Source organism: Gardnerella vaginalis (genome assembly GCF_040427915.1).
GTDB classification, from domain to species: Bacteria; Actinomycetota; Actinomycetes; order Actinomycetales; family Bifidobacteriaceae; genus Bifidobacterium; species Bifidobacterium vaginale_C.
The window spans coordinates 519042-634384 of the sequence record NZ_JBETXJ010000002.1; the positions used below are offsets into that span (position 1 = coordinate 519042).

Here is a 115343-nt window from a genome sequence, read left to right on the forward strand (position 1 = left end):
TGCTTCTATTGATTTAAGTGGAGCAGAACTAGAAGTTGCGCAGATGGAAGATCGAAATAATCTTCTTAAAAATGCAGTTAATGAGTTTCTCGATAATAATAATGAGCACTACGATTATGTGTTTATTGATTGTCCACCATCTCTAGGTCTTTTAGTAATTAATGCAATGTGCGCTGCTCATGAAATGCTAATACCAATCCAAGCGGAATATTATGCACTAGAAGGATTAGGACAACTCATTAGGACAATTGGCTTAGTGCAACAACATTACAATCCTACGTTGGTTGTTTCAACAATGTTAGTAACGATGTTTGATAAACGAACTCTTCTTGGTAGAGAAGTATTCCAAGAAGTTAAAAACCATTATCCAAATATTGTTTTAAATACTACCATTCCAAGGACTGTCAAAATACCAGAAGCACCAAGTTTTAATCAAAGTGTTATAACTTATGATCCACACGGAACTGGAGCAGTGTCGTATAGAGAAGCTGCGTTAGAGATAGCAAATAAGTCTGATGCTATTTTAGCTGTGATTGACGCTAAAAGAGAGGGTAATGCACAATGAGTACAACTAAATCTCGTTTAGGCAAAGGATTAGGGGCACTATTTCCTGCACTACCTGGGGAAAATGCTCTTGTTAATGCTGAGGCAAAAAATAATGAAAATGTTTCACATGAAACATTAATACAAAAAGATGTTTTTAACGATGTTTCACGTGAAACTAAGGTTCCTAGTATTGATAAAGCAATTTCTCCACATGAAGGTCAAAATAATGTTCAAAAAGCCACCGTTTCACGTGAAACAGTGCCTCCGATTACTAATAAAAACAAGCATTCGTCAAAGCGATCTTCTATGCCATCAATTGACGATGTAACTAGACCAATTGACTTTTTCTTTGGTGATTCTGCATCTAAAACGTTTGTGTCTTCAAAACAAAAAATTGAAGAAAAGAAAATTTCTAATAAAACAATTGACGAAGAACACAACGCAGAAAATAAAGAATTAAAACCAGTTGAAGGTGGTTATTTAGCATATTTAGATCCAACTGATATTGTTCCAAATGCTCACCAACCGCGTACGATTTTTGATGAAGAAGAGCTTCAAGAATTAGCTGCATCAATCAAAGAAGTTGGAGTTTTGCAGCCTATTGTTGTGCGAAAAATTAATAACGTAGATCAAGATGATACGCATAATGCTCATTACGAATTAATAATGGGTGAGCGCAGATGGAGAGCAACTCAATTAGCTGGTCTTAAAAAAGTCCCAGCAATTGTTAGAACAACTTCTGATGAGAATATGCTTAGAGATGCTCTTTTGGAGAATTTGCACAGAGTTGCTTTAAATCCTTTAGAAGAAGCTGCAGCGTATGCTCAGATGATTGATGATTTTGGATTAACACAGGTTCAACTTTCAAAATCTGTGTCTAAATCTCGTCCACAAATAGCAAATACTTTACGTCTGTTAAATCTTCCAGCTAGCGTGCAAAAACATGTTGCATCTGGTGTGCTTTCTGCAGGTCATGCTCGCGCACTTCTTGCTTTGCCTACACCTGAAGAAATGGAATCATTGGCAAAACGAATAATTGCAGAAGGCTTATCTGTTAGAAGTACTGAAGAGATTGTGTCTATTAAAGTGGACAATAGTGATGAGTCTTCTAAGAGAAATAGGGTTCAAAGAAACAATAAGTGGGCTCATTCGCCTATTCGAAAACAACTTGAGAATATATTCTCTACAAAAGTTGCAATTAAGGGCACAGAAAACCATGGAAGAATCGAAATTGTATTTTCATCTCCAGAAGAAATGCAGAGGATTTTTGACATTTTAGTAAACAAAAAAGATTAGCGATATAAGATTAGCGATATAAACTGAAAAGCCCAGAATTACTTTAAAAGTAATTCTGGGCTTCTTGTTTCACGTGGAACATAATTTATTATTCGCTTAAATCATTTAAATAAGCTTGAGCATCAAGAGCAGCGCGGCAGCCCATTCCCGCTGCAGATATTGCCTGTCTATAAACGCTGTCTACCACATCTCCTGCGGCAAAAACACCAGGAATAGACGTTTTAGTAGACGCACCCTGTACTGAAATAGTTCCATCTGCGTTAAGAGCTATAGAGTTATTTAAGAATGAGGTTGATGGTAGATGACCAATAGCAACGAAAATACCAGATGCTTCAATATCTTGAGTTTCTCCAGTTACAACATTTTTTACCGTTACAGACTGAGCATCTTCGTTGGAACCATTTATTGATTGAACAACAGAGTTCAAAACAAATTTAATCTTCTCATTTTTGCGAGCTCTATCAATCATGATTTTAGAAGCACGGAACGAATCGCGCCTATGAATCAATGTTACAGAAGAACCAAATCTAGTTAGGAACAATGCCTCTTCAAAAGCTGAATCGCCTCCGCCAACTACAACGATTGGTTTTCCTTTAAAGAAGAATCCATCACAAGTTGCACAATAGGAAACACCTCGTCCAGAGTATTCTTGCTCTCCAGGAACTCCCAATTTTCGCACTTGAGAGCCGGTAGAAATGATTACTGCATTTGCTGTATAAGTTTTTCCGTCGTCTGTCGTAACCGTCTTCAAATCGTCCTTAAAATCTACAGACACGACATCGTTTAATATAATTTGTGCTCCAAATTTTTCTGCTTGCTTTTGCATAGCTTCCATTAAATCTGGTCCAAGTATTCCATCTGCAAATCCTGGATAATTTTCAACCTCTGTAGTGTTCATGAGTTGTCCGCCAGGAGTTAATGCTCCGGCAATGACCAAAGGAGTGTAGCCTGCGCGCGCTAAATACAAAGCTGCAGTATAACCCGCAGGACCAGAGCCAATAATTATTACTTTTTTGTTTAGTTTTTCCATAAAATATTCCTAATATTCCCAATAATCTTAATAAAATTTAGTAAATTTTTACGTAATTAATGTATAGGCTGTTTTGAGGCATAGAGTCCTCTGGAACCCACAAAATAAAGTCTTGTGCCGTAATAGGTTTTTTGAACTTTACATCTGTTACACCACTGGCATCAAAGGTAAAATCAGCAACTTTATCTCCAGCACTAGGATCATTTTTAGAATTCGCGATCAAATAACCATGTCCTCCAGAAGAACGAATTGAAACAACAAAACGATACGCTTCTTGAGGTTGAGCCAAATGCATGTAATAGCCATAACCTCTCTGGTTAGCCGTGTAATCCAAGAATTGTTGTACATCTATAGGATAAGGCGTAGTGTTAGTAGGCATTTTAGGTTTTGGAACCTGCTTTACCTTCTTATTCTTATTAAGTTTTTTATGCTTAGTTTTATTTGATTTGGTTTCTTTATTTGATTTGTCTTTCTTTGCGTTTGTATCAGCCTTAGAAACAGAATTTGAGTCAGATTTTGCCTTATTCTTAGGCGAATCACTTTTATCTTCTGGAAGAACACCTTGACTTCCAAAAGGAACATTTTCTACGCTTTGAGAATCCCACGAGTTGGATCTTGTAAAACTAGAAGGAGCATCATGAGAATTAAAAAGACTATGCAAAGATAATGCGAATACTACTACAACCAATATTGCAACAACACTGATTGCAAGAACCTTCGTTGAAATACCGCCAAAAATTTTTGCGTCTGCTATATCCACGCCATTCTGCCCAGAATTCTTCTTGGACTCCAGAGATTCCTGACGCTCATGAGGCTGGAAACTAGGAGGCATTGAAGAATAAGATGACTTTAAAGAACTGCCATCATAATCTTCATAGTCGCCATTTTCCAACTCTTCTTCGCGCAAAGCGCGTGCAGATTCTTCTCCAGGAGCAATAAAACGCCCATTACTATCTACAACTGGTACCCTACCTGTTGATTCTGCTTCCAAAGGTAAACTTTGTGGTCTAGACATCAGCTCTGTGTGTTTAGTGTTATCTGTGAGAAGGTCTTCAAAATCAAATCTTCTAGGCATTAACGGAGAAGCTAAATTATCTTTTTGTGAATAATCGTTTTTAGAATCTGATTCGTTTTCTATATTGTTATATTTTTCTGCTTCTTCATTATTTAGCGCATCAGAAGACTTGTTTTCTGAATAACTAGGAAAACTTGTGTATGTGGAAGATAGGTTGTGGAATATAGAATCATCTGCATCAAGTTCCGTAGGTGCTAAAATATTAGCCATTTCTGCGGCAGCAATATCATGGAAATCATAATCTGTTCCAGTAGAGTCAGTTTCTGTAGAAGAATCTGAATTATTATCTAAATCGTTCTTATTGTTTCTTTTAAGAAGAGCGCTTAATGCTCCTATAGTCCTTCCAGCATTTTTTAAACCAGATCCTGCTGCAGAAAGTCCGCCCGTAAAACCAACATTTTTATTGGATTTACCCTGTTTACTATCATTTAGTTTCTCAACAGAGTCAAGACTGTTATTGGACTCCTGTTCTGATAATTGATTTTCTAGCAAATCCTCATTTTGAGCTAATCCTTCTGGAAAATCAAGAAGATTTTTATCGTCTTCTGGAAGCAATAATGCATTTTGAACGGAGGCTTTACTTGTAGTTTTATCAAAAATAATATCTTTATCAGAAAGTTTTCTAACAGGAGTATAAGACCCAAGTAATGCTAATAGCTCTCCTATTGACGCCATAGGTATAATATTGGAATCTTCTGTAGAAGAAAGTCCTCTTCTACAAATCATAGAAAATTCACTAGGAACTCCATCTGTAAGCCTAGAAAGATTAAATACAGAATTATTCTGAGTGTAATTTGTTCTAGTTAGTAGAGCATATAGCAATGCTGAAAGCTGATGCGTAGCAATATTTTCTATGCTCTTATTTTGAGCTTTAGGAGAGTTAAAGTCATTACCTGAACCTTCATCGGTAGACTCTACAGCAGATTCCCCATCTTCTGCTGACTTTTTTGGCTCTTCATCTTTAATAGTCACATCTTTTAAAAGAGGGCTTATCGGAGCATCTGCCAGTTCTACTCCAGAATCAGTAAGCCTTACAGTATTCGTAGAAATAGCATAGTGTGTTATTCCGTCTGCTAACAGTTTACTAAGCGCATTAGCTGTTTCTGCAACTATGGAACGTATTGCTTCATAGCTAAGTGTTGAACTATGTAGCTTCATATAATCGCTTAAAGTTACTCCAGAATCCAGCTCGGTTATAATAATCGCGACATCATCTATATGATGAAGCTTCAAAACTGGCGTAAATTTGCGTATTCTAGACAAAGCAAGAGTAGAAGATATAGTGTTGACTTCTGGAAGAAAACGAGAATCGCGTACTATAAAAAGTTGACAATCGCGAGCAAGTATACGATCGCTAGCGTGCCATGCTTGAAGACCCGCTTCTTCGCGCAAAGGTGATACTAAAGCGTAGCGATCAAGTATAATATCTCCCAACTGAGGTTTCATCTACTCCCCGTCTTCCTACATGAGTAATGAATAATAATGCGTTACATAATAAATCCCACAAATTATTGTAACTGTAGAATCTAGTGAAACGCCCTGAGTTACTGCATTTAATTATCTTGATTTAATTATCGCTCACTGTGTTGATTTATTTTCGATCTAATAATCCTAGTATGTGCATTCTTATTATTTTCACTATGATTAGTCTGTTTATTATTTAAATTGTTTTTATTGAGGTTTTCAAGATTCAACAAAAATGGCAGTTTTACGCCTATTCTTCTAAGAATTGGATTAATAAGACCTGCCAGTTCACTTGTTCTTAAAAGTAACAAAATAGATATGTAAATAATCGCCAAAATAATGGTGATAATTGCACAAACAAAAATCGCAAGCAACCAACGACTAACACCATGAAGGTTTGGCGAATCTAAAGAAATCCATCTGTAAATAAATTCTCTAAACAAAATTCCAACAAGAATAGACACTATAGAAGCTGCAAGCACCTTTAGATGCGTAATAACAAGCTGCTTATCGTCTAAATCGTTGTTAAAACGAGATCTAATCATTTTAACAAGCGAAGGAAAAGTGAGAATATAACTAAAAGATGCGGCTGCAGCCAAAGCGGTAACCCAATAATTTGGCGGAAGGAATTGTATGCAAGAAAATACAATAATAAGTTCCACAAATAATTGTGCTGCACAAAACATAAACGGATGTTTACCGTCTTCAAAAGCGTAGAATGTGCGTTGAATAATTAAATACGCGCTAGATAAAGGCAATCCAAGCGAAAGCATCATAAGTGGATTTGCCATAAGATACGCTTCTTTTATGCTGATTGAAGGTAAAAGAGCCAAAGATATAGGCATTGGAATCACAATAAAAGCAACACTAAAGAAGTACATTAAAATGCTTACATTTCTAAGACAAGAGCTTAAATCTACACGAACTGTTGATAAGTCATGATTTGCTATTGATCTAGAAATTTTAGGAAAAACAGCGGTAGCAACCGATACGGCGATAAGCGAATAAGGAAGAATAAACATTGTGTATGCATTTTGAAAAGTAGCATTTCCAGCAACATCAAATTGACTTAACCCCAACGTTTTTTCTGCTACAGAAGGAGCACTTGTAGTTATGTGAGTAGTTGCCATTGTAGAAAGCTGGCTAACAGCCACTATTGCAAAACTCCATGCTGCAACAGGGCCCATTGAACGCAAGCCAATGCCGCTAATGCCGAAACTTGGTTTGTATCTTAGTCCGATCTTTCTAAGAGGAATAAATAAAACAAGCGCCTGAGCTGCAACACCCAAAGTCCAAAATCCTGCGGTAAGAAGCATCGTAGTGTTGTTCCAAAAACCCACTGGTTGTCTGCTTGCTCTGCCAAAAATTGCAATAAAAACGCCGAAGCCTACGCAACTGACGATATTTGCTGCAACGGAACTCCAAGCGTACATTGCAAACTTGCCTTTTGCGGCTAAAACTTGACCGAGCACGGTGTAAAGTCCATAGAAAAATATTTGAGGCATGCACCATAACGTAAAAGCGTTAGTAAGAGCAATCATGGATTGGTTTGAGCCAACATAGAGCCATGTTAAAACAGGTGTGGCAATTGCCATTAAAGCGGTTACGCCTAAAAGCAGAATAATCGCAAAGGTTATAAGCTTATTTAACCTATCTTTTGCATCTTGTTTTTCTAGAGTTTTAACGATTTGTGGAACTAAAACAGCATTGAAAATTCCACCAGACACAAGAGTATAAATAAGCTGAGGGATCATAGACCCAGCCTGATATGCATTAGCTGCTAGACCTGTAGTGCCAAGGGCTGCAGCAAGTAATATAGTTCTAACCTGACCAGTTATTCTTGAAGCTGCCGTGCCGCTTGCCATTATGATTGAGTTGCGGCCTACTGAATTCATTCGTCTGGATCCTTTTTACGGTGGAACTGCCTCCAAAGCCCCAAAATTCCAAGCGCGAAGGCAAATATTATAATAATCGTACCGCTTTTATCGCTGATTTGCAGCGTACTTGTAATCATTGTTTCTTTATGATTGTAGAAAGCGCGATGGCTTCTATCTTCTAGCCCGAAAATTGCTCTAACTTTACTAGAAGTTGTAGATCTAAGTGGCAAAATAATTTGTGTTTCACTATTTGCAGCAATCTTAACTGGAGTTTTTCTAGGAGTTACTATCTCCATCGAATTAGTGTAAGAAGTAAGATATACGCTAACAGGGTACGGATTAGTATTGCTGATTGTAATCGGCATTGTTGCTGTTTCGCTTACAAGCGTTACATCTTTTGGAGGAATAATATGTATTCCAGAAATCAAAATTTTGGATAGATTATGAGTGCCTTTAGAATCAACATTATTTGGTCTACTATCGTTTACTTCTCGTTGAGCCATAGCATCAAAAAGTTTAAGAAGATTCTTACTCCAAATATTACTGTTCTGGTTAATTTTCAGTTTTGCGTTTTGTTTTGCAAGAGATTGAACATCTGACTCATTAATGTGATGATTATTTAATTCACCGTGGTCAAGAATATTACTTATGAACTGTTTAATATTTTCTCTATCTGAAGATAGTTGATTTAGAATTGACTTTCTATTGATTATAGATTCGTTTGATATCGCACTATCTTTAGGAACTGGATTGTACCCAAGATATTCTTTAGAAAAAGATTTTGCGTTAGATAAAGATCTTAAATCTAGCAGGGAAATCCACGGAGATTTTTCCAAATTGCTTATAACAGAATCGATATAAGAAGATGGAGTATCTTGGTGGAATGTTATAAGCAAGTGTCTTGAAGAATACGGTTGTTCCATCTGATAAAACGCGCTTTGAGCAACAATCCTGTTTAGTTTGCCAGCATTAGTGTTTTCGCCAGTTGACTTACTACTTGTTGGTTTTTCGTTTGCCAAATCACTAAGAGTTTCTTGCGAGGAAAGCACTTTTACGTTTCCAAAAGAAGTCTGAACGTCATACACGCCATTCTTAACTGCAAAACGGTGCGCTAAAGCATCAAATCCGTTTGTTGCCACAACGGTCTTATAACCATTGCTTTTAGCCTGTTCTAGTGCCTTTAAGGTCCATTTTCCGCCTGTTTGAAAAGCGTATGACTCGAATTTTTGCGCTTTACCTGTATGATCTTTTGGAATTGACGATTCTTCACTCCAAGACTCAGCGTCAATACCAGATGATTGGTAGTAAGAAGAATTACTTGTTTCAGCATATTTACTTATGTCAAAACCGTTATTTTGCATAAATGCAGAAGGAGTGAAGCTAATTCCAGAAGATTTAAGAGTATTTAAATCTGCTATCGTTTGTAATCGAGGATGCTTTTGTGCAAGAGATATCAAAGAAGCAATATGCTTTATGCTCTTTTTACTTAACCTTATTTTATTGTCTTTAAATTGGTTTAAATCTTTGTTTACTTGGGAAGAGTCGCCAGCAACCGTTTTTGTGTTAGTTTTGCCCGGATTTTCTTTTTTAGTATCTACTTTAGATTCCTCTTTAGAAGCAATATTAGATTCGCTAGGTGGAATATTCATCGAAGGAGAAATATTCTTCTTGTTAATTTCATAACGCCAGTCAGACGCTTTAGCGACTATAGGAATAAGCAATGTGACATTAATCGGAGGTGTTTGTATGTTTCTAACGCCAATATTTGCTCGTGTTACAAACGATTTTACAGAAGAATAATGTTTAAAATCCGATGAAGAATACGTTACAGAAAGAGGCTTTGGTCCCCAATAAAGAATGTTAGAAAGATTAGGGCTGCTTGAATCAACATCAATTTGCGCGTTATAAGATTTGCCACGAGCAAGCGCTGGAACGCTAACTTCACCAATTAGCTGAGGAGTAGGGATTCTGGATTCGGCTTGACTCCATTTTTGCAAATCAGTACTAGACATAAACGTGTACCAAGGGTTAAATGCAACCTGAATTTTTCCATCTGGAAAATCTTGCGAACCAGTATTTTTAAGCAAAATAGTTATATGGTATCCGCTTTTGTCTGTAAGAATTGAAGTTGATTTAACTATTTGTAAAGAAATGCCCTTAGCTTTGGAATTATAAGATTCGTAATATTTTACAGAAGCTTGATTTACATTAGATGAATGGCTTGTATTCTGCGATGCTTCGTAAGCAAAAGCTGTATTTGAAACACAATAAAGCGGTGTAATAACAAGCGAAAGCACTACTAGAATTAAAGTAATACTAAATTTAAAACAAAATTGAATAGGATTTTTAAAATAAAACATTTTACGGGCGATTTTATTAGTGACTTTTTGTAACCCCCGTAATTGGTTGTTTGCAAAATCAATCACATTAATCACGATTAGACCGCCTGTTTGCCTTTTTAGCGTACATCCACGCTATCTTGCGCTCATTAGGATAACTTAACACATCGTTAAGCTCTTTGAAGTCCACCCAAATTGCATCTTCTGCCTCATGGTCTGGATCTCCAAGAACAGATAGTTCTCCACTAACATATTTCAAAGCAAAATGATGAACTAGCTTATGCACACGTTGACTTGTTCCAGTAAACCAGTAGTCAATAGTAGCAATAGAATCCACTACTTCTCCAAGAATTCCAGTTTCCTCATGAATTTCCCTAACAGCTGTTTGCTGAGGAGTTTCGCCTTTTTCTATATGGCCCTTCGGCAAGCACCATTCCATATGTCCACTTCTTGAATGACGAGCTATAATCGCGACACGCCCGAGGGTGTCAAAAACTAGTCCTCCAGCGGAATATTCTCTCACAATAGGTAAGTCTTGAGCATCTAAAGATGCAAAAGTTTTAGGACCGTCGTTAACTCTTCTCTGAGGCATTAAAGCCGGAGAAGGTGCTTCTAATGATGTTATTTGTTGGCGAGATTCCGTTATATCAACATGAATATTTTCAACGTGATAATCGCTCGAAAAGCTTGAAATATCAACGAAAATTGACTCGTCTTCTTCTGCCTGTTGAGGCTGTATTTTGCTTTTCATCCTAGCGATATCAAGTGGTGTAACTCGAATATCTGGCGTATTTTGGGCATGATTATCCGAGGCTCTGGCGAGCATGCGTCTTAAGTCTGCTGGGGTAACCATACACTCCACCTTACTCAATCCGCTGTGCATTGGGGTAACGGTATGCTGGAATATAGTTTGATTTTTGTTGAAAGGGTGTTTCCAAGCGTGTCTGTGAACTTTGAAGTTTGGCCTGAAGCCATGGAGTTGGGTAGATTATTCGCTAAACATAATTATGAGCTGGCTCTTGTAGGGGGTCCTGTACGAGACATGTTGTTGCATAGAACGTCGCACGATCTTGATTTTTGCACTTCTGCCAAACCAGAAGAATTTGAGCATATTCTTAGGAGTTGGGGGCATGATGGCTTTTGGGATATGGGTCGAAAATTTGGCACGCTTGGAGCTGTGCGTCGCAGAAAAGACGGAACAGAAGTAAAAGTCGAGATAACAACATACAGATGTGATGATTATGAGCCAGATTCTAGGAAACCAGAAGTAAAATATGGCGATACTTTGGAAGGTGATCTTTCTAGGCGTGATTTTACTGTGAACGCAATGGCTTTGCGTGTTCCAGATTTGGAATTTGTAGATCCATTCGGTGGAGCGAATGATTTAGCAAAGGGTATTCTGCGTACTCCGGTAGATCCGCGTCAATCTTTTGACGATGATCCTTTAAGAATGATGCGTGCTGTTCGTTTTGTTGCTCAACTTGGTTTCTCTATTGAAGCAAATACTGCAGAAGCTATTTTAGATATGGTTTCTAGGTTGGATATTGTTTCTGCGGAGCGCGTTCGCGATGAAATAACAAAAATGCTGCTTTCTGCTAATCCTCGTGCTGGTATTGAAGCTATGGTCGAGTCTGGTATTGCAGATAGGGTTTTGCCAGAGATTCCTGCATTGCGCTTAGAAATTGACGAACATCACAGGCATAAGGATGTTTTTGAGCATACAATGATGGTTCTTGAACGAGCAATAGCTTTGGAAACAGATGACGAAGGTGCGGTTCCTAGACCTGATTTGACTTTGAGACTTGCTGCTCTTTTGCATGATATTGGCAAGCCTCGCACTAGAAAATTTGAAGAAGGCGGAAAAGTAAGTTTCCATCATCATGATGTTGTTGGAGCTAAAATGACTCGCAAACGCATGAAAGCTCTTCATTTTGATCACCATATTATTGATGATGTAAGCGAGCTTGTGAATCTGCATTTGCGATTCCATGGATATGTTGACGAGCCTTGGACTGATTCTGCTGTACGCAGATATGTTAAGGATTCAGGACACTTGTATGAGAGATTAAATCGCCTAACACGCGCGGATGCAACTACACAGAACAAGCGTAAATCGCTCATGTTTGAGCAGGCTATGGATGAGATGGAAGAGCGAGTTAAAGAGCTTAAAAAGCAGGAAGATTTTAACGCGATTCGCCCAGATCTAGATGGCAATGAGATTATGCAATTGCTTGATTTGAAACCTGGTCCTATTGTTGGTAAAGCATATAAGCATATGTTGGATTATCGCCTTGATAACGGTCCAGTAGATCACGATATTGCTGTTGAAGAATTAAAGAAGTGGTATTCCAGCTTAAATAAATAGCTTAAATAAGTAAAGTTTTATCATTCAAACTTTATTTTGCTTTATTTAACATCCTTGATTTAACATCATGTAGTTGAATAAAACTTATTGAACTGGATTATGATTTGCGGATTTTGGAAGATTTTTCATAGAGTTAAAATCAGCGCATCCTTTTATTTCCGCTATTGTTGCACCTGCTGCAGGAACATCAGTCTTAGGTTTAAGATTGTTGAATGTTGCACCTAAAACCACGTCAATTAGCTTATCTTGTCTATCGTCCATTCGCAAAATAGCGTCTTTAAAGTTAGCAGCTAAAGTATAAGCTTCATTAATTGATTGCTTACCAAAGTAGATTGTTGTGCGTTTTACACTTTTTTCGCTATTTCCAACTTCGATCAGGTTAAAACCGCGGTTTCTTAGTCCTTCTCCTACTGCTCTTGCGAATCCACGGAATTTTGTTCCGTTTAGTACTCGAATAGGAACAGCACGATTATCGATATAAGTAGCCTTATTCTCATCTTTATTTTTTGTAGGGCAAGGCGCTTGAACTCCATAATTTGGGTCGATTTCTGGAGTTTTAGGGGCAGCAATACCAAATACATGGCATTGCACTAGAACAGCAAGAAGAAACGCTGCTCCAACACAAATTCCAACAGTAGTAAGTACAAATCGTTTCTTTTGGTACATGAACTCTCTGCGCGCCAGTCGCTCGTCGTAAAATTGCGTCATGCTAACTTCCGATCTGTACTATGTTTCTGTTGCGTATCTTATTGTACGAGACTTGCAATTGTGCATAAAATCATAATGTTTTATGCACAAAACAATACTAGCAATTTTACTTACTATGTATGACTGTGTTTTTAAAAATAATTCATATCTGTGAAGCCTTATAAAGAGCCAAGAATTCTGCGCATGTAAGGGTCTCTCCACGCCTAGTTGGGTCTATTCCAGCAATATCGTACGATTCATTAGAAATAATGCCTTTAAGAGCGGAATGCAGTGTTTTTCTTCTTTGTTGGAACGCTGCATCAATAATTTTAAACACTTTTTCTCGCTCTTGATCATCTTCTCTTATCGCGTTGTTTCTTTCAAAATAAACGAGAGCAGAATCAACATTTGGAGCAGGCCAGAATACATTTCTACCAATTAAACCAGCTTTTTGAGATTCGCCATACCAAGCCAACTTTACGCTTGGAGTTCCATATGTTTTTGTGCCTGGTTGAGCGCAGAGGCGATCTGCCACCTCTTTTTGAACCATTACAAGGAAACTCGTAAGATTATTAAACTTTTCAAGAAGAGTAAGAATAATAGGGGTTGCAACATTATAAGGAAGATTAGCAACAAGAGTAAAGTGTTGTGCATTTGCTAAATTTGGAACGTCTTGAGCGTTTAATTCGAGCGCGTCTTTAAGAATCACATTAAATCGTTCCAAGGCGTTAGGCATAAATTCTTTAACGGTACTAGGCAAACGTTTAGCAAGCGGAGGATCTATTTCTACAGCCGTAAGATTTGCTCCAGTTTGCAAAATAGCAAGTGTTAAAGATCCAAGACCTGGACCTACTTCCATAACGTAATCACATGAATTAATTTTTGACGCAGCAACGATTTTCTTAACCGTACCAGGGTCAATAACGAAATTTTGACCGAATTTTTTAGTAGGAGTAATACCCTCTTCTGCTGCAATCCTACGGATGTCAGCGGCTCCAAGAAGAGAGCCTTCTTGCTCACTAATATTATTTTCTGTCAATTTAATACCATCCAAACTTTAATACCATCTAAACTTTTCTGAATGCTTCCATGCTTCGCTAGGATTCCCGTATTTGCTTTTAATGTAATTAATTCCCCACGTTATTTGTATTGATGCATCTTCGTGCCAATTTGCTCCTGCGCTCGCCATTTTGTTTGCTGGAAGAGATTGTGGTATTCCGTATGCGCCAGAGCTTTTATTTTCTGCGTTCCAACGCCAGTGAGATTCTCTTGTCCACAATTTAACAAGATCTTCCCACATTGCGCCAGTCCAACCAATTTGAGCACATGCAGCTTGAGCATATAGTTTTGCTTGCTCAGGAGTGGCGTGAACCATGCCATTGGGATTGTTGGCTGGTGGAGCAGGTGCTGGTGGAGCTGAAGGAGCGGGAGCTGGTGTTTGTGATGCTGGCTGTGATGCTGCAGGTGCTTGTGTTTGAGAAGAGGAAGAAGGATTTTGCTGATTATTCGCATTAGGTTGAAGCTGATTTTGTGAACTACTATTGCTCTGGTTTTGAGAATTTTGCACACTTTGTTGGGATTGACTATTTTGAGAAGGTTTTTTAGATTCTTGTGTTTTTGTTTCTTGTTTAGTGTTAGTTTTATTCAAATTAGTATTACTAGAAGGTTTTTGTGAAGTCTTTCCGTTAGTGTTGTTACTACTTTGCTTATTCTGCTTAGGGGTTTGAGGATTAGGTTTGCTACCTACAGCAACAATCTGATCTGTTGCAGGAGTAATCACGTTTTGTTTTATTAATACAGAGCTTTCTGCTTTACCGTCAACATAAGTCACATTGTATAAGTCTGTGCGTTCGCCATTTATGCCAGATTGTCTAACAACTCTCACTCCAGATGGCAAATTTGGATCATTTATCGTTCTAGTGTCAAAAGGAATGATGACATTTCTAGATTCTTTTCCATGAGTTACGCGAAGAATGCGTAATACGGTTTGTGATCCATTTTCGCTTACGGTAACTCTATCTTCTTTTCCCAAAACGATTCCTAGAGAATCGAGAATAGAACTTGCTGGAAGTGTTCCATCTGGCGCTATCCTAGATTTGCCATCGCAAATAACCTCTACAGGTCCTTTTTTGTTAATAGACAATCCTCCAGTGAGTTTGTCGTAAATATTTTGCAAATTTACTGTGATTTTTGCAGCATGATATGCATTTGCTTGGAAGAATCCAATTAGTTGATCTACGCTGGTTGCAACAGTCCAAAATGGTATTGTTATGCCATCTACTGTTACAGAAGTTTGGTAAGCGCTCCTAACAGTTACAGTTGTGTGATCTGCAAGAATTTCTCCCGAAGTACTAATAACTTGATCATGCGTTTTAACAGGTATTTTTTGTTCCTGCAAAAGTCTTTGTGCAGTAGACGCATAGGTTGTGACAATTCTTGTTTTACCATTGACAATTAGAGCTACAGATTTGCGCGCAGAAAGAGTAAAAATCCCAGTGCTTGAAATAATAAGAGCCAAAACGCATACAAGGATGCGTATTCTTCTCATTACAACAAACCTTTGAGGCGTCCATCTGCGTGCCATTCAACCTCACTTCCAAAGTAAAACTGAACTTTAATTATATATAATGCTCGCAACTGAGCTAAAAGCTTATAAATGTTGATGAAATCTATCATAAAAGTGGGGGCGGGAGAGAAGGGGATTGTTCCCGCCCCCATAGAGGAGGAGCTGGTTGGGGGACGCTCCACCCTCTTACTCGGAAATCCTGAGTTGGGGGAAGATTTCCGAGAACTTACTCAAGCAAAGTCTACAATGCAAATCTTTTGTAAGTTTTTATTTTATATTTTATGATGAATACAAGTCTTACTTTTTATAAATTATCATACGACAAATCTATAAACTTATTTGCTTTAATTCTAACCCTTTAACGCAAATTTTACTAAAATTGCCAAAGGCCTTCAACTTAACACTATCAACAATTATATTTCAACAAGTAGAAGAATAAAACAGAGCCTCCTGCCGGGATCGAACCGGCGACCTGCCGCTTACAAGGCGGCCGCTCTGGCCATCTGAGCTAAGGAGGCGCGTTCCTGCGTGCAATAACTAGCGTGCGCGCAAAACATTGATTAGTGTACCAGCACCCAATGCCAAAATGCAACTTGTTCGCGCTGAAACGCTAATCAACAAGAACTAGTCAATAGGATTTGGCTGATCTTTGTCAGTTATTTTTGGCATAACGCCAGAAACGCCAACCTTAGACTTGTCTAATCCAATAGACTTAAGAATAGCATCCGGTGTACTGAGATTCTTCTTACCAACCACAACCATATCAAGCAGTTTTCCGTTGATAGTAGTTGTTGGAGTGGTCATAGCGCCCTTATTTTGTCCGCTAACATTCCACAAAGCTTTACGATTTGGAGTATCGGAATTAATAGCATCTTGCCAAGCGAGATAATTCCTATCAAACGCTTTACTTGCTACCTCTTTGCTAACTCCAGCCTTAATTGCCTGTTCAATAAGCTTTTCATTGCTTACAGGCTTGTAATCATCTCCTTCTTCTGGCTGGAAATCTTCAGCAAAAATGTTGTTAATAAATTGAAGTAAATGCAAAGGATTGTCGTCGTTAGACGAAATGTATGCGATTGCGCCAGTTACACGTGTTGAATAGTGGTCGCTAGAAATTCGATCTAAGAATGACATTGGGTGAATTTCAAGATTAATCTGACCAGCCTTCATCATGGCAATAAGCATTTGATCCGATTCGCGATTAAAATTACCGCACCCAGGGCATAGTGGATCGGCATAAACTGCAATGGTTGGAGCATTCTCAACTGTTGTTCCATATCCGTTTTTGCTGATTAAAATTCCGCCCTCGTTGTTAGCGTACTTAGGCTTTTGGTCACCTGTAAGATTTTTAACCGCTTTCTTTGCTTGTTGAGCTTGCTCAATTTTCTTTTGATTTTCCATATTGCTTGCGTTAAGAGCCGTAATGCCAATTGCAGCAATCATGCCAATTAAAATAACCACAACAACGATTCCAACAATAGTTTGCTGGCGTAACTCTTTAGCCTTTTTATCTTTAAGATCTTTACCATTGTGATTCTGCATGCTGTTTTGATTAATATCTGGCATGTTATTCCTTTCTGCACAGGTTTCTGTACAAGCAAATTTGGTGATGTTCTCGTGGAATAAAAATATCTGCAAAATAGTCTAGTTGACGGTATCAACTGTCTATATTTCTTGCTCGTTTGAGATTTTTCCCGCTCCGAGAATTGCTCCTGCTCCGATTCTGAAAATCTTAGTTTTCCCTAAAATAAAAGCAATAATCCATCCTGCTATAAAACCAATAAGATATCCAATTGATGTTTGAGAGAAAACATCTGGAGAGTAAGTTGGAAATTGTATGGTAATAAACCATATTTTGAATTTAATTAATTGTGGAGTCGCATGAATCATAAGTGGGTAGATATATGCGCCAATAACACCTGTAATTATCATTGTGACTAATCTAGGAATCGTGTAAATAGACGCTCGTACAAAATGCCAAGGTATACTACCGATTCTTATCAACCAATCTTTCCCACCAGTCGAATCGTTTGCGGATTGTCTGCGTAATTGTGCGCAAACATTGTATCCTATTGTGGCTGTAACAAGCATAAGAATAATGTTTGCAGATAGTGCGTCAATAATAGAGAATACTGAAATAGATGAGGAAAGTATTGCAAATATTATTAAAGAAAATGTTCCGCGAAACATATATTTACTTGTTTTAGGATGTATATTACCCTGTTCAGAATTTTTCGCGTATTCTTGTTCATTCGCGTATTCTTGTTCATCTTGATAAACATTATTCTGTTCATCAACATCTTGTTGATCAAAATTTTGTCTATCAACAATTTTTGTAGAGTCATCAGAATCTGTATTAAAACGTGTTGTATTAAAAAGTGTCGTATCAACAGGTGTTGTAAAATCACTGCTTTTAGGATCTTCAGCAACCCACAGTTTTCTAGGATTTTCTGGCATAATGCGAGTTTGTGTTAGCTGATTAGGTACAGTTAACCCATCAGACGTATGGTCAAAAGGGTAATTAGATTCCTGTAAAGCCATAGGATTTAATGCATCTTGGCAAATAGCTTGTTCAAGTTGTTCGGGAGTACAGCGTTCGCTTCTTTTAGGGCTTAATGCAGACTTAAATGCACGCATAGTATTTATAGGGAGTCCATTAAGATTAGCGTTTCCTGAAGCTGCCCTTTCCAAAACCGCCATTATTGGTTTTGTTCCAAAAACAGGCTTTCCTGTTGCGGCAAAAGCAAGAACTGCAGCGACGCTCCACCAATCTGTAATCTCGTCAGAATCTGATCCTTCAATGATTTCTGGAGCAATAAAACCAGGGGTGCCCATAACTAAACCAGTGCGTGTAACATGCGATTCGCCCTGACCCATAGATATACCAAAATCAACCAAAACTGGTCCTGTTGTAGAAATCATAACGTTTGTAGGCTTAATGTCTCTGTGTATTATTCCAGCGTTGTGAACCGCTTTTACTGCATCGATTAGCTTGTGAGCTAGTCGTTCTAAATCGTCTGCTACATATGGACCGTTAATAGCTACATCTTCTTTAAGATTGTGACCATCAATTAGCTCTGTAACTATAAATGCTATGGAAGCGTCAAGTTCCATATCTACTATTGAGCACACGCCTTCGTGATGAATTTTTTGTAAAGCTAGAGCTTCTCGTCTAAGTCTAAGTCTTGCTTGTTCTTGAGGATTAGTGTTTTCTAATGAATCTAAATCTTCACTTTGATCTTCTAACATAGATGCGCGCAGAATTTTCATTGCGTAAAATTGGCCACCGTCATCGTGGACGCGCCAGACAGAGCCCATAGCTCCTCCGCCTAAGCGTTCAATTAGCGTGTATCCGCCAATGTTTTGGCCAGAACGCAAATCAAATATGCTCACATCTTCCATAATGCATTATGGTAATGGGAGAGTATGCCAATTATGCGTTCCAGAGGAAAATTTATACAAAATTTTATAAACAAATGTTTAGATATTTAACACATATTAATGCGTGTTTATTAAACATTGTTTATATGTGATTTATCTGTTCGACACGCCGAAATGCCAGAAAATACTGTAATTTTGCTGTTTTTACTAAATAAACATGATATATTGGAGCATGGCTCAACGAAGAGAACCTTCAATGAACCATGTAAGTAAATGTGGACGATTGACGCCGCCGATGTAGGACTTGGGGTCTTGAGTGCACACCCTTCACAACGGATCGTTCGGCACGTACCTGCCGATGAAAGGAAAATATCATGGCAGAAGTTGTATTTGATCATGTCACCCGTATCTACCCAGGCAATGACAAGCCATCGGTTGATGATTTGAACATGACTATTAAGGATGGCGAGTTCCTTGTACTCGTTGGTCCATCTGGTTGCGGTAAGTCAACGACATTGAGAATGTTGGCTGGTTTGGAAGAGGTTAACAAAGGTCGCATTCTTATTGGTGGTCAAGATGTTACTACTATGCAGCCAAAAGATCGCGATATTGCAATGGTGTTCCAGAACTACGCATTGTATCCGCATATGACTGTTGCAGACAATATGGGCTTTGCTCTTAAGATTGCAGGCGTAAGTAAGGAAGAAATCCGCAAGCGTGTTGAAAAGGCTGCTGAGGTTTTGGATTTGACTGAGTACTTGGATCGTAAGCCTAAGGCACTTTCTGGTGGTCAGCGTCAGCGCGTGGCAATGGGTCGTGCAATTGTTCGTGAACCAAAAGTCTTCCTCATGGATGAGCCTCTTTCCAACCTTGATGCAAAGCTTCGTGTACAGACTCGTACACAGATTGCAGCATTGCAGCGTCAGCTTGGCGTCACTACCCTTTACGTGACCCACGATCAGACTGAAGCTTTGACAATGGGTGACCGTATTGCTGTAATCAAGCTTGGTGTTTTGCAGCAGGTTGGTGCTCCTACCGAGCTTTATGATCGTCCAGCGAACGTGTTCGTTGCAGGCTTCATTGGTTCCCCATCTATGAACATCAACCAGCATCCAGTTGTTGACGGCAAGGCTCAGATTGGCGAAGATTCCATCACTCTTCCAGCAGAAGCTGTTGATAAGCTTACTGAAGAAGATAAGGGTCAGATTATTGTCGGCTTCCGTCCAGAAGATGCAAGCTTGGCAACTTCTGATGATCCAAATGCCTTCTCCTTGAAGGTTGTGAACGTGGAAGATCTTGGCTCTGACGGTTATATTTACGGCAACATCATCACTGATGGCTCTCCAGAAGAGGCATCTACAATGATGAGCGACCAGAACAAGCTCACAACGATTCGCGTGAACCCACGTGCGCTTCCAAAGGTCGGTGACACTGTAAAGATCAAGATTGATCCATCCAAGATGCACCTGTTTGCACCTTCTACAGAGCTGCGTTTGAACTAATTGCTGTTTTCTTGGGTGCTTTGTTTAAAGTGCCCAAGATTTCTGTATAAGGGTATGGCGGGGTTCGCTACGCGAGCCCCGTTTTCGCATCGTTTGAATTATTTACGATTAGTTATAATTTGATTGCGATTTATTATTCGATTATTGGCGTTCGAACTTAACGGGTAGATTAAACTTTATGGAATGGAACGATACTCCTTTATTGGATCCACGTGCTATGCAAGCAACATCAGTATCTGCGCAGGATGAAACTGTATCTTCTGCAGAGCCTCAAGCTTTGAAGATTACTGCTGCAAGCTCTAATCCTCAAATGTTTATGCTTCCGTGGGAGCTTCCATTATCTCAATGGCCTACAAATCTTTTTGTAAACTTGCCGCGCGGTATCTCTAGGCACGTTGTGCGATTTGTGCACGTAGGCGACGAAGTGTATGCAATGAAGGAAATTACTCGTCAAGTTGCTGAACGCGAATATGAGCTTTTAAGGCGTTTGCGCAAATTGGAGCTTCCAACTGTTACTCCTATAGCTGTTGTAGCTGGTAGAAAAGATAAGAACGGTGAACCGCTTGAGGCAATGCTGGTAACTCGTCATCTTAAATTCTCTCTTCCATATCGCGCTCTGTTTGCTCGTACATTAAGACCTGATACTGCAGAGCGTTTGATTGATGCGCTTGCTGTGCTTATGGTTCGTCTGCATCTTTCGGGATTCTATTGGGGAGATGTTTCTCTTTCTAACGTTCTATTTTTAAGAGACGCGGATGCTTTTACAGCATTTCTAGTTGATGCTGAAACAGGTGATTTGCATGGAAGCCTTACAGAAGGTCAGCGTGAATACGATATTGATTTAGCTCGCACAAACATAATTGGCGAACTAATGGATTTAAGTTCTGGTCAACTTTTGCCTGGTGAGGTCGATGAGATTAGCATTGGAGATAGGCTCGTTGACCGTTATCATTCTCTTTGGAGCACGCTTACAGATGTGGACAAATTTAGTCCAGACGAAATGTGGCGTATTGAAAGACGAGTCAATAGGCTTAATGAGCTTGGTTTTTATGTTGACGAGTTGGAAATGAAAACTTCTGTGGATGGGCGAAGAGTGTTGGTTCGTCCACGAGTTGTGGATGCTGGTTATGCTTCACGTAAGCTACTTCGTTTGACTGGTCTTGATGTTCAGGAGAACCAGGCTCGTAGGCTTCTTAATGATTTAGACGCTTATCGTACGTCTACGTGGCGCCAGGGTGAAGAGTTGGAGATTGTTGCTACTGATTGGATGCGTGAGGTGTTTGAGCCTACGGTACGCATGATTCCTGCTGAGTTTAGATCGCAAATCCAACCTGCACAGTTCTTCCATGAAGTATTAGATCATCGTTGGTTTATGGCGGAACGCGTTGGGCATGATGTTTCTATGCAAGATGCTGTAACAAGCTATATTAAGAACGTTTTGCCGCAATATAAGATGGACAAGCGTGTTTTGGCCGCGATTAATGCAGATGCTGATTCTGGTGTGGTAGACGATGAATACACGTATTCTACTTCGTCTCCTATGACTCGCGATATTGATGAAGATGACCAAGACGCTAGCGTTTGGGCTAGTTGAATTCACTCGTTAGTGCATATTTTTCTTTAGTTAGCAAAGAATATTTTGCTATAATTATGGAATTTTTTATTAATATCGTGTGATATTATTCAACCTGTTAGTTGCCAATGATTGTCAACTAACGGAAATAGTTATTATGTAAATCAAAGGAGATTTCTATGTTAAAGGGCATTGATCCCATTATACCGCCAGAATTATTGAAAGTACTTTGCGAAATGGGACATGGAGATGTTTTGGTTTTGGCAGATGGAAATTTTCCAACCGAATCGGTAGGAAAAGATGCAATTGTTGTTCGTTGCGATGGACATGGTACTTCAGAATTGTTAAAAGCTATATTGAAGCTTATGCCTCTTGACCAGTACACATCTAAGCCAGTTACTCTTATGGAAGTTGTTCCAGGGGATCCTTGTGAAACCCCAATTTGGAACGACTATGAAGATATTATCTCTGGTTTTGATAAGCGCGGCGCTAATGCCATAGGAACCTTAGAGCGTTTTGCATTTTATGATGAAGCTAAGAATGCATATTGTGTGGTTGCTACTGGTGAACGCGCTCAATATGCGAATATTATGCTTCGAAAAGGTGTGGTTTTCGCTGGAGAATAAATAACTCTTAAACAAATAAACCCTACCAGAGATTTTGGTTAGAGTATTTTTAACACTGCATCGTTGTAAATAAGATTTTTGTAATTTCTTATTTTGCGCTGCAGTGTTTTTAGTTTTGTATTGATAATGATTTAACTGGCACACATCCTTGTTTTTTGTTAATATAGTAAACAATTAATTGTTCGGTGTGAAGTTGCATTGATTACTAAAGCAGGGTGGCAGTATGAATGAGGATTATCTCGCAAATGTAAGGCCTACAGCACGTCAAATTTCTTGGCAGAGTATGGAAATGTATGGTTTTATTCATTTTGGAATGAATACTATGACAGATCGTGAATGGGGGCTTGGCCATGAAGATCCGAAGCTATTCAATCCAGATAATTTAGATGTTGACCAGTGGCTTGATGCTTTACAATCGGCAGGTATGACTGGTGTGATTCTAACTTGCAAGCATCATGATGGTTTTTGCTTGTGGCCATCAAAGTACACCAAGCATACCATTGCGTACTCTCCATACAAAAATGGCAAAGGAGATATTGTGCGCGAAGTGAGTGAATCAGCTTGTCGACATAATATGAAATTTGGCGTATATCTTTCACCATGGGATCGTACCGAATCATCATACGGAACTGGCAAAATTTACAACGATTTTTATATTAATCAACTTGTTGAATTGCTAACGCACTATGGTCCTATTTTTTCCGTCTGGCTTGATGGTGCTTGCGGCGAGGGGGAGAATGGTAAAACACAAACTTATGACTGGCAACGAATCTATAGTACAATCCGTGCTTTGCAACCAGATGCTGTTATCAGTGTTTGCGGTCCAGATGTGCGTTGGTGCGGCAATGAAGCTGGTCATGCACGCTCTAACGAGTGGAGCGTATTGCCTACAGAATTACGTAGTGCTGAATTAACCTCTTCAAAATCACAACAATCAGATGATGGTAAGTTCTCTCGCAAATTTGCGTCTACTGATGAAGATTTGGGGTCTCGTAAAGCGCTTGCAAACTACGAAGGCGATTTTGCTTGGTATCCAGCAGAAGTTGATACCTCTATTCGCAAAGGTTGGTTCCATCACGATAATGAGGATAATAATGTTCGCAGTTCTGATGAATTATTTGATATATGGTGTCAATCTGTAGGGGGTAACTCAACACTTTTGTTGAATGTGCCGCCAACGCGTCATGGTTTATTAGCAGATTCTGATGTTAAGATTTTAAAAGAATTGGGCGATAAAATTCGTAAATTCCATGAGCGTGAATTACGAGATCCTGAAGCATTATCAATACAAGTTTTAAGTACTAATGCATATGAGGGAAATCCAAAGTACTTGATTGACAGAAAACAGGGTACGGCATTGTCATCTTCTAAGCCGATTGATTTTCGTATGGTATTTACTGAGCCTACTGATATTGATGGCTTAGTTATTGAAGAAGATATTAGTAAAGGACAACATGTTGAAACAGCTGAAATTCACATTGTTGATGAAAGTGGAGTAAATCATCATGTTTCAGATGTTCATGCCATAGGATATCGCAAAATTCTACGTTTTGACACGATTCGTGCAGTATCGTTAACTGTGAAAATAACTAGTATTCGTCAATATGTAGCTCTTCAATCATGCTATCCACTAGTTGCACAAGACGAGTAGTAGAAAACAAAACTCTGATATAAATTTATTTCACTAGTAATAAAATACCGCTGACATAGAAACTTTTTTGTAACTATATCAGCGGTATTGGCTATAGGAGGGAGGGTTAGAATAATTGCAAATCCACATTTAGAGAATATGGTTTATTGGCAGGCAAATGATATTCGGTATGCACAGGCGAGCCCCACGAATCATCGCCGCCGACTCCCATTTGTGCTGCAAGAATTCGCAAGAACATATGTTTTGAGTCACCTAAATCACTTATATGTTGTGCTTCCTCTATCATAGTGCTGCTGTATGGAAGTAAACTTATGCAGAAGTTGCTGGTACTATTATGTCGCTGAATACGCATGCCATGCCCAGAATCGTCTGTTATGTTTGCCCATCTTACTTTTTCATGATTACCAGTTTCTTGTGGAACAAGATATGGCATAAAATCGTCAAAAGCATTTGTTTTCCAAATTCCTAAACGTCCCGCACTGATACGGTCTGCATATGTTTCAACAGGACCAATACCATAGAATTCAAGGTTTCTGTATTCTATCGGTAGCATCCATTCCAATCCAAATGCTGGAATGGAAGGTAAATCTTCTCCAGAAGGAACATAATTTAGTTCAATGTGTAAATCTCCTGATGTTTTAGACACATATGTTAAATTCACTGTTGTATGGTCTGCGTTAGCAAGCTCATATTTGTATACAATTTGTAGCGTATTGTCGTCGAGCTTCTCGGCTGTTTGATCTACGCATTTAGCATATTTACCTGCTACGGACCATTGAGCACGCTCAAAACCATGTTTGCAACCGCGGTCATTGTCTGTTAGTGCTCGGAATGTAGTGATCAAAGGGCGTTTAATCACAAATTCTCGTTCGCCAAGGCGGTATGAAATAAGCCCACATTGTGAATATGAAAAAAGCGTTTCTATTGAAGAGTTACGTGTTCCTGCGTTCCAGCGTCCAATAGTAACAGTGCCATCTTTATGTAATCGTGCATCTGATATTTGCTTAGCTTGTGATTCTGAATTTTTAGTGAGTATTGTGTATTGTCCGAACGATAATTCGTATCCTTTTTGTGCCCAACATGTAGATTTTGCAAGCGCGCACGAAACTTCAAAAGTAATTTCTTCCCCACTGCTTTGATACTGTTCCAACGGCCACTCTATCGGCATTTCAAAATCATTTTCAGGTTCCACATTACACGTATATGGTTGAGACCACATAATTTTGCCGTCAACTCGTAATTGTGCCAAAAATACGTAATTTTCAGTATTTGTGAAAAGCTGATGATTTTCTATGCGAACACCATTTTCGTTTGGAAATAGTCTTATATTTGCATATTGTTGTTTAGCTTCAATGGCCTTAGGACTTGGTTTTCTATCTGCGAATAATAGACCGTTGCAACAGAATTCATAATCGGTAGGTCGATCATCAAAGTCTCCACCATATGTCAAACGTGTGCTTCCATCCGGTAGAGTTTGTTTTATCGCCTGATCGATGAAATCCCAAATAAAACCACCTTGGTAATGTGGATACTTTTCAAGAGCAACATACTCGTTCATGTTTCCCAATGAATTCCCCATAGCATGCATGTATTCGCAAGATATATAAGGTTTATCTGGGTTGTTTGATACGTATTTTTCTATTTCATCTGCGTGAGCATACATGCGCGTTTCAATGTCACTAGTATCGCGCCAAGACTTATCCATAGTCTGACCTTCATAATGCACTGGACGATGTGCATCTAGTGCATGAGCATGATGATACATAGAACGAAATACGTCTCCACCAAAGGATTCGTTTCCGAGAGACCAAATCAGCACACACGGGTGATTGTAATCGCGTTGAATCATGCTATCGACGCGATTTACGCACGCGGCACGCCATTCGTCTCTACTTCCAGGAATAGCGCATTCTGGAGTTATGTTTCCGCGCCCATCTGACCACGTTCCATGTGTTTCTAGATTAGTTTCGTCAATAAGATATAACCCATATTCGTCGCATAAATCGTACCAAACATCTTGATTAGGATAGTGAGAAGTTCGTACAGCGTTTATATTGTGTTGCTTACAAAAACGCACATCGGAAACCATGTCATCATATGTGATTGCTCGGCCTCTGTCGCAATTAAATTCATGACGGTTCACGCCTTTGAAAATAATGCGTTTTCCGTTTAATCTCATTATGCCGTTTTCAATATCAAAATGTCTAAAACCAATCGGCTGCACTACATGTTCAATAATATTTGATTGTTTGCTTACAACATCAATATGTAAGTCGTATAGCGCAGGATATTCGGCACTCCAAGGTAGTGCGTTAGGAATAGTAGTCGGTTTTAGTTCAGTAATTGTTTGTGCAGGTAGCGTGCAGTCCCACAAGATCTCATTATTATTTGTGAATTTATCGTTGCTGTATTTATGATTTGTAAGATAAGCGTGCAGTGTAATATCTGTTAAATTGTCTCCTTCTATGTTTGCTCTAAATGCGAGTTTCCCAGTATTTGTATCATTAATATAATCTGCATCAACATGAAGATTTGATATATGGTTGGAAGGCTGTACACGCAGTTCAACGGAACGGAAAATGCCGTGTAGTCTCCAATAATCTTGATCCTCTAACCATGATGCGCTAGAAAATTCGTAGCATGCTACAACAATACTATTTTCAGAATCTTCCAAAAATTGAGTAATATCAAATTCGCTCGGCGTAAAAGAGTCTTCACCATATCCAACAAACTTTCCGTTAATCCATACGTAAATAGCTGTTTGTGCTCCATGGAAGGTAATAGTAGCTTTACCTTCTTCGTTCAAAATCTGTTTAAGATTATTTTGTAAAACAAAATGTTTCTTATAAATTGCCACGTGATTTAAGGAAGGAACATTTGGTGCTTGAACGTCCTCATGGCCATCCCAAGGGTACTGAACGTTAACGTATTGCGGTTTTAATAGACCATTCATCTGTAAGTGTGATGGAACTGAGATTGTTTTATATGAAGAATCTTCGTAATTTTTAATATTCTCATCTAAGTTTTCAGGGTTGAATATGCGGGAAGAAAGTAGCTTTACTTCCCACGTTCCATTAAGTGACTGTATTGGTGTGGTACCGTTGATTGTGTAATGATGATGTGAATGCGCTGGAATAGTGTTAACGGCAAAAACCTGAGGATTCGTTATCCAATCAGTTTTTGCATTATTAGAAGATATGCAAGTATATGTTGGCTCATCCCAACAAGTATTGTCATTATAAATAGATGGCCTAGCCATTACATGCTCCAAATTGTGTTAGTAAAAGTTAAGAATACGTATAGATTAATTATGCTTCTGACAGCATAAAACTGTCAGAAGCAATAAAAGCAGATTTAGTAGGTTATCCTTTTGTTGCTCCAATTGCTAAGCCTGATTGCCAGTAGCGTTGCAATGCTAAGAACAACAGGATCAGTGGGAATACGACCAGCAAAGATGCGGTAATGACTAGGTTTGGAATAATCGGCATATTGCCGCCTTCATTTCCTTGAGCATTCCACTGTGCAAGTCCTAATGCCAATGGATACCATTTAGAGTCTTTAAGCATTATCAATGGAAGGAAGTAATTGTACCAAATAGAAACAAATGCAAACAATGACACTGTTACCAATGATGGCTTCATAAGTGGTAATGCCACTTGGAAGAAAATGCGTCCTTCACCAGCGCCATCAATACGTGCTGCTTCTATAAGAGAAGTTGGAACACTTTGCCCTGAGAATGTCCACATTAAATATAGACCAAATGGGTTTAGGAGCGATGGGATTATTACAGCCCAAGGAGTGTTCGTTAAACCAAGTTGCGAGAAAATCAAGAACTGTGGAACTACCAGCAGTACTCCTGGAATTGCCATAGATCCTAAGATGGTTAGCAAAATAAAGTGTTTACCTTTAAAATTGAGTTTTGCTAGAGCATATCCTCCCATAGTTGCAAACAATACAGAAATAATAGTGCCAATTATTGTGTATAGGACCGTATTCAGAATCCATCGCGCGAAAATGCCATTGTTATATGTAAATACCTCTATTATATTGTCCCATAGCGCGAATGAGGATCCAAATGATAGGCCGAATGTAGAAGCAAAATCAGCCTTAGTTTTTGTAGCATTTATGAATAGCCAAACAAATGGAACGAGGGCATATAAGAGATATAGATACACCCAGAATGTCATCATTGGGCTCTTCTTTGGATGTTCAACAGTGTAGAACCTCGTGCGTGGAGGCATCGCTGCCTGATTGTTTGATGATTTTGTTGTATTAATCATTTGTTCTTCCTTTGGATGCTTCATTGCATGTTTGTTTAGTGTTAATCAGCAGTGACATTTTTGCGCATATTGCGAATTTGAATTGTAAATGTAACAACAATAACAATGATTGCCATAATCAATGCCGCTGCTGCAGCATATCCCTGTGAAGAATCACCAAAAGCTAGATTGTAAATGTATAAGTTTGGTGTCCAACTGGTTGTAATGCCAGTGCCTCCAACCATTTTAGACAAAATTTGCGGCTCGTTGAAAAGCTGTACACTACCTATTATTGAGAAGATAGTAGTGATAGCCAATGAGCCTCTAATCTCTGGAAGCTTGATATAACGATCTATTTGGCGATAGCTTGCACCGTCAATTACAGCAGCTTCGTAAAGATCTGGTGAAATAGCCTTTAATGAAGAATAGAAGATGAGCATGTTATATCCAATAGCAGCCCAGCTAATCATTACTCCAATAGAAATCATGATAAATGAAGGAGAAAATGGATTTATATCAGTATGAGATATTTCATTAAAATTCTTAAACAGACCATATCTGGTTCCTAGGATGAACCCCCACATTAATGTGGAGATAACACCAGGAACGGCGTATGGAATGAATATTGAGATTCTGCACCAGTTTGTACCATATAGACGTTTCGAGTCGATAGCAAGCGCTAGACAAATCGAAATTATTAACATTAGAGGGACTTGGATTGCTGTAAATATGAGAACGCGTGCAATACCCTGCCACAATAATGGATCTTTCAAGAGTTCGAGATAGTTTTTTGCGCCGACAAACACAGTTCCGCCAATTAATTGGTGTCCAAAGAAACTAATGTACATCGAGTATACAAGTGGAATAATAAACACGAAGGTAAAGAGAAGCAAAAATGGAAGCACGAACATCCAACCAGCAGCTCCTTCGCGTTTAATGCCATTGCGTTGCCGTGTTAAATTCGCTCGTTTATTTTTAGAAGTGTTCAATATCATTGCTTTCCCCCAATGTAAAAATTTTTCAGTTAAATAGGTGCTGCTGGTGTTGTAGCACCAACAGCACCTTAAAATGGTAATGAGTTTATTTGCTACTATGAGTAAACATTATTTGCTTACTGTGAAGCCCTGCTTGTTTCCATAGTCAATGCACAGCTTAGCCCAGTTTTCTAGCTGCGTTTGAAGTGATTCGCCTTTTGCAACCTTTGCATAATCCATATTGTCGCCATATAGATCACGCACTTTTTCCATGAACGGAAGGTACTGCCATCCTTCTCCTACTTTTTGAGCTGAATCAGCAATAGGCTCACGGTACTTCTGGTCTCCGAAGTAAGGGTCAGTAGAAGAGAGGAACTCGCTATTCTTAAGTACGGAAACATTTGGAGGGAATACTCCAGCATCAACGCGTGCTTTCACGCCTTCCTTATCGTAGGCGAGGAAGTGCAAGAATTTCCAAGCCCATTGATGATTCTTTGCTTTCGCTGGAATAGCAAAGCCAGAGCCGCCGTTTTCTGCGCTCAACTGTTCGCCTGCTTTCCATTGAGGCATAGGAGCAACACGGAAGTTTCCAGCTTGTTTTGGAGCGCGGTCTTTAATGCTAGAGGTGAACCATCCTCCTATGATTTGTGTGGCAATAGTTCCATCGTTTAAAGCTCTGTTCCAATCATCGGACCAAGTTTTGATATTAGTTGCAATCAATCCTTCTTGAATCATCTTCTGATAGTAAGATACAGCTTCCTGCATCTTTGGATCTTTTACGTTAATATGAGCAGTGGTTCCGTTCACCTTAAATGGATGCCCTCCAGCTTGCCATACAAGAGATAGCAATGTGAAGATATCGCTTGCGTCATTTGTTATGTAGTACTTGTCTCCGAGCGCTTTTACTTTCTTAGCTGCTTGGTAATATTCTTCCCAAGTTTCTGGTACTTTGCTTACTCCTGCTTTTTCTAATATGGCCTTATTGTAGAACATAACGCTTGGGCCGTAATCCATTGGAATTGCGTATGGCTTATTGTTGAAGCTGATGTCCTGCCATGCGCCTTTCACAAATGTGCCTTTATCATTATTGGCGCCAAGAGTGCTTAAATCTACAAGTTTGTTTTGAATTGCGAAATAAGGAACTGTCAAGTACTCAAATTCCATAACGTCTGGAATTCCAGATCCAGCTTGAATGGCTGTATCCAGAGCCTGATAAGCGTCTGTTACAGTTTCTACTTTAATTTTTACGTTTGGATATTTCTTTTCAAATATTGCTGCTGCTGCTTTTGTTGGTGTTGTATTACCAGTCCACACAGTGAGGTTAACAGGTGTTTTAGTATCAACTTGCGCTGATGAACTCGAGTTATTGGTGTTACCGCATCCAGCAAGCGATAGTAGAGCGGCGCTCGCTGCTGCAATGATGCCAATAATTTTCTTTCCACTATGCATGGCGCTTCCTTTCTTTGAAGCTTTACTTGTCGACTTTGACGAGTTGTGTATTGATTGCCGGCGGCATCTATGTCGTTGGAACATTCAATGTTAACTATCTTAACAAATTATTTATTTGTTGTAAAGGCCAAGAAATATACAAACACTTGTGTGTATATTGGGATGAAATCATTGTTAAGAATTATGGTAATTATGGTAGTTATGCCTAGCGCGTATGCGTTACAGATGGCTACAATGGTTGAGAGAGTACAATATAGTTTATTGTGAAATTTTGTTGTGAGTGCATGCGCTGACAACAATTTTCCTGATGATTTGGCCTATTGGTGGGATGGTACGATGTAGTACTTACTTTCAGTATGCTGCAACAGCCCTATACTTGAGGAGTGTCATGTTTGGAACAACTGATGATAATGCCCTGTCTTGCTTTCTATCACCTTCTATGACAGTTACTAAAAAACATGAACCCGCTGATGTACGAATCAATAATCGCATGATGGTTTTTGGACAAATTTTTTCATCATGTCCTATGTCTAGAGCACAAATTGGCAGGAAAACCGGATTATCGCGAGTTGCTGCATGCGAAGTCGTGTCTGATATGTTAGATAAACACTTTCTGATGGAAAATGGATATGAACAACCAACGCGACCTGGTAAAAAAGGTACTTTAGTAAGTGTAGATGATCAATATTGGAATGTGATTGTTCTGGACTTATCAATGCCATTTTTGTTGCAAGCTGCTGTCATGAATTTACGCGGTGAAATTGTAACTAGGGTTGAAAAATCCTTTGATAAAATTACTGCTGTTACGCCTGAAACTGTAATTGCTTTAGCTGAGTCACTACTTGATGGTGCCTCGCACATACTTGGTTTTGGTGTTGCTGTCCCAGGCATTGTTGATGAAGATGGTGTAGTAGTTGAAACTGCGAATTTTGGGTGGAAGAATGTACCTTTACGTAAGATGTTTCAACAACATTTTGGTAAGTTTTGTGCAGTAGATAATGACGCGAATAGTGCTTTGATCGGTGAACGTTTTTGTGGGACTGGCAGAGCAACTGGCATTTTTGTTCAAATCGCTGTTGGCGTAGGCGCAGCATTGTTAATCGATGATTCGCTCGTTTTGGGTATTCATCATGCTGCAGGTGAAATCGGCCACGTAGTTGTTGATCCAGATGGTCCACAATGCACGTGTGGTAAGCGTGGTTGTTTAGAGACTTTTATATCTGCAGCTAACTTACGAAGAAGAATTAATGAGAATCCTTTAGACAGAACAACAATACTACAGGAAGCAGGTCGTTCACTTGGACATGTGCTTGCTCCGTCGGTTAGCTTACTTGATTTAGATGATATTTTTGTATACGGTTCAAAAGATATTGTCGATGATATATTTTTAGGCGCAACCGAATATGCAATTAATGCCGAAGCCGCCTCAACATTACAAAATCATTCTATTCGTGTACAACAATGTTCTTGCGGTAATGACATAGTTTTACGTGGTGAGAGCATTGCTGTTGTACAGGCAGTACTTCGAAATGCAAATGAGTATAAAAAAGTGCCCCCTGTGGGACTCGAACCCACAACCCAAGACTTAAAAGGACTCTGCTCTGCCAATTGAGCTAAAGGGGCAACAAATGCCTAGTGTACTACATTTTGTAGACTAATCCAACTCATGTCTACATGTAGCGTGTGTTTTGCGGAAAGTCGCTGCAAAATTGCAAGCAAAAATCACAAATTGATCTGTCCTAGTTCCTCAAGTTTTTCTTTAATCTGAGTTGCAGTCGGCTCAACCATAAAACTTCCATCGCTAAAAGTAACGACAGGAATATGCTTCTGCCCGCTAATATCGATAGCCTTTTGTTCGGCGCCTTCTTCAGATTCAATGTTATGCCAAGTAAAAGCAGCATTAAACTTATTAAGCGCAGCTTTAGCTCTGATGCAATCGCCGCACCAATCTGCTCCATAAACATCAATCAATGGCGAGTTTTCCATACGCAATACTCCAATTCAATTTTTGATTACAAAATTAACTTACAAAAGTATTGTATTAAAATGCTAATATTTACGTGATTTTTGCTTACTGTAGCAACAGTCTTTGTTGCAATCTAATCAACTGTCCCTTTAATTTCATAGTCTTTATTATATGAATATAGTTATGGATTTAGATTTGATTATATGGTCCGCTGTTGGCACAGTTATTTTAGCAGTGCTTTTAGTGGCTGCGGCAGTTGTGCTGAGAATTATCAGCAAGTCGCGAGGTCCTTTAATACCTACTAGCAAAGATAATCCACTGCCTAGCGTGGTAAAAAGTGATAGCAATGTTGAACCATCTGCGCCTGAAAACGTTGCCTCTCGAGTTACAAGATTGCGCTCTAAACTTGCTAATAGTGCGAATCCTTTTGGTCGTGCTCTGTTCAACATATTGAGCAAAGATAATCTTTCAGAAGAAGATTGGCAAGATGTAGAAGATACGCTTTTAATGGCAGATGTTGGAGCACAGGCAAGTGATGAATTGGTTGAATCACTTAGAAAAGATGCTAGGATTTCTGGAACAGCAAGTGCACAAGATGTACGTGAAATACTTCGTGCAAAATTGCTGGATATTGTTGGTGCCAAAACAGATAGAAGCCTAAATGCGGATTCTTCTAAAGCACATAAGCCAAGTGTAATCATGATGGTTGGTGTAAATGGCACTGGAAAAACCACCACTGCTGGGAAACTTGCTAGATTGATGGTTTCGAAAAATCGCTCGGTAATATTAGCTGCAGCAGATACTTTCCGCGCTGCAGCTGCCGATCAGCTTGAAACTTGGGCAAATGCTGTAGGTGTTAAAATCGTTCGATCCGAAAAAGACGGTGCAGATCCAGCTTCTGTAGCATTTGACGGTGCTACTAAAGCAAAGGAATCCAATTCAGATGTTTTGATCGTAGATACGGCTGGAAGGCTGCAAAATAAGGCAAATCTTATGGACGAGCTTGGCAAAATTCGCCGAGTTATTGAAAAAACTGTTCCTGTAGATGAAGTCCTTTTGGTTCTTGATGCTACAACTGGTCAAAATGGCATGGTTCAGGCAAAAGTTTTTGCTGAGGCAATTGGAATTACAGGTGTGGTTTTAACTAAGCTAGACGGTTCCGCGAAAGGCGGCATCGTGGTTTCTGTTCAAAAAGAGCTAGGTGTTCCTGTAAAACTTGTCGGATTGGGAGAAGGTCCAGACGATCTAGCTCCATTCGATCCAGAAAGTTTTGTGGATGGAATATTGGATTAATCTATAGTAATTAGTTATTAATCACGCAGCGCCAGTTGAGTAGAATATAAAAGAACATATAAAATAGAATATTGAAAGCATAACCGCCGAGGGTTGTGTATTGTGAGGTGAAAGATGACCGCAATGGATCCGCAATGGGCATTATTGGCCGCTGCTTTAGTGTTTATAATTACGCCAGGGATTGCTCTATTTTATGGCGGTCGCGAACGAGCAACATCTATGGTCAACATGATGATGCTTTCTGCTGGAGCGATTGCGGTAACAACCATAGTTTGGACGCTATGGGGATGGTCAATGGCTTTCGCTGGAAAAGACATGATTGGCGGCGTTGTGGGCGATCCTGTGAGTGGTTTGCTGCTACGTGATTCAATGGTTGCAGATCATGGAATTTTTACTTCTATGGACGCGAACACAGGCTTGTCTGGCGGAGGTATTCCAGCAGCCTTTAGATTAGCGTGCGCTGTTGTAGCAGTTGCTCTTATTACTGGCGCGTTGGCTGGGCGCGTAAAATACGCAATTTGGCTTATATTTGTGGCGGTGTGGGTCACTTTAGTATTTGCTCCGCTAGCGCATATGGTTTGCGGAGGAGGATTGCTTTCTCCTAATGGCGCAATATCACAAGCTCTAGGAATTCAAGTACATGATTTTGCTGGAGGATCGTTGCTGCACCTGACTGCAGCAGTTTCTGCGCTCGCAATCGTGCTAATTATTGGTGGTCATGCGCACTTCCCGTTAAAGCGATTTGTGCTTCATACCAAATCCTCTGCTGTTCAAGATAAGAGTAGTAACAGTAGTAACAATTCTGAGCATAAGGGGAATTTGGTTCGTGCATTGTGGGCTGACGTTGCGAGATTTAGTAAATTAGAAACTAATACGGGTTCGTCATCTTCTAAGGCAGAAGATTCTAGTGGTTCTGTTGAAGCTGTTAGTGATGTTGCGGATAATTCTGTAAATGTTCTAAAACGCCATCCGCATAATGTGCCGTTTGTTGTTCTAGGAATTTTTATTATTTGGTTTGGCTGGCTTGGCTTAATGATTGGATCTTCTGTAGGTCTTCCTGGAGTTGCTGGATATGCTTGGGTTTCGTCCACTATTACAGCATCTGCTTCTATGCTTGCTTGGGGTGTTATAGAGCGCTTGCGTTCAGGCTGTTTTACTGCTGTTGGTGCCGCGTCTGGAATTATGGCGGGTTTGGCTGCTAGCGCTGCCGCTGCAGATGTGATTGCGCCTTTATGGGCAATGGTATTAGGTGTTATTGTTGGTGTTGCTACATGCCTTGCAACGCATTCTAAGACTTTTGCGCGTTATGATGGAGCGCTTCACGTTGTGAGTGTGAACGGCATCGCTGCTCTTATCGGTATTTTTGCAGTGGGATTGTTTGCTGATGGTAGCGGGCTGTTTTGCGTTGGTGACTGGCATCAGCTTATAGCTCAGATTTGTCTACTTGTAATCACCGTGCTTTATTCCGGTGCAGTTACTGCTTTAGTTGCATTTGGTTTAGAGAAGCTTTTTGGTTGGAGAATATCGGAAGCTAAGGAGCGTAAGGGTGTTGATTTGGCAGATCAGGGTGAGCGCGCATACGACTTTTCGAGTATTGCTCAAGCTAGAGCTGGAGCTGTTGTAGAAGTTGCTGATTCTGAAGAAGGGAAAACCCAAGTTGCAGTTCTTACTCCAGTAGCTATTTCTGTTGATGAATCAGTTGTAGATGCAGATGGTGATTTTGTAGATTCAGATAGTGATTCAGCGGTTGCTGGCGACAATTCAGCTCATTCTTATGACAATGTTTCTGCTCAATCGCAAGACGAAGTTGAATTGGGCGAAGAGAAGATTGAAACTGAAAAAGATGGAGAAGAGTCAGAAAATTCAGAAGAAGCTGATTCTAGTTCTGTGGAAAATAAGTCGGATAAATCTAGAAGTAATTCTAAGAAATCTCAAAAAAAGCAATAAAATATCAAAGTTTGTGTAAAGTAATCCCCCATTGGTGTGAATATCTCAAGATTATGACACACACGGGCTAAGCGATGTGGATAAAAACTTTGAGTTATCCACATTTTAGGCGTGTTGCTGTGCGTATATCAAAAAGTTATACACAAATGGGGGATAACATTGTGGATATCCTGCGGATAACTTTTCCAAAAATAATTTTGATTTGCAATTGGCAAATATTTATGATAGCGAAATGGAAAAGGAAAAGTCGCAAGCTTCCGAACATCAGATTTAGAAAAGTAATGTAATAAGTAATAAAAATAATAAAAGTAATAAAAATAATAGTTTTATTAAATACTTAATCGTATAAGTTTTTTCGACAGTACAATAGTGCATTATGACAATAGCTAAGAGCAACACAGTTACCAATAGTCAAGAAGATAAAGAATCTACTATAAACAAAAAAGATTTACTGAAGCATATATTTTCTCTAGCTATTCCTACATTTGGCCAGCTTATCGCAGAGCCAGCGTTTGTTTTAATAGACACCGCAATAGTAGGTCATTTAGGTAAAACGCAGCTAGCGGGGCTTTCAATAGGATCAACCGTGCTTTTAACAACAACGGGACTATGCCTGTTTTTGGCGTACAACACCACAAGCCAAGTTGCGAGACTATTAGGTGCTGGGAAAAATCGTCAAGGACTAAGCGTTGGAATGGACGGATTGTGGCTTGCGCTTGGGCTTGGAGTTGTTTTAACGCTTGTTTTAATGCTGTTTGCGAGTCCGCTTTGCCAAAGCTTTGGCGCAAGCGGCGAAACGCTTAAAAACGCGATTATTTACACTCAAACTGTTATGCCTGGATTGCCTGCAATGTTGCTAATTTACGCTGCAAATGGCATTTTTAGAGGACTTAGCAAAGTAAAAATCACGCTTTTTGCTGCAATAAGTGGAGCTGTGCTAAACGCTATTTTAGATATTCTATTTGTGTTCGGAATGAACCTTGGAATTTTTGGTTCTGGAATAGCAACAATGATAGCGCAATGGTATATGGGAATTGTTTTAACGTTGCCAGCGATTTTTTGGGCAGCGCGCGAAAAAGCAAGACTTATGCCGCAAGCGCATAGCATACTTAAAAGCGCTGGAAGTGGAATTCCACTGTTTATACGCACATTGGCGTTGCGTGCATGCATGGTGGCAACTGTTGCAGCGGCTGCGCGACTTGGAACAAACACTTTAGCCGCATACCAAGTTGCAAATTCTTGCTGGAATTTTGTTATGAACATATTAGACGCTATAGGAATTGCAGCTCAAACAATAGTCGCTTCTGCGCTTGGAGCAGGATTAAAAACACGTGCTAACATAATCACAAAAATATGCGCACAAGTAGGCGCATTGAGTAGTGTAGTGGTTGGATTATTAATGATGCTTGCAGGATGGCTACTATCCCCACTGTTTAGCCCAAACGTAGAAATACAACTTTTAGTTTCAATAGGAATGACGATTCTTGGAATTTTCTTGCCTCTATCTGGATTTATGTGGGCTTTAGACGGAGTGCTAATCGGAGCTGGAGATCACAAGTATTTGGCCAAATCGTGCTCGATTACAGCTATTGTGTACCTTGTTGCGATTAGTGCAATGTGCTTAGTAAATATAGCTTTCTGCTCTACTGACATAATTAGAACTGTGTCATTGTGGGTGGCGCTAAACCTTGTATACATTGGTGGAAGAGCTTTAGGAAATTCGCATAGAGTTAAAACAGATGATTGGATGAAGTCTGCAATTATGTAAGTATACAAATATGTGAAGTATACAAATATGTAAAATATGCAACTTGCGACTTGTGTTGGTTTATATCAACTTTTGTTGGTGTGCTCCGTGCAGACGTTTATACTCGATTTTATGGCAGATAATGATATGTGGCAGTCAAATCGAAATGACTCAAACCGATTAAACAACGCTAACGCTAATGTTAGCTTGTTTGACAAGGTTCCTCCTCACGATGAAGATGCGGAAATGGCTGTTTTAGGCGGAATGCTAATGAGCAAGGATGCTATTGGCGAAGTCTCGCAAATACTAGAAACAGCAGACTTTTACGTTCCAAAGCATCAAACGATTTACGACGCGATTATAAGCCTGTTTTCTGGCTCACAACCAGTAGACGTTGTTTTAGTTGCAAACGAGCTTCTAAAAGACGAAAACTTGGAGAAAATTGGTGGAGCAGACTACTTGCATAGCCTTGTAGCATGCGTTCCTACAGCCGCAAACGCGCTATATTATGCGGATATTGTGCACAAAAATGCAATTTTGCGAAACGTGATTGCCTCTGGAACAAAGATTGCGCAAATGGGGTATTCTGCTACGGGAGATCAAGCGGAAGACGTTGTAAATCTTGCACAATCCGAAGTTTATGAGATGAGTTCTGGCAAAGTTCACCAGGATTATTCCGCTATTGGTCCTGTTGTGCAAGATGCTCTAGAGCAGTTAGACAAGTTGCAAAGTAACGAGATTGAAAAAGGCGTTCCAACAGGATTTAGAGATATTGACGATATGACGCAAGGCTTGCAACCAGGGCAAATGGTAGTCGTAGCCGGTAGGCCTGCAATGGGAAAGTCAACTCTTGGAATCGACTTTGCGCGTTCTGCAGCGTTGCATCACAATATGACAACAATCGTGTTCTCGCTAGAAATGAACAAGTTGGAGCTTGCTCAAAGAATAATCGCAGCCGAAACAGATATTCCAATGACTGCAATGCATCGCGGAACTTCGGAAGACATTACAACAGATAGGTGGACTAAGCTAAATGCGTTTTGGTCAAAGATGAAAGACGCTCCGCTTTTTATAGACGATAGCCCAAATATGAGTCTTATGGAAATTCGCGCAAAATGCAGACGACTAAAGCAAACGAACGATCTAAAATTGGTTGTAATCGACTATTTGCAGCTTATGACTTCTGGAAAGAAAGTTGAATCTAGACAGCAAGAGGTCTCGGAGTTTTCGCGTGCATTAAAGCTGCTCGCAAAAGAGCTGGAAGTGCCAGTTGTTGCTCTAAGCCAGCTAAACCGCGGACCAGAAATGCGAAACGATAAAAAGCCTCAGCTTTCGGATTTGCGTGAATCGGGATCTATTGAACAGGATGCTGACGTTGTGTTTCTTGTGCATAGACCTGATTTTTACAACAAAGAAGATCGCCCAGGAGAAGCAGACATTATCATGGCAAAGCATCGTAATGGTCCTACAGAAACGTTTAATCTAGCTTTTCTTGGAGCAACATCTAAGTTTAAAGATATGCCGCAAGGATACCAGCCACAATCATATTCGCAAGGCAATGATGCTCAAGGTTATGATTCGCATCAGTCTCAGGCATATCAGCAGTAGAAGTTAATAGGGGGATTGATGATCGCCAAAAATAAAGTGGTAAAACGCTGTTGTTTTGAATTCATAATGCCAGCTGTAGGAAAACTGGTTAGGATGATTTCGCGCGCGACAAACCACGGAGGAAGTGCTTTACCGGGCAAAGTTGTAGAAACACTAGACCCTGGGTTTTTGGCAAGAACGCTAGGAAAATTACCTTATGGTGTTGTATTAATTTCTGGAACTAACGGTAAAACAACTACGACTCGCATGGTTGCGTCTATGCTTAGAGATGCTGGATTGCGCGTGTTTACAAATCCTACGGGATCGAATTTTACACGCGGAGTTGTTGCATCATTGGTGCAAGAAATGCCAGTTTTTGGTACAAAGTTAGATGCGGATATAGCTGTTTTAGAGCTTGATGAAGCTTACGCGGTGCATTTTGTAAATCAAATAAAGCCGCAATATTCTCTGCTTTTAAATGTTATGCGAGACCAGTTAGATAGATTTGGCGAGATTGACACTACAGCTAAATTGTTGAGCAATGTTGCGTCTTCGACAGAGCGAGTGGTTGTGTTAAATCGTGAAGATCCGCGAATTTCTGCGCTTTCTAAAGATGTTTTGCCGTCTTGTAAGGTAAAATATTTCGGTTTGGACGAATCGTTAAGAAGCATGTTTCCAACCGACGACGATTTGCACAATGATTTGGGCGGCGATTTGCATAGTGATTCGCGCAATCTTCCGCATGCAGATGTTGTTTTGGCAAAAGTTGCAGATGCAGATAATAAAGCCGATTTTTTGATTGATGGGCATAGAAAAACTACTAGCGTTAAGTTGCGAGGCGTGTATAACATTTTTAACGCGGCTGCTGCGTCTACGATTGTGCGCGCTATTTTGGCAGATGCTGATAAAAAAGATGCAACACTCGCAAAATTCGACGACGATGCGCTTATGGAAGCTATTTCTCGCGTAACGCCAGCATTTGGTCGAGGCGAAGTAATCGAAGTTAACGGCGCACCTGTGGAGCTTGTTCTAGTGAAAAATCCTATTGGATTTAGACTTGCACTCGCTTCGGATAAGCCTGCAAATCATGACACAATGATTGCGATTTGCGACGAATACGCGGACGGTCGAGACATGAGCTGGCTGTGGGACGTTGATTTTACGTGCTTTAGTGGCACTGGAGTCGCTTGCGTTTCTGGCACACGCGCGTGGGATATGGCTTTGCGTTTGCAATACGACAAAGTTGCTTCTAGAAATGTGAACACTGATTTAGAAGAAGACGTTAAAGCTTTTGTGAATGGCGATTTTAGTAGCAATGCTAAAAATGCTAAGCGCATATATTGCACATACACTGCTATGCTTCGCGTGCGAGCTACATTAGGACAAATCGCAAGCATTAAAGACGTTGGAGTTGGAAAGTAGCAAGAAAGTAGTCGTCATGAATGATATGAGTGATGTTAATGATATTAGTCAAGCGAATGCTACTAATGAAGCCGAAAATCGTGTATTAGATATTGTGTCGCTCTACCCGAAAGACATGAATATTTACGGTGACTATGGCAATGTGCTTACGATTATGCGTCGAGCGGAATTGTATGGTTACAAGCCTGTGCTTCACGAGTACAACGTTGGCGATGATTGGCCAAAGCAAGTAGATATGATTCTTGGTGGCGGCGGTCAAGATCATGGTCAAAGTAGGGTTACGGATGATTTATTTGCGCGCGCAGACGCAATTCGTGAGCTTGCAAAAGATGGTGTTCCAATGTTAATGATTTGTGGACTATACCAGCTTTTTGGAGAATACTTTGAGACTGTTGAAGGTCAAAAGCTTAAAGGCATTGGCGTACTCGGCGAGCATACGGTTGGTCAAGACGTGCGCATGATTGGAAACCTTGTTGAGCATAGCCGCGATTTTGGCGATATTGTGGGCTACGAGAACCATTCTGGACGCACAAGCTTGGAGAGTGGCACGCAGCCACTCGGCTCGGTTGATGGTGAAAATTGTGGTAATAATGGTGAAGACCACACTGAAGGCGCGCGCAAATACAACGTTATCGGCACTTATATGCACGGCTCAGTTTTGCCGAAAAATCCGCGTTTGGCTGACTTTTTAATTCGTACAGCTGCGCAGAATCGTTATGGAGAATTTGAGCCAAAACAAACTGATGCTCAGCGCGCGGAGCTTGCGAAATTAGACGAATTAGCAGATCGCGCTCGCGAAGTTGCTGTAACTCGTCCGCGGTAAAACTTGCAAATTCTAAAACTTGTCAGATCTAAATACAAAGCCTGAATACAAAAGCCTGCTGAACTTGCAAAGTGTTGCAAATCAGCAGGCTATTTTGTAGTTTTTGATTCTAGCTTCTATATTCTAGTTTTCGTTTTATTTGGTTAGTAACTATTAGTCAATTAAACCATACAAGCGATCGCCAGCGTCGCCAAGACCAGGAACGATATAAGCTTTGTCGTTCAAATGCTCATCAACAGCGCAAACAACAACCTTAAAGTCAATAGAAGGATCAATCTCCTTCTCAATGCGCTCCAAGCCTTCTGGCGCTGCCAAAATGTTAATAGCAGTAACATCTTTAGCGCCGCGCTCTGCCAAGTAGTGCGTAGCGGCAATAAGAGTGCCACCAGTAGCAAGCATTGGGTCCAGCAAGAAGCACTGACGACCAGTCAAATCTTCTGGCAAACGGTTGGCATAAGTGACAATATCGAGCGTCTGCTCGTCGCGCTTCATACCAAGGAATCCAACCTCAGCAGTTGGAAGAAGGCGAGTCATGCCGTCAAGCATACCGAGTCCAGCGCGCAAAACTGGCACAACCATTGGGCGTGGACGGTTCAAATGCTTGCCGGTCATCTTGCAAATAGGAGTCTCAATCTCGCGATCGCTAACTTCCAAATTGCGGGTTGCTTCGTATGCTTCGAGAGTTACCAATTCGGAAACTAACTCGCGGAAAATGTTAGAAGGTGTATTCTTATCACGCAAAACGGTGAGCTTGTGGTCCACCAGCGGATGATGTAAAACATGAAGATCCATACCTTCTAGATTAGTGCAAGCGCGGCATGTTAAGCTATCGGCGTGCCGTGACTATTTAGAAAAAATATAAACAAGTGTTAATGAAGGTTGAATTTTGTGAATTGCTGGAGAATATAAAACATTCTTAAAAACGCTGACTTGCGAAAGCGCCTGTCGGCGCAAACGCCGCTCGCAGCGGCAAAAAATGGAGCCCGGGGCTTAAACACAAGCCAGCGTCACTTCCTGAGTATACATGCTTTTAAATTTCAGCGCGCCGCATTATTGTATAACAAATAAACGCAGTGTGATAGCAAACAAACTAATCGAGTTTTCCAAGTCTCCACAATTTAGCTCCATTAGCGAAGCATAAGGAAAGTGCATGCACGTTTGCAGATTTGTGCAAAACGCGAGCAAGAAGCTGTGAATCATCTCTTTTGGAATCGTTCATCTTCTGTGTTAATTTTTTCGCATAAGAACGCATTCCGCGCGAAATAATCGCAGTAAACGCAGAAGCTCGATATAGAGCAACAGCAAAATCGCCAGTAAAAGCACCAGAAAGAATAGAATCCGCGAGTCGCGCAATATCTTCTCCTGTAGGAGCTTCGTCAATTCCAGTAATTGCGGAAGCGCTAGTTGTAGAAGGTTCTCCAAGATTCCAATACTCCGCATATGCTTCTCGCTGTTTATGCAAAGACTCCCGAAGCAAATATAGCCTAAAAAGCATTCCAGGAAGCGAATCAGGTTGCGCTTGACTCCACAAGTCTGCGATGACCTCAATGCCCTCATTCTCAACCAAATTCAGTACGCGTTCCACAATCTCTGGAGATTGTGTTTTATGCACACGGTTAAGCAGAACTGCTGCTGAAGTGTGGCTGATTTCGTTTACAATTTGTGGATCTGTGCCACCTTCAATTTGTGCGAGCATTGCAGGATCCATTTGTGCAGGTCGGCTTGGGCGACTTGCGCCTATTGGACTTGGCATAAAAGCAGATCTGCTCGAATGAATAGAACTCGATTGTGAATTAAGGCTAGTAGACAATTGGTAACACCTTTTCAATATTAATAATGCGAGCGCCTTTAGAAGTATTGCTAATATGCAAAACTATTGCGCTGCCAGTAGGCATGTATGGAGATTTTTGGCTAAGTATGCGTTTATTCGCTCGCGGTTTTGTGATTCCTCGCAAATAGTCAAAGAAAGTGCCGATAATAGGGCGGTGCAAACACATAACTGTTGAATTGTTAATGTTTTCTTCTGCATTTTGTGTGTTTTGTGTGTTTTTTACGTTGCAATCAAGATTTTGTATTTCACTTATAAGAACAGATAATGTAGATTTTGGTTTATTCTCATGATGATCTTCAGTAAGTTCCGCAATCTGTTCTATATAAAGAGAAGAATCGTGTGCAAAAGTTGCAACAGTTTCTACGCAACGTTTCCAAGGTGACGAAACAATTCGATTTGGAGCATAGCAAGCAAGCTCACGACCTAGAGCGTAGGATGCTGCAGATCCAAGAGGAGTGATTGGACGAGTTGCTTCGCTGCCTTGCCATGATTTACGGGATTCAGCTTTTCCATGTCGTACTAGTATTAATGTTTTATATTCAGTTTGACAAGCGTGTAGCTTTTCAAGAAAAGCATCTAAAACTTTTCTATCGCTATCGTGTGTGAGTTTTTTGCGAGCTTTAGAAGGAGTAAGCCATATAACATTGCTAATTTCAGTAGGTTTTGCTGGTTTTATTGGGCCAAATGCTGGTAGTCGCCTCATTGCAGCATTTTCGTCTATTTCGCGCATCATCCAGTAGTGAATTCGCTTAACTACTTCTGTTTTATTGTTGTTTTGTGAATTGTTTTTCGCACCGCTTTTTGAGATTGATTTTTTGCCTTCGTTTTCAAGCGGATATTCTATTTGGGCAATGTGAGGTCCGAGTGTGACTGCGTAGCCTGTTTCTTCCCCAACTTCGCGCACAGCTGTATGACGATGGGACTCATTGTCTTCATTCTTGCCTTTTGGCCAGCTCCAATCGTCATATTTTGGTCGGTAAACAAGGCAAAGCTCAAAGTCGTCATCGCTTATCATGTTCGCTTGATTGCTTGTCTTTTTCAAGTCACTTGTGTTTGAGCTGTCTATTGTATTTCGCTTGCGATAAATAATTCCGCCAGCAGCCTCAACGTATCGCGTCGTCACTACACTCATATTCATTATTTTAGCGGTTTTCTTCCGCAACTTTTAGTTGTTCCATAATGTTTTATATTTTGTGCACAGTAATAATTGTGATGCACGTGTTTTGAGTAAGTCAGATATTTTTGCTGTATAATCCCAAGAACTACTAAAACTGGCAAAGTGCTATGACGATTTGGCTGCTGGAACGCTTGAGATTTAGTCAGATTAGAAGGAGCAATAAATACAACAAGAGCCAGAATCATATTGCTGAATCTGGCTCTTTGTCTATCGTTTATTAGTTACTCGCGATCAGTTCACACCTCGAGGTTTGCGTGTGTGAGTATGAATTAGATATTCCTGGCTATCGACTAGAGGGCGACCTTCGGAATCGCGAGAATGTAGCGTGTATGTGCCATCTCCATCCATCCACCAAGAAACTGTTGAATCAGCCATTTGCAAATCAATGTACTGAATCAACGCTTCCACCTGGTCTGGAGCGCTTATGCGAACCAGCGTTTCAACGCGCCTATCAAGATTGCGATGCATCAAATCGGCCGAGCCAATCCACACTTCTGGGCCACTTGCAGGACCATCGCCAATTTGCGGACCGCAAGAATTAGCAAAAGCATAGATTCGGCTGTGCTCAAGGAATCTGCCAAGAATAGAGCGAACTCGAATATTCTCACTCAATCCTTCAATGCCAGGCTTTAGCGAGCAAATTCCACGCTCCACAATGTCAATCTTTACTCCAGCTTGAGCCGCGCGGTACAAAGCGTCAATCGTCTTTTCGTCAACAACAGAATTGACTTTAATCTTAATCCACGCTTCTTTTCCAGCAAGAGCCGCTGCCTCTTCCCTGCGAATTCGCTCAATAATGCCCGTTCGAACTGTGCGAGGAGCCACAAGCAAGCGATGGAAACTAGACTTTGGAGCGTAACCCGAAAGCTGATTAAACAGGCGAGTCAAATCTTGACCAACTACAGGATCGCAAGTAAGCAAGCCCAAATCTGTGTAAAGGCGAGCCGTCTTAGGGTTATAGTTGCCAGTACCAACGTGGCAATAGCGGCGCAATCCTTCGGCTTCTTGACGAACCACAAGCGAAAGCTTGCAATGCGTCTTCAATCCAACAATGCCGTAAACAACGTGAACGCCTGCGCGCTCAAGCTTGCGCGCCCAAGCAATGTTGGCGTCTTCGTCGAATCGCGCTTTAATCTCAACAAGCGCAAGTACCTGCTTGCCGGCGTGGGCTGCGTCAACAAGAGCGTCAATAATTGGCGAATTGCTAGACGTGCGATACAAAGTTTGCTTAATTGCAAGCACCTTTGGATCTGCCGCCGCCTGCGCCAAGAACGCCTGAACAGACGTAGAGAACGAATCGTAAGGGTGATGCAACAAAATATCGTGCTCGCGAATCGACGCGAAAATATCCTGCGCATGGCTAGTTTCAACTTCTGCAATCTGACGATTCGTAGTAGGAATAAATGGACGATACTTCAAATCTGGGCGATCGAGTGCCTGTAATTCAAAAAGAACCGTCATATCTAGTGGCGAAGGCAAACGATAGACTTCCTCAGGGCTTACGCGCAATTGATTAGCGAGAAGCTGCGAAAGGAATGGGCTAGCTTCGTCGGAAATCTCAAGACGAATAGGCGGTCCAAAACGACGGCGTAAAAGCTCCTTTTCCATAGCGTTAAGCAAGTTTTCTGCATCGTCTTCCTCAACGTCAATATCCTCGTTACGTGTAACGCGGAATGAGCGAGCTTCCTTAATAATCATGCCTGGGAAAAGCGATTCCAAATGTGCTGCAATCAACTTTTCCATAGTAATGAATCCGTAGCGCTCTTCGCGACCTTCTTCATCTGTTAAATCATCAACTGGAACAAGACGATTCAAATTATCTGGAATCTTTACGCGAGCAAAATGCGACTTTCCAGAATTCGGATTTTCTACAATAACAGCCAAGTTAATAGACTTGCCAGAAATATATGGGAACGGGTGTGCAGGATCCACTGCAAGTGGCGTTAATACTGGGAAAACCTGCTTGCGATAATAGTCCGAAAGTCTATCTTTTTCGGATTGCGTAAGCTTGTCCCAACTGAGCATAACAATGCGCTGCTTAGCAAGCTCTGGCAAAATATGGTCGATTACGTAATGCGCATGCTCATCTTGACGACGATGTGTAACCTCGCTAATTGCGCGCAATTGTTGACGTGGGCTTAGCCCACTTGCCGCGGTTACTGCGATTCCTGAGTCAATTCGGCGCTTTAAGCCTGCAACTCGAACCATAAAGAACTCGTCTAGGTTGGAGGCAAAAATAGCTGCAAAATTAGCACGTTCGAGAAGTGGTAAATCAGTATTTTGCGCTAACTCAAGCACGCGACGATTGAACTTTAACCAGCTTAATTCTCGGTCAAAGAAGCGATCTTTTGGCAACGGTAGCTCGCCCTCACGAGCTTCACGCTTTTCTGCCTTTTCGTCTTCGGCGATGTGCTCTGCAATTTGACCGCGCAGAATCGCCTTTGAGGGAGCGTCAAAAATTTGTACCATACTCTGTAATTGTATGCGTTGTAAGGGAAGTGCGCGACTGAGTGTCGGCAGCTATGCGGCTCGACACGCCGATGATTGCAATATGTGAACGCATCTGAACATGACAACCATTGCATATTCACAAAATGATGCAAAACTATCTATTTTTTGTGTGCGAATGAACACTAATTACAATATGTGAACAAAGATGGTTTTGTACTTTACTAAAGAACAAAAAACAGTAATAATAAGAATCACAAGAACAAATTAAAAGAGCGGTAGACCACAGAAAATGTATGGATGTTAGATTCCAATTTACGTTGGACGGATATTTGAGACTTTACCGTTGCAACGAGGATGTTGTGCAGATAGAACCGCTGAAGATTGTTTTTGTAAGTAAGAGGCTCGCCAGTGTGGCGGGCCTCTTTTGATATATGGCTATTTGATATTTACTCGCAGTGTCGTGTTCATAGGGGAAACTATCAAAGAATAATTGTTGGAATAATAATTGCTGGATTCATTTTCTTAGCTTCTTTGAAAATGAGATGTCGTACAAAAGCAAAAGCAGCAAAACAATTAAGAAGGATCGAAGAACCATGCAACATTCATTTACAGTAATGTTGGCAGCCGAGTTTATTGGAACTGCCATTCTTATGATTTTTGGCAATGGAGCTGTTGCCAATGTTGAACTTAAAAACACTAAAGGTCATCACGCAGGTTGGCTAAATATTGCTATGGGCTATGGTTTTGGCGTTATGTTCCCAGTGCTCATGTTTGGCGGAATTTCTGGTGCGCACATAAATCCTGCTATGACAATTGCGCAAGCTGTTTGCGGAATGTTCCCTTGGGCAAACGTACTTCCGTATATTGTTGCACAGCTTTTGGGCGCATTGGTCGGTCAGCTTATTGTGTACGTAACTTATTTGCCACATTACAACGAAACCGAAGAGCCAGAGGCTATTCTTGGCACGTTCTGCACTACGGACGCTTACAATAACAAGCTTAACTACTTCCTAAATGAATTCTTTGGTACGCTCGTGCTTGTTTTGGCTGCGCTTTGCTGCCTTACTTCTCCTTGGGGAGAGAAGAATTTGGCTGGCGCTTCAATCGTAGTCGGCTTTGTTGTTTGGGGATTGGTGACTTCTATGGGTGGTCCGACTGGTCCTGCTTTGAATCCTGCTCGAGACCTTATGCCACGTTTGCTACACGCCATTTTGCCAATTCCACACAAGGGTTCTTCTCGCTGGGGCGAGGCGTGGATTCCAGTGGTTGCTCCTACTGCTGGCGCAATTTTGGGCGTACTTATGTTTAAGTCGTTATTTGCGTAAAACATTTGCTTTTAACTGTTATTGATTGCGGTTGATTACGGTTGATTACGGTTGTAAGAAGCGCGTGATGCTAGTATGAATGCGTTACGCGCTTTTTATTTTGCAAGCTTGTGCTTATTAAAAAGGTATTAAGAAAGACGGAATAATGTTTTCGAAGTCAACTATTGCTATTGGACGTTTCGCACCGACTCCTTCTGGGCGTATGCATATTGGCAATATGGTAGCAATGTTGGCTGCTTGGCTTTCTGTAAAATCGCAAGGCGGCAACATGCTTTTGCGTTTGGAAGATCTCGATATTGCGCGAATGCCGAAGGATGCCAGCGCGCGAGTGATTGACGATTTGCATTGGGCTGGTCTTGATTGGATTGGTGAGCCGACTTATCAGCATAATCGCAATTCTATCTACCAAGAAGCTCTTGAATCATTAGAATCTTTGCAAGACGGAGACGGAAATTCCCTGATTTACCCTTGTTTTTGCTCGCGTTCCGATATTCGCGCAATTGCAGCTCCGCAAGAAGGAGATGGTTTCATACGCTACCCGGGTACATGCAGAAATCTTCGCAAAAACGCGGAAGGATTGGCGCAAATCGAAAAGCGTTTGCAAAATAATCAGCAACATTCTTTGCGACTTGCTGTTCCCTCGGCTGATTCGAGGCAAGCAAATATTGATTTTGAAGATGCGATTTTTGGGAAGCAATCTTTTAATATTGACCGCGATTTGGGAGATATGGTGATTCGCCGCGCTGATGGCGTATTTTCTTATCAGCTTGCTGTTGTTGTTGACGACGTGCTTTCTGGAGTAAACGACATTGTGCGCGGACGCGATTTGCTGCGTTCGGCAGCGCTTCAAATTTGGATTGGTGAGCTGCTGGAAAAGTCGGGATTCTTTGCGGATCACGGTGTGCATTACGTGCGTCCGCAATTTGCGCACTTGCCGCTAATTGATAACGCTCAAGGCGAGCGACTCGCAAAAAGTAAGCACTCGCTAGATGTTGGTGCGCTTCGTGAATCTGGTTGGAGCGCCGAGCGCATGATTGGTTACTGCATGTATCTTTTGGGATACAAGAATCCTGAGCAAACTCGCCCAGTAGATATGAGTGCAAACGATGCGCTCGCGTTATTTAAAAGCGACGAAACGCCGTGGGATTCTGTTCGCGCAAACCTAGCAGACAAATCCGTGCCCTTCCTTGACTAATGTATTTCGCTACATATGATTGCAGATATTATTTGCCAATATTTGACGGCAACATATATTGGCATGTAATATTGTGTGTATGTATCAATATGAAGAGCCAATTATTTTGCCATCAGCTTTGAAGCATGGAGTTTCAGAAAACGACATACTTCATGCGTATCGAGAATCAAGAGGCCCTGTTGATGTCAATTATGATAGAAATCCACCAACAATAATGTATGTGGGACCAGGAGTTTCTGGCGCTGTTTGGTACGAGATTGGCACAGCAAGAAGGCGTGGATTTTCGCAGGAACTTATAGTTCACGCGATGAAAGCAAGAAAAGGATATTTGGAAAAGGAAGGGTTGAAATGAAATTTAGTGAATTGAGTAAAGAAGAGCAAAAAGATCTTGCGGAATATGGCGAGATTATTTCAAAAGAAATGGAAGCAAAATCGGAACCAGATCCAGGAGATCCAACTTTGGATTCTCGTTGGGACCCATCTCGTGAATTGAGCAGATTGAATTATCGCCGTCACGCAATTGAAAAAGAGATAAATAACGCTGTGTACAAAAGCCGCAAAAATGGTCAGTCTTGGAATACAATAGGTCGCGCACTTGGAGTTACTGCAGAAGCTGCACGTCGTAAATATAGTGATAAAATTCCTCAATTAGTGTGACTATTTTTTATGAGATTAGATTGGGGCAATAAATGGCATATATGACGCAAAAAGATTTAGCGAATACTGAGGTTGATTGTGTTCGTGCGCGTCAAATTGCCGACGGCGTGCACAGCGTGCAAGACGCCATTGCTCAAGCCGAATCGCGTTATGGGTGCAAGGTTGGATCTGTTAGGCTACTTGCCGCAACTAAAACGCGAGATGTTGGCGAAATTATGGCAGCGCTTAAAGCTGGAGTGCGAGTAATTGGGGAAAATCGTCCGCAAGAAATTGTTGCAAAAGCAGAAATTTTACGCGTGGAGGCTGCTAAAGAAGGCTTAAGCGTTGGTGTAAACGGCGAAATTCCGCTATACTTAATAGGTCAGCTGCAAAGCAATAAAATAAACAAAGTCTTGCCGCTTGCAAATGGTATTCAGTCGGTTGACGGCATTGATCTTGCGCAAAAAATATCTGCTCGCGCGCAAAATTTGGGACTTTGCACAGACGTTATGTTGGAAGTGAACGTTTCGGGAGAAGCTACGAAATCTGGGTGCGTGCCAGAACGTGCGATTGACGAAGCACTCGCTATATCTAGCTTGTCATCACTTAATTTGTGCGGGTTCATGACGCTTGGAGCGCGCGTGGATGATGAAAAAATAGTGAGAAGTGGTTTCGCAAAATTGCGAGAAATTAGAGATTGCGTAAGTGAACAACTCGCGCAAGATCATGATGGAAACTCTGCAAAATTAGAGCTTTCGATGGGAATGTCTGGCTATTTTGCGTGGGCGATTGCCGAAGGTTCTACGATGGTTCGAATCGGTTCGGCAATCTTTGGCCCGCGCGCATTTGTGTAGTATTAAGTTTTGTCTAGCTTCTGATTTTTATCTTTTACTTTTATTGCCGTTACGCATGCATAATCACATTGCGCAGCGAACCAATACCATCTACATGTACAATCGCTTCGTCGCCAGCGTGCAAAGTTCCTGCTGGATACGGCGTTCCTGTCAAAATCACATCTCCTGGAAGAAGTGTTGAGAAGCTTGAAATCGCAGCGATTTGCTCTGGAATACTGTGGATCAATCGCGCTGTGGTGCCGCTCGCCTCTGGCACATCTTTTCCATTAAGCGTAAATGAGATATGCGCATCTCGCCAATTTAGCTCAGTTGTAATCCATGGGCCTAGTGGGCAAGAAGTGTCAAAGCCCTTTGCGCGCGTAAACATTGGGTCGCTACCTGCGCAATCGCGCAAAGTTACGTCATTTACGCAAGTAAAGCCAAAAACATAGTCCATTGCCTTATCTACCGATACATTTTTGGCGATTTTGCCCATAACAACAGCCACTTCTGGCTCAAAATTCATATCGTTCGAAAAAGCAGGAATAACAATCGGATCGTCTGGGCCAATTACAGATGTGCTCGGCTTTGTAAAAATCACCATATCTGCAGCAGTATGCGACGCGGCCGCAGCAGAAGATGCGCGCTCTTCAGCAGAACGCGTATCGTAGTTTTTTGCCAATCCGTAGACTTTTGAAGGAATCACTGGCGCAAGCAGGCGCACGCCATCGGCATCTAACTCGTAGCGCTTGCCTGTTGGCTTAACTCCCTGAGGGCTTAATGGATGACCTTCCAGCGCTACTAAATAATCCTTGCCGTCTGCTTCGTCTTTTTGAACAAACGCATATTGAGGAACTTCATTATAGGAAAAACGTGCAATTCTCATATTTTTAAGATTACGACATATTTAATACTTATTTATTTTTGATATTTATTTATTTTTTGATATTTGACTGACGACTTTGCAATTGATGAATTTGATATGGAAAAGTCGCAAGCAACCGTTGTATAAGAAAACGCCACAAACATCTTGAAAACAAAACTTGAGTGTAGTAGACTCAAGTTTTAGAAATTGACAGAATGTGGTTTGAGTGCAATCGCAAAAAGTGCACGCAAATCACCTAAAATCCGCTAGATAGCGGTGCAAATGGGGGTAAATATGGAACAAAAATTTACGACCTTAGCGCAAGATGCATTAAGTGATGCTGTGCAAAGCGCGGCGGCAGCTGGCAATGCGCAAGTAGATACGTTACATTTGGCAGATGCTTTACTTCGCCAAGAACAAGGCGTTGTGCGTGCGCTTATTGCTCAGGCGGGGGCGGACGCACAACAAATCGGTTCTGAAATTCGCAATGCATTAGTGGCATTGCCTTCATCTACTGGCTCTACTACGACTAAGCCAGACGCAAGTCGTCAACTTTTGGCCGCGCTAAGCCAGTCAGAAAAAGAAATGCGCTCAATGGGAGACGAATACGTTTCCACGGAGCACATGCTTATCGGCATAGTTGCAAGCGCGCCGAATGCTGTCGCGGATATTTTCAAAAAGCACAATGTTTCTGCAGATGCGTTGCGAAAAGCTGTGCCAACTGTGCGTGGAGGTGCGAAAGTTACCAGCCCAGATGCAGAAGGCAACTACAAAGCGCTTGAAAAATATTCGGTTGATATGACTGCGCGCGCTCGCGAGGGAAAGCTTGACCCTGTGATTGGGCGCGATCAGGAAATTCGTCGCGTGATTCAAATTCTTTCTCGACGCACGAAGAACAATCCTGTGCTAATTGGCGAGCCGGGCGTTGGTAAAACGGCAGTTGTAGAAGGATTGGCTCAACGAATTGTTGCAGGGGATGTGCCTACGACATTGCAAAACAAGCGTCTTATCAGTCTCGATTTGGCTTCGATGGTTGCAGGTTCGAAGTATCGCGGCGAATTTGAGGAACGCTTAAAGGCAGTGTTGAAGGAAATCCAGCAATCGGACGGTCAAATTATTACGTTTATTGACGAAATTCACACTGTTGTTGGCGCAGGATCTGCAGAAGGTTCAATGGATGCTGGCAATATGCTTAAGCCAATGCTTGCGCGAGGTGAGCTGCGCTTGGTTGGCGCAACTACGCTTAACGAGTATCGTGAGCATATTGAAAAGGATTCCGCTCTTGAGCGCAGATTCCAGCAAGTATTCGTTGGCGAGCCATCTGTTGAAGATACGGTGACGATTTTGCGCGGACTTAAGCAACGTTACGAAGCGCACCACAAGGTGACGATTAGTGACGATGCAATCGTAGCTGCAGCAACGCTTTCAAACCGCTATATTACTGGCAGACAGCTTCCAGATAAGGCGATTGATTTGGTGGATGAAGCGGCAGCTCACTTGCGTATGGAGCTTGATTCTCAGCCAGAAGAGATCGACGAATTGCAGCGCAAAGTTACGCGTCTTGAAATGGAAGAAATGCAATTAAAGAAAGCGGAAGATGCTGCTGCTAAAGAACGCTTAGAAAAGTTGCAAGAAGAATTAGCTAACTCGCGCGAAAAGCTTGCTGGTTTGAAGGCGCGTTGGGATGCGGAAAAGGCTGGCCACAACAAGGTTGGTGATTTGCGAGCGCAACTCGATGCTAAGCGCGTAGAAGCCGACAAATTCACGCGCGAAGGCAATTTGGAACAAGCAAGCCGTATTTTGTATGGCGAAATTCCAAGCATTCAAAAAGCTTTGGAAGAAGCGGAGTCTGAGGCTGCTAATGCTAAGAGTGAAGCGAAAGAGCCAATGGTTCCAGACCAGGTTGATGCTGATTCTATTGCTGGAGTTGTTAGCGAATGGACTGGTATTCCTGTTGGTCGCTTGATGCAAGGCGAAAATGAGAAGCTGCTAAACATGGAAAAGGAGCTTTCTAAGCGTGTGGTTGGTCAAAGCGAAGCAATTCAGGCTATAGCGGATGCTGTGCGCAGAAGCCGTGCTGGAATTGCAGACCCGAATCGTCCAACTGGTTCCTTCTTGTTCTTGGGTCCTACTGGCGTTGGTAAGACGGAGCTTGCGAAGGCTCTTGCTGACTTTTTGTTTGACGACGAGCGCGCAATGGTTCGCATTGATATGAGCGAGTACATGGAAAAGGCTTCCGTTTCGCGTCTAATCGGTGCTGCTCCTGGTTACATTGGCTATGAGGAAGGCGGCCAGCTTACTGAAGCTGTGCGACGCCGCCCGTATTCTGTAGTGCTTTTTGACGAAGTTGAGAAGGCGCATCCAGAAGTATTCGACGTTTTGTTGCAGGTTTTGGATGATGGTCGTTTGACTGACGGCCAGGGTAGAACGGTTGATTTTACGAATACGATTTTGATTATGACATCAAACTTGGGTTCGCAATTCCTTGTGCAAGAGGGCTTGGACGATGCTGCTAAACGCAAGGCTGTTATGAATGCTGTTCACGCTGAGTTTAAGCCAGAGTTCATTAACCGTTTGGATGAGCTTGTTATGTTCCATCCGTTGAGCCGCGAAGAGCTTGGTGGAATTGTGGATATTCAAGTTCGTCAAGTGGCTGCACGCTTGAGTGATCGCCGTATTAGCTTGGATGTGAGTGATTCTGCTCGCGCTTGGCTTGCGGAGCATGGCTATGATCCAGTTTATGGTGCTCGTCCGTTGCGCAGATTGGTTCAAACGGAAATTGGCGATCAGCTTGCGCGATTGTTGCTTTCTGGCGATGTGCATGATGGCGCTCGCGTAGTTGCGGATTGTGAGAATACTAGCGACCATGTAACTCTCAAGATTGCGTAGTGCCTGCATTCTTTAATGTAGTCAAATAATGTAGTCAAATAAAACGAAGCGTGCTGTTTGTTGGATTATTTTCCAGTAGACAGCGCGCTATTTTTGTATCTGAATAAAAAATATTTGTAGAATGAACTTGAAATAAAAAGGTGGATTTCCCACTTAATTTTTCGAGTTATTGCTGATAATTGGCATTATAGGATATGCGTATCTTTTAAAATTTTAATTGGTTTTTGTAAAAATCTCTTTTTTTTTTATGTTGAATTCTTATAGAATAAGCGTACGTATTCAGGGCTGAATACGTTATGAAGCAGATTGAAAATGGAGATACGAATATGTTCGCAAAGAAAGGATTTGCAATAGTTCGCTTGCTGCTATTGTTTATGCTATGCCAATGTCAGCTTATGCTCAGATGAGTGGTTCTGTAGTTGGAATAGACAGAGAAAATATACGAAGTTGTAGGTAAGTAGTCTAGTTATTAAGTGGTGAGATATGCAAGAATCATATACGGGCTCAGATGTTCAACTTGTTAATGTGAATTTTTCGTATGGGAAAAAACAAATTTTGCATAATCTTTCTATAGATTTATCTTTTGGTATATGTGGTCTTTTGGGGCCAAATGGTGCTGGGAAAACTACTCTGCTTAACGTTATAGCGACTATTTATGCTCCCTCTAGTGGAAAACTTTTTGTTCATGGCTTTGACGTAACTGATCGTGCGGAAAGGGCTAAAGCTCGGTCAAATATTGGTTATTTGCCACAATCATTTGAACTTATGAATGCATCGAGTGTGTTAAAAAATGTTCAATATGCCGCATGGGCGCGAGGTCTATCGTGGAGTGCTGCGTATCAAGCTGCTTGGAATGCTCTCAAACAGGTTGGCTTGGAAAAACAAGCACATCGCATCGTTGCTAAAATATCAGGAGGTCAGCGTCAGCGTGCTGGTATTGCTTGTGTGATTGCTAGTCAGCCTGCAGTACTAATACTTGATGAGCCTACTGTTGGTTTAGATCCTGAGCAGCGTATTGATATTCGTAATTTTCTTAAGTCTTATTCGCAAAAGCATACTGTTATTGTCAGTACACATTTAGTAGAAGATTTAGCAGTAATTGCGGATCGGGTTATAGTTCTTAATGAAGGAATTATATTGCTTGATGGGAAAATGGATAATCTTCTTCAATATGCTAATCGTGAAGATCTTATGGTAACTCCATGGGAATCAGGGTATAGGCATTTGCTATCTAAATTTCATAAAAATTAGTAGTAGCAGTAACTGGATATGTATAGTTTCTTATTTCGTTAATGTGGTAGCAAGTAGGGATGTGATTAAATATGCGTCAATATTCTAACTTTTTAACTGAATTCGGATTTTTTACGAAAAGTCATAAGAAGTGCACGATTGTTTCACATATTATGTCCCCATTATCTCTAATAAGCAGTTGTATTTTTAGCTTATTTTTGATTGCATATCCTATTTTTTTGGGTGTGGCAAATTTTTTAGCGCATAATAATAATTATGCGCTTTGGTTAAGAATTGATGTCACGTGGATGCATTGTTTGTCTGATATTGTTGCTTGCATTTTTGGCGCATGGTGTTCATGTAAAGCTTGCTCGCCCAGATGTTTGGTTAATCCTGCGTGGTGTGCAGGAAAATCAGCCAGTCGTTACGCTATTCCTATATTAAAAGGCGCTATACTGTGCAGTTTGTTATATTGCGTAAGTATATTGCCAACAGTAATTCAGAGTGATGTAAATATTGCAAATTTCCCGTATTTTCCACTATTATGTGGAGGCGTGACGCCAAGTGCATTTTTTGCAATTGGTTTTACTTTAGGAGTAATTATTGGCAATCGTTGGGCAATTGTATTCTCAGCTTTATTATCTTTTGCAATAATTTGGTGCTGTATTTATGGCGTCATTATAATGCGTAATGGCACCATACCTCAAGGAGATATTTTTCTTAGATATTGGGGTAGTAGTTTATACGCAATACTTCCAGTGTCGGATGCTGGTATTGGTGCTGAGCCTGGTTTGCGAATGAACCCATGGTTGGTGACTTTGCGCATATTCTTTGTATGTGTTGTTATCGTTTCATGCATTCTTTGTTGCGCGCATATTAGATATTTTTGGCAAAAGGGATCTTATTGGTGCATAAAAGCAATAAGTCTTTCTTTAATTATGCCAATAGTGTGCGCTTGTTGTATAGCTATGTGGGGTCCAAAACCTTGGATTCGCTCTGGACCTTTTGTGCCTCAGTGTACGACGTTTAAAGATACTGCTTTTTCTGTTTGTGTACATCCTGAAGAAGCTTATATTCGTAGACTTCGTGCTGTTAAACATTTGAAAACTGTTGCTTCTTGGTTTCCTAAGAATCAGAGAGATTCGCAAGGCAAAGGAATTGTGCTTGTGCTTGGAAATGCGTTTACTCCAACAAATACTGAAAAATCTTGGAATCTTACTAATAGTGGTTTAATAAAGTTACATAATCTTAAAGCTACTGTTATTCAACAACAAACAGATACATTTGTTAGGCGTTCTGAGAAATATGGTGATATGACTGGTGTCGCTCAAGAAGTGTTACAAAGATTTGTGCCTGCAAAATGTGCATCAAGTGCTATGAAAGAAGTATATGTAAAAAAGAATCTTGATTCAAACGCTTCTGTTACAGCATTTTTGCTTGCTCAGCTTCCTTCTCGTATAAGTAATGATGTGTATGGGTCATATGGATTTATTCCAGGTGAGGCAAACGATAAAGTGGCTATGAGTATTAATAATGCTGATGATGCTAAGCTGAAACAATTTGTAAAAAATCATGTTAAAGAACTTAATCAATGCCTCATAACTCCACAACAAGTCTTATCGGAACTTGGTGATAAGCATGAAAAATAATTTTCGCGCTTGGCTTGAAGGTAGGCATTATATTGTTGCAATCGTTGCAATCTTATTGTCCGTAGTCCTTCCCTCTTTAATGCTTGTTATATTCAGATCATTTGTAACGCAGTTGCCAGTTTATGTTGGTTATATTTGTTTGCCAGATTCTGCTAATGTGCATAATGCGGTAGAAGGTATAACGTTTCAATGTCAATCTGGTAGTAGTGTTGTTAATTTTGTTGTTCCTCTGTATGAAGTTATTGTAGTTGGGTTTATTGCCGCGGCATTCGTTTGCCTTGCTCCGATTATGGTATCGTGGGAACGTTTCGTGATGAAAAGGTTGCGAATATATGCATTGAGTGCTGCTTTATTGTGTTTGTTTGTTTCATTCGGCGCTTCAGTGTTAATTGTTCGTATAATTGACTTGCAGTTATTGAGTACATTGCAGATGATTTTAGGTAATGCTTGGATTGATATTGTGCTCATAATGATTGGATTAGCCTGTTTTGGAAGGTTTTACGGCCTTGCATTTGGCGTCTTTTTAGCGGTGATGAACATTGCCACACAAGGTTTGCAAAGTAAAATTGGGTTGATTTTGCGATGGTATCCTTCTGGAACTTTGCCTGTAATTCCTGGACAATCCATATTGTTATATGTCGTTGTTGTGCTTACTGTAATTGCAGTTTGCCTATGGAGTGGCACGTGTGGACGTGGATTGCTTTATTTTGAACGTGCTTAAAAGACGTGTTGAATTATGTTTCAAAAGTCGAATCAATAGTGTTTAATAGAACGTATGTTCGATAATATTGTGATGCTTGTTTTAATGGTGGTTGCTGTAGCAATAACCGCTGTTATTGTGCTGGCTATTGTTAAGCACAACTCTGGAACGCAAGGCGCTAATGGCGTAAACCAACGCGAATTTAACGAATTGCGCTCGCAGTACGAGCAAGCGCGCGCTCAAGCGCAAGAAAATGGCAATCAGGCTATACGGTATCGCACACAAGCAGAGCAGCTTGCTGAACGATTGAAATTTGTTGAGTCTGAGCTGTTAAAAGCACAGCAAGCAGAACAATTGCGAGTGAATCGCGAAGAACAATTGCGCGCAGAGCGAGAAGAACGCGAACGATTAAATCGTGAAAAAACTTTGAAAGAGCAAGGTAAAGTCTTGGAAGCGCTTGCTCCAGTAAAAGATAATCTCGAAGCTTTGAAGAATAAAGTTTCGCAGATTGAAGAAGGGCGTAAGCAAGAAATGGGTGTGCTGAGCACTCAGCTTAAAGGCTTAAGCGAGCAGCAAACAAGGCTTGACCGCGAAACTAGTTCGCTTTCTGCAGCATTGCGAAATAATAAGGTTCGCGGAGCTTGGGGCGAGGCTCAACTAAAAAATATTGTGGAATCTGCAGGTTTGCTTGAGCATGTTGATTTTGATACGCAAGTTGTTGTAACGGGAGTAAATGGCGAACAGCAGAGGCCAGATATGGTTGTGCATCTGCCAGGAGGCAAAACAATTCCAGTTGATGCAAAAGTTCCGTATGCGGATTATCAGCGTGCTTGCGAAATCCCAGATAACGCAAGTGACGAAGAATTAGCTAGAAGGAGCGAGCTTCTAAAAGCGCACGCTAAGGCTTTGCGAGAACACGTTAGAGTGTTAGGAGCTAAAGCATATTGGCAGGCTTTTGAAACAGCACCAGATTTTGTAGTTGCATTTATTCCAAACGAAGCATTGCTTCAGGCGGCTCTTGAGGCGGATCCAACGCTTATGGATGATGCCTTTGCGCAAAAAGTAGCACTCACTTCTCCAGTGACTTTGTGGGCTGTGCTTAAGTCTGTTGCTTACGCATGGCAGCAGCAAAGTCTTACAGATGACGCAAAAGAACTTTTCGATTTATCTCGAGAATTGTACGATCGCTTTGCTGTTCTTGGAGAAAATGCTTCAAAACTTGGCGTATCTTTGGCAAGAACAGTTGCAGCTTACAATAAGTTTGCTTCTTCGCTTGAGTCTAGAGTGTTGGTGACAGCGCGTAAACTTCAGAAGTTAGATCAAAGTAAAGTTATTGCTTCAATAGATCTTATAGATTCTGATAAAGCTGATGTTAAAGAGCTGAGCGCTCCGGAAGTATCAGTAGAAGATCGTTAAGCATAAAATATCAAAGCATAAAAAATTGAACAACTCTAACGCTAAGGAGTGCAAAATGACAGAATTACAAGAAGAGCGCGCGGAACTTAAGCGCATGCTTTGTGTGGATATGAGTGCGAAACCATTTAGTGAACTGTTTTCTGTTACATTTGCTCAGCGCGGCTCCAAGTTGGTTGGTGATGTTCTTTTTGATGCAATTGAGAAAGCTGGGTATTCGTTAGAACGCGATGTTGACGCAGTTGGAGCGTTAACTGCTGCTGCAGTGCCTATGGTTTTTGCGCTTATTCATGCTGCAGAACGTAAAGGAATTGCACTCGACGGCTTTGTTATGGATTTTGTTTTCCCTGCAACAAAAGGTCCGTCAGTTAAAGGCAAGCGAGTATTGTTACTTGACTCTTGGCTTTCTGAAAAATCGTATGTTCAAACTTCTTCGCTTGTGACTTTACGACACGGAAATGAATTAAGTCTTGATTTTGGCATTGTTAATCAGCAAGGCGCGCAAATTCTTGCTATAGTTGCATTAATTGGTGGTGTTGACGCCGACGAACAAGGCACAAGGCATCTTCAATTAGTAAATCCAATAAGTGAGGAGAGTACTAAAATGGCATTTGTTCAAGCTTTCGGTGAAGAAGAATTACGCGCAGATGCAGAACACGAAGATTGCTGCAACGATCATTGCTGTGGCGGTCATTGCGAGGTTAAATGCACGGGTGATTGTGCTCATGATGGTTGCACTGAGCCATGCTGCGAGGACAATTGCTGCGGTGGCCATTGCAAAGTAGAGTGCACGGGTGATTGTGCTAACGATGGTTGCACTGAGCCATGCTGTGAAGATAACTGCTGCGGTGGTCATTGCAAGTCAGGTTGCACAGGCGATTGCGCAACTGACGGCTGCCAAGATTAGTTGCAATTACTAGCTGCCAATACTAAGAAAAAGTATTAAACGGAGCAAAACTCACACATGCACGAACCGAATCCAATTACTTTGGCTGCAAAAGCTTCCGATGAGCCAGAATTTCGACCTATAGGAGTTGGCCCATGGGAAGACGAGCATCCAGGTGAACCTCGTCCAGATAATCCAGAATCGCCAAATTATGATGCGCGGTTTAGTACTGAATTACTAGACGAAGGCGACCAGCGTAACGTTTTAGACCGTTACCGGTACTGGAAAGTAGAAGCCATAAAAGCGGATCTTGATTCTAAAGGTCGTCATGAGTTTGAAGTAGCTGTAGAAAATTGGACTCACGATTTCAACATAGGCTCTATGGTTCGCACTGCAAACGCGTTTACTGCGAAAAAAGTGTATATCGTAGGGCCTCATAAATGGAATCGTAAAGGCTCGTTAATGACCGAGCTTTACCAATACGTTGAGTGCTGCCCAACTATTGAAACTCTAGTAACTAATTGGCGCGAAAATATAGCACAAGAAGCGAAAGAAGCGCATCAACTTTTGCTTAAAGCGCAAGCAGAAGGCAATATAAAGGCCGAAAAAATCGCAAATATTAAGGAACAAGACGCTAAAAACGCGCGCGTTATAGCGCTTGATATTATTCCAGGCGCTGTTGCTATGGAAAACTACAAGTTCCCTAAACGTTGCCTTATGCTTTTTGGTGCGGAAGGTCCAGGTCTTTCTAAAAAAGCACTAGAGATGGCGGATGACGTTGTTTATATTTCGCAATTCGGCTCTGTTCGCTCGCTAAACGCAGGAGCTGCTGCGGCTGTTTCCATGCACGCGTGGATTGCGCAACATGCATCACCAAATTGCTGATAAAGCTACAAACAAGCGAATATAAACAAACAATCACAAATAAACAATCGCATTACAAAACGCAGCAGCCTGTACTCATAAACGCTTACATTTGATGTTTATTTTTTCTATTTGTGATATTGTTAATTTATGTTAGAATTCCAACATATTACAAAGCGTTTTGGCGCAAAAACAGCGCTTAACGACGTTTCTTTCGTCGCAGAAGACGGCAAAGTCACTGGCTTTTTAGGACCTAATGGCGCTGGTAAATCTACTACTATGCGTTGCGCATTAAATCTTATTCATGCCAATAGCGGCACTTCTCTTATTGACGGAAAAGAATACACAAAAATCGCATCCCCAATGACAGAAGTTGGCGCAGTTCTTGACGCAAAGTCTGCTCACAGAGGCCGAACGGCATACAATCACTTGTATTCGCTGGCTTTAACTCACGGAATATCAAAAAAGCGCGTTGACGAAGTGATTGATATTACTGGATTATCAAGTGTTAAAACCCGCAAAGCAGGATCTTTCTCGCTCGGTATGAGTCAGCGTCTTTCGATTGCTGCAGCACTTTTAGCGGATCCGCACAATCTTATTTTGGATGAGCCAATTAACGGTTTGGATCCAGAAGGCGTTAAGTGGGTTCGCGAATTATGCAAGTATTACGCGAGCGAAGGCCGAGCAATACTACTTAGTTCGCACTTAATGAGCGAAGTTGCGCTTACTGCAGATAATCTTGTGATTATTGCTCATGGCGAAATTTTGGAGCGCACAACAGTACAAGATTTTGTTGACGCACATTCTCAGCACGCTGTGCGACTTGTAACTCCAGAAGGCGAAAAACTAAAGTCTGTGCTTGCTCAAAACAATCCTGAATGCAAGATTTTGCAAGATACTCGCACTCCTCAAGACGTTCAAGAAGGCGAGCTTTTTAGAATAACAGGATGTGAGCTTAATCAGCTTGCTCGCGAAATTGCGGATAATCAAATTTTGGTATATCAGCTAAATCAAGAGCACGCATCACTTGAGGAAGCATATTTGGCTCTTACGCATGGCCAGGAGCAGTACGTTACTAAGACTGTTCCTAGCAGCGATTTAAAGCCAGACAGCAAGCAGCATGCAGAGCAATCTAACAATAAGGAGAGTGCAAAATGAGTGAGCAAGTAGCAAATCAACAAGTGCAATCTTCTGAGTCCAACGCACGCCAATCCAACGCGTACAAAACAGGCCGCAGCATGAACGCTCAGCACTTACGCCTTACATTCATGCACACGCTTAAATCTGAGATTGTTAAGTTGCGCGGACTTTCATCCACCTGGTGGTGCATGGCATTAGCTATTGTTTTGCCAGTAATCTTTAGCTTTATTATCGCGATTGTGCAAAAAGCAATGTCTAAAGTTGACATTAAGAATGGAGCAAATCAAGGTAGATCAAGCGCTGCAATTACTGTTGGGCCGAGCAATAAAGGCAGCCTTATTGCATCTCAAGATAGCATTTTCCACTTAGTTATTAGTTTTGCTTCTGTATCTTTGATTGTTTTGTCGATTTTTGCAGTGCTCGCTGTAACCGCGGAACATTCTACGACTTCAATTCAGGCTTCTCTTACTGCCGTACCTCGAAGGGGTATGTTCTTTACGGCTAAGTTTATTGCGGTTGCAATCTACGTTTTTGTAGTGCAACTTATTGCAATGGCAGTTTCGCTAGGCGCTGCAGAATTAGCCTTTATAGGAGATAGCACTTCTGGATTATCTGGAAGCAACGCGTGGAAATTGCCTCTTACGCTGTTCCTTGGCTCTCCTGCAATTATGGTTGTTGTAGCAGCAATGGCGTACGGTTTTGGCATGATTTGCAAGTCAACTGCTGGCGGAATTATGTGCGTTATTGGAGCCGTGATGATTTTGCCTAGTGTTGTTAGCATTATTATGTTTGCGAGCAATTTCGCGAAGTGGAATTCAATACTTATTCAGATTTTGCCAGCCGCAGCGGTGGAGAAATTCTTGGGCAGCTCCCCTAACTCGGGTGCACAGCTTCCACCAAATGCATATATTTTCACATGGTGGCAATCAGGCTTGGTGGTTCTCGCTTGGGGCGTAGTCATGTATGCAATTGGCCACGTTGTTGAAAAGCATCGCGATATCTAAAATATTTAAATATTCTGCAAATAATTTTGTAAAAACAATAAGGGCTTTACTCTGTAGATTCAAAAGATTTAACTACAAGATAAAGCCCTTTTTGTATTCACTTATATTTAATTTATTATTTATTAAATTATCTTTATTAAGTTATTTTTTGAAATTGTGATAAGTATCAGTCGTTCTTCACAGTTTCAGCAACTCGTGGCCACAAGGTTGTACCCCAGTTCTTGATTGTGCGCTGGCGAACCAGTGGCAAATCGGAACGGTCATACACTGTACGCCATGGTTCCCAAGCCAAGCCGGTCTTCTCAACAAGCTTGATGCGGAGATTGCGCACATTGCCCTTGAACTGAATAGTTGTGTTGAAGTGAGCGGTGCGATACTTGCCGTTGCCTTCCCAAGCGCGAGAACGCACGTAAGGGGTGCCGTCAATTTCGGTGCCATACTCATCCCAGTAGATGTAGTAACGAGCTACGTAAGCTCCACGGTGATCCAAAGTCAAGTAGCCGTTGCGGTAAGAAGAAACCTTGGTTTCAACGTAATCGCTATTGGTTTGCAAAGTTGCTACTTCGTTATCCTTGACGAAGGAAGTGGTGTAAGCAATTGGAACTGCTGGGCTGGAGGTGCTTAAGTTGGCGCCTTCCTGAATCAAAGCCTTCAACGTATCGATGTTGCCGGTAACAACCTTGGCTGCACCGTTAGCGCTGCCGCCGAGAATCACAGCAGTTACAGAAGTGTTCTGCAAAATGCGATGGAACTCGGTGTTTGGCTTGATTTCAACACCCTTGATTGCAGCTTCAACAGCAGCCTGGAAATCGGTGCTCTTGCTGCGGGTGTCGAACTTTACGTACATTGAACGGCCGTAGGCCACATTGGACACATATACTGGTGGACGCTTGCTGTCTACTCCGCGGTTCTTCAAGTTTTCTGGTGTAGTGCATGGTGCGAAGAAGTCAGCTGGGCTGTCTGGTGCATCAACACTTACGGTGTAGTAAGTTTGCTTGAAGTTTACAATCTGCGTTTGCTTTTCGCCCTTGTGCACAGCATCGAAATCAATCTTCAGTGGTACGCCAATCTTGGCGAAATCAGCACCGAACTTAGCCTTAAGCTGGTTCATGCTTTGTGCGCTTGCAGAATCGTACTGCATGCGAGCTGCAACATGATGGCTTGCAGCATACTGTGCATTCCACTTAGAAACTAAGCTATTCACTGCGGAAGTTACAGAGCTCTTAGTTGGGCGCTGAACAGTTACAGCACTTTCGCCGCCGTGGAAGCCTGGCAAATCAACGCTCAATGTGATTGGAGCGCGGTTCGCGGAAATCAGGCTTGGCATATTGTCCATCAAATTCTGGTCAGCGCGGAACAGCGCACCTGGGTATACGCGGTCATTATTGGCGGAAGTAACCGACAAATTTGAAGTTGTATTGGTGATGTTCTTCTTTTGGTGCTCGACGACGACGAATTCGCCGCCTTTGTCGAAGCTGTCGCTGGAGAACTTGTTGTCAATGGTTTCGCCATGACGGGCGAGAATGTTTGTTTTATCGTATTGCAAATCCCACAAATAATTATTCAGAGAATCCTTCTTGGCTGCGCAAGATGCAGTTGGCTCAGAATCCTTAGCTGCAGGAGCGGCCATTGCTGGTGCTGCTAAGCATTGTGGAATAATAGTTGCGCCTGCAAGCAACAACATTGCTGCATTACGGTAGAACTTTGTGTTATTCATATGTGTCCTTCAATTTTATATTTTATGTTATTTTTTATGAGATACCGTAACTTATTTGCTTCTATGCATGGAATGCTTCGCTGCATTAGCTTAATATCTCATAGCATTTAATTATTACATGCTTTTTTATTTCTGGGATAGTGGAATAAAACAAATTTTTTTATTCTGCAAATAAACGTATGAAGAAGGTTGGAATGCCAACATTCTTTTATTGAATTATTTCCATTTCATGGCGTGTTGACATGCATAGACCCTCGTTTTCACATATTTTATACTCGTTAATTTTATGAAAACTGTATGTGATAATAATTGTTATTTCGCTTATTGTCTCACTAATAAAATTTTTTTAATATTACACATAATTTTCCCTAGAAAATATGGATCGACAATCATGTTCTAAAATTGGGAAAATATTTCTACAGTAACGTGTGTAAATCTTTTATCAATATTGCTTTTTTCTTCTATAAGAAGGTCACGCATCACACATATAGTTGAGGTTATGCCTACATTCACACGCGAAGAAATTGAGCATCTGGGCGTTCTATCTCAGATTGCTTTAAGCGACGAAGAAATCAGTCGCTTGCAAGGCGAATTAAACGTCATTGCAGAATCTATTAATAAAGTGCAGGAAGTTGCTGGCGAAGATGTGCCACCTACTGCAAATCCAGTGCCTCTTGAAGCGTATTTGCGACCAGACGAGCCTGCTACACCTTTGACTCAAGAAGAAGCTCTTTCTGGTGCTCCTAGAAGTGAGTCTGGCATGTTTGTAGCGCCTCGAATTTTGGGGGAGGAATAAAACATGACTAATACTCAAGATTTAGTAAAACTTTCTGCTGCCGATATGGCAAAGGCTGTAAAAGCTAAAGAAGTTTCTAGCCGCGAGCTTGTTGAAGCTCACTTGGCAGTAATCGAAGCAGCCGAACCAGAAATTAAAGCATTCTTACACGTTTCTGCAGATATTGCTCTTGAGCAGGCAGATGCTTTTGATGCTAAGAACGCTAAGGGTGAGACTGAAGGATTGCCTGAGCTTGCAGGCGTTCCAATTGCCATTAAAGACATGATTGTTACTAAGGGCATTCCAACCACTGCAGCATCTAAGATTCTCGAAGGCTGGGTTCCACCTTACGATGCTACTGTTATTGAAAAGCTCAAGGCAGCTGGCATGCCAATTCTTGGCAAGACTAATTTGGATGAGTTCGCTCAAGGTTCTTCTACAGAACATTCTGCTTATCAAACTACTTGCAATCCTTGGGATACTGAGCGCGTTCCTGGAGGTTCTGGCGGCGGTTCTGCAGCTGCTGTTGCTGCATTCGAGGCTCCTATTGCTTTGGGTACAGATACTGGCGGCTCCATTCGCCAGCCAGGCGCTTTAACTGGTACAGTCGGCGCAAAGCCAACTTACGGCGGAGTCAGCCGTTTCGGTGCAATCGCTATGGCAAGCTCCTTGGATCAGATTGGTCCTGTTTCTCGTACCGTTCTTGACTCTGCGCTTTTGCAGGAAATTATCGGCGGCAACGATAGGCGCGATTCTACTTCTATTCCAGCTCCTGTTCCTCCAATGGCTCAGGCTGCGCGCGAGGGCGCTCGCCGCGATTTGAAGGGCTTGAAGGTTGGTTTAGTTAAGGAGCTTAGTGGCGACGGATTCCAGCCAGGCGTTGAAGCACGCTTTAATGAAGCTGTGCAATTGCTTAAGGATATGGGTGCAGAAGTAACAGAAGTTTCCTGCCCTCATTTCCCTTATTCTTTGGCTGCTTACTACATTATTATGCCTTCTGAAGTTAGCTCTAATTTGGCTCGCTACGATGGCATGCGCTACGGTTTGCGCGTAATGCCGCCAGCAGACAAGCCTCAGACTGCAGCAAACATGATGGCCGCAACTCGCGAAGCTGGCTTTGGCGACGAAGTAAAGCGCCGTATTATTCTCGGCACTTACGCACTTTCCGCTGGCTACTACGACGCTTGGTATGGCTCTGCACAAAAGGTTCGTACGCTTATTATTCGCGATTTTGAAGAAGCGTTTAATAAGGTAGATGTTCTTGTTTCCCCAACAAGCCCTACAACGGCATTTAAGTTTGGTGAGAAGATGAACGATCCACTTTCCATGTACATGAACGATATTGCTACGATTCCTGCAAACATGGCTGGCGTTCCAGCTTTGAGCCTCCCAGCTGGCTTAAGTGACGATGGTTTGCCTGTTGGTATTCAGATTATTGCTCCGCAATGCCATGATGAAAAGATGTACAAGCCTGCAGCAGCGTTGGAAGCAGCGCTCGAAGAAAAGTGGAGCGGCCCAATCTGGAAGTCGCTTAAAGCTGGCTGGCTCGATTCATTGGCTAAGTAAAGTGAAATAAAGCTTAAATAAGAAGGATTCTCATGGCTGAAAAACTTATGAAATATGCCGATGCTGTGGAGCAGTTTGACCCAGTTTTCGGCTTGGAAACTCACGTTGAGTTGAGCACGCGCACAAAGCTGTTCTGCCCAGCAGAAGTATCTTTTGGTGGCGAGCCAAATACTCAGCTAACTCCTGTAAGCCTTGGTTTGCCAGGCTCTTTGCCAGTTGTAAACAAGACTGCAGTTGATTACGCTATTAAGCTCGGTTTGGCGTTGCATTGCGAGATTGCTGAGTGGAGCCAGTTCGCTCGTAAGAACTACTTCTACCCAGATATGCCTCGCGACTACCAGATTTCCCAGTACGATAAGCCTACTAATGGCAATGGCTACTTGGATGTTGAGCTTGAAGATGGCACTGTATTCCGCGTTCCGATTGAGCGTGCTCACATTGAGGATGATGCTGGTAAGAATACTCACGTTGGCGGCGCTGACGGTCGTATTGAAGGCGCAAATCATTCTTTGGTTGATTACAATCGCGCAGGCGTGCCTTTAATCGAGATTGTAACTAAGCCAATCGAAGGTGCTGGCAGCCGCGCTCCAGAAATTGCTGGCGCATACATGCGCGCTATTCGCGATATTGTTCGCGCGCTCAACATTTCCCATGCTCGTATGGAGCAGGGCAATATGCGCGCTGACGTGAATGTTTCGCTTCGCAGAAAGCCAACCGATCCATTTGGTACGCGTTCCGAGACTAAGAATGTGAACACATTCCGCGGTATTGAAAAGACTCTGCAATATGAGATTCGTCGTCAGGCTGCTATTTTGAGCGAAGGCGGCGAGATTTTGCAGGAAACTCGTCACTGGGATGAGGCAACTCAGACTACTGCTGGCGGCCGCGTAAAGTCCGACGCTGACGATTATCGCTACTTCCCAGATCCTGATTTGGTTATGCTTCACATCACTAAAGAGCATATTGAGCGCATGAAGGCAGAAATGCCGGAAATGCCTCGCGAGCGCCGTAACCGTTTGCAAAGCGAATGGGGTATTAGCGATCTTGAAATGCGTGATATTTTGAACGCGGATGCTCTTGATTTGGTTGAAGAAACCGTTAAGGCTGGCGCAAGTGCGGCAGGTGCTAAGAAGTGGTGGCTTGGTGAGCTTGCTCGCGAAGCAAACACTCGTGGCGTGACTTTGGAAGAATTGCCTATTACTCCGCAAGATGTGGCGCAAGTTGAAAAGCTAATTGCAGACGGCAATCTTAACGATAAGCTCGCTAAGCAAACTGTTGCATGCGTTTTGGCTGGCGAGGGTAAGCCTGATGAAGTTGTTAAGAAGCATGGATTCAAGGTTATGAACGACGACGGCGCTTTGGAAGCTGCTGTTGACGCTGCTCTTGCTGCTGATCCTGAAGTTGCAGAAAAGCTTAAGGCTGGAAATATGAAGCCAATGGGTGCAATTATTGGCGCTGTTATGCGTGCGACTAAAGGTCAGGCTGATGCTAAAGCTGTTACTAAGATCGTGATGGCAAAGATTAAGGGCTGATTTAAATTTTAGTTAGATTAAAATTTAGCTAGAAAAGAATAGTTTATAGATGCACTTTTTGCATTTTATGCTTTGCGTTTTAACCTTGTGTTTTATAGCATTGTGTAAAGTGCAAAAAGTGTAATCTTATATTGTAGTTGCTTACGCATTTGTATTTTGCTTATGCTTTTTGTAGAACTTTTTGTAACGCAAGGTCAATTAGGTACAGGAAACAGGTGAATATGCAGGAAGTCAATGCTGACTCTACAAACTCTCGAGAGTTACCAGAAAGTATTGTAATTCCGTCAATACGTGGCGAGATGGCTCGTCTTAGGCAAGCAACCATCGAAGATTTAGCGAGGATGGATTCATTACATGCTTTTGATGGTGCGGCTGTTATAACTGGCAAGGATTCACAATCTGAACGTTCTATGGTTCATGCGTGGGTTGAGCGTTCTGTGCAGTGGTCTTTGGGCAATAATGATAAAAGTATGTCTGATTATGCTGGAGCTATTGGAGATGCGCAATCGCGCCCGACAATCGCATGGTCGATTGTGCCAGATTTTATTGATGACTCTAAAAATACCAATGGCGATATTATCGGAATGATTTTTTTGATTGACATTGATGGTTGGTCTAAATCCGCTAGAATTCAGGTGATTCTAGGACGCGACTATAGGGGACGCGGGTATTCCAGAGATGCAATGCCTAGAGTTATGACGTATGGTTTTGCTCCAGACACAGTTGGTTTAGCATTGCATAGGATTTGGGTTGGTGTTCCAGCAGCGAATACGCGTTCTCTTTCTGTTTATCAGTCTCTTGGTTTTGTAAAAACTGGAACAGCTAGAGATGCTTTGTGGGATTCGCAAAATCAAAAATATCAAGATTTTGTTGTTATGGACACTCTCGTGGATGAGTATGATGCCATTCGTTCTCTAGACGCTTTTGGTCTGCACGTTATTGAAGATAATCCTGGTGTTTGTGAAGCGTTAAGTGCACATGAGCATTCAATTGCAATACCTGTTAGCAAAGATAATTCCGACGAATCATGGCCGTATAATGCGGCTACAGTCAAAGAAGATTCTTCTAAACGCGCATGGTGGCGTATTATAGGACGCGGTCGTAAGCGTAACACTAATGGCAATAATGCGGAAGGGAAGCGATGAGCGCTGAAGATCTCGACAATTACGAAACTGACGCCGAGCTTGCGTTGTACAAGGAGTATCGTGACGTTATTAAGCTTTTTACGTACGTTGTAGAAACTGAGCGACGATTCTATTTGGCAAACAAGGTGGATTTTAACGTGCGTTCTGCAGGTCAAGATGTGTATTTTGACGTGCAATTAACAGACGCTTGGGTGTGGGACGTGTATCGCCCTTCGCGGTTTGTGAAAAACGTTCGTATTGTTACGTTTAAAGACGTAAATGTGGAAGAAGTGCAGAAAACAGATATCGATATTCCAGAATCTATCGCATGATAAGAGTATGCTAGTAAAGCTTATGTTTAGATTTTAATATAGATACGTGCTTGCAATTTTGCGATTTTGACTTTATAAAGCGTCTTTTAGGTATGGAGGAAAATTGACTGATACACAATCCCAGAAACAATCTGTAGTGATTATTGGTGGCGGTCCGGCAGGGTTGACGGCTGCGTGGGAGCTTGTAAAAGATGGTGGAAGTAATCGTTACGATGTAACTGTTCTTGAGGCATCTAAAGAGTTTGGCGGAATTTCTCGCACTGTAAAATACAACGGAAACCGTATGGATATTGGCGGTCACCGATTCTTCTCTAAAGATGATCGCATTATGCAATGGTGGCGAGATATGCTGCCGCTCCAAGGCGCTCCTTCTTACGACGACAAAAAACTTGGCAGACATCATGATTTAGAGGATGGCGGTCCAGATCCTGAAGTCGAAGATGAGGTTATGCTTAAGCGTCATCGCGTTTCTAGAATCTTCTGGAATCATCATTTCTTCGACTACCCTATCTCGCTTTCTGCGTCTACTTTGCGCTCTATGGGCTTTGTTCTTACTATGAAGGTTGGTTTTAGCTACCTTTGGTCTATGATTCACAAGTTGCCAGAAACTAATCTTGAGAACTTTTATATTAACCGTTTCGGTAAGAAACTTTATTCAATGTTCTTCGAGGGCTATACCGAGAAGCTTTGGGGTAGGCATCCAAGTCAGATTTCTGCAGATTGGGGTGCTCAGCGAGTTAAGGGTTTGAGCATTGTTGAAGTTTTGAAGAACGCTGTTTCAAAACTTATGCCTAAGAGTAAGGCGGATCAGAAGGAAGTTGAAACTTCGCTGATTGAAGAATTCTGGTACCCTAAGCTTGGTCCAGGTCAGCTTTGGGAGACTGTTGAACGCCGTTGCCGTGAAAATGGCGCTACTGTTTTAACAGATGCAAAAGTTGTGGCGATTAAACAGTGCGACGGTAAAATTTCTAGTGTTGTCGTTGAAAATCAAGATGGTTTGCAGCAAGAGCTTCATGCGGATCAGTTTATTTCTTCTATGCCAATAAAAGATTTGGTTGCAGCTATTGAGCATGGCGCTGAAGGAAATGAGTCCGTGCAGGTTCCATCCGAATTACAACGAGTTGCTAAAGGCTTGCCTTACCGTGATTTTGTAACCGTGGGACTTCTTGTTAAGCGTATGCGTTTGCGTAATACGACTGATATTCCAACGTTAGGTAATCCTCCTATTGTGCCTGACTGCTGGATTTATGTGCAGGATCCAGGATACAAAGTTGGTCGTTTGCAAATCTTTAACAACTGGAGCCCATATCTTGTTAAGGATGTTGACAACACTGTATGGATTGGTCTTGAATACTTCTGCAATGAGGGCGATGATTTCTGGAATATGAGCGACGAAGAGGCTCGTAAATCTGCGATTGATGAGCTTACTCGCATGCAGGTTATTGATGGCGAAGATGATGTTTTGGATGCTCATCGTGAGCGTGTTCCAAAGGCTTATCCAGCTTACTTCGATACTTATGCTCAGATGCCTGAGCTTGTTAAGTATTTGGATGGTTTTGGTAATTTGTATTGTGTTGGTAGAAATGGTCAGCATCGTTACAATAATCAGGATCATTCTATGGCTACTGCTATTGAAGCCGTGTCTAATATTAACAGTGGAAAACAGTCTAAAGATAATGTTTGGTCTGTTAATACAGAGAAGTCATATCACGAAAAGAAGTAGCGCTTTTTCTTTTTGCCACGCCGTGTTGTTGTGAGTCGCATGAGTGTAGTAGCATACATTTATCAGCGGTTAAGTCACATTGTTATGTGCTTATCGTTGTATTCACAACGGATTTTTCCGAAATCTTCCATGTAAAGCTCCAAGTAGTTTGTTTCTTGGGGTCAGGGAAAGGTATAACTGTGGCAACAAGCCAAAATCTTGATGATATGAAGCTTTCTGAGCTTAAGGATCTTGCGAAGCAAATGGGTCTGCGCGGTACGTCTACAATGCGCAAGCCAGATTTGATTGCTACGCTTACCGCTGCGCGAAATGGTGGGGATGCGCCAGCAGGAGTTAGCGTACATGTTCCTAAAAGCATTGTTAGGGATAGTCGTTCGTCGCTTAATGATGGGGATGATTCTAAATACGATTCATCTTCATCTTTTAGGTCGCGTCGCAATTTTGGTGACGATAGTGGTGAGTCTGCTCGCAAGTCTGCCGATGAGGATTTGTTAGAAAATCTCGGCTTGCCTGATTCTGTTGAATCTTCTGAATCTGATGAATCCGAAGATTCAAATAGAAGCGGTAAGTCTAGGCGTCGTCGTGAGTTTACGCGTGATAATCAATCTCAGCGTCGTCGTCAGTCTGATTTTAAAGATAATTATCGCGGAAATAACTCGGATGATGCAAATGATTCGGAAGATGATTTAGATCAGATTCTTGCTACTTTGCCAAGTGAAAAGTCTTCTGATTCTAACGCAAATCGTGATTCTGAATCTCGCAGGCAACGCGGAGCTTCGCGTTCTAATGGCGATGACGATTATGATGCGCATTCAGATAGGAATGACAGATATCAACGCCGTATGCGTGGTCGTGGACGCGATAGGGATGATTACGATTCCCGCTCGGATCGCTCTGATCATTTAGAGCGTGAAGATCGTCCTGCGAGGAATGATCGTTCTGATCGCAATGATATTCGTGAAGATCACGAGTCTCGTGAATCAGTTTCTCGTAGAGAGGAACCAAAAGAAGAGCTTGTTCCAGTTGCTGGTATTGTAGATGTGCTTGAATCTTATGCGTTTGTGCGCACTTCTGGATATTTGCCTGGTCCAAATGATGTTTATGTTTCTATGAGCCAAATCAAAAAGTATGGTTTGCGCAAGGGAGATGCGGTTCAAGGCTCTATTCGCGCTCCTCGCGAAGGTGATCGTAGGAATCAGCGCCAAAAGTTTGTTCCTTTGCAAAGCGTTGACAGCATTAATGGCATGAGCGTAGAAGATGCTCAGAATCGTCCGCAATTCGCTAAGCTCACGCCTTTGTATCCGCAAGAGCGCTTAAAGCAGGAGACTACGCCAAATCGTATGCTTGGCAGAATCATTGATCTTGTGGCTCCTATTGGTAAGGGTCAGCGTGGTTTGATTGTTTCGCCTCCTAAGGCTGGTAAAACAATCACTTTGCAGAATATTGCTAACGCGATTGCTGTTAATAATCCAGAAGTGCATTTGATGGTTGTTCTTGTAGACGAGCGTCCAGAAGAAGTTACCGACATGGAGCGCACTGTTCAAGGCGAGGTTATTTCTTCTACATTTGACCGTCCAGCATCAGACCACACTACTGTTGCGGAGCTTGCGATTGAGCGTGCTAAGAGACTTGTAGAGCTTGGCCAAGATGTTGTTGTTCTTCTTGATTCTATGACTCGTCTTGCTCGCGCATACAATATTGCTGCTCCTGCATCTGGTCGTATTCTTTCGGGTGGTGTAGATGCTCAGGCGCTTTACCCACCTAAGAAGTTCTTTGGTGCTGCTCGAAACATTGAAAATGGCGGTTCTTTGACTATTATTTCTTCCGCTTTGGTGGAAACTGGTTCAAAGATGGATGAAGTTATTTTCGAAGAGTTTAAGGGCACTGGAAACATGGAGCTTCGCTTGAGTCGTGATTTGGCAGATAAGCGCTTGTTCCCAGCCGTGGATATTAATTCTTCTGGCACGCGCCGCGAAGAGTTGATTACTCCTGCTCAAGAATTGCCTATTATTTATCGCTTGAGGCGACTATTTGGCGGTCTTGAGCCAGAGCAGGCTTATCAGACTTTGGTGCCACGCTTAAAGAAAACTGCGTCAAATCGCGATTTTCTCGCGGCGATTGTGCAGCAAGCGAATAATTCTACAAATGGTGGGTCGCCAGCAACCGCTGCTTAAGTAGGTTATGCTCGTGTAATTTTATAAATATAACTTTAAAAAATACACTTTAAATTACCCCTTGGTTTAATCAATCGAGGGGTAATTTTTATTGTTTATTTTTTAATACTGTTTTTATTACAAACTTATTTTGTGTTTTAAAACAAAAAAAATATACGTTTATATATAATTAATTTCCTATAAAATACACTATTCTTGGTAATTTTTACTATTGATAATGCGTATGCAAATAATAAAAATTAAATAATTATAATTAATTGTCAAAAGTTTATTCTCATAAACATTTGATATTTAATGTGAAAAACCGTGATTTTTTATATAATTTTGTTCTTTTTCGTTAAAAAATACGATACGATTGAATAGACTGCAGGGTAGCGCAATCTGAAATCCACGAAAGTATTCAGAAAGATGCGCTATATGAGGATGGAGGTCGTATGACAGGAAACTCTCATAAGATTGAAAATAATATTCCTTCTGGCTTGAACGCCAATGTGAGCACAGTTGCTCCTATAGATTCTACAGATGCGATTATCGTAGATATTCTTGAACACGATGGTCGTGCAACATTAACCAGACTAGCTAAAGCATCTGGATTATCGGTTTCTGCCGTGCAATCTAGAGTACAAAAGCTTGAGCGCAGAGGAATTATCACTGGTTACCGTGCATTGATTGACTATGAGCGCAGAGGCTTGCCAGTAAGCGCATTTGTTGCTGTAACACCTCTTGACTTTGAGCAAGAAGCATCTGTTCCAGCCAAGTTGAAAGATATTGAAGGTATTGAAGCGTGCTATTCGATTACTGGAAGCCCAAGTTTTATGCTCGTAGTTCGCGTTGCAACTCCTAGCAAGCTAGAAGAGCTAATTAACACAATTCACAGAATTGTGCCAGTTAGCACAGAAACAACTATGGTTTTGCAGACTTATTTCGACTAGAAGTAATATGTGTGAATTTCCTAAAGAATCGGTTGACGCGCGCAATCATTTGATTGAACCTAGTTGCAATGATCGCAACGATTCAATGAACGAGATTTTTGCGTTGCGTCAATCGATCGACAATATTGACAATGCAGTTGTTTCACTTCTAGCAGAGCGCTTTAAAGTCACAGAAAAAGTCGGAGAGATAAAAGCGCGCGCAAATCTTGCTGCGGAAGATAAATCTAGAGAAAATCGCCAAGCAGATCGACTTAAAAAAATTGCTGAAATATCTGGATTAAAAGAAGAAATTGCGCTCGAATATTTACATTTTGTTGTAGCTGCCGCAAAAAAGCGCCATCAAGAAATCAAAAATAGCCAGAAATAGTCAAAAATAGACACAAGTATAGTCAAATCTAATAAAATCTAAAAAATATGCGCGCTTAGAGTCATAATAAAAATATGACTATCGCAACTGTTGAACGTTACGCGCAAATGCTTGATTCTGCAAGCAAAGGCGGATACGCATATCCTGCAATTAATGTTACTAGCACGCAGACCTTAAACGCTGCACTTCAAGGATTTGCAGAAGCGCAAAGCGACGGAATTATTCAAGTATCCGTTGGGGGGTCCGCGTATTTTTCGGGACAGTGCGTAAATAATCGCGTTGTCGGTTCGCTAGCGTTTGCTCAATTCGCGCATCAAGTAGCAGCGCAATATCCAAATATTACCGTTGCCTTACATACAGATCATTGTGCAGAAAGCTATTTAGATGACTGGATTAAGCCACTTTTGGCTTATGAGGCAGATCAAGTTGCGCACGGCAAAGAGCCGATATTTCAATCGCATATGTGGGATGGATCCACAGTTAAGCTTGAACACAATTTAGACGTTGCGGAAGAATTGCTTGAGGCGTCGGCGAAGGCTCATACGGTGTTAGAGATTGAAATTGGGGCTGTGGGAGGCGAAGAAGACGGTCATAGAGCAGACATTGATGAAAAACTATACTCAACGCCGCAGGACGCTATGCGAGTAGTTGAGCGATTAGGTTTGGCAGAGAGCGGAAGATATATGGCTGCTTTTACGTTCGGCAATGTGCATGGTGCATACAAGCCTGGTGTTGTTAAGCTGCGACCACAGTTGCTAGACAACATTCAAAGCGCTGTATACAACAAGTACAAGCTTGATTTATGTAATCGCAAGTTTGGTGTGCCAACAAAACCATTCTTATTGGTATTCCATGGAGGTTCTGGATCTACTCCCGAAGAAATTGCGCAAGCTGTAAGCTACGGCGTAGTAAAAATGAACATCGATACAGACACGCAATATGCGTTTACTCGAGCAATAGCAGATCACATGTTCCGAAACTATGATTCTGTTCTTAAAATCGATGGAGAAGTTGGAGCCAAAAAACTCTACGACCCAAGGTCTTGGGGCAAAGAGGCAGAAAAAGCAATGGCTCAGCGTGTTGTTGAAGCCTGTGTACAGCTTGGCTCTGCTGGTAAAGCCTTATAAGTTCATCAAGTTGCAAATTAAATTCGGTATTGGCTTTGCGCTAGTCTTAACACGTAGGAATTGTGTTTATTTGGGCAACGTTAGCCCAAAAATGGAGGTTCAGCATGCCTGGAATTGTGCTTATTGGCGCTCAATGGGGTGACGAAGGTAAAGGCAAAGCGACTGATTTAATTGGTTCTAAGGTAGATATTGTCGCAAGATTTAATGGCGGTAATAACGCTGGACATACTGTTGTTGTGGGAAACGAGTCTTACGCTTTGCATTTACTTCCTAGCGGTATAATCAGCCCTAATGTAACTCCTGTTATTGGTAATGGTGTTGTTATAGACCCAGAAGTTCTGTTTGAGGAGATTGACGCACTTGAATCTAGAGGTGTTGATTGCTCTCGTTTGAAAGTGAGCGAGTCTGCGCATGTGATTACACCTTATCATCGCGTAATTGACAAGGTTACGGAGAGGTTCCTAGGCAAGCACAAGATTGGTACAACAGGTCGCGGAATTGGCCCGACTTATGCAGATAAGATTAATCGCGTTGGTATTCGTGTGCATGATTTATTTAATGCAGAACATTTGAGGGATAAGGTTGAAGCTAGCTTGCATCAAAAGAATCAAATGTTAGTTAAACTTTACAACCAGCATCCAATAGATATTGATGATGTTACAGCACAGCTTGTGGAGCTTGGAAAGCGTTTGAAGCCTTATGTTGCAGATACTTCGCTTATACTGAATCAGGCTATGGAAAATGGCAAAACCGTGCTTTTTGAAGGCGGTCAGGCAACTATGCTGGATGTCGATCATGGAACTTACCCATTTGTAACATCCTCAAATCCTACTGCAGGAGGTGCTTGCACGGGAACTGGCGTTGGTCCAACTCGTATTACGCGAGTGATTGGAGTTGCTAAAGCCTATATCACTCGTGTTGGTGAAGGTCCATTCCCTACAGAACTTTTGGATGAAAGTGGCGATTGGCTGCGTGAGCAGGGTCACGAATATGGCGTAACTACTGGTCGCCCTCGCCGATGCGGATGGTTTGATTCCGTTGTAAGCCGCTATGCTACTCGCGTAAATGGCTTAACTGATATTGTTCTTACCAAGTTAGATGTTTTGACTGGTTTAAAAGAAATTCCAGTTTGCGTAGCTTACGATGTAACTTTGGCTGACGGAAGCGTTGAGAGAGTGAACGAAATGCCAGTAGATCAGTCTCTGTTTGCTAGCGCTAAGCCAGTTTACGAGATGCTTCCAGGCTGGAGTGAGGATATTTCTCAAATTCACAAGTTTGAAGAATTGCCAGCAAATACTCAAAGCTATGTAAAGCGCTTAGAAGAACTTTCCAAGTGCCGCATTTCGGCAATTGGTACTGGTCCTCAGCGCGACCATATTATTAGCGTTCATTCGCTGATTGACTAGTGGCTATTTAAATAGCGATTTAAGGCGGCTAAAAACTATGAGTATTCCAAGTAGTAATCGCCCCAATTCGCATAACGCGCTCAAGCGTAAATCACTTGGTGCAAAAACATATTTTGTTGTGTTTATTGGTGGATTGCTTGGCGCTTTTGTGCGTAGTGAAATAGGTGGTTTTACGTACGGCATGCATTGGGACTCGGGATATTCTATGCTTTTTAGCCGCTTTACTTTTGCAACTCTTTTGTCTAACATCTTGGCATGTTTTATTCTTGCTTTAGTGAGTTCGCTTGTTGCACAAAGATTGCGCAGCAAGAACAAAGACTTAATAAAATACGGTTTTTGCACAGGATTTTGCGGCGGACTTTCAACAATGTCTACTTTTGCTTTTGAGGGTGCGCATTCCGCATTTACTGCAATGAACATTGTAGAAGTAATTGCCATTATGGCGTTGTCTATGGTTCTTGGCGTTTTAGCAGTGCTTGTTGGGAGTCTAATTGGAGATAAAATTTTTGTTTTTAAAGGCAATGGCAGCGTAAAAAATGCTGGTGATGCAAACGCCATCAATAAAATAGACGCTAACAGGGGCGGTGCAAAATGATGTCTTATGCATATGTTCTTTTTTGGCTGCCTGTTGTTTTCGCTGGACTTGGTGCTGTTCTTCGTTGTGCAATATCTGACGCAATTGGGCGCGTTTACAACCATGATTTTCCAATCGCGACTTTGCTAATCAACTCTTTTGCGTCTTTTATAATGGGCTTAGTTGTATTTTTAAGTTCTTCGATTATATACGATTTAACTTTTGCTTCGACTATTATTTACACGTGCGCATTGGGATTTTTAGGCGGATTTTCAACGTTTTCAACCGCAATCTTAGAAGTCGTAAGCCTGTTTAAGCTAAAGAAAATCAAGCTTGGACTATGGCTTTTTGTTAGCGAACTAATAGTGCCATTCTTATGCGCATTTATTGCATACGCTGGACCGTGTTTTGTAATGTTTTTACTTCTAAAGTCTTAAGTTTTGAATTTTATTAATTGACGTATTTTATTTATTTATATTTATTGTGTTATTAAAAATGTTAAAATGCTTGATGTATTTGTTTGCGATTTGATTTAAGAATAGGTTTATTGTGACTTTAAAGAACGTAGGCGGTTTTATACGCGATTTTTTGCGCGACTTTTCTGATCGCGTTCTTAAAACGCTTAAGCATCTTAGATGGAAGATGGTTCTTGCTGGCGTAGTTGTTGGTCTTGTTTCTGGCGCGCTTGTAGCAACCTATAGACTTGGAATTGAGTACGGAACTGATTTTGCGCGATGGATGTATGCGCAAATATTGCAAAACATGCTTTGGATTGTGCCTTGTGTGGTTTTTGCAATTGTTGCTGGGCTTTTTATTGGCTGGATGAGTCGCAAAGAAAGTATGGCGTCTGGAAGCGGCATTCCACAAGTTGTTGGATATGTTCAGCGCGGGTTAAAAATGTGCTGGAATACCATTTTGCCTGTTCGATTTGTAGGTGGATTGTTGGGATCGCTATTTGGCTTGTCTCTTGGGCGCGAAGGCCCTTCGATTCAAATCGGAGCTTGCGGCGCACAAATGATGTCTCGTATTTTTAGAAAAGGCGATAAAAACGATACTCAAGAGCATTATGTTGTAACTGCTGGAGCTGCAGCTGGCTTATCCGCAGCATTTAGCGCTCCACTTTCTGGACTTATGTTTGCTATGGAAGAAGTTCAACACGGATTGTCTTCTACGGTTCTTATGGGAGCTGCTGCTGCATCTATTTGCGCTGATTTTGTGTCTCAAACATGCTTTGGGCTTCGACCTGTTTTAGACTTTGGAAGAATTCCAGACTTGCCAATGGCGCTTCATTTTTGGTTGATTCCACTTGGCATTTTTGCAGGACTTATTGGCTCTCTAATGAACAGATCCTTACTTGGATTGCAAACATTGTATAAGTATTTGCCAAAATGGGCTCCTGTATCTGTAGCATGTTTAATCGCAATCCCTGTTGGCTTGTATTTGCCGGATGTTCTAGGTGGAGGCTCTAATCTTGTTAAGCTATCTGAATATGGCAAAGTAAGCATAGCGCTTTTGTGCCTTCTGTTTATTGCAAAAATGCTATTTACTTCTACGAGCTTTGGATGTGGCGCGCCTGGCGGAATTTTTATGCCAATTCTTGCTGTTGGCGCTCTTGCAGGCGGCGTTGCTTCTCGCGCAATAATAAGCATTCCACTTCTTGGCATTGACTCAAAGCTAATGCCTATTTTTACAGTGTGCGTTATGGCTGGCACGCTTTCGGCTTCTGTAAAAGCTCCTCTAACTTCGATTTTGCTCACTGTAGAAATGTCAGGAACAATGATTCACACTCTTCCAGTTGCTGCGTCTGCTTTTATTGCGCTTCTTGTATCCGATATTTTGCGCACTAAACCAATCTATGGCGAACTTCTTGAAAGATATATGGCTTCCAGTCCAAAACTCGTACGTTAGTACACCAAAAACAGCCAACAAAAACAGCAATGTGGATAACTTTTTGGCGGAATTGCAACGTTTATTGATCCTTTAACCACATTGTTTAAATAGTATTGCCTAATGCTTTAGTATGCGATTCAATAGCCACATGGACAATATGGCTATTGATAATTACGATGTTCCTTCTTGCGTTCCGCGCATTATAGAAACGTACCCGCCTCAGGCGAGTGCGATAAAAAGTATGCGCAAAAGTACGTCTGATAGTGACAAGCTGGAAGATTCGACTGTTATCGCATCTTTGAATCATGTGAATCATGTGGATCATGCAGATTACTCAAATCATGTAGATTACGCGACTGGTGTATCTTCTACTTCAGTTCGTAGTGATTTTGATGCATTCGATAATCATAGTGTTCAAGAAAATATTGGTAGCTTGAACTATTCGCTAAAGCCTTTTCCAAAAAATGTTGTAATCGGTTCATCGGCAAATGATGGAGTTGGTTTAAGCACTACTCTTGCTCTTCTGGCAAGTCATATATCTAGTAAAAAATATGTTGTTGCACTAATCGACGCAGATATTTCTAACGGTGGATTAGATGTTTTGTTGGGATTAGAGCAGGACGAAGGCAGAAGATTGCAGGAGGTTCAAGCTCCTTTAGGACGATTAGACGGATATGTACTGCGTTGTGAACTTTTGCACTGGAATAACGTTGATATTTTGGCTTACGCTCCTTGGAAGAGTGAAGAGCCTAAGTCATGGGTTATTGAAGCTGCTATTAGAGGTCTTTCCAACGCTTGTGATGTAGTAATTGTTGATATTGGATCTGGATTTTCAGCAAGAAGGCTTTTAAAGAATCTTCCAACTTTGGCGCAAGTTCCAACCATATTTGCTGCAGAGCTTAGTGTTCTTGGCCTTGCCAGATTGCGCGCATATTGGCGAAGCCTAGAATCTGACCATAAAGATTACTCTAGAAAACTAACTTCTATTGTTGCAGGATTAAATCCGCGTGGTCTTTCTAAAAGGTTTTGCCCTGTAAATGTTAATGAAGCTTGTGATTATTTGCTTTGCGATGTAGAAGGTCCAATTGGTCACGATCCTAAAATGTACGAAGATATAATATCTGGTTACGGTATAAGAGATATACCAAGATCCGCCAAAATTCCAATAGAAAAAATAACAACATGGTTGCTTGGAGATTCCTCTAATTCGTCTTTGAAGATATCTGGAAAACAATCTGAGCAGCAATATAAACAATCAAATCCACAATCATATGAATCTGGAAGATTCTCAAAAATATCAAGGGGTAAGCATGGTTTTAGAAGATATTGATTTTGGTATTCTGCAAGAGCTTGCAGATAACCCCCAAACAACAGATATTGTTGTTACAGACACAGGTCACGTTTGGGTAGATAAAGGTTTTGGTTTGCAAGAGTACAATCCAAGAATTCCATTTGATGATCCTATGATTTTGCGAGAATATGCAGTTTGGCTTTGTGCACAATTGGGCAAAAGATTAGATGATTCATGCCCAATCGCAGATGCTTCTAGCCCAGTAGGAGTGCGAGTTCACGCTCTTATTGCTCCAATAGTTTTAAGTGGCGCTGCTATTTCGATTCGTTTTCCTGCTTTAAAACGCTATTGTTTAACAGAGTTAAGCAGTAGAGGAATGTTTCCGATTGAATTATCTAGAATACTTTATCTGTTGGTAACTCAGCGTGCGAATATTTTGATTACGGGAAGCACTGGCTCTGGTAAAACAACGTTAATGAAGTCTCTTTTAGCTTCTTGTGATGAAAAAGACAGAATAGTGACTGTTGAAGAAACAAGAGAATTAGGTTCATTATCTAAGGATCATGTGTCTTTAGCTACAAGAGAAGCAAATGTTGAGGGGGCAGGCAGCGTTGGCTTGTCGGATCTTGTAAAGGCAACTTTGAGGATGAGGCCAGACAGGATTATTTTAGGTGAGTGCAGAGGTCAAGAAATAGCTGATTTATTGCGTGTTTTTACATGTGGTCATAAAGGTGGAATGACAACTTTGCATGCTGATAAAGTCCAAAAGGTGCCAGCCAGATTAATGTCTTTAGGGCTTCTTGCAGGACTGGAACCTTATGCGCTATGTGCTCTTGCTGCGGATGCTTTTGATGTTGTTATACATGTAGAAAGAGTAAATGGTACGCGAGTTGTAAAAGAACTTGGAGTATTGCGTTCTACGGATTCTGGCGCGTTAGAAGGCGTGCCAATTTTAAGATTGAAAAATTACGTTAATTCTAATGATAGTAATTTTTCTGCTCAGATAGAGGCAACGTCTGCTTGGAAAAATTTTGCTGTTAAATGGCATTTACCGTTGAATACAGGATTGTTTCTGTAATTGATAAAGACAGTAAAGGATTTTGAAAATGGGTATTGAAGAATCACTAGCTGCTCTTGTGGCTTCTTTGCGTTCTGGTGCTTCTTTTGAATCGATTATAAGAGGAGACAGCAGCAATGAAATTCGCAATGGACTTATTGAAAAGACCGATAATGTCAATAACAGTTACAACAGTAATAACAGCGAAAGCTATTTCCAAGTTATAAACGTTGAATCTGTGTTCAAATGGATTGATTCTCGCTGTTCTAATAGGATTAAGAATCTTAGCGCTCGCCAAAGAAGTAAAGTTAGAAAAGACATGCGCAAGGTTGCGCAATCGCTTATGTCTGTATACGAATTGAGCAGTTCTATCGGATGCTCTATGACTGATTGTGTTCAAGCTGTTGCTGACTCTTATCATGCCAATAAGAGGGTGAATGATTTAAGATCAGAAGTTTTTGCAATGCCTAAGGCAACTATTAGATTGCTAACTGCTTTACCATTTTTGGCTCTTCTTACTGGACAATTGTTGGGTGTAAATCCAATATTGATGATTTTTACTAGTTCTAGAGGGTATGCATTTTTAGGTATTGGCTTATTGTTTTATGCAATTGGTCTTGTATGGGTTACATGGATTATGAAGTCATCTAAAAAAGCAATGCTGAGTGCTGTTTCTAATGTCGATTAATTAACTAATGGTTATTAAGGATCGTGGAAAATGTTTAAGGCAATTATCGTTTGGATTATTTTAGTAGCTTATATAGTTACGTTATGCAAATTTTTTACTAGACAGATGATTCTTAATCCGTGCTATGAGCGCGCCTGTAAGCCTGCGATTTCTATGAGAAGCAATTACGATTTTAGGCTTAACAAAGTTGAAGATATAGATCCAATTTTGGGTTTGCAAATGATGATAGTTGCTTTAAAAAGCGGAGTTGCAATTACTAGAGCACTTGATGCTGTTGGATCATCTATTCCTGGAGGAAAAGGGATTTGTCTAAGGAATGTTTCTAGAGCACTACTTTCTGGAGATACTTGGATGGAAGCTTGGAGCGCTCCTTATGTGTGCTTCGATAAAAAAGACAAAAATCCATCTGCATCTTTTGTTTTAAGTATGTGGCTTAGACAGTCACTTAGAGAATCATGGAGTTGTGGAAGCTCTCCTGTTCCTGTACTCATAGCAATTTTACAAAATTATGAGCAATCTATGCAAAACGTGGCAAGAACAGAAAGCTCTAGGCTTTCTGTTCGCCTGCTTTTGCCGGTTGGGTTATGTTTTCTGCCAGCGTTTATTTTCGTCGGAATTTTGCCGACAGTATCTGCATTTATGTGTTGATCACAATCTAAAAAATAAAAAATTTGTATCCCAATATTGGGTACATAAATAAAAGAAAAATAATAAAAACAACAAAAAGAAAGGTAACGGTGAGTGATTATGAGATCAATTACTGCTGCATTGTCAACATGGTATTGCGTGTGTTCAATGCGGATGAATGAAGGACTAATTAAAGCTGAACAAGCATGTAATAGCATGCAGAATCGTTTGAGCAAAGATTTAAAGCAGTGTGATGATGGGGCTGTTACGGCAGAATATGCTGTTGTTCTTATAGCTGCCACAGCTTTTGCTACAGCGCTTATTGCTATTGCCAAATCAGATGCTGTTCGTACGGCTATCGGTGATCTTGTTACAAAAGCTCTACATGTTAGCTAGTTTTAAGTAAATAGTCATTTATAAAACTGTTAAGCACTGCGTGAAACTTAAAACATACTTTGAAAAACATTAGATGAAACACTTATAAAGTTTTTTGACTGTGATGTTTATGTGATTTTTTGTGGGATTTTAACTAATGCGAAAAGAAACGAGACAAAATGGAGAATTATGTATTTTTGAACATTTTAGATAAGAGAACGACTAAGAATAATTGTAATAAGATAAATAATTCAAAAGATTCTGGGGCTGTTACCGCAGAATTTGCGATTATTCTTCCTGCAGTTGTGGTACTTGCTTTAACGTTATTTTTTGTTGGTAAATCAGTAGTAAATACAATGAATTGCCATGATGCAGCAGGTCAAGTAGCGTACTATGTTGCTTCGCATCACAATTCTAAAGATGCGCAAAATATAGTATCTAAAGTATCTGGAGTTAATAGTTCTGTAAAAGTCAAATATGTTGGGAATACGGCAGATATTGTTGTAAGCTGCCCAGTTGTGCCAGACCCTTTAAAAGTATTGCCATTGTCTGTAGAAGCTCGCATTAGTCAGGTTTTAATATGAGTCAAAAAATATGTAAGCGATTGAGCATTTTGAATACGCGATATTACAGTTTTAAACATTTGCGTAGAGCAGATTGTGGTTCTGGAACTATGCTCGGCATAGGATTGGTAATAGTAATCTGCTCTATGCTTGTTGTTTGTGCGACTTTAGGGTCAATTTTGGTGCAAAAACATCGAGCCTACGCTCTTGCAAACGCATCGGCTATATCAGGTGCAGTTGCTATGAGAAATATGCAAGATGATGCATGTCAAGTTGCAGAGCGCACAGCAAAGGCAAATGATGGGAAAATAGAATCTTGTGTTGAAAAAGATGATGACGTATTAATCAGTCTAAGTATGCCTTTACGACTTCCTATGGTTAATAAGATAAATGTAACGGCTAGAGCTGGTTTAATAGATTGTGACTAATAAGTGTGTGGAAAATATCAGTGATTCGTGCGATTGGTCATAATGTAGCATGTTAATAGGTAATTAGCATGTTAATGTCTAAATGTTTAGAATAGAACAGAAACTTTGCTCAAGTAGAGTTGAGCTAATATTCAGGCGACGGTAGGTTATAGTTATGGCACTTGCATTGTATCGAAGGTATCGTCCAGACACGTTTGAAGGAGTGATAGGACAGAATCAAGTTACCGTTCCTCTTATGAGAGCGCTAGATCAAGGCAAAATAACGCACGCTTACCTATTTTCGGGTCCACGCGGTTGTGGAAAAACAAGCTCTGCGCGTATTCTTGCTCGTTGTATTAACTGCAAAGAGGGTCCTACTTCTAAGCCATGTGGAAAATGTCAAAGCTGTAAAGATTTGTCTACAGGCGGATCAGGTTCAATAGACGTTGTAGAAATAGATGCTGCAAGTCACAATGGTGTTGACGATGCTAGGGAATTACGCGAACGTGCAGGTTTTGCTCCAGCGCGTGACCGATATAAGATTTTTATTCTTGATGAAGCGCATATGGTAACTCCGCAAGGATTCAATGCTTTGTTGAAGATTGTGGAAGAGCCTCCTGAGCATGTTATGTTTATTTTTGCTACTACTGAACCAGATAAGGTGATTGGAACTATACGTTCTAGAACCCACCATTATCCGTTTAGACTTGTTCCTCCAGAAGTAATGGGACCGTATCTGGAAGACATTTGTAAAAAGGAAGGTATTCAAGCGCAAAAGGGTGTTTTGCGGCTTGCTATGCGCGCTGGCGGCGGATCCATGCGAGATACATTATCTGTTTTAGATCAACTTATGATTGGTTCAGATAATGGTGTTATCTCGTTAGATTCAGCAGTTGCTTTGCTTGGTTTTACGCCTTCTAATCTTATTGCAGATGTTATTGATGCCCTTATTGAAAAAGACGGTGCAAAACTATATGAAGTTGTACAAAAAGTGGTAGTTGGAGGATTTGACACTCGTAAGTTTGTGGAAGATCTTCTCGGACGATTGCGTGATTTGTTGCTTTTGGTTTCTGCTGGTCCCAATTGTGCTAAAAACTTGTTAGGCGATTTATCGCCAGAAGACATGCAAGATTTGCAACGTCAATCAAGTCAGCTCACTTTGCGAAGCTTGTCTAAAATGGCAGAAATCGTCAATAATGCTTTTGCTGGAATGGCAAATGCTGTTTCGCCTAGAATGAATCTTGAGATTCTTATGGCTAGATTGCTTGCTGATATGCAATCTGGTACTACTGTACAGGAATCATTTGCTCAATCTAATAATCAATCTCTTGCAAAGTCTTCCTCACATCCTGCATCTTCTGCAAGGCATTTTATTGGTTCAAATTCTGCTGTAAATTCAGTCAATCCAGTGAATAGTACAGTTAATCCAGTAAATCCAGTAAATAATCCAGTTAATCCAGTAAACATTGCTGAAAATCATACAGTAACTCTTGATGATAAATCTGAAATCAACAATAACACGCAAGCGAATTGGTCAACTGCAAACGTTGAAAAACAGACAACACAAGAGCTTGACGTGGATGAAACTTGGGACAATCTGGTTAAAAATTTGCCAGACGATGTTCGTGAATACGTAGAGAGAGATCGCGTTCCAAAAGTTAGATTAGACGATGGGAATGCGGCAAAAAGAAGGCTTGTATTAACTTTTGACCAGCCTATAAGCCAACATGCTTTTGCGCTCGCGATTTGCACAACAGAACCTTGCGATGGTAAAAAAGTGCCAGTTGTGGTTATGAACAAAGTAAAGGATGTGTTTGGGAAAAACGTTGCAATAGCTCCAGATTTAGTAGCTGCAAACGGCGAAAAAGTGGAGTCTGTTGCAAGAATGACTTCGCAACGACTTGCACAAGTTAAGCGAGACTTGCTTATGCGAAAAGCTGGAATCGTAAAAGGATTCGGAAAAATAATCGAGAAAAGCTCTGATTCAAATTCAAATAATGCGGATTCCAGTAGCGATGATGCTGGCTCTAGTGACGATTCAAGTGCTGGTGCGGAGGCTTTCGATTCATCTGGTTCTGCAATTTCAGAAAGTGCTTTAGATTTAGATATTGAGAAAGATGACGCATGGGCAGGTATGGGATCTGCTCCAATGGGAGATGCGATTGCTGCATTGCAGAATGCAGATTTTAATGTTGGAGTGGTAAGCGCTTCAGAAAACGCAGATAACGTTGCGTCAAACGCGCAGCAATGGGGTCAAAAATCGCAGATAAGTCATCAAAATTTGCAGCGCGAAAATTCAGAATCGCAGGTAGACAATGAGTCAAAAGCGCGAATCTCTAATGGTGTAAACGGCGCTCAAGAAGACGAATGCTCCATGCAGGATGAATCGTTAGAGTCTGCAACCAATTTGAGCATAGATGATTTAGAGAAGATGTTTGAGGTGAAATCTGTAAAAGAATTCGCTGCAAGTGATCCAAAAAATCCTAAAAATGCAGGATTGCATAAGCGAAAGCAAGAGGAGTAAGTAAAAGTGCATAACGTGTCATCGTATGACGGTGCAATAGGCAGAGTTATTGATGCGTTCTCTAAGCTTCCAGGAATAGGGCCAAAAGGCGCGCAACGAATTGCATTCTACATACTTTCATCATCTGATGTACAAACGCAGGATTTAATTGACGCAATCAGTGACTTGCGCGAGAATGTGCGATTTTGTGAAATTTGCGGAAACGTTTGCGAGCAAAGCCCTTGTGTTATTTGCCAAGATCCGCGCAGAGATCACACAAAAATATGCGTTGTAGAAGAGCCAAAAGACATTATGAGCATTGAGAGAACTCACGAATACGCTGGCGTTTATCACGTTTTGGGCGGTGCCATTAATCCAATGGCAAATGTGGGTCCTGCAGATTTGAAAATAACGCAACTGCTTGAGCGCCTAAAAGACGCGCAAGTAAAAGAAGTTATTTTAGCGCTTGACCCAAATATTGAAGGAGAAGCTACAGTAACTTATTTAGCACGTTTACTTGAGCCGCTTGACATAAGTATTACGCGACTTGCAAGCGGATTGCCAGTTGGTGGAGACTTAGAGTATGCAGACGAGATAACTCTTGGTCGCGCATTTGCAGGAAGACAAGAAGTATAAAAGATTTGTGGACTCGTAAGTAAACGCGTTTGATAAGTCGCCAGCAACCGCTTGTTGCATATACGCCACTCACAATATCTCTAAAACTAAAAATAAATAGAGCACAGTTGGTAGTCTAATTTCAGATTAATCTTATTTGGATTAATTCTTATTGCATTAGCGTGCTTTAGATAACAGTGACGGCTGAACATAAGGGGTTAGAATGGCTCTTATAGTGCAGAAATACGGTGGCTCGTCCGTAGAAGATACGGACGCAATTCAGCGTGTAGCCAAAAGAATTCTTGATACAAAAGCTGCTGGTAATGATGTTGCTGTTGTTGTTTCCGCTATGGGAGATACCACAGACGACTTGATTGACCAAGCAATGAGTGTAAATGCGCATCCGCCTGCCAGAGAGATGGATATGCTTATGACTGCAGGAGAGCGTATTTCGATGAGTCTTCTAGCAATGGCTATTCATGCTCAAGGCTCGCACGCATACTCTTTTACTGGTTCTCAAGCTGGATTTATGACAGACGCGCAATTTGGAGCAGCTCATATTCGTGCAGTAAAGCCAGATCGTGTTCAGCATGCGCTTAAAAAAGGCAGTGTTGCTATTGTTGCAGGATTCCAAGGAATTAGCGAGGTTGGTGACGACACAACGCTTGGCAGAGGCGGATCAGACACTTCGGCAGTGGCACTTGCTGTTGCTCTTGGAGCAGATGTTTGCGAGATTTATACAGATGTTGATGGCGTATTTACGGCAGATCCTCGAATTGTTCCAACCGCAAAGCGAATTCCTGTTATTGATTACGATTCAATGCTTGAGATGTCGTCTTGCGGATCTCGAGTGTTAGCTTTGAGATGCGTTGAATACGCGCAAAGATTCAGTATGCCTCTTCATGTTCGCAGCTCGTTTTCGCACAGAAACGGAACATTAATTGTGCCGAGTGGAGTAGACCCAAAGAGTTTGCCGAATTTAAGCTAATTATTTATTAAAGAAGACACAAGCATAACAACAGACAGAACGTATAGGCAATAGACAGAAGGTGGCAAAAATGGTAAATAAAATGGCAAATGTAGATATTCGTTCAACAATGGGTGATTTGTTCCCAGATTTAGGCCCAGAAACACCAGTGATTTCAGGCGTTGCGCATGATAGAAGCGAATCTATGATTACTCTTCGAGGCGTTCCCGATAAGCCTGGAAATGCCGCAAAAGTGTTTACAACTCTTGCTGCTGCAGACGTTAACATAGACATGATTGCTCAGGCAAGCGCATCCACCGAAACGGCTGACATATCGCTTACGGCTCCAAGCTCGGCTTTGGATGCCGTTTGCAAGGTTTTGCAGGGTGCGCGCGGCGAATTGCAATTTACGTCTATGGATGTAGACCCTTCTGTTGGCAAAGTCGCAGTTGTTGGCGTTGGAATGAAAACCTATTCTGGTCTCGCAGCCACCTTCTTTACAGCGTTAAGCGATCACGGTATTAATATTCTTATGATTTCTACATCGGAAATTCGTATTGCTGCGATTGTTCCAGTAAAACAGCTTGACGAGGCGGTTCGTGCGCTTCACACAGCCTACGGATTAGACGCAAGCAAAGTTGAAGCTGTTGTTTATGGAGGAAGCGGGCGCTGATCGCGCAAAAACACGCAAAATAAGGGAGACAAAATGGCAATCATAAGCAATACAGGCGTAAACCTTGCGGTTTTAGGTGCAACGGGTCAGGTTGGAATGGTTATGCGTCGCGTATTAGACGAGCGCGATTTTCCAATTAAAAACTTGCGATTTTTGGCTTCCGCGCACTCTGCTGGAACTGTTTTGAACTATCGAGGCAAAGATGTTGTTGTAGAAGACGTAGAAAAAGCAGATTTAAGCGGAATTGACATTGCGATTTTCTCCGCAGGCGGCGGAACATCCAAAGTGTGGGCACCTCGATTCGCGGATGCGGGTGCAATTGTAATAGATAATTCTTCTCAATGGCGTATGCATAACGATGTGCCTCTGGTAGTTGCAGAAGTAAACCCAGAAGATTTAAATGATATTCCGTGTGGAATAGTGGCGAATCCTAATTGCACAACAATGGCGTGCATGCCTGTTTTAAAACCGCTTTCTGACGCTTTTGGTCTAAGGCGACTTATTGTATCTTCTTATCAGGCAGTTTCTGGAGCTGGTAGAGCTGGAGCATTGCAGCTTATGAACGAAGCGCAAGCTGCCTTAGATCAAGGAGCGGATAAGCTTGTGTTTGATGGAGATGCTATTGATTTTCCGCAGCCAACCAAAGTTGCGCGTACAATTGCATTCAACGTTGTGCCATTTATCGGCGCGATTGTTGAGGACGGATCGCAAGAAACCGACGAGGAGCAAAAGCTTCGCAACGAAAGTCGTAAGATTCTTCATCTGCCAAAGCTTGCAGCGAGTTGCACATGCGTGCGCGTGGGCGTTTTTACTGGTCACGGAATGAGCATTAATGCCGAATTTGAGCGCGATGTAACTCCAGATATGGCTCGCGAAGTATTAAACAAGGCTCCGGGAGCCGAGCTTAGCGATATTCCTACTCCGCAACTTGCTGCAGGAAAGTCTGCAAGCTACGTTGGGCGTATTCGCCAAGATCAAGCGGTTGATGGAAAGCGCGGATTGGCAATGTTTATTACAAATGACAATCTTCGTAAGGGTGCTGCTCTTAACGCCGTGCAATTGGCGGAAATCGTAGCTAAAAAACGACACTTTGTAGATTGATTAGACCTGCGCGAATTAGCTATTATAAAAAATTTTACGTAAAATGTAATTATGTCTATAGCTTCGCAAGAAATACAAAAGCAGCTTGATCGCATTGTTGCTCTTGGCTACCCAGATGTTGCAGATATGAGTGCTGCATCGTTTCGTGCTTTAGCTTTGCCGCTTATTCGCGCTCTTGAGCAAAGCGATTTGGGTACTAATATTCTTCTTGTGCCTACTCGCGAGCTAGTTTCTCCAGAATCCTTAATTTCTAGGACGAGTATTGATCGTATGGCTGGTTTTACAACAATGCCGCCTAGAGATATAGCTAGTTTTCTGCCACAAGATGGTTTTGAGCCTCCAGAAGGTCCATTTTACTTGGCATTAGACCCTCATACAGGCACGTCGTATTTGAATCGTGAGCCAGATGTTGCCAGAAAACTTATAGATTCAGACGAGCGTCTTCCTTTGACTTTAGAAGAAGGATTGGCGATTGTTACGCAGCATCCAGATTGGCTTGAAATAAAAAATGGTTTTAATCTTCTCGGATCTAAAAGCTCCGATGGAAGAGTGCCGAGTATTTGGATGAGTCAAGGTGCTCCTCGTCTTGGAGCTGTATGGCCAAATTCAAGGCATACTTGGCTTGGCAACGCGTATTGTACGGCACGTCGTGGCGTATCTCTATTCCAATGAAGAGTATTAAATATTAATCTAATAAATTAAGAAGTTGATAGCAAAAGCATCATCAGGTAGTCAGTAAGCAAGGTGTATTGTGGCATACATAACTTTTGATCATGTTGTAAAAGAGTATCCATCTGGATCAAGTGTCGTGCGCGCTCTAGATGATGCTAGTTTTACAGCCGAACGCGGCAAGCTCACCGTAATACTAGGGGCTTCGGGTGCAGGTAAAACTACGGCCTTGAATATTTTAGGCGGTATGGATACGGCAACAATCGGTAGTGTAACTGTTGGTGATTTAAATATTACAAAGCTAAATGGTCGTGGGCTTGTAAAGTATCGAAGAGAAGATATTGGTTTTGTCTTCCAATTCTATAATCTTGTTCCAAACTTGACAGCGTTAGAAAACGTAGAGCTTGCTTCACAAATTTGCTCAGATCATTTTGATCCAGCACAAACGCTTATTGACGTAGGTTTGGAAAAAAGACTTAATAATTTCCCAGCACAACTTTCTGGAGGCGAGCAGCAGCGAGTTTCTATTGCGCGCGCACTTGCTAAAAAGCCTAAGTTGCTTTTATGCGATGAGCCTACGGGTGCGTTAGATTATGAAACTGGAAAAGCTGTTTTGCAATTATTGCAAGATATTTGCCAAAAAGAAGGAATGACGGTTCTTATTATTACTCATAATGCTGCTATTGCTCCTATGGCTCATAAAGTTGTGAGATTCCATTCTGGAAAAGTCGTAAGCGAAACAGTACAAGAAAATCCTACGGCAATTGCAGATATTGAATGGTGATTTGTAGAGTGGTGATTTGTAGTGAGTAGCGGAACTGTAAAATCTAAGAAAATCAAGCGCAAATATGCGATTCGCAATAAGCGCTCACACTCTATTTTGCCAATGGTTTTTATTAGCGCCATTAGAATGTGGGTTCACGAATGGCGTCGTTTTTGCATACTAGCAGTTATAGCAATGCTTGGCGTTGCTGTTATGACTGGCATTTATGCAGGATGCAACGATATGCTTCTTGGAGCAGATGACACTTACTCTAAGCTCAAAGCTTACGACCTACAAATTGTTTCTACGCTTGGCTTGACTGACAAAGATGTTAAAGTAATCAAAAAATTGCCATTTGTTAGTGAAGCAGAGGCGGGAAAGTCGTTTAAAGCTACTGCTCATCCTTCGAATAATGCCAATTTGTCTTATGCAATGAACGTAGTTCAATATAATCACAATGTTAAAAAACTGAATCGTCTGCATTTAATGCGTGGCAATATGCCAACAAACAATCGTCAAGCTGTAGTAACCGAGCGATTTTTGCACGATAGCGGATTGCGTATTGGTAGCACACTGTTTTTGAGTATGCAACAAGTCACTAATCAATCTAATTCGTCTAATCAACTGGTTCAAAATCAAAAATATAAGCTTCTAATCACAGGAAGTGTGCTAGACGTAAACGATTTGGACAATCCAAACGGGTATCAATCAAAAGCTTTCCGCAATTCCGTAATATCACGCTACCCTATTTTTACCTCTGCGATTACTGAAAGCACAAATAATCTTCCATACACAGCTATGTATGTGCGATTAAATGAGGCTCAACGCGTTAACGATTTTTCGCAAAAGTATCGCGCAATTGTGGCAAATGCTTCAAACCAGATTAAAGACAGCGTGCAAAGCGATTGCCAAGAGGAGCGCACAAATCAGGTTGTAGAAGATCAAACTAATCAAAAAGTAGATCAGACTATAGCCACCATGCCAATGCTTAAGAACGCTCCCGACTCGGTTTTAGCTAAGGCTCGCGCGCAAATTTACTCAAAAATTAAGCCAGAAGTGCAAAAGAATGTTCCTCAAGCAAGATGGCATATTTTTGCTCGCATATCAAACGGAAGCTATACTCGCCTGCGTTCTGATGTTGCCTCGATTCAATCTCTTGGATACGCTTTTCCAGTGCTTTTTCTTGTAGTGGCAATGATGATGAGCCTAACAGCTATGGCAAGAATGGTAGAAGAAGAACGAGGACTAATTGGAACATACTTAAGCTTAGGTTATGGACGTTGCGCAGCAATAACAAGGCACGCTTTCTTTGCGATTTTTGCCTGTCTAGTAGGCGGTGGAATTGGCGATATTCTAGGATTCTTAGCAATTCCATCTTTATTACTTAAGATTTTGCGCGGATTGTACACAGTACCAGGAGTTGTTTTACGATACGACTGGCTTTATGGTTCGATTTGTGTACTCGCGTTTGTAATACCAGTTGCAATATGCACAATAATCGTAAGCTGGAGGGAGACAAGGCAAGTGCCAGCGGCATTATTGCGTCCAAAATCTCCAAAAGCCGGCGCTCGCGTGCTTCTTGAACATCTACCTTTTATTTGGAATCGTCTAAGTTTCCTCAACAAAGTATCTATAAGGAATCTGGCTCGTTTTAAAAGCAGATTATTTATGACGATTGGTGGCGTGGCTGGTTGCACGGCATTAATCGTGTGTGCTTTAGCATTAAACGATACTGTAGCAACTCTTGGAATCCGCCAATATGATGGCATTTACCGCTACGATATGATTTCTATTTCCGCTCCAGACTCATTCCAAAATATGAAGAAAAGTGTGCAGAAAGATAAATCCAACAACCTTGTTGATGTTATTTTGCCTGCCTACATTAGTTCTGGTGAAATCGCAAAAAGCGATGCGAATAATGGTAAATCTAATAGCAATTCCAATAACAATTCGCATAATAAAATCGTTGAAGATTCTGAAAGCGTGCAAATTGTAGTTGTTAAAGATGCCGCAGCTTTGTCTAATATGGTTCGTCTACAAGATGTTAACAATAATTTGCAAAATATTTCGCTTAATGATGATGGTCCGCTTCTTTCGCAGAGCGCAGCATCGTCGTTGGGAATTGCGAACGGAAACTATATTACAATAACAAACTCCAGTTTTAAGCGCGCAAAAGTGAAGTTGCGTGCAATCGTGCGTAATCTTATTGGTTCAAATATTTATATGACTTCTAGTTGCTATGAAAGAATATTCAGTTTTAAAAATGGGAAAAACGTTAAGAATAATGCGCTAATATTGCGCCTTCGTGGAGACGATGATGCAAAAATGCGTTACGCAGACAATGTGTCAGATAGGGATGGCGTGTTGGCTGTTATGAACATTACGCGCATGAAACATTCGTTTAGCTTTGATTTAATGAATGCTGTTGTAGCGCTTATAGTAACTCTTGCAGCAGGCTTGGCGTTAGCCGTGCTGTTTACATTGGCAAGCACTAATATTTCGGAACGCACGCGAGAGATGGCAACTTTAAAGGTTCTTGGCTTTTATCGTAGAGAAGTTCATGCTTATGTGCATAAGGAGATGCTTACTCTTACTGTAATTGGTATTCTTGTTGGTCTGCCTCTTGGAAGATTGGTTGCAGGCTTGTTAACAAATGCTTTGCGCATGCCTTCTCTGTATTTTGAGGTTGAAGTATCTCCATTAAGCTACGCTATTGCTGGCTTTGCAACGCTGGTCTTTGCTTTAATCGTTCAATGGTCAACTAATCCCGCGTTGGACCGCATTGACCCTGTTAGTTCGCTTAAAAGTGTTGAATAAAGTTGAATAATGAAATTCAAATATTTACGGGTTCTTATAAAATTGAAAGCTCACGGCTAAAAGAATGGAGTTATAGCAATGAGTGATATTGACCACACTAACAATGGTCACACTAACAAAATGGAGCGCAGCCTTACAAAAAGGCATGTGCAATTCATTGCTATAGGTGGAACAATCGGCACGGGACTATTCTTAGGCTCGGGCAAATCCATTAGTCTTACGGGTCCAAGCATTGTGTTCGTGTACATAATCGTTGGATTAATCATGTTTTTGCTTATGCGTGGCATTGGCGAACTTATGTACAAGGATCCAAACCAGCATACGTTTATTAGTTTTATTACTAAATACTTGGGCAAAGGCTGGGGCAATTTTGCAGGATGGTCGTATTGGATAGTGCTTGTGCTTATTGGCATGAGTGAGATTACGGCTGTAAGTACGTATTGTGTTACGTTTTTCCAGACTTTTGGCATAGACGTAAGTAGTTGGAAATGGCTTATAGAAGTAGTGTTTTTAGCTGCTTTAGTGTGTATAAATTTGGTTGCCGTAAAGCTGTTTGGTGAAACCGAATTTTGGTTCTCAATGATTAAAATCACGTTGATTGTGGCGCTTATTGCTACAGCAATTGTGATGGTTGTAGTAGGATATCATTATCCAGCAACAGCGCTTCATGGTGGTGTTGTAAGTCCTGCTGGTCACGCAGGTTTTGACAATATATTCAATAATTTCTCGCTTATGCCAAATGGTTGGTTGGCTTTCTTAATGAGTTTCCAGATGGTGTTCTACGCATACCAGCTTATTGAGTTTGTAGGCGTTACTGTTTCGGAAACTAAAAATCCTCGCCAAGTTTTGCCAAAGGCTGTGAACGAGATAATTATGCGAATCCTGATTTTCTATGTTGGTGCGCTGATTGCGATTATGCTAATTGTTCCTTGGCAGCAGTTTAAGGCAACTAATGCGCAGGGAGTTTATATGTCTCCGTTCATAATGGTTTTCCAGTATGCGGGGTTGCATTGGGCTTCTGCACTTGTGTTCTTTGTGGTGATTACTGCAGCATCTTCTGCGCTTAATTCACTGCTTTATTCTGCAGGACGCCACATGTATCAGATTGCGCTGGAATCTAATTCGCCTGTTCTTTCGCATTTGCGCAAGGTTTCGCGCGCTAAAGTTCCTGCACGAGCAATCGTTTTTTCTGCTGCACTAATTCTGTTCTCGCCGATTATTAACTCGATTCCTGGAGTTCACGGAGCGTTTATAGTATTTGCTTCGGCATCTTCGGCAGTGATAATCATGATTTACATTTTGATTATGGTCACGCACAGAAAATACCGTGCTTCTGCTGATTTTATGCCAGATGGTTTTGTTATGCCGCATTATAAGCTGCTTAATTCTCTTACTATTGCATTCTTTGCGTTTGTTTATGTAACGCTGTTTATCAGCGAGGATACTCGTGGATCTGCTATTGGCGGTCTTATTTGGCTTGTTCTTTTTGGAGGCTATTGCGCTCTGCATCAGCATTGGCAGAATCGCGATTTAGCGGCTGCTCTGGGTAGATAGTTACGCGATTTATGTTACGCTTTTTGTGTGCGAATTATTGTTGCGGACTGTAGTGCAGAATATACGGGTAGGCTTAATGCAAGCCTTCCATCAGCTAAGCGCGTGTTGCTTATTAAGGCTGATGGTAGTGTACTGATTTTTTCAGAGTTAGGGTCATATAAACCTCTTAATTGGATGGTTGCTCCTTGTACTATGCGTGTTATTGATGGAAATGTTTCTAAAGATAACGATTGTTCTGATGGGTGCGACGATTCGAGTTCTGCTTCTTCAGATGGTTCTGTTGGCGCTTGTAGCTCGGATGCTTTCGACTTTTCGCGCGTTTTTAGCGACGGAACTGTTTTAAAAATTGCTGCAAAAAAGGGTAATGATCTGCTTCGCATTGTTCTGCAACACGTCTATAGCGATTCTTCGTACGATTTAGGCACAGACCCAGGTCTTGTTAAAGATGGCGTAGAAGATCATTTGCAGCGCTACTTGGCTGAGCAAATTGAGCGTATTGGCGATGGCGCCACATTGGTTCGCAGAGAATATCCTACTGCTATTGGTCCAGTGGATATTATGGCGCAGGATTCAAACGGTGTTCACGTTGCTATTGAGATTAAGCGACACGGTGGTATTGATGGTGTTGAGCAGCTTACGCGTTATTGCGAGTTGTTGAATCGAGACCCGTTGCTTAAACCAGTTCGAGGTATTTTTGCTGCGCAGACTATTAGCCCGCAAGCGCGAGTTTTGGCTGAGGATCGTGGCTTTACTTGCTTAATTCTCGATTACGATGAAATGCGCGGTGTTGAGTCTAACGATCTTCGCCTGTTTTAGCTTAACGATTTTCTGTTTTATTTGTGATTTATTACGAAATTTACGTAAATTTACTAAATTTACGTATAAAAATGCCGCGCAAGATTTATTCAAGCGCGGCATAATTTGATTAGTAATTGATCACTAATAAATTAAGAGATCAGGAAGCATAGAGAATATCTACAACAAAGTAAAGCGTTGAATTTGCAGGAATTGTCACATTTCCTTGCGCATCCTTCTTATCTTCTTTGCCATAACCATCTTCTGGAGGAATTACCAAAAGAACTTGGGATCCAACTTTCTTTCCAGTTAAGCCCTTAGTCCATCCTGGAATCACTTGCCCATCAAGCGAGAAGTCTGCAGGCGCGCCGCGCTTCCATGACGAATCAAATTGATGCAATTTGCCGTCTTTATCGGTAGTCCACCCAGTGTAATGAGCTGTGACAGTGCTTTCTTTGGTTACCTCTTTGCCAGTTCCTTCAATCAAAGTCTGAGAAACCAACTTTCCGTCTGGCACATAGTTATTCTTATCTAACGATGGTTCTCCAGATTTACTAAGAGTTACCTTAGGCAGATTTTCAGGAATATCCTTAACTTTGTTGCCTGTTGCGCGTTCAAGAGATTTCATTGAAGAAACAAGAGTTAGCACCATTACGTACGCGTCTTGCTTAGTTTGTGGATTTGCAGGCACGCCAAATGCAATCGTGGAATTAATTTTTCTTCCTTTAAGCAGCATGTAGTAAGGCTTGCTCGTAACACCTTTTTTAATAGTGATTGAGCAGTCTGGTTTGCCTTGCTTCCAAGTATTCATAAGTTCTTTGCCATTTTTAGCATTGTACACAATGCCATTAGCGCATACGCGGCTATTTTCTGAGATTTTAGCGCCATTTCCATATTGCAAAATGGCGTAAGAATTTGGTTTTACATCTATAGGGGTAGTTATATCAACCTTTGGCTGCTTGCCTAAAGTTCCACTAGCCTTAACGCCGCTTAAAACTTGCATTCCAGCGGCATTTGCGGCTGGGTCTGCCATTCCGTTGTCATTTGTGCTATTCCCGCTGCAAGATGACATTGTAAAACACAAGGCTGCAGCGCCAATTGTGCTAATTGCGCGTATTGCAAAAGATTTGATTGTGTATAATCTGGTTTTTCTCATAGGTTTAAGACTATCGCTTGAGTCTGATTTTAATCGTTTAGCAGCAAAATATATTGAAATATTACGAAGAATTGTAAAAGATTAATAAATGTAACAATCGATTGATTATAAAAGATTATGAAAGATTGTAGAATAGATAGGAGCAAATACGATATGACGATTATTAAGGCGAATATCAAAAAGAATTCATGCTCTGGTTACAAGCATAATGCATGATTTATTGCTGATTAGGATGCAGAAAGAGGTTTGATGCAACGACCTACAAAACGAGCTAAGTTTATGCGAGGAATCGTGGCACCTATTTTTGGGTTGCTTGCTGTGCTTAGTATTGTTCTTGGTGTTCTTAATGCCACAGTTTGGAAGCCGAACTCTATTGTTTCGGCTCATGCAAACGTGTATGGTTCAAGATACATTGTTACGGATCCGGGTGTTTTAAATCTTGTGGATTACCGCGTAAAAATTAGTGTTGCGGCCCTTAATACTCGTAAGCCGATTTGTGTAGCAGTTGGCTTGGCTAAAGATGTTCGTGGGTGGACTCGTGGCTACTCTGTACAGAGAATAATTGGTTTGCAAGATTGGGAGAATCTTTCTACTGTTCCTATGAAGGCAGATGATTCTGCAAAGTCAGATTTGAATAACAAAAATTCTGTAGATTCCGCGAATAACTCTGATTCTAAGGCTTCTAAAGATGTCGATTTTAAAGATTCGGATTTGTGGACTAATGCGACTTGCCAAATGGGTTTGGCTAAATTGTTTGTTAATGCGGAAGATTTTGAACAGTCTGAGAACATTGTTCCTGGAGATTTTAGCAGTGGCAATGCTGTAAATCAAGCAAATCAAGAAAATCAAGCAAATCAAGAAAATGATCAGTCGAATCATCAAAAAGTTTCATCCGCATTGCGTGCCAGGATTTCTCGACGCGTTCTGATTATTGACTTGGGTAAAAATTCTCCTGAAGCATTCGTAGAGCTTCGTTGGCGTAGACACAATCTTCCGGATTTTGCAACTCCTTTGTATTTTGTTGGAGCACTGTTTGTTCTGCTTTGTGCCCTTTCTGCTTCTGTGTTCGCTATGGCTCCACATCGCAGGCGCAATAAGCGTTTGGTGGCTAGTAGAAGTGGTCTTATTACTGTAGAAAATGTTTCCAGAGACGACGAAGTTAAATTCTCAGATGCTTTTGCTGGCACAATGGCTGGTATTTTTGGCAGTTTTGCTAAAGATAAAAAGTCAAGGCGTAAGGGTTCTTCTGCTTCTCATGCTCGTCATGGTGCTCATTCAAAAACTCGTGTTGCAAAGTCGCAAGCAACCGTGGATTTGTCTGTAAACGTAAAGTCTGGTCTAAACTCTTCTCCAACTCCATCCTTGGATGAAACCGCTGTGATTTCTAAAGAAGATTTGCAGTCTTATTTTGCTCGTTTTGCTAGTGAATCAGTTTCGGATGTTTCCAAGAATAATAGCGATTCGTCTACTGTTTTAGAAGTTTCTGACGTTTCTTCTGATAAATCTTCCTCTGATTCTTTTAAAGATGACGATGATGCTATCCGTGATTCCAAAGATTCTTTGAATGATGATTCTAATAAAAAGCAATCTTCAAAGGAACATTCTGGAAATAGTAGCAATAATAATTCTAGAAAGTCGAGTCACAGCAATCGCAGCAATCGCAATAGTAGATATGGTAGAAGAAATCGTGATTTGCATGACAATCAAGATGATCGTTCTAGCAGCAGAGATGTAGAGAATCGCAAATATAGAGATAATCGTAGTAAATCCGCGGTTGCTGGCGACTCAAGCAATGAAAAGTCAAATAATCGCAGCAAGTCGCGAGATCAAGGAAATCATCGTGATTCAAATAATCATCGCGACCAGCGCAAGAATGGTCAGAATGGTCAGAATAATCAGCGCGGGCAAAAATATGGCAAAAATCGTCGATCTAGCGAATTAGATAATCGTAATAGAAATAGCGGCGAAAATAATGCAAATAACAGAAACGCTAGTGGTAACACGAATTCAAACTATAACCAGAATCGTAGGCGTAAAAATAATGCGCGTGGAAATGAGCAAAAGTGAGTGTGGAAAGTAAGTATGACTATGTTTTATGCGCATAAAATCAAAGATTACGTAAGATTTGCATTCGCTACAATAATGTCGTTAATTATGTGTTTTGCTCTTAGTGCTTGCGATGGTCAAGTTCCTAAAGCCGCTGAGGGGCATAGCACAAAGGAACTTCCAAACGTAACGTCTATTAGAGAAAAAGATATACGTTTAAGAGTTTTGAGGTCATTAGAGCGCGCAAATGAAGAGAAGAATTCTAGTAATCTTGATGAATATATGAGTGGTCCTGCAATGCTTGTGCGAACTAGTGAACTTGCGATTGCGGCTAAAACAGGAAAATTGGACCCAAAAACAACAATTCCTCGTGAAGTTGCTCAGACTATTGTGCCTACGAATGCAAATTGGCCTCGTGATTTGATGACGATTACTACTACAACAAAAGACCAACAGTCTAAGCGATTGTTGGTGATTCGTCAGGATAGGGCACGTTCAAACTATAAATTGTGGGCAGTTGCAAGGCTATTTCCTGGTGTACGTCTGCCAAAATTCCCTGTTTCTTCAATTGGCGCTTCAATGGGTAAAGCAAATGATTCTGGTCTTGTTATGACTCCTCATGCAGCAGCAGCGGCTTATGCTGATGTTCTGCAGCAAGGAGAATCCAGTAAATTTGCAAAGAGTTTTGCTAGTGATTATTTGCGCGCAAAATTAGCAGAATTGTCTAAGACTGTTCAAGCAGGAATGGAGCGAAACAAAGGTTCTCAGGAACAGGTTTTTGCTTCAGTTCCAAATCAGATTAGCGTTATGCGCGCAAGCGATGGTAGTGATTTAGTAGTTGCGCGTATTGACTCCGTGTGGACTAGGAGAGCTGGAGAAGGTCGAGAATCAAGACCGGCGTCTGACGAGGAGAAAGCTTTGTTTGGAAATGCTAAAGCTACTTCTACAATGCGTGTGACTTACGTAAATGTTGTAGCAATGGTTGTTCCACCAGCTGGCTCTAATGCGCAGATTGTGCCTGTGGGAGCGGAGCGTCAGCCTATAAAGGTAGAAGCCCTGTAAGCAGTTGTATAAGCAATATAAGCGAAAGAGGAAATTATGGTTGATTCACAATCAATGGGTATGAACCCAGGCGGATTCTCTCTGGCTGGAGCAGTGGACTTGGAAGGTGTAAAGCGCAAAGCAGAAGCTCTTGCAAAACGAGAAGCGGCTGCAAAGTCAGGAAAACCTCAGTCTAAGATGCCTCCTGCTGGGGGGTATGTGATTGATGTTAATGAACAAACTTTTCAGGCAATGGTTCAGACTTCTGTAAGTTTTCCAATTATTTTGCTTGTATGGCAAAAAAGCGATGAAACTTCTTATGATTTAGCACAAAAACTTGCGGATTCTATTACTGCGTTAGATGGCAGAATGCAGCTTGCTCGTATTGATGCGGATGAAAGTCCATCAATTGCTCAAGCTTTACGCGCACAGCAGCTTCCAGCTGTATATGGATTGGTTGGAGGCAGACCAATGCCTATTTGTCAGGGATTGCCTAGTGTAGATGAGTTGCAGCAGATTTGTAATGATATTCTGCCTCAGTTGGTTAAAGTTGCGGAAAAATCTGGTGTAGCTGGGATGGCTCCTTATGTTGATTCAGGCGATTCTACAGGCGATTCTGGTGTAGGCAATAATTCTGCGGATTCTGTAGATTCTTCTGATGTTCCGCCAGAACACAAAATTGCGCATGAGGCGGCTATGAATGGCGATTATGCTTTAGCTGCAAGTGAGTATGAAAAAGTATTGCAGGCTAACCCGAATGATTCTTTGGCATCTCGCGAACGCGCTAAAGCATTGCTTCTTGGCAGAAATGCAAACACAAATGTGGAGGGTGTGCGCAAGGCTGCTGGTGATAATCCTAGTGATGCTTCCGCTCAGCTTGCTGTAGCAGATGTGGATATGATTGATGGTCATATTGAAGATGCTTTTAGTAGGCTTCTTGATTTTCTTGCTGGTCATCGCGATAGTGCAGATGTTATTAAAGAACGTATGCTTGAGTATTTTGCAATGCTTCCAGCTGGCGATGAGCGTTTGAATCGTGCGCGTCGTCGCTTAGCAATTCTCCTTTATTGATTATGGATGATTGCACCTGATGGATAAAAAGTAAAAGAAAAGCCAAGATTCGCATTCGTGAGAAATATGCGATTCTTGGCTTTCTAGTAGCGGGGCATGGATTTGAACCATGGACCTCTGGGTTATGAGCCCAGCGAGCTACCGAGCTGCTCCACCCCGCGTCGGCTACTTTTAGCAGCTCTATCTACGATAGGTGCAAATTGTGATTTGTCAAGTTCTCGGCGTGTTTCTATTTGTTTTTTTGTGTTGTTAGTCGCCAGCAACCGAGGATTTGTGTAATTTTGTGCAAAATAAATACAACAAATAAATCTAAAAGTAGTTTAATTCTAAACAGAAGTGGAGTACAATAAACAACTGGCTATCGACTTGCTAATTCTGTTATAAGTGCAAAACTCGTTATTAATCAACGATATGACTTAAATGTACGAACCAAGAGTAGAATCAGCTTTTTAGAGATGTATTTTCGTTTCGTACGCACGCCAACGAATAGATTTTCAGGATTTGCTGTTTATACAACTTAGCTTTTGATGGATTGGTATTAACCAGACGTGAGTAGCGATATAAACGACGCCTTATAAGGAGGAGCTGATGAGTGGAGCTATCGGAGTCTTAGCTGGCACTGTGAATTCGGCAGTATTGCTAGCTTCAGAAAGTCCAGAGTTGCCTAAGATTGATGAGTTTTTACCTCCGGAGATTTTGTTCCAAGGCACACCATTTGCAATGAACCGCATTATTTTAGTGCGTGTGCTTATGGCAGTAATCGTTATGATTGTTTTTGGAATTGGTGCTGCTCGCGCAAAGGTTGTTCCAGGTAGATTCCAAAGCGTGCTAGAAATCCTAATGGACTTTGTACGATACAACATTGTGTACGAGATGATTGGCGAAGAACGTGGCAAGCGCTACGTGCCAATGATGTCTACATTGTTCATAACAATTTTCTTCTTTAATCTTTGTTCTGTGATTCCAGGATTGAATATGGCTGCAACCGCAACCATTGCTGGTCCGCTTGTATTTGCTTTATGGGTTGTATGCCAATATCTTATTGCTGGCATACGCGAAAAAGGTTTTTTGCGATTCTTCCGTGAAGCATTATTCCCAGCGGGAGTGCCATGGCCGATTTACTTTATTCTTTCGCCATTGCAGCTCATAGAATTAATAATTGTGCGACCACTTTCGCTTACAATCCGTTTGTTTGCGAATATGATTGCTGGCCATTTGCTGGTGGCCACTTGCTTAGTATTCACCAACTTCTTTGTGGTGGATTCCAGCAATAAACTCCTTGCCTTCGGCGGTGCATTATGGCTGCTTGGTGGCATTCTGTTTACCCTATTCGAAATTATGGTAGCAGGATTGCAGGCATTTATCTTTACCGTGCTTGCATCCGTCTACATTTCGGAAAGTTACCCAGAGGAAGAAGAAAAATCTGCTGTTGCTGTTGCATAGTGCATTAGCTTAACTCTCAGATTTTACACATCTTATGGGTTTATACTGGTTACTGTTTTAACAGAAAGGAAACCAATGAATAACATCATCGCTCTAGCAGGACTGATCGGTAACCTGAGCATTCTTGGCTTTGCTGTGGCAACAATCTCTCCTGCACTTGGCATGGCAATCGTTGTTGCTAAAGCTATGGAGTCCACTGCACGTCAGCCAGAAGTCGGAAACCGTATTCAGCTGTTCATGTTCGTTGGCTTGGCATTCATCGAGGTTCTGGGCTTGCTCGGATTCGTTGCCTACATTATGGGAAAATGAACCGAACGAAACAACTCGTTCCAGCACAAATATAAAAGTGTTGAAAGAATAGAAAGGACAAGCCATGGCACATTCATCTGAGAGTAATGGTTTGGCATTGTTCTTGCCTGAGCCTTACGACGTAGTGTGGTCGTTAGTTGTTTTGGTAATTCTTGCAGCGTTTTTCTACAAGTTCGTTATGCCTAAATTCCAGGCAATTCTCGATGAGCGTGCAGAAAAAATCGAAGGCGGAATGGCTAAAGCAGCAAACGCGCAGCGTGAAGCTGATGAGTTAAAGAGCCAGATGGAAGAAGAACTTGCACAAGCTCAAGCAGATGCCGCAAAAACTCGCGAACAGGCTCGCGCACAAGCTTCCAAGATTGTTGATGAAGCAAGACAGCGTGCCGAAAAGGACGCTGCGAAAATCATTAGCGAAGCTCAGCATTCCATTGAGGCTCAGCATAAGCACGCCATGACTAGCCTCCAAGGAGAGGTATCGGTACTCGCTGCAGCATTAGCTGGAAAGATTCTTGCGTCTAAGCTAGATGACGATACCGTAGGCTCCAAAATCATTGACCATGTTATTGATGAAGTGGGAGACGTTAAGAGTTCGGGTCAAAACAAGTAGTTAAAAGAGTAGCTAAAACGATTTTTTAGTATTGCTTAATTACTACTTAAGTTTTGCATGAATGAGGAGGTAAGGATGCCAGAAAAGGCATCGCGAGTAAGCGAAAACTTATCACGCTCTTCGCTTGCGCAAGCCATTTCAGATGCTCATGACGAAGCTCAGCGCATATCTGATGAGCTTTCGACAATGATGGATACATTGGAAAAGTATCCAGAGCTTTCTGACGCTATTACCGATCCAAATAGGTCTTCGGAAGATAAGTCACGACTGATTGACGAGCTTATTGGAGGTAAGGCGCATCCTGTTGTGCTGCGCATTATGCACTATCTTGTAGGTACTTGGCATGGCGGCGCCGAAAGCGGTAAGACGGGCAGCTTTGGAGGCGCATGGTCTGGTTTTGAGCGCGAAGCAGGCGAAACTTTGGTTACGGTTACAACCGCTCAGCCTCTTACGGATAAGCAAATCAAGCGTTTGATTGAGATTTACAGCAACAAGTTGGGTCATCGTGCCTACATAAACCCAATTGTGGATCCAAACGTGCTTGGTGGAATGCGTATACGTATTGGCGATCAAGTAACAGACCGCACAATGTTGATGCAGCTTAAGCAGTTGCAGCGTTCTGCGCGAAATGGTGCTTGGACACAGGCAGTGAAATAAGTTAAATAAGGAGAATTATGGCGGAACTATCTATTGATCCCGCCCTTATACGCAAGGCACTTGACGGGTTCGTTGACTCGTATAAGCCGGCAGACATGCCAACGCAAGAAGTTGGTTATGTTGTTACGGCTGGTGACGGCATTGCACACGTAGCTGGATTATCTGGCTGCATGGCAAACGAGCTGCTCACCTTCGAAAACGACACCCTTGGCTTAGCGTTTAACCTTGATGCTCACGAAATCGGCGTGGTTATTCTAGGCGATTTTACGGGCATTGAAGAAGGGCAGGAAGTTTACCGCACTGGCGAAGTGTTATCGGTGCCAGTGGGAGACGCCTATCTTGGTCGTACTGTAGACCCATTGGGTAATCCAATCGATGGTCTAGGTGTAATCGAGTGCAAGGAGCGTCGTATTCTTGAAGCCCAGGCTCCAGACGTGATCCATCGTCACCCTGTGGACGAGCCTTTGTCTACTGGTTTAAAGGCAATTGACGCAATGACGCCAATTGGCCGTGGTCAGCGTCAGTTGATTATTGGCGACCGTCAAACTGGTAAAACAGCAATTGCAATCGATACGATTATTAACCAGCGCACAAACTGGGAAAGTGGAGATCCAAAGAAGCAAGTCCGTTGCATTTACGTAGCAATCGGACAAAAGGGTTCAACAATCGCATCTGTACGTCAAAGCCTCGAAGAAGCAGGCGCTATGAAGTACACAACAATCGTTGCAAGCCCAGCTTCGGATTCTGCAGGTTTTAAGTACATTGCTCCATACACTGGTTCTGCAATTGGTCAGCATTGGATGTACAACGGCAAGCACGTTTTGATTGTTTTCGACGACTTGTCTAAGCAAGCAGAAGCATATCGTTCGATTTCTTTGCTTCTTCGTCGCCCACCTGGGCGTGAAGCGTATCCAGGCGATGTGTTCTATCTTCACTCTCGTCTGCTAGAAAGATGCGCAAAGCTTTCTGACGATATGGGCGGCGGCTCAATGACTGGCTTGCCAATTATTGAAACCAAGGCAAATGACGTTTCTGCATACATTCCAACTAACGTGATTTCTATCACTGATGGTCAGATCTTCTTGCAGTCTGATTTGTTCAACGCAGGCCAGCGTCCAGCAGTCGATGTTGGTATTTCCGTGTCTCGTGTTGGTGGTGCTGCTCAGGCTAAGGCTTTGAAGAAGGTCTCTGGCATGCTTAAGATTTCTTTGGCTCGATACAAGTCTTTGGAATCCTTTGCAATGTTCGCTTCCGATTTGGATGCAGCTTCCAAGGCTCAGCTCACTCGTGGCGCTCGTTTAACCGAGTTGCTTAAGCAGAAGCAGTTCTCGCCTCATTCTATGGAGCAAGAAGTTGTTTCCGTGTGGGCAGGCACTCATGGAAAGCTAGACGATATTCCTGTAAAAGACGTGCTTCGCTTTGAACGTGAGATGTTGGATTATCTCGATAAGGGAACCGACATTTTGCAAGTGATTCGCGATACTGAAGATTTCACTAAAGAAACAGAATCGAAGCTTGATGCTGCAATTGAGGACTTCCGTAGGATGTTTAAGACTTCTGCAGGTAAGCCTTTGATTGTTAAGGATTCTCTGCCTCCAGCTGAAAACCCTGCTCCAGTTGAAAAAGAGCAGCTTGTTGCAAAGCCGAAGTCGGATAATCGTGAATCTGAGGGGAAGTAGCGTATGTCCTCCCAACTTGCATTGAAATCGAGAATTATTTCCACACAGTCTTTAGGTAAAATCTTTAAGGCTCAGGAAATGATTGCGTCTTCTCATATAGCAAAAGCGCGTGATATCGCTCTAAATGCTAAGCCTTATAGCGACGCAATTTTCGATGCCGTGCAGGCGTTGGTAGCTCATCATGAAGCGAATATTAAGCATCCTATTTTTGGTAAAGAGCGTTCGGGTAATCGCGTAGCCGTGTTGGCGTTAACTTCAGACCGTGGCATGGCTGGCGCGTTTACGTCTTCGATTATTCGAGAAACCGAGGCGTTGCTCGCAAAGTTGGATGCGGAAGGAAAGCACGCTGAGCTGTACGTGTATGGTCGCCGTGGCGCAACCTATTACAAGTATCGTAATCGCGATGTTGCAGGCACTTGGGAAGGGTCTACTGATCATCCTGATGTGACTATTGCGGAGCGAATTTCCGATACTTTAATGGATGCGTATATGACTCCAGAAGAAGATGGAGGAGTTTCGGAGCTTTACATTGTATTCACCGAGTTTATAAACATGGTGAGGCAGAAGGTTCGTACGCTGCGCATGCTTCCAGTTGAGCTGGTTCCTTTAAAGGACGGCGAAGAGTTTGCTATGCATCGTCCAGATTACGAGGCAGCTTCTGGCCCTTCGGCTTCGCTTTCGTCTACGGGTGCGGTTTCGGCTCGAGAAGAAGCTGTTAGTCGCAGTAATCCGGACGCTGTGGAATATTGCTTTGAGCCAAGTCCAGACGAAGTGTTGGATTCGGTTTTGCCAAAGTATATTCAATCGCGTATACACGAATGTTTGCTTACTTCTGCTGCTTCCGAAACAGCTAGTAGACAGAATGCTATGCATACGGCTACAGATAACGCCCGCAATTTGGTGGAGGATTTGACAAGAAAGCTTAATGCTTCTCGCCAGGCTTCCATCACACAAGAACTTACCGAGATTATCGGCAGCGCTGACGCGCTGAATAATGAGGAGGAATAGGAGCATATGGCTGAAGATCAGACCACAGCACCTCCAGAAGATGCAAAGGAAGCCGATCCAACGGCTGGTCGCGTAACTCGTGTTCAGGGTTCCGTGATTGACGTTGAATTCCCAGTCGGCTATCTTCCAGATATTTACAATGCTCTCAAAGTGGATATCAACACCGTTGGAAATACGGAGGGAGATACTGTTCACGAGATTACATTGGAAGTTGAGCAGCATCTTGGTGATTCCACTGTGCGTGCAGTTGCTTTAAAGCCTACGGACGGCTTGGTCCGTGGCGCTTTAGTACGCGATACTGGTGGACCAATTTCTGTGCCTGTTGGCGATATTACTAAGGGTCATGTTTTTGACGTAACTGGTAACATTTTGAACGCTAAGCCAGGCGAGAACATTGAGGTTACTGAAAGGTGGCCAATTCACCGCAACCCACCTGCTTTCGATCAGCTTGAGTCTAAGACTCAAATGTTTGAAACTGGTATCAAGGTTATCGATTTGCTTACGCCTTACGTACAGGGCGGAAAGATTGGTCTGTTCGGCGGCGCAGGCGTTGGTAAAACCGTGTTGATTCAGGAGATGATTCAGCGCGTTGCACAGAATCACGGTGGTGTGTCTGTGTTTGCTGGCGTTGGCGAACGTACTCGTGAGGGTAACGATTTGATTGGCGAAATGGCTGAGGCTGGCGTTTTGGAGAAAACAGCGCTTGTCTTTGGTCAGATGGATGAGCCTCCTGGGACTCGTCTTCGCGTGCCTCTTACTGCTTTGACTATGGCTGAGTATTTCCGTGATGTTCAGAATCAGGATGTGTTGCTGTTTATCGACAACATCTTCCGCTTTACTCAGGCAGGTTCTGAGGTTTCCACTTTGCTTGGTCGTATGCCTTCTGCAGTCGGTTATCAGCCAAACTTGGCGGATGAAATGGGTGCGTTGCAGGAGCGTATTACTTCTACGCGCGGTCATTCTATTACGTCGCTTCAGGCTATTTACGTGCCTGCAGATGATTACACCGATCCTGCACCTGCAACAACCTTTACTCACTTGGATGCTACTACTGAGCTTTCGCGTGATATTGCGGCTAAGGGTATTTACCCAGCTGTGGATCCTTTGACTTCTACTTCGCGAATTCTTGATCCGCGTTATGTTGGTCAGGCTCACTACGATTGCGCTAATCGTGTGAAGGCTATTTTGCAGCGTAATAAGGAGCTTCAGGACATCATCGCTTTGATTGGTATTGATGAGCTTGGTGAGGAAGATAAGACCACTGTGAGCCGTGCTCGTAAGATTGAGCAGTTCCTTGGTCAGAACTTCTATGTGGCTGAAAAGTTCACTGGTCGTCCAGGTTCTTATGTTCCAGCTGATGAGACCATTGAGGCGTTTACGCGAATTTGCAATGGTACTTACGATGAGATTCCTGAGCAGGCGTTCTCTGGCATTGGTGGTATCGACGATCTTGAGCGTCGTTGGCACGATATGAAGCAAGAGTTTGGTGCGTGATTATGGCAGAAAAGCAAGTGAAAACGCTGCACGTTAGTGTGGTTGCAGCCAGGCATCCTGTTTGGGAAGGCGATGCCAAGTTTGTGGTTATTCCTTCCGTGAATGGCACAATGGGTGTTCTTCCTGGGCATGAGGCTGTGCTTGCGTTGATTGATCACGGTTTTGTGAAGGTTGACGATTTGAAGGGCGTTCGTCATGTTTTCAAGGTGACTGACGGATTCTTTTCTGTTGACTCAGACAATATTACTATTGCTGTTGAGCACAGTTGTAACGTTGATAAAGACGGCAATGTGTTGCCTAACGCTAAAGTGATTTAATGTGATCTAAGTTAATCTAAGGCTGACTTTTGTAATAAGGTACGCTCGATAAGCAGGAGTTTGCGATTATTTATCGCGGCTCCTGCTTTTTTGTTTCTTTTATCCCGTTTTTGTTTATTTTTGCCCGCGTTTGTTCCCAAAATCGCCAAATACGTAAACAAACGCGTGGAAGTGTTCCTGCTTTTGTTTACCAAATGGGTCAAAAAGGGAACAAACGCGGGAAGTTAATTGGGTGTGGTTGTTGGTTGGTTGTCGGCGTGTTGCGTGTGTGGGTTGTGTGGAATGTTGATTTTTCAATGGTTTTCAGGTGTTGGTGTTCTTGTTTGAGTAGTTTCCTGAGAAAAGTCTGGGAAAATTCTTTAAAAACCTTGAAACAATGTGTTTTTACGGTTTTATTAGTGTTAATCCACAAATATTATGGTGAAAATAGTTTTTATTGTGGATTAGTTTGTGTGTAACATTATTTTTTTCTGTTTGTTTTGTGTGGTTGCCTCTTGACTTTTTTAAACGGGGGGGGGTATGTTAATAACAGCTGCTAGCTAGATGCTCTAGATGGTGGTTATCCACAATGTTTTGAATGTTGTTGGATGTTTAAAATTTTTCTTCGTGTACCTGCACGGAGGAGAAGAAGAAAGGAAATTAAAATGATGAATAAGAAGGCTATCGCCGCTTTCGCTGCTGGCGCTACTTTGCTTGCCGGCTTCGCAATGGCAACCCCAGCATTCGCTGGTGCTAGAAAAGATGCTGCTGAGCATACTCTTGAAGTTCTTGCTGCTAATAAGGACTTGAGAACCTATATGAAGAATTTGGCTGAAGCAAATAAGCAGCTTATCAAGGATAACGCTACTCTTGCTGCAGCTACTGTTAAGGCTTCTACTTCTAAGGCTAAGGCTGATGCTGCTAAGAAGGTTGCAGATGCTGCAGAGCAGAAGATTAAGGATGCTCAAAAAGCTTATGATGATGCTCTAAAAGAGGAGTGTGGCGCTAAAGGTGCAAGCGAACAAGCTAATAAAGATGCTTTTGCTAAGACTGAAAAGGGCAAGAATCTTCAGAAGGTTATTGATGAAGCCACTGCTGATAAGGATAAGAAGACATATACTTATCAGGAACGTGGTGCTGCTGGAGTGACAACTAAGAAGGATACTCCTGCGAATGCTTACACTGCTTTGCAGGGATATGCTGATGCTGATGAGCTTGTTCGTGCTGGTGCTGAGGCTGCTGTTGAGTCTCAGAAGCAGCTTGTTGAGCAGGCTAAGGCTAATGTAAAGATGCAGCAGGAAATTATCAACCAGCTTAATGGTGTTACACCTGATTCAACTAAGCCTGATCAGACTAAGCCAGATCAGACTAAGCCAGATCAGACTACCCCAGATCACACCAAGCCTGTTCAGACTGCTGATCCAACTAAGTCTGCTGCTTCTGCTGAGTTGATGCGTACTCAGGTTGTGTTGGCTGAGGCTGATGCTACTAATAAGGATGCTCAGGAGAAGTTTGTTAAGTCTAAGGCTGATTATGAGGCTGCTAAGACTCAGATGGCTGCTTTTGATGCTCAGGTGAAGTCTGCTGCTGATCGTGAAGAGGCTCTTCGCGTGGCTGGTAAGACTGATACTGATGCTTACAAGGCTGCTGTTATTGATTTGAAGGCTGCTCAGTCTAGGGCTAATGCTTATAGGACTCATGAGTATGCTAATGCTGAGAAGGATTTCGGAGAGAAGAGTGGTAAGGCTTTGCTTGCTGCTGCTGCTTATAATGCTGCTCTTGTGAATTATCGTGCTGCTTATAATAAGGCTGTTGAGGTTGAGGCTTCTGCTGTTAAGGGCTTTGCTGATCCTAACACTTTGAACCCAGTTTCTACTGATTTCCCTGCTGCTCCTGCTGCTGCTAAGGCTGAGGCTAAGAAGGTTGAGGCTAAGGCTCAGGCTGCTGCTGCTCCAGCTGGTGTTGCTGGTAAGGCCGCTGCTGCTAAGGGTGAGCTTGCTGGTATGGGCGCCAAGGGTGGCAATGGTCATGGTGGTAAGGCTGGCGAGAAGCTTGGTAATGCTGGTGTTGGTGTTGCTTTGACTGCTTTGGCTGCTTCTATGCTTGCTGGTATGGGTGCTGCTGTTCGCAAGATGCGTCACTAAGTTAAAAAGGCTTGCGTTGAGCGTGTGATACGCGTGTTGTTTTTCTTCACGCGTATCACGAGCTTTCAAATAGTGGCTTGGGTTTCGTGTGGTTTGCCGAAAATTTCCTTTTCTTACCATGTGGAGTTCGGGTTGCTGTTTGATTGTGCTTGATGCTTGTTGCTGGTTGGTTGTTTCCCGCTAGGGACGGGATTCTTCCTTCTGGTTTTAAGGGTTTGTTAGATTACTTCTAACAAACCCTTTTTATGTTTTGTGTGTTTTATGTATTATTTTTACTTCTTTTATCCCGCATTTGTTCCCAAAATCGCCAAATACGTAAACAAACGTGGGAAAGTGTTCCTGCTTTTGTTTACCAAATGGGTCAAAAAGGGAACAATCTCGGGAAAGTGTTCCTGCTTTTGTTTCTTTTATCCTGCGTTTGTTCCCAAGATCGTCAAATACGTAAACAAACGCGGGGAAATCGCTCGCGCGTTACAGCGCGCTCACGTCTTCGCTGCACGTAAAGTCCACTGGACTTTACGTTTGAGCGGCTCAGCGAATCTAGGTGACTTCTCGCGCTACGCTTTAAGCTCGAAGACCCTTTTCTTTATGCGTGCATGCCACTGCTGCGTTGTCTACGCCGAAACAAGTGGTGTGATGTTGCCGATGCTGACTATGTTTCTATAGCGCGTTTTTGCAAAAATGTAGGTATAGATGAGTATTTTTTGCACGCTATGCCTTCATTTTGCCAAAATGTCGGTATAGAACATGGCTTTCTGTAAACTATGACGACATTTTGCTATTTTGTGGATTTTGGGGGATATTGTTGCGGTTTTTGATGATTGATAGAGTGTTTGGTATTGAGAGTGAGGAAAGCGATGTTTAGGAATGTAATGGCGATTGAGCGCGCGCTTGGAACGGGGATTATTATCTCTAGCAGCGTGCCGATTGCGCAGCGAGTTGAGCAGCGGATTCGTGCTTTTGTTGACGAGTATGAATCGGTACTTTCGCGCTTTCGTGCGGATTCGCTTGTTTCGCACATGGCTCGTGCGGAGCATGGCGGCGAGTTTGAGTTTCCAACGTGGGTGCAGCCGCTTTTTGCGCTTTATAGCGAGTTTTACGCTGCAACGCACGGCGCTTTCGACGCGTGCATTGGCGCGGATTTGCTTGCGCTTGGCTACAACAATTCTGTTCGCTTTATTCCGCAATCGAAAGCTGGCGCAGGTAAGAATGAGAATAGTAGCAGTGACAGCTGGGCTGATTACCGCCGCGCTTTGCCAGTTACGTGGGCAGATATTTCGCAAGGTGGCGGCAGCACAATGCTTTGCACAAATCAGCCAGTGCAGCTTGATTTTGGTGCAGCTGGAAAAGGCTATTTTGTAGATCTTGTAACGCAGATTATTAAAGAGGAGCTTAGCGAGCAGCTTCCTGCGGATTTTGATTTTTTGGTAAACGCTGGTGGCGATATGCGCGTTTACTTTAGCAATGAAGATTACAAAATAAAAGTGGCTCTGGAAAATCCTTTTGATGCAACTCAAGCAGTTGGAGTGGCATCAATCGCAAGCGGGGCGCTGTGTGCATCGTCTAATGCAAGAAGGCGATGGAAAGTAAAAGATGCAAGTTACTTAGGCAAAGACGCAAATGGCTTTGAGTCTAATTTAATTGCGACCCACTTGATTAATGCGCTTGACGGCATTCCTGCTTGCGATTTATGTGCAAGTTGGGCGTATATTCCTGCTAAAACTTGCGATTTTCCAACAGCTTATGCCGACGCGATTGCAAGTGCGTTGTTTGTATCGCAAGAAAACTATTTGCAAAAAATCGTGCAAAATGTTGGCGCTGAGTTTGCTGTAATGCTGCCAAATCATGCGCTTCGCAAAACGTGTGCCTTCCCAGCGCGCTTTTTTGCTGCTTAACCCAGATCACCCAAAGATAATTATCATTATCAATATCATTTTGTAATATTTGCGTGTTTTTTGCGCTGAACTATATCAATCTACCTGATATATCGATATTATGTTCATGGGGTTACTTGCGAAGCGACTTTAAACAGAATAAAACGGGAATACAAACCGTGCAAAAGCCGCCAAAAAATTTGAACGATTAAAACTAAATGAAAATAGAAAAATTGTGTGCGCTCAATGGGGGGATAGAGCCAAAGGAGATATGGAGACAT

Annotated in this window: 94 protein-coding genes, 3 tRNA genes and 1 pseudogene (1 of these 98 only partly in view); 72 read left to right on the forward strand and 26 right to left on the reverse strand. The window is 41.8% G+C overall.

Annotated features, from left to right (window positions below; translation table 11 throughout):
- Together ABVC65_RS02090 and ABVC65_RS02095 are read left to right on the forward strand one after the other, a co-directional pair.
- On the forward strand, positions 1-565 hold the 3' portion of the coding sequence (locus ABVC65_RS02090; RefSeq protein WP_353582490.1) for a ParA family protein. 389 nt of this gene lie to the left of the window's left edge; the window shows 565 of its 954 coding nt (coding positions 390-954); its start codon lies beyond the left edge, outside the window; its stop codon occupies positions 563-565.
- Positions 562-1842 carry a ParB/RepB/Spo0J family partition protein gene (locus ABVC65_RS02095; RefSeq protein WP_353582491.1) on the forward strand — a complete coding sequence of 427 codons (1281 nt, stop codon included), beginning with the start codon at positions 562-564 and terminating at the stop codon, positions 1840-1842. The genes ABVC65_RS02090 and ABVC65_RS02095 overlap by 4 nt, the downstream gene beginning before the upstream one ends.
- An 88-nt stretch (positions 1843-1930) precedes the next feature.
- On the opposite strand, the gene trxB is transcribed toward ABVC65_RS02095, so the two are convergent.
- The 5 genes from trxB to ABVC65_RS02120 form a co-directional block, all read right to left on the reverse strand.
- Positions 1931-2872, reverse strand: a complete 942-nt coding sequence (trxB, locus tag ABVC65_RS02100; protein ID WP_353582492.1) for a thioredoxin-disulfide reductase — start codon at positions 2870-2872, stop codon at positions 1931-1933.
- 37 nt (positions 2873-2909) lie between these two features.
- Positions 2910-5393 (reverse strand): kinase, encoded by a 2484-nt coding sequence (locus ABVC65_RS02105; protein ID WP_353582493.1) that lies wholly within the window; start codon positions 5391-5393, stop codon positions 2910-2912.
- A gap of 125 nt (positions 5394-5518) precedes the next feature.
- The gene (gene murJ, locus ABVC65_RS02110) at positions 5519-7306 is read right to left on the reverse strand and encodes a murein biosynthesis integral membrane protein MurJ (protein WP_353582494.1); all 1788 of its coding nucleotides are present in this window, start codon (positions 7304-7306) and stop codon (positions 5519-5521) included.
- Complete coding sequence (locus tag ABVC65_RS02115) at positions 7303-9723, reverse strand: DUF6049 family protein (RefSeq protein ID WP_353582495.1); 2421 nt, start codon at positions 9721-9723, stop codon at positions 7303-7305. Before ABVC65_RS02115 ends, murJ begins: the two co-directional genes overlap by 4 nt.
- Positions 9716-10480, reverse strand: a complete 765-nt coding sequence (locus ABVC65_RS02120) for an NUDIX domain-containing protein (protein WP_004114048.1) — start codon at positions 10478-10480, stop codon at positions 9716-9718. Before ABVC65_RS02120 ends, ABVC65_RS02115 begins: the two co-directional genes overlap by 8 nt.
- Positions 10481-10522: 42 nt before the next feature.
- Here ABVC65_RS02120 and ABVC65_RS02125 point away from each other — a divergent pair, with 42 nt between their 5' ends.
- Positions 10523-11992, forward strand: coding sequence for a CCA tRNA nucleotidyltransferase (locus tag ABVC65_RS02125; protein WP_353582496.1), 1470 nt, complete (start codon positions 10523-10525; stop codon positions 11990-11992).
- A gap of 84 nt (positions 11993-12076) precedes the next feature.
- On the opposite strand, the gene ABVC65_RS02130 is transcribed toward ABVC65_RS02125, so the two are convergent.
- From ABVC65_RS02130 to ABVC65_RS02155, 6 genes are all read right to left on the reverse strand, one after another.
- The gene (locus ABVC65_RS02130) at positions 12077-12700 is read right to left on the reverse strand and encodes a LytR C-terminal domain-containing protein (protein WP_004120244.1); all 624 of its coding nucleotides are present in this window, start codon (positions 12698-12700) and stop codon (positions 12077-12079) included.
- Positions 12701-12842: 142 nt separating this feature from the next.
- Positions 12843-13733, reverse strand: coding sequence for a 16S rRNA (adenine(1518)-N(6)/adenine(1519)-N(6))-dimethyltransferase RsmA (rsmA, locus tag ABVC65_RS02135; protein ID WP_004120252.1), 891 nt, complete (start codon positions 13731-13733; stop codon positions 12843-12845).
- A 3-nt stretch (positions 13734-13736) separates the two neighbouring features.
- Positions 13737-15263: a G5 domain-containing protein gene (locus ABVC65_RS02140; RefSeq protein WP_353582497.1), complete on the reverse strand. Its 1527-nt coding sequence runs from the start codon at positions 15261-15263 to the stop codon at positions 13737-13739.
- A gap of 426 nt (positions 15264-15689) precedes the next feature.
- Positions 15690-15763 (reverse strand) — tRNA-Thr (locus tag ABVC65_RS02145).
- A gap of 106 nt (positions 15764-15869) precedes the next feature.
- Positions 15870-16811, reverse strand: a complete 942-nt coding sequence (locus tag ABVC65_RS02150) for a DsbA family protein (protein WP_004120261.1) — start codon at positions 16809-16811, stop codon at positions 15870-15872.
- A 99-nt stretch (positions 16812-16910) separates the two neighbouring features.
- Positions 16911-18647 (reverse strand): serine/threonine-protein kinase, encoded by a 1737-nt coding sequence (locus ABVC65_RS02155; RefSeq protein WP_004574426.1) that lies wholly within the window; start codon positions 18645-18647, stop codon positions 16911-16913.
- A 353-nt stretch (positions 18648-19000) separates the two neighbouring features.
- On the opposite strand from ABVC65_RS02155, the gene ABVC65_RS02160 reads away from it, so the two are divergent.
- From ABVC65_RS02160 to ABVC65_RS02175, 4 genes are all read left to right on the forward strand, one after another.
- Entirely contained in the window at positions 19001-20128 is a 1128-nt protein-coding gene (locus ABVC65_RS02160; protein ID WP_004114066.1) for an ABC transporter ATP-binding protein, read from the forward strand.
- A 178-nt stretch (positions 20129-20306) separates the two neighbouring features.
- On the forward strand, positions 20307-21722 hold the full coding sequence (locus ABVC65_RS02165) for a DUF4032 domain-containing protein (RefSeq protein WP_004114068.1): 1416 nt from the start codon (positions 20307-20309) through the stop codon (positions 21720-21722).
- A gap of 158 nt (positions 21723-21880) precedes the next feature.
- Positions 21881-22327: an RbsD/FucU family protein gene (locus ABVC65_RS02170; protein ID WP_004574429.1), complete on the forward strand. Its 447-nt coding sequence runs from the start codon at positions 21881-21883 to the stop codon at positions 22325-22327.
- A 223-nt stretch (positions 22328-22550) separates the two neighbouring features.
- On the forward strand, positions 22551-23978 hold the full coding sequence (locus tag ABVC65_RS02175; protein WP_004120276.1) for an alpha-L-fucosidase: 1428 nt from the start codon (positions 22551-22553) through the stop codon (positions 23976-23978).
- 106 nt (positions 23979-24084) lie between these two features.
- Here ABVC65_RS02175 and ABVC65_RS02180 read toward each other — a convergent pair whose 3' ends face one another.
- From ABVC65_RS02180 to ABVC65_RS02195, 4 genes are all read right to left on the reverse strand, one after another.
- On the reverse strand, positions 24085-27237 hold the full coding sequence (locus ABVC65_RS02180) for a glycoside hydrolase family 2 TIM barrel-domain containing protein (RefSeq protein ID WP_016828740.1): 3153 nt from the start codon (positions 27235-27237) through the stop codon (positions 24085-24087).
- Positions 27238-27340: 103 nt separating this feature from the next.
- On the reverse strand, positions 27341-28258 hold the full coding sequence (locus ABVC65_RS02185; protein WP_004120280.1) for a carbohydrate ABC transporter permease: 918 nt from the start codon (positions 28256-28258) through the stop codon (positions 27341-27343).
- A 41-nt stretch (positions 28259-28299) separates the two neighbouring features.
- Positions 28300-29232 (reverse strand): carbohydrate ABC transporter permease, encoded by a 933-nt coding sequence (locus tag ABVC65_RS02190; RefSeq protein WP_004120282.1) that lies wholly within the window; start codon positions 29230-29232, stop codon positions 28300-28302.
- A 108-nt stretch (positions 29233-29340) separates the two neighbouring features.
- Positions 29341-30660 carry an ABC transporter substrate-binding protein gene (locus ABVC65_RS02195; RefSeq protein WP_004574434.1) on the reverse strand — a complete coding sequence of 440 codons (1320 nt, stop codon included), beginning with the start codon at positions 30658-30660 and terminating at the stop codon, positions 29341-29343.
- A 742-nt stretch (positions 30661-31402) separates the two neighbouring features.
- Here ABVC65_RS02195 and ABVC65_RS02200 point away from each other — a divergent pair.
- Positions 31403-32107, forward strand: a pseudogene (locus ABVC65_RS02200) (ROK family protein); the annotation flags it as partial.
- A gap of 103 nt (positions 32108-32210) precedes the next feature.
- Here the strand turns inward: ABVC65_RS02200 and ABVC65_RS02205 are convergent.
- Together ABVC65_RS02205 and ABVC65_RS02210 are read right to left on the reverse strand one after the other, a co-directional pair.
- Positions 32211-32283 (reverse strand) — tRNA-Lys (locus ABVC65_RS02205).
- Positions 32284-32382: 99 nt separating this feature from the next.
- Positions 32383-32646 (reverse strand): glutaredoxin domain-containing protein, encoded by a 264-nt coding sequence (locus ABVC65_RS02210; RefSeq protein ID WP_004114090.1) that lies wholly within the window; start codon positions 32644-32646, stop codon positions 32383-32385.
- A gap of 151 nt (positions 32647-32797) precedes the next feature.
- On the opposite strand from ABVC65_RS02210, the gene ftsY reads away from it, so the two are divergent.
- The 6 genes from ftsY to ABVC65_RS02240 all read left to right on the forward strand — a co-directional run bounded on the left by ftsY (position 32798) and on the right by ABVC65_RS02240 (position 41445).
- A complete protein-coding gene (ftsY, locus tag ABVC65_RS02215; RefSeq protein WP_016828744.1) occupies positions 32798-33919 on the forward strand; it encodes a signal recognition particle-docking protein FtsY in 1122 nt (373 codons plus the stop codon).
- Positions 33920-34033: 114 nt separating this feature from the next.
- Complete coding sequence (locus tag ABVC65_RS02220; protein WP_353582498.1) at positions 34034-35866, forward strand: ammonium transporter; 1833 nt, start codon at positions 34034-34036, stop codon at positions 35864-35866.
- Positions 35867-36242: 376 nt separating this feature from the next.
- A complete protein-coding gene (locus ABVC65_RS02225; protein WP_353582499.1) occupies positions 36243-37634 on the forward strand; it encodes an MATE family efflux transporter in 1392 nt (463 codons plus the stop codon).
- A gap of 111 nt (positions 37635-37745) precedes the next feature.
- A complete protein-coding gene (gene dnaB / locus ABVC65_RS02230) occupies positions 37746-39221 on the forward strand; it encodes a replicative DNA helicase (protein WP_353582500.1) in 1476 nt (491 codons plus the stop codon).
- Positions 39222-39314: 93 nt separating this feature from the next.
- Positions 39315-40622 (forward strand): MurT ligase domain-containing protein, encoded by a 1308-nt coding sequence (locus ABVC65_RS02235; protein ID WP_353582501.1) that lies wholly within the window; start codon positions 39315-39317, stop codon positions 40620-40622.
- Positions 40623-40638: 16 nt separating this feature from the next.
- Positions 40639-41445, forward strand: coding sequence for a type 1 glutamine amidotransferase (locus ABVC65_RS02240; protein WP_353582502.1), 807 nt, complete (start codon positions 40639-40641; stop codon positions 41443-41445).
- A 153-nt stretch (positions 41446-41598) separates the two neighbouring features.
- On the opposite strand, the gene upp is transcribed toward ABVC65_RS02240, so the two are convergent.
- The 5 genes from upp to ABVC65_RS02265 all read right to left on the reverse strand — a co-directional run bounded on the left by upp (position 41599) and on the right by ABVC65_RS02265 (position 46922).
- Positions 41599-42237 (reverse strand): uracil phosphoribosyltransferase, encoded by a 639-nt coding sequence (gene upp, locus ABVC65_RS02245; RefSeq protein WP_004120306.1) that lies wholly within the window; start codon positions 42235-42237, stop codon positions 41599-41601.
- A 298-nt stretch (positions 42238-42535) separates the two neighbouring features.
- Entirely contained in the window at positions 42536-43198 is a 663-nt protein-coding gene (locus tag ABVC65_RS02250; protein ID WP_353582503.1) for a thymidine phosphorylase, read from the reverse strand.
- A 46-nt stretch (positions 43199-43244) separates the two neighbouring features.
- Complete coding sequence (locus ABVC65_RS02255) at positions 43245-44408, reverse strand: NUDIX hydrolase (RefSeq protein WP_353582504.1); 1164 nt, start codon at positions 44406-44408, stop codon at positions 43245-43247.
- 5 nt (positions 44409-44413) lie between these two features.
- Positions 44414-44638 carry a hypothetical protein gene (locus ABVC65_RS02260; RefSeq protein WP_353582505.1) on the reverse strand — a complete coding sequence of 75 codons (225 nt, stop codon included), beginning with the start codon at positions 44636-44638 and terminating at the stop codon, positions 44414-44416.
- 46 nt (positions 44639-44684) lie between these two features.
- Positions 44685-46922, reverse strand: a complete 2238-nt coding sequence (locus ABVC65_RS02265; RefSeq protein ID WP_004574449.1) for an RNA degradosome polyphosphate kinase — start codon at positions 46920-46922, stop codon at positions 44685-44687.
- A gap of 575 nt (positions 46923-47497) precedes the next feature.
- On the opposite strand from ABVC65_RS02265, the gene ABVC65_RS02270 reads away from it, so the two are divergent.
- From ABVC65_RS02270 to ABVC65_RS02290, 5 genes are all read left to right on the forward strand, one after another.
- A complete protein-coding gene (locus ABVC65_RS02270) occupies positions 47498-48229 on the forward strand; it encodes an MIP/aquaporin family protein (protein WP_016828755.1) in 732 nt (243 codons plus the stop codon).
- Positions 48230-48374: 145 nt separating this feature from the next.
- Positions 48375-49424, forward strand: coding sequence for a glutamyl-Q tRNA(Asp) synthetase (locus ABVC65_RS02275; protein ID WP_353582506.1), 1050 nt, complete (start codon positions 48375-48377; stop codon positions 49422-49424).
- A 79-nt stretch (positions 49425-49503) separates the two neighbouring features.
- On the forward strand, positions 49504-49776 hold the full coding sequence (locus tag ABVC65_RS02280; protein ID WP_353582507.1) for a hypothetical protein: 273 nt from the start codon (positions 49504-49506) through the stop codon (positions 49774-49776).
- Positions 49773-50081 carry a hypothetical protein gene (locus tag ABVC65_RS02285; protein ID WP_004120320.1) on the forward strand — a complete coding sequence of 103 codons (309 nt, stop codon included), beginning with the start codon at positions 49773-49775 and terminating at the stop codon, positions 50079-50081. The genes ABVC65_RS02280 and ABVC65_RS02285 overlap by 4 nt, the downstream gene beginning before the upstream one ends.
- 32 nt (positions 50082-50113) lie before the next feature.
- The gene (locus ABVC65_RS02290; protein ID WP_353582508.1) at positions 50114-50914 is read left to right on the forward strand and encodes a YggS family pyridoxal phosphate-dependent enzyme; all 801 of its coding nucleotides are present in this window, start codon (positions 50114-50116) and stop codon (positions 50912-50914) included.
- Positions 50915-50963: 49 nt separating this feature from the next.
- Here ABVC65_RS02290 and ABVC65_RS02295 read toward each other — a convergent pair whose 3' ends face one another.
- On the reverse strand, positions 50964-51779 hold the full coding sequence (locus ABVC65_RS02295; protein ID WP_020759573.1) for a fumarylacetoacetate hydrolase family protein: 816 nt from the start codon (positions 51777-51779) through the stop codon (positions 50964-50966).
- Positions 51780-52052: 273 nt separating this feature from the next.
- On the opposite strand from ABVC65_RS02295, the gene clpB reads away from it, so the two are divergent.
- The 9 genes from clpB (at position 52053) to ABVC65_RS02340 (ending at position 63533) form a co-directional block, all read left to right on the forward strand.
- Positions 52053-54647 (forward strand): ATP-dependent chaperone ClpB, encoded by a 2595-nt coding sequence (gene clpB / locus ABVC65_RS02300; RefSeq protein WP_353582509.1) that lies wholly within the window; start codon positions 52053-52055, stop codon positions 54645-54647.
- A gap of 483 nt (positions 54648-55130) precedes the next feature.
- Positions 55131-55898 (forward strand): ABC transporter ATP-binding protein, encoded by a 768-nt coding sequence (locus tag ABVC65_RS02305; RefSeq protein WP_004133980.1) that lies wholly within the window; start codon positions 55131-55133, stop codon positions 55896-55898.
- Positions 55899-56431: 533 nt separating this feature from the next.
- On the forward strand, positions 56432-57526 hold the full coding sequence (locus tag ABVC65_RS02310) for a hypothetical protein (protein WP_353582909.1): 1095 nt from the start codon (positions 56432-56434) through the stop codon (positions 57524-57526).
- The gene (locus ABVC65_RS02315; protein ID WP_076002561.1) at positions 57516-58247 is read left to right on the forward strand and encodes a hypothetical protein; all 732 of its coding nucleotides are present in this window, start codon (positions 57516-57518) and stop codon (positions 58245-58247) included. The genes ABVC65_RS02310 and ABVC65_RS02315 overlap by 11 nt, the downstream gene beginning before the upstream one ends.
- A gap of 54 nt (positions 58248-58301) precedes the next feature.
- Positions 58302-59642: a DNA recombination protein RmuC gene (rmuC, locus tag ABVC65_RS02320; protein ID WP_116712122.1), complete on the forward strand. Its 1341-nt coding sequence runs from the start codon at positions 58302-58304 to the stop codon at positions 59640-59642.
- Between the two features lie 55 nt (positions 59643-59697).
- On the forward strand, positions 59698-60546 hold the full coding sequence (locus ABVC65_RS02325; RefSeq protein WP_353582510.1) for a hypothetical protein: 849 nt from the start codon (positions 59698-59700) through the stop codon (positions 60544-60546).
- A 57-nt stretch (positions 60547-60603) separates the two neighbouring features.
- Complete coding sequence (locus ABVC65_RS02330; protein WP_353582511.1) at positions 60604-61410, forward strand: TrmH family RNA methyltransferase; 807 nt, start codon at positions 60604-60606, stop codon at positions 61408-61410.
- A 129-nt stretch (positions 61411-61539) separates the two neighbouring features.
- Positions 61540-62547: an ATP-binding cassette domain-containing protein gene (locus ABVC65_RS02335; protein WP_016812447.1), complete on the forward strand. Its 1008-nt coding sequence runs from the start codon at positions 61540-61542 to the stop codon at positions 62545-62547.
- Positions 62544-63533 carry an ABC transporter permease subunit gene (locus ABVC65_RS02340; RefSeq protein WP_004120370.1) on the forward strand — a complete coding sequence of 330 codons (990 nt, stop codon included), beginning with the start codon at positions 62544-62546 and terminating at the stop codon, positions 63531-63533. Before ABVC65_RS02335 ends, ABVC65_RS02340 begins: the two co-directional genes overlap by 4 nt.
- Before the next feature lie 166 nt (positions 63534-63699).
- Here the strand turns inward: ABVC65_RS02340 and vly are convergent, their stop codons facing one another.
- Positions 63700-65250, reverse strand: coding sequence for a cholesterol-dependent cytolysin vaginolysin (vly, locus tag ABVC65_RS02345; RefSeq protein WP_004120373.1), 1551 nt, complete (start codon positions 65248-65250; stop codon positions 63700-63702).
- 499 nt (positions 65251-65749) lie between these two features.
- On the opposite strand from vly, the gene gatC reads away from it, so the two are divergent.
- The 31 genes from gatC to nucS all read left to right on the forward strand — a co-directional run bounded on the left by gatC (position 65750) and on the right by nucS (position 98258).
- On the forward strand, positions 65750-66046 hold the full coding sequence (gene gatC, locus ABVC65_RS02350; RefSeq protein ID WP_004114131.1) for an Asp-tRNA(Asn)/Glu-tRNA(Gln) amidotransferase subunit GatC: 297 nt from the start codon (positions 65750-65752) through the stop codon (positions 66044-66046).
- A gap of 3 nt (positions 66047-66049) precedes the next feature.
- Positions 66050-67591, forward strand: a complete 1542-nt coding sequence (gene gatA / locus ABVC65_RS02355; protein ID WP_353582512.1) for an Asp-tRNA(Asn)/Glu-tRNA(Gln) amidotransferase subunit GatA — start codon at positions 66050-66052, stop codon at positions 67589-67591.
- A gap of 32 nt (positions 67592-67623) precedes the next feature.
- Positions 67624-69123: an Asp-tRNA(Asn)/Glu-tRNA(Gln) amidotransferase subunit GatB gene (gene gatB, locus ABVC65_RS02360; protein WP_004120380.1), complete on the forward strand. Its 1500-nt coding sequence runs from the start codon at positions 67624-67626 to the stop codon at positions 69121-69123.
- 221 nt (positions 69124-69344) lie between these two features.
- Complete coding sequence (locus ABVC65_RS02365) at positions 69345-70268, forward strand: GNAT family N-acetyltransferase (RefSeq protein WP_353582513.1); 924 nt, start codon at positions 69345-69347, stop codon at positions 70266-70268.
- On the forward strand, positions 70265-70579 hold the full coding sequence (locus tag ABVC65_RS02370) for a DUF2469 domain-containing protein (protein ID WP_004105898.1): 315 nt from the start codon (positions 70265-70267) through the stop codon (positions 70577-70579). Before ABVC65_RS02365 ends, ABVC65_RS02370 begins: the two co-directional genes overlap by 4 nt.
- A gap of 103 nt (positions 70580-70682) precedes the next feature.
- Positions 70683-72302 (forward strand): NAD(P)/FAD-dependent oxidoreductase, encoded by a 1620-nt coding sequence (locus tag ABVC65_RS02375; RefSeq protein ID WP_004120384.1) that lies wholly within the window; start codon positions 70683-70685, stop codon positions 72300-72302.
- A gap of 179 nt (positions 72303-72481) precedes the next feature.
- Positions 72482-74476, forward strand: coding sequence for a transcription termination factor Rho (gene rho / locus ABVC65_RS02380; RefSeq protein ID WP_353582514.1), 1995 nt, complete (start codon positions 72482-72484; stop codon positions 74474-74476).
- 434 nt (positions 74477-74910) lie between these two features.
- Positions 74911-75408, forward strand: coding sequence for an Lrp/AsnC family transcriptional regulator (locus tag ABVC65_RS02385; protein ID WP_004114142.1), 498 nt, complete (start codon positions 74911-74913; stop codon positions 75406-75408).
- Positions 75409-75415: 7 nt separating this feature from the next.
- Entirely contained in the window at positions 75416-75775 is a 360-nt protein-coding gene (locus ABVC65_RS02390) for a chorismate mutase (RefSeq protein ID WP_353582515.1), read from the forward strand.
- A 74-nt stretch (positions 75776-75849) separates the two neighbouring features.
- Positions 75850-76902 (forward strand): class II fructose-bisphosphate aldolase, encoded by a 1053-nt coding sequence (fbaA, locus tag ABVC65_RS02395; RefSeq protein ID WP_353582516.1) that lies wholly within the window; start codon positions 75850-75852, stop codon positions 76900-76902.
- 104 nt (positions 76903-77006) lie between these two features.
- Entirely contained in the window at positions 77007-78308 is a 1302-nt protein-coding gene (locus ABVC65_RS02400) for an adenylosuccinate synthase (protein ID WP_353582517.1), read from the forward strand.
- Positions 78309-78345: 37 nt separating this feature from the next.
- A complete protein-coding gene (locus ABVC65_RS02405) occupies positions 78346-78903 on the forward strand; it encodes a fluoride efflux transporter FluC (protein ID WP_016811205.1) in 558 nt (185 codons plus the stop codon).
- Positions 78900-79319: a fluoride efflux transporter FluC gene (locus tag ABVC65_RS02410; protein WP_004120402.1), complete on the forward strand. Its 420-nt coding sequence runs from the start codon at positions 78900-78902 to the stop codon at positions 79317-79319. The genes ABVC65_RS02405 and ABVC65_RS02410 overlap by 4 nt, the downstream gene beginning before the upstream one ends.
- 112 nt (positions 79320-79431) lie before the next feature.
- Entirely contained in the window at positions 79432-80790 is a 1359-nt protein-coding gene (locus tag ABVC65_RS02415; RefSeq protein WP_004120405.1) for a ClC family H(+)/Cl(-) exchange transporter, read from the forward strand.
- A 130-nt stretch (positions 80791-80920) separates the two neighbouring features.
- Entirely contained in the window at positions 80921-82102 is a 1182-nt protein-coding gene (locus ABVC65_RS02420; RefSeq protein WP_353582518.1) for a hypothetical protein, read from the forward strand.
- Complete coding sequence (locus tag ABVC65_RS02425) at positions 82083-83141, forward strand: CpaF family protein (RefSeq protein WP_353582519.1); 1059 nt, start codon at positions 82083-82085, stop codon at positions 83139-83141. The genes ABVC65_RS02420 and ABVC65_RS02425 overlap by 20 nt, the downstream gene beginning before the upstream one ends.
- A 28-nt stretch (positions 83142-83169) precedes the next feature.
- Complete coding sequence (locus tag ABVC65_RS02430) at positions 83170-83808, forward strand: type II secretion system F family protein (RefSeq protein ID WP_004120444.1); 639 nt, start codon at positions 83170-83172, stop codon at positions 83806-83808.
- A gap of 30 nt (positions 83809-83838) precedes the next feature.
- On the forward strand, positions 83839-84456 hold the full coding sequence (locus ABVC65_RS02435; protein WP_004120445.1) for a type II secretion system F family protein: 618 nt from the start codon (positions 83839-83841) through the stop codon (positions 84454-84456).
- Between the two features lie 99 nt (positions 84457-84555).
- Positions 84556-84831: a DUF4244 domain-containing protein gene (locus ABVC65_RS02440; protein ID WP_353582520.1), complete on the forward strand. Its 276-nt coding sequence runs from the start codon at positions 84556-84558 to the stop codon at positions 84829-84831.
- Positions 84832-84989: 158 nt separating this feature from the next.
- A complete protein-coding gene (locus ABVC65_RS02445) occupies positions 84990-85394 on the forward strand; it encodes a TadE/TadG family type IV pilus assembly protein (protein ID WP_004120449.1) in 405 nt (134 codons plus the stop codon).
- The gene (locus ABVC65_RS02450; RefSeq protein WP_353582521.1) at positions 85391-85801 is read left to right on the forward strand and encodes an Rv3654c family TadE-like protein; all 411 of its coding nucleotides are present in this window, start codon (positions 85391-85393) and stop codon (positions 85799-85801) included. Before ABVC65_RS02445 ends, ABVC65_RS02450 begins: the two co-directional genes overlap by 4 nt.
- A gap of 154 nt (positions 85802-85955) precedes the next feature.
- On the forward strand, positions 85956-88304 hold the full coding sequence (gene dnaX, locus ABVC65_RS02455) for a DNA polymerase III subunit gamma/tau (protein WP_353582522.1): 2349 nt from the start codon (positions 85956-85958) through the stop codon (positions 88302-88304).
- Positions 88305-88310: 6 nt separating this feature from the next.
- A complete protein-coding gene (recR, locus tag ABVC65_RS02460; protein WP_004120455.1) occupies positions 88311-88919 on the forward strand; it encodes a recombination mediator RecR in 609 nt (202 codons plus the stop codon).
- 202 nt (positions 88920-89121) lie between these two features.
- A complete protein-coding gene (locus tag ABVC65_RS02465) occupies positions 89122-89886 on the forward strand; it encodes an aspartate kinase (RefSeq protein ID WP_004120457.1) in 765 nt (254 codons plus the stop codon).
- A 70-nt stretch (positions 89887-89956) separates the two neighbouring features.
- Positions 89957-90538: an ACT domain-containing protein gene (locus tag ABVC65_RS02470; protein WP_353582523.1), complete on the forward strand. Its 582-nt coding sequence runs from the start codon at positions 89957-89959 to the stop codon at positions 90536-90538.
- Positions 90539-90571: 33 nt separating this feature from the next.
- A complete protein-coding gene (locus ABVC65_RS02475; protein WP_353582524.1) occupies positions 90572-91639 on the forward strand; it encodes an aspartate-semialdehyde dehydrogenase in 1068 nt (355 codons plus the stop codon).
- Positions 91640-91690: 51 nt separating this feature from the next.
- Entirely contained in the window at positions 91691-92311 is a 621-nt protein-coding gene (locus ABVC65_RS02480) for a DUF5701 family protein (protein ID WP_004120463.1), read from the forward strand.
- Positions 92312-92390: 79 nt separating this feature from the next.
- Positions 92391-93092: an ABC transporter ATP-binding protein gene (locus ABVC65_RS02485; protein ID WP_353582525.1), complete on the forward strand. Its 702-nt coding sequence runs from the start codon at positions 92391-92393 to the stop codon at positions 93090-93092.
- 21 nt (positions 93093-93113) lie between these two features.
- The gene (locus ABVC65_RS02490; RefSeq protein ID WP_353582526.1) at positions 93114-95888 is read left to right on the forward strand and encodes an ABC transporter permease; all 2775 of its coding nucleotides are present in this window, start codon (positions 93114-93116) and stop codon (positions 95886-95888) included.
- Positions 95889-95966: 78 nt separating this feature from the next.
- A complete protein-coding gene (locus tag ABVC65_RS02495; RefSeq protein WP_004120465.1) occupies positions 95967-97442 on the forward strand; it encodes an amino acid permease in 1476 nt (491 codons plus the stop codon).
- A gap of 27 nt (positions 97443-97469) precedes the next feature.
- Positions 97470-98258, forward strand: a complete 789-nt coding sequence (gene nucS, locus ABVC65_RS02500) for an endonuclease NucS (protein ID WP_353582527.1) — start codon at positions 97470-97472, stop codon at positions 98256-98258.
- Positions 98259-98397: 139 nt separating this feature from the next.
- Here the strand turns inward: nucS and ABVC65_RS02505 are convergent, their stop codons facing one another.
- A complete protein-coding gene (locus ABVC65_RS02505) occupies positions 98398-99393 on the reverse strand; it encodes an FKBP-type peptidyl-prolyl cis-trans isomerase (protein ID WP_353582528.1) in 996 nt (331 codons plus the stop codon).
- Positions 99394-99642: 249 nt separating this feature from the next.
- On the opposite strand from ABVC65_RS02505, the gene ABVC65_RS02510 reads away from it, so the two are divergent.
- The 3 genes from ABVC65_RS02510 to ABVC65_RS02520 are packed head-to-tail and all read left to right on the forward strand — an operon-like array spanning position 99643 to position 103551.
- On the forward strand, positions 99643-101460 hold the full coding sequence (locus tag ABVC65_RS02510; protein WP_353582529.1) for a hypothetical protein: 1818 nt from the start codon (positions 99643-99645) through the stop codon (positions 101458-101460).
- A gap of 15 nt (positions 101461-101475) precedes the next feature.
- Positions 101476-102501 carry a hypothetical protein gene (locus ABVC65_RS02515; RefSeq protein WP_353582530.1) on the forward strand — a complete coding sequence of 342 codons (1026 nt, stop codon included), beginning with the start codon at positions 101476-101478 and terminating at the stop codon, positions 102499-102501.
- A 36-nt stretch (positions 102502-102537) separates the two neighbouring features.
- Positions 102538-103551 (forward strand): co-chaperone YbbN, encoded by a 1014-nt coding sequence (locus ABVC65_RS02520; RefSeq protein ID WP_353582531.1) that lies wholly within the window; start codon positions 102538-102540, stop codon positions 103549-103551.
- Between the two features lie 87 nt (positions 103552-103638).
- On the opposite strand, the gene ABVC65_RS02525 is transcribed toward ABVC65_RS02520, so the two are convergent.
- A tRNA-Met gene (locus ABVC65_RS02525) sits at positions 103639-103712 on the reverse strand.
- A 427-nt stretch (positions 103713-104139) separates the two neighbouring features.
- Between ABVC65_RS02525 and atpB the strand changes: the two genes are divergently transcribed.
- The 10 genes from atpB (at position 104140) to ABVC65_RS02575 (ending at position 115083) form a co-directional block, all read left to right on the forward strand.
- Positions 104140-104994 carry a F0F1 ATP synthase subunit A gene (atpB, locus tag ABVC65_RS02530; RefSeq protein WP_004120481.1) on the forward strand — a complete coding sequence of 285 codons (855 nt, stop codon included), beginning with the start codon at positions 104140-104142 and terminating at the stop codon, positions 104992-104994.
- A gap of 75 nt (positions 104995-105069) precedes the next feature.
- Positions 105070-105303 (forward strand): ATP synthase F0 subunit C, encoded by a 234-nt coding sequence (gene atpE / locus ABVC65_RS02535; RefSeq protein ID WP_004114197.1) that lies wholly within the window; start codon positions 105070-105072, stop codon positions 105301-105303.
- A 64-nt stretch (positions 105304-105367) separates the two neighbouring features.
- Complete coding sequence (locus ABVC65_RS02540; RefSeq protein WP_004120482.1) at positions 105368-105910, forward strand: F0F1 ATP synthase subunit B; 543 nt, start codon at positions 105368-105370, stop codon at positions 105908-105910.
- Between the two features lie 75 nt (positions 105911-105985).
- A complete protein-coding gene (locus ABVC65_RS02545; protein ID WP_004114200.1) occupies positions 105986-106567 on the forward strand; it encodes a F0F1 ATP synthase subunit delta in 582 nt (193 codons plus the stop codon).
- A 17-nt stretch (positions 106568-106584) separates the two neighbouring features.
- Positions 106585-108246: a F0F1 ATP synthase subunit alpha gene (gene atpA, locus ABVC65_RS02550; RefSeq protein WP_353582532.1), complete on the forward strand. Its 1662-nt coding sequence runs from the start codon at positions 106585-106587 to the stop codon at positions 108244-108246.
- A gap of 3 nt (positions 108247-108249) precedes the next feature.
- Positions 108250-109254: a F0F1 ATP synthase subunit gamma gene (locus ABVC65_RS02555; protein WP_004114205.1), complete on the forward strand. Its 1005-nt coding sequence runs from the start codon at positions 108250-108252 to the stop codon at positions 109252-109254.
- Between the two features lie 6 nt (positions 109255-109260).
- The gene (gene atpD, locus ABVC65_RS02560) at positions 109261-110748 is read left to right on the forward strand and encodes a F0F1 ATP synthase subunit beta (protein WP_004120484.1); all 1488 of its coding nucleotides are present in this window, start codon (positions 109261-109263) and stop codon (positions 110746-110748) included.
- Between the two features lie 2 nt (positions 110749-110750).
- Positions 110751-111065, forward strand: coding sequence for a F0F1 ATP synthase subunit epsilon (locus ABVC65_RS02565; RefSeq protein WP_004120485.1), 315 nt, complete (start codon positions 110751-110753; stop codon positions 111063-111065).
- Positions 111066-111709: 644 nt separating this feature from the next.
- Complete coding sequence (locus tag ABVC65_RS02570) at positions 111710-113188, forward strand: hypothetical protein (protein WP_353582533.1); 1479 nt, start codon at positions 111710-111712, stop codon at positions 113186-113188.
- 872 nt (positions 113189-114060) lie between these two features.
- Complete coding sequence (locus ABVC65_RS02575) at positions 114061-115083, forward strand: FAD:protein FMN transferase (protein WP_353582910.1); 1023 nt, start codon at positions 114061-114063, stop codon at positions 115081-115083.
- The last annotated feature ends 260 nt before the right edge of the window (positions 115084-115343 follow it).

Excerpts from the sequence above, each read along its gene's own strand:
- ABVC65_RS02095 (WP_353582491.1), top strand. The coding sequence starts at position 562 with ATGAGTACAACTAAATCTCGTTTAGGCAAAGGATTAGGGGCACTATTT.
- trxB (WP_353582492.1), bottom strand. The coding sequence starts at position 2,872 with ATGGAAAAACTAAACAAAAAAGTAATAATTATTGGCTCTGGTCCTGCG.
- ABVC65_RS02105 (WP_353582493.1), bottom strand. The coding sequence starts at position 5,393 with ATGAAACCTCAGTTGGGAGATATTATACTTGATCGCTACGCTTTAGTA.
- murJ (WP_353582494.1), bottom strand. The coding sequence starts at position 7,306 with ATGAATTCAGTAGGCCGCAACTCAATCATAATGGCAAGCGGCACGGCA.
- ABVC65_RS02120 (WP_004114048.1), bottom strand. The coding sequence starts at position 10,480 with ATGGTTACCCCAGCAGACTTAAGACGCATGCTCGCCAGAGCCTCGGAT.
- ABVC65_RS02125 (WP_353582496.1), top strand. The coding sequence starts at position 10,523 with ATGCTGGAATATAGTTTGATTTTTGTTGAAAGGGTGTTTCCAAGCGTG.
- ABVC65_RS02130 (WP_004120244.1), bottom strand. The coding sequence starts at position 12,700 with ATGACGCAATTTTACGACGAGCGACTGGCGCGCAGAGAGTTCATGTAC.
- ABVC65_RS02140 (WP_353582497.1), bottom strand. The coding sequence starts at position 15,263 with ATGGCACGCAGATGGACGCCTCAAAGGTTTGTTGTAATGAGAAGAATA.
- ABVC65_RS02150 (WP_004120261.1), bottom strand. The coding sequence starts at position 16,811 with ATGCCAGATATTAATCAAAACAGCATGCAGAATCACAATGGTAAAGAT.
- ABVC65_RS02155 (WP_004574426.1), bottom strand. The coding sequence starts at position 18,647 with ATGGAAGATGTGAGCATATTTGATTTGCGTTCTGGCCAAAACATTGGC.
- ABVC65_RS02160 (WP_004114066.1), top strand. The coding sequence starts at position 19,001 with ATGGCAGAAGTTGTATTTGATCATGTCACCCGTATCTACCCAGGCAAT.
- ABVC65_RS02165 (WP_004114068.1), top strand. The coding sequence starts at position 20,307 with ATGGAATGGAACGATACTCCTTTATTGGATCCACGTGCTATGCAAGCA.
- ABVC65_RS02170 (WP_004574429.1), top strand. The coding sequence starts at position 21,881 with ATGTTAAAGGGCATTGATCCCATTATACCGCCAGAATTATTGAAAGTA.
- ABVC65_RS02175 (WP_004120276.1), top strand. The coding sequence starts at position 22,551 with ATGAATGAGGATTATCTCGCAAATGTAAGGCCTACAGCACGTCAAATT.
- ABVC65_RS02180 (WP_016828740.1), bottom strand. The coding sequence starts at position 27,237 with ATGGCTAGGCCATCTATTTATAATGACAATACTTGTTGGGATGAGCCA.
- ABVC65_RS02185 (WP_004120280.1), bottom strand. The coding sequence starts at position 28,258 with ATGATTAATACAACAAAATCATCAAACAATCAGGCAGCGATGCCTCCA.
- ABVC65_RS02190 (WP_004120282.1), bottom strand. The coding sequence starts at position 29,232 with ATGATATTGAACACTTCTAAAAATAAACGAGCGAATTTAACACGGCAA.
- ABVC65_RS02195 (WP_004574434.1), bottom strand. The coding sequence starts at position 30,660 with ATGCATAGTGGAAAGAAAATTATTGGCATCATTGCAGCAGCGAGCGCC.
- ABVC65_RS02210 (WP_004114090.1), bottom strand. The coding sequence starts at position 32,646 with ATGGAAAACTCGCCATTGATTGATGTTTATGGAGCAGATTGGTGCGGC.
- ftsY (WP_016828744.1), top strand. The coding sequence starts at position 32,798 with ATGAATATAGTTATGGATTTAGATTTGATTATATGGTCCGCTGTTGGC.
- ABVC65_RS02220 (WP_353582498.1), top strand. The coding sequence starts at position 34,034 with ATGACCGCAATGGATCCGCAATGGGCATTATTGGCCGCTGCTTTAGTG.
- ABVC65_RS02225 (WP_353582499.1), top strand. The coding sequence starts at position 36,243 with ATGACAATAGCTAAGAGCAACACAGTTACCAATAGTCAAGAAGATAAA.
- dnaB (WP_353582500.1), top strand. The coding sequence starts at position 37,746 with ATGGCAGATAATGATATGTGGCAGTCAAATCGAAATGACTCAAACCGA.
- ABVC65_RS02235 (WP_353582501.1), top strand. The coding sequence starts at position 39,315 with ATGATTTCGCGCGCGACAAACCACGGAGGAAGTGCTTTACCGGGCAAA.
- ABVC65_RS02240 (WP_353582502.1), top strand. The coding sequence starts at position 40,639 with ATGAATGATATGAGTGATGTTAATGATATTAGTCAAGCGAATGCTACT.
- upp (WP_004120306.1), bottom strand. The coding sequence starts at position 42,237 with ATGGATCTTCATGTTTTACATCATCCGCTGGTGGACCACAAGCTCACC.
- ABVC65_RS02250 (WP_353582503.1), bottom strand. The coding sequence starts at position 43,198 with ATGCCAAGTCCAATAGGCGCAAGTCGCCCAAGCCGACCTGCACAAATG.
- ABVC65_RS02255 (WP_353582504.1), bottom strand. The coding sequence starts at position 44,408 with ATGAGTGTAGTGACGACGCGATACGTTGAGGCTGCTGGCGGAATTATT.
- ABVC65_RS02260 (WP_353582505.1), bottom strand. The coding sequence starts at position 44,638 with ATGATTCTGGCTCTTGTTGTATTTATTGCTCCTTCTAATCTGACTAAA.
- ABVC65_RS02265 (WP_004574449.1), bottom strand. The coding sequence starts at position 46,922 with ATGGTACAAATTTTTGACGCTCCCTCAAAGGCGATTCTGCGCGGTCAA.
- ABVC65_RS02270 (WP_016828755.1), top strand. The coding sequence starts at position 47,498 with ATGCAACATTCATTTACAGTAATGTTGGCAGCCGAGTTTATTGGAACT.
- ABVC65_RS02275 (WP_353582506.1), top strand. The coding sequence starts at position 48,375 with ATGTTTTCGAAGTCAACTATTGCTATTGGACGTTTCGCACCGACTCCT.
- ABVC65_RS02280 (WP_353582507.1), top strand. The coding sequence starts at position 49,504 with ATGTATCAATATGAAGAGCCAATTATTTTGCCATCAGCTTTGAAGCAT.
- ABVC65_RS02285 (WP_004120320.1), top strand. The coding sequence starts at position 49,773 with ATGAAATTTAGTGAATTGAGTAAAGAAGAGCAAAAAGATCTTGCGGAA.
- ABVC65_RS02290 (WP_353582508.1), top strand. The coding sequence starts at position 50,114 with ATGGCATATATGACGCAAAAAGATTTAGCGAATACTGAGGTTGATTGT.
- ABVC65_RS02295 (WP_020759573.1), bottom strand. The coding sequence starts at position 51,779 with ATGAGAATTGCACGTTTTTCCTATAATGAAGTTCCTCAATATGCGTTT.
- clpB (WP_353582509.1), top strand. The coding sequence starts at position 52,053 with ATGGAACAAAAATTTACGACCTTAGCGCAAGATGCATTAAGTGATGCT.
- ABVC65_RS02305 (WP_004133980.1), top strand. The coding sequence starts at position 55,131 with ATGCAAGAATCATATACGGGCTCAGATGTTCAACTTGTTAATGTGAAT.
- ABVC65_RS02315 (WP_076002561.1), top strand. The coding sequence starts at position 57,516 with ATGAAAAATAATTTTCGCGCTTGGCTTGAAGGTAGGCATTATATTGTT.
- rmuC (WP_116712122.1), top strand. The coding sequence starts at position 58,302 with ATGTTCGATAATATTGTGATGCTTGTTTTAATGGTGGTTGCTGTAGCA.
- ABVC65_RS02325 (WP_353582510.1), top strand. The coding sequence starts at position 59,698 with ATGACAGAATTACAAGAAGAGCGCGCGGAACTTAAGCGCATGCTTTGT.
- ABVC65_RS02330 (WP_353582511.1), top strand. The coding sequence starts at position 60,604 with ATGCACGAACCGAATCCAATTACTTTGGCTGCAAAAGCTTCCGATGAG.
- ABVC65_RS02335 (WP_016812447.1), top strand. The coding sequence starts at position 61,540 with ATGTTAGAATTCCAACATATTACAAAGCGTTTTGGCGCAAAAACAGCG.
- ABVC65_RS02340 (WP_004120370.1), top strand. The coding sequence starts at position 62,544 with ATGAGTGAGCAAGTAGCAAATCAACAAGTGCAATCTTCTGAGTCCAAC.
- vly (WP_004120373.1), bottom strand. The coding sequence starts at position 65,250 with ATGAATAACACAAAGTTCTACCGTAATGCAGCAATGTTGTTGCTTGCA.
- gatC (WP_004114131.1), top strand. The coding sequence starts at position 65,750 with ATGCCTACATTCACACGCGAAGAAATTGAGCATCTGGGCGTTCTATCT.
- gatA (WP_353582512.1), top strand. The coding sequence starts at position 66,050 with ATGACTAATACTCAAGATTTAGTAAAACTTTCTGCTGCCGATATGGCA.
- gatB (WP_004120380.1), top strand. The coding sequence starts at position 67,624 with ATGGCTGAAAAACTTATGAAATATGCCGATGCTGTGGAGCAGTTTGAC.
- ABVC65_RS02365 (WP_353582513.1), top strand. The coding sequence starts at position 69,345 with ATGCAGGAAGTCAATGCTGACTCTACAAACTCTCGAGAGTTACCAGAA.
- ABVC65_RS02370 (WP_004105898.1), top strand. The coding sequence starts at position 70,265 with ATGAGCGCTGAAGATCTCGACAATTACGAAACTGACGCCGAGCTTGCG.
- ABVC65_RS02385 (WP_004114142.1), top strand. The coding sequence starts at position 74,911 with ATGACAGGAAACTCTCATAAGATTGAAAATAATATTCCTTCTGGCTTG.
- ABVC65_RS02390 (WP_353582515.1), top strand. The coding sequence starts at position 75,416 with ATGTGTGAATTTCCTAAAGAATCGGTTGACGCGCGCAATCATTTGATT.
- fbaA (WP_353582516.1), top strand. The coding sequence starts at position 75,850 with ATGACTATCGCAACTGTTGAACGTTACGCGCAAATGCTTGATTCTGCA.
- ABVC65_RS02400 (WP_353582517.1), top strand. The coding sequence starts at position 77,007 with ATGCCTGGAATTGTGCTTATTGGCGCTCAATGGGGTGACGAAGGTAAA.
- ABVC65_RS02405 (WP_016811205.1), top strand. The coding sequence starts at position 78,346 with ATGAGTATTCCAAGTAGTAATCGCCCCAATTCGCATAACGCGCTCAAG.
- ABVC65_RS02410 (WP_004120402.1), top strand. The coding sequence starts at position 78,900 with ATGATGTCTTATGCATATGTTCTTTTTTGGCTGCCTGTTGTTTTCGCT.
- ABVC65_RS02420 (WP_353582518.1), top strand. The coding sequence starts at position 80,921 with ATGGACAATATGGCTATTGATAATTACGATGTTCCTTCTTGCGTTCCG.
- ABVC65_RS02425 (WP_353582519.1), top strand. The coding sequence starts at position 82,083 with ATGGTTTTAGAAGATATTGATTTTGGTATTCTGCAAGAGCTTGCAGAT.
- ABVC65_RS02430 (WP_004120444.1), top strand. The coding sequence starts at position 83,170 with ATGGGTATTGAAGAATCACTAGCTGCTCTTGTGGCTTCTTTGCGTTCT.
- ABVC65_RS02435 (WP_004120445.1), top strand. The coding sequence starts at position 83,839 with ATGTTTAAGGCAATTATCGTTTGGATTATTTTAGTAGCTTATATAGTT.
- ABVC65_RS02440 (WP_353582520.1), top strand. The coding sequence starts at position 84,556 with ATGAGATCAATTACTGCTGCATTGTCAACATGGTATTGCGTGTGTTCA.
- ABVC65_RS02445 (WP_004120449.1), top strand. The coding sequence starts at position 84,990 with ATGGAGAATTATGTATTTTTGAACATTTTAGATAAGAGAACGACTAAG.
- ABVC65_RS02450 (WP_353582521.1), top strand. The coding sequence starts at position 85,391 with ATGAGTCAAAAAATATGTAAGCGATTGAGCATTTTGAATACGCGATAT.
- dnaX (WP_353582522.1), top strand. The coding sequence starts at position 85,956 with ATGGCACTTGCATTGTATCGAAGGTATCGTCCAGACACGTTTGAAGGA.
- ABVC65_RS02465 (WP_004120457.1), top strand. The coding sequence starts at position 89,122 with ATGGCTCTTATAGTGCAGAAATACGGTGGCTCGTCCGTAGAAGATACG.
- ABVC65_RS02470 (WP_353582523.1), top strand. The coding sequence starts at position 89,957 with ATGGTAAATAAAATGGCAAATGTAGATATTCGTTCAACAATGGGTGAT.
- ABVC65_RS02475 (WP_353582524.1), top strand. The coding sequence starts at position 90,572 with ATGGCAATCATAAGCAATACAGGCGTAAACCTTGCGGTTTTAGGTGCA.
- ABVC65_RS02480 (WP_004120463.1), top strand. The coding sequence starts at position 91,691 with ATGTCTATAGCTTCGCAAGAAATACAAAAGCAGCTTGATCGCATTGTT.
- ABVC65_RS02495 (WP_004120465.1), top strand. The coding sequence starts at position 95,967 with ATGAGTGATATTGACCACACTAACAATGGTCACACTAACAAAATGGAG.
- ABVC65_RS02505 (WP_353582528.1), bottom strand. The coding sequence starts at position 99,393 with ATGAGAAAAACCAGATTATACACAATCAAATCTTTTGCAATACGCGCA.
- ABVC65_RS02510 (WP_353582529.1), top strand. The coding sequence starts at position 99,643 with ATGCAACGACCTACAAAACGAGCTAAGTTTATGCGAGGAATCGTGGCA.
- ABVC65_RS02515 (WP_353582530.1), top strand. The coding sequence starts at position 101,476 with ATGACTATGTTTTATGCGCATAAAATCAAAGATTACGTAAGATTTGCA.
- ABVC65_RS02520 (WP_353582531.1), top strand. The coding sequence starts at position 102,538 with ATGGTTGATTCACAATCAATGGGTATGAACCCAGGCGGATTCTCTCTG.
- atpB (WP_004120481.1), top strand. The coding sequence starts at position 104,140 with ATGAGTGGAGCTATCGGAGTCTTAGCTGGCACTGTGAATTCGGCAGTA.
- atpE (WP_004114197.1), top strand. The coding sequence starts at position 105,070 with ATGAATAACATCATCGCTCTAGCAGGACTGATCGGTAACCTGAGCATT.
- ABVC65_RS02540 (WP_004120482.1), top strand. The coding sequence starts at position 105,368 with ATGGCACATTCATCTGAGAGTAATGGTTTGGCATTGTTCTTGCCTGAG.
- ABVC65_RS02545 (WP_004114200.1), top strand. The coding sequence starts at position 105,986 with ATGCCAGAAAAGGCATCGCGAGTAAGCGAAAACTTATCACGCTCTTCG.
- atpA (WP_353582532.1), top strand. The coding sequence starts at position 106,585 with ATGGCGGAACTATCTATTGATCCCGCCCTTATACGCAAGGCACTTGAC.
- ABVC65_RS02555 (WP_004114205.1), top strand. The coding sequence starts at position 108,250 with ATGTCCTCCCAACTTGCATTGAAATCGAGAATTATTTCCACACAGTCT.
- atpD (WP_004120484.1), top strand. The coding sequence starts at position 109,261 with ATGGCTGAAGATCAGACCACAGCACCTCCAGAAGATGCAAAGGAAGCC.
- ABVC65_RS02565 (WP_004120485.1), top strand. The coding sequence starts at position 110,751 with ATGGCAGAAAAGCAAGTGAAAACGCTGCACGTTAGTGTGGTTGCAGCC.
- ABVC65_RS02570 (WP_353582533.1), top strand. The coding sequence starts at position 111,710 with ATGATGAATAAGAAGGCTATCGCCGCTTTCGCTGCTGGCGCTACTTTG.
- ABVC65_RS02575 (WP_353582910.1), top strand. The coding sequence starts at position 114,061 with ATGGCGATTGAGCGCGCGCTTGGAACGGGGATTATTATCTCTAGCAGC.